Origin of the sequence: Brachyspira murdochii DSM 12563 (assembly GCF_000092845.1) — a bacterium.
Lineage (GTDB): Bacteria > Spirochaetota > Brachyspiria > Brachyspirales > Brachyspiraceae > Brachyspira > Brachyspira murdochii.
On the sequence record NC_014150.1, the window covers coordinates 2,018,221 to 2,133,563 of the forward strand.

General features: G+C 28.6%; 117 protein-coding genes (2 of these 117 only partly in view). 73 read left to right on the forward strand and 44 right to left on the reverse strand.

The genetic code is table 11. The annotated features are described in order from the left end of the window. The 4 genes from BMUR_RS08875 to BMUR_RS08890 form a co-directional block, all read right to left on the reverse strand. On the reverse strand, positions 1 to 405 hold the 5' portion of the coding sequence (locus BMUR_RS08875; RefSeq protein WP_041750001.1) for a hypothetical protein. 255 nt of this gene lie to the left of the window's left edge; only the first 405 of its 660 coding nucleotides appear in the window; it begins with the start codon at positions 403 to 405; the stop codon falls past the left edge of the window. 32 nt (positions 406 to 437) lie between these two features. Beyond that, positions 438 to 719, reverse strand: a complete 282-nt coding sequence (locus BMUR_RS08880) for a hypothetical protein (RefSeq protein ID WP_041750002.1) — start codon at positions 717 to 719, stop codon at positions 438 to 440. 89 nt (positions 720 to 808) lie between these two features. Further along, a complete protein-coding gene (locus BMUR_RS08885; RefSeq protein WP_013114235.1) occupies positions 809 to 3,073 on the reverse strand; it encodes a thiamine pyrophosphate-dependent enzyme in 2,265 nt (754 codons plus the stop codon). Between the two features lie 14 nt (positions 3,074 to 3,087). Then, on the reverse strand, positions 3,088 to 4,122 hold the full coding sequence (locus BMUR_RS08890; protein ID WP_013114236.1) for a 2-oxoacid:acceptor oxidoreductase family protein: 1,035 nt from the start codon (positions 4,120 to 4,122) through the stop codon (positions 3,088 to 3,090). Between the two features lie 296 nt (positions 4,123 to 4,418). Between BMUR_RS08890 and BMUR_RS08895 the strand changes: the two genes are divergently transcribed. From BMUR_RS08895 to BMUR_RS08910, 4 genes are all read left to right on the forward strand, one after another. Next, positions 4,419 to 6,263, forward strand: a complete 1,845-nt coding sequence (locus tag BMUR_RS08895; RefSeq protein ID WP_013114237.1) for a methyl-accepting chemotaxis protein — start codon at positions 4,419 to 4,421, stop codon at positions 6,261 to 6,263. 219 nt (positions 6,264 to 6,482) lie between these two features. Beyond that, a complete protein-coding gene (locus BMUR_RS08900; protein WP_013114238.1) occupies positions 6,483 to 7,595 on the forward strand; it encodes a hypothetical protein in 1,113 nt (370 codons plus the stop codon). Between the two features lie 72 nt (positions 7,596 to 7,667). Continuing rightward, complete coding sequence (locus BMUR_RS08905) at positions 7,668 to 8,072, forward strand: PepSY-like domain-containing protein (protein WP_013114239.1); 405 nt, start codon at positions 7,668 to 7,670, stop codon at positions 8,070 to 8,072. A gap of 140 nt (positions 8,073 to 8,212) precedes the next feature. Beyond that, positions 8,213 to 8,638: a hypothetical protein gene (locus BMUR_RS08910; RefSeq protein ID WP_013114240.1), complete on the forward strand. Its 426-nt coding sequence runs from the start codon at positions 8,213 to 8,215 to the stop codon at positions 8,636 to 8,638. Between the two features lie 86 nt (positions 8,639 to 8,724). On the opposite strand, the gene BMUR_RS08915 is transcribed toward BMUR_RS08910, so the two are convergent. Continuing rightward, positions 8,725 to 9,249, reverse strand: coding sequence for a hypothetical protein (locus tag BMUR_RS08915; protein ID WP_013114241.1), 525 nt, complete (start codon positions 9,247 to 9,249; stop codon positions 8,725 to 8,727). Between the two features lie 180 nt (positions 9,250 to 9,429). Between BMUR_RS08915 and BMUR_RS08920 the strand changes: the two genes are divergently transcribed. From BMUR_RS08920 to BMUR_RS08930, 3 genes are all read left to right on the forward strand, one after another. Continuing rightward, complete coding sequence (locus BMUR_RS08920; RefSeq protein WP_013114242.1) at positions 9,430 to 10,416, forward strand: aldo/keto reductase; 987 nt, start codon at positions 9,430 to 9,432, stop codon at positions 10,414 to 10,416. A 249-nt stretch (positions 10,417 to 10,665) separates the two neighbouring features. Continuing rightward, positions 10,666 to 11,592: a 1-phosphofructokinase gene (gene pfkB / locus BMUR_RS08925; protein ID WP_013114243.1), complete on the forward strand. Its 927-nt coding sequence runs from the start codon at positions 10,666 to 10,668 to the stop codon at positions 11,590 to 11,592. Positions 11,593 to 11,787: 195 nt separating this feature from the next. Then, on the forward strand, positions 11,788 to 12,489 hold the full coding sequence (locus BMUR_RS08930; RefSeq protein WP_013114244.1) for a hypothetical protein: 702 nt from the start codon (positions 11,788 to 11,790) through the stop codon (positions 12,487 to 12,489). 85 nt (positions 12,490 to 12,574) lie between these two features. Here BMUR_RS08930 and BMUR_RS08935 read toward each other — a convergent pair whose 3' ends face one another. Continuing rightward, positions 12,575 to 13,933, reverse strand: coding sequence for a tetratricopeptide repeat protein (locus BMUR_RS08935; protein WP_013114245.1), 1,359 nt, complete (start codon positions 13,931 to 13,933; stop codon positions 12,575 to 12,577). A 23-nt stretch (positions 13,934 to 13,956) separates the two neighbouring features. Then, positions 13,957 to 14,241 (reverse strand): hypothetical protein, encoded by a 285-nt coding sequence (locus BMUR_RS08940; RefSeq protein WP_013114246.1) that lies wholly within the window; start codon positions 14,239 to 14,241, stop codon positions 13,957 to 13,959. A 483-nt stretch (positions 14,242 to 14,724) separates the two neighbouring features. On the opposite strand from BMUR_RS08940, the gene BMUR_RS08945 reads away from it, so the two are divergent. From BMUR_RS08945 to lgt, 4 genes are all read left to right on the forward strand, one after another. Further along, entirely contained in the window at positions 14,725 to 15,447 is a 723-nt protein-coding gene (locus BMUR_RS08945; RefSeq protein WP_013114247.1) for a HEAT repeat domain-containing protein, read from the forward strand. 64 nt (positions 15,448 to 15,511) lie between these two features. Further along, positions 15,512 to 16,762, forward strand: coding sequence for an AAA family ATPase (locus BMUR_RS08950; RefSeq protein ID WP_013114248.1), 1,251 nt, complete (start codon positions 15,512 to 15,514; stop codon positions 16,760 to 16,762). Between the two features lie 27 nt (positions 16,763 to 16,789). Next, the gene (locus BMUR_RS08955) at positions 16,790 to 17,350 is read left to right on the forward strand and encodes a hypothetical protein (RefSeq protein WP_013114249.1); all 561 of its coding nucleotides are present in this window, start codon (positions 16,790 to 16,792) and stop codon (positions 17,348 to 17,350) included. A 117-nt stretch (positions 17,351 to 17,467) separates the two neighbouring features. After that, positions 17,468 to 18,418, forward strand: a complete 951-nt coding sequence (gene lgt, locus BMUR_RS08960) for a prolipoprotein diacylglyceryl transferase (RefSeq protein ID WP_013114250.1) — start codon at positions 17,468 to 17,470, stop codon at positions 18,416 to 18,418. A 55-nt stretch (positions 18,419 to 18,473) separates the two neighbouring features. On the opposite strand, the gene BMUR_RS08965 is transcribed toward lgt, so the two are convergent. Beyond that, positions 18,474 to 18,653 carry a hypothetical protein gene (locus tag BMUR_RS08965; RefSeq protein WP_013114251.1) on the reverse strand — a complete coding sequence of 60 codons (180 nt, stop codon included), beginning with the start codon at positions 18,651 to 18,653 and terminating at the stop codon, positions 18,474 to 18,476. Positions 18,654 to 18,859: 206 nt separating this feature from the next. Here BMUR_RS08965 and BMUR_RS08970 point away from each other — a divergent pair, with 206 nt between their 5' ends. Continuing rightward, a complete protein-coding gene (locus BMUR_RS08970; RefSeq protein ID WP_013114252.1) occupies positions 18,860 to 20,170 on the forward strand; it encodes an NCS2 family permease in 1,311 nt (436 codons plus the stop codon). Positions 20,171 to 20,586: 416 nt separating this feature from the next. On the opposite strand, the gene BMUR_RS08975 is transcribed toward BMUR_RS08970, so the two are convergent. After that, positions 20,587 to 21,039, reverse strand: coding sequence for an SET domain-containing protein (locus tag BMUR_RS08975; protein WP_013114253.1), 453 nt, complete (start codon positions 21,037 to 21,039; stop codon positions 20,587 to 20,589). Between the two features lie 536 nt (positions 21,040 to 21,575). On the opposite strand from BMUR_RS08975, the gene mraY reads away from it, so the two are divergent. Together mraY and tmk are read left to right on the forward strand one after the other, a co-directional pair. Beyond that, positions 21,576 to 22,727, forward strand: a complete 1,152-nt coding sequence (gene mraY / locus BMUR_RS08980) for a phospho-N-acetylmuramoyl-pentapeptide-transferase (protein WP_013114254.1) — start codon at positions 21,576 to 21,578, stop codon at positions 22,725 to 22,727. 77 nt (positions 22,728 to 22,804) lie between these two features. Continuing rightward, on the forward strand, positions 22,805 to 23,416 hold the full coding sequence (gene tmk / locus BMUR_RS08985) for a dTMP kinase (RefSeq protein ID WP_013114255.1): 612 nt from the start codon (positions 22,805 to 22,807) through the stop codon (positions 23,414 to 23,416). On the opposite strand, the gene BMUR_RS08990 is transcribed toward tmk, so the two are convergent. From BMUR_RS08990 to BMUR_RS09000, 3 genes are all read right to left on the reverse strand, one after another. Further along, complete coding sequence (locus BMUR_RS08990) at positions 23,385 to 23,801, reverse strand: single-stranded DNA-binding protein (RefSeq protein WP_013114256.1); 417 nt, start codon at positions 23,799 to 23,801, stop codon at positions 23,385 to 23,387. The two genes, tmk and BMUR_RS08990, sit on opposite strands and share 32 nt — an antisense overlap. 756 nt (positions 23,802 to 24,557) lie before the next feature. Beyond that, on the reverse strand, positions 24,558 to 25,226 hold the full coding sequence (locus tag BMUR_RS08995; protein ID WP_013114257.1) for a DNA alkylation repair protein: 669 nt from the start codon (positions 25,224 to 25,226) through the stop codon (positions 24,558 to 24,560). Positions 25,227 to 25,240: 14 nt separating this feature from the next. Further along, a complete protein-coding gene (locus BMUR_RS09000) occupies positions 25,241 to 26,245 on the reverse strand; it encodes an Ldh family oxidoreductase (protein ID WP_013114258.1) in 1,005 nt (334 codons plus the stop codon). An 876-nt stretch (positions 26,246 to 27,121) separates the two neighbouring features. On the opposite strand from BMUR_RS09000, the gene BMUR_RS09005 reads away from it, so the two are divergent. Continuing rightward, positions 27,122 to 27,979, forward strand: a complete 858-nt coding sequence (locus BMUR_RS09005; protein ID WP_013114259.1) for a flagellin N-terminal helical domain-containing protein — start codon at positions 27,122 to 27,124, stop codon at positions 27,977 to 27,979. Positions 27,980 to 28,459: 480 nt separating this feature from the next. Further along, complete coding sequence (locus BMUR_RS09010; RefSeq protein WP_013114260.1) at positions 28,460 to 29,092, forward strand: lactate utilization protein; 633 nt, start codon at positions 28,460 to 28,462, stop codon at positions 29,090 to 29,092. A gap of 81 nt (positions 29,093 to 29,173) precedes the next feature. Here the strand turns inward: BMUR_RS09010 and BMUR_RS09015 are convergent, their stop codons facing one another. Next, positions 29,174 to 32,911 (reverse strand): glycosyltransferase family 117 protein, encoded by a 3,738-nt coding sequence (locus tag BMUR_RS09015; RefSeq protein ID WP_013114261.1) that lies wholly within the window; start codon positions 32,909 to 32,911, stop codon positions 29,174 to 29,176. 314 nt (positions 32,912 to 33,225) lie between these two features. On the opposite strand from BMUR_RS09015, the gene BMUR_RS09020 reads away from it, so the two are divergent. The 3 genes from BMUR_RS09020 to BMUR_RS09030 all read left to right on the forward strand — a co-directional run bounded on the left by BMUR_RS09020 (position 33,226) and on the right by BMUR_RS09030 (position 36,253). After that, entirely contained in the window at positions 33,226 to 33,705 is a 480-nt protein-coding gene (locus BMUR_RS09020; RefSeq protein WP_013114262.1) for a hypothetical protein, read from the forward strand. A 455-nt stretch (positions 33,706 to 34,160) separates the two neighbouring features. Continuing rightward, positions 34,161 to 35,390: a hypothetical protein gene (locus BMUR_RS09025; protein WP_013114263.1), complete on the forward strand. Its 1,230-nt coding sequence runs from the start codon at positions 34,161 to 34,163 to the stop codon at positions 35,388 to 35,390. 11 nt (positions 35,391 to 35,401) lie between these two features. After that, positions 35,402 to 36,253, forward strand: coding sequence for a hypothetical protein (locus BMUR_RS09030; protein WP_013114264.1), 852 nt, complete (start codon positions 35,402 to 35,404; stop codon positions 36,251 to 36,253). Positions 36,254 to 36,556: 303 nt separating this feature from the next. Here the strand turns inward: BMUR_RS09030 and BMUR_RS09035 are convergent, their stop codons facing one another. Next, positions 36,557 to 37,192 carry a tetratricopeptide repeat protein gene (locus BMUR_RS09035; protein WP_013114265.1) on the reverse strand — a complete coding sequence of 212 codons (636 nt, stop codon included), beginning with the start codon at positions 37,190 to 37,192 and terminating at the stop codon, positions 36,557 to 36,559. A gap of 494 nt (positions 37,193 to 37,686) precedes the next feature. Here BMUR_RS09035 and BMUR_RS09040 point away from each other — a divergent pair, with 494 nt between their 5' ends. After that, positions 37,687 to 38,259 (forward strand): hypothetical protein, encoded by a 573-nt coding sequence (locus tag BMUR_RS09040; protein ID WP_013114266.1) that lies wholly within the window; start codon positions 37,687 to 37,689, stop codon positions 38,257 to 38,259. A 59-nt stretch (positions 38,260 to 38,318) separates the two neighbouring features. On the opposite strand, the gene BMUR_RS09045 is transcribed toward BMUR_RS09040, so the two are convergent. The 4 genes from BMUR_RS09045 to BMUR_RS09060 all read right to left on the reverse strand — a co-directional run bounded on the left by BMUR_RS09045 (position 38,319) and on the right by BMUR_RS09060 (position 42,490). Continuing rightward, positions 38,319 to 38,945 (reverse strand): hypothetical protein, encoded by a 627-nt coding sequence (locus BMUR_RS09045; protein ID WP_013114267.1) that lies wholly within the window; start codon positions 38,943 to 38,945, stop codon positions 38,319 to 38,321. 21 nt (positions 38,946 to 38,966) lie between these two features. Further along, on the reverse strand, positions 38,967 to 39,518 hold the full coding sequence (locus BMUR_RS09050) for a hypothetical protein (protein WP_013114268.1): 552 nt from the start codon (positions 39,516 to 39,518) through the stop codon (positions 38,967 to 38,969). 291 nt (positions 39,519 to 39,809) lie between these two features. Continuing rightward, entirely contained in the window at positions 39,810 to 40,370 is a 561-nt protein-coding gene (locus tag BMUR_RS09055; RefSeq protein ID WP_013114269.1) for a hypothetical protein, read from the reverse strand. Positions 40,371 to 40,876: 506 nt separating this feature from the next. Continuing rightward, a complete protein-coding gene (locus BMUR_RS09060) occupies positions 40,877 to 42,490 on the reverse strand; it encodes a peptide ABC transporter substrate-binding protein (RefSeq protein ID WP_013114270.1) in 1,614 nt (537 codons plus the stop codon). A gap of 149 nt (positions 42,491 to 42,639) precedes the next feature. On the opposite strand from BMUR_RS09060, the gene BMUR_RS09065 reads away from it, so the two are divergent. Beyond that, positions 42,640 to 43,329 (forward strand): ankyrin repeat domain-containing protein, encoded by a 690-nt coding sequence (locus tag BMUR_RS09065; RefSeq protein WP_013114271.1) that lies wholly within the window; start codon positions 42,640 to 42,642, stop codon positions 43,327 to 43,329. 99 nt (positions 43,330 to 43,428) lie between these two features. On the opposite strand, the gene BMUR_RS09070 is transcribed toward BMUR_RS09065, so the two are convergent. The 5 genes from BMUR_RS09070 to BMUR_RS09090 form a co-directional block, all read right to left on the reverse strand. Continuing rightward, positions 43,429 to 45,396: a methyl-accepting chemotaxis protein gene (locus BMUR_RS09070; RefSeq protein ID WP_013114272.1), complete on the reverse strand. Its 1,968-nt coding sequence runs from the start codon at positions 45,394 to 45,396 to the stop codon at positions 43,429 to 43,431. Positions 45,397 to 45,532: 136 nt separating this feature from the next. After that, positions 45,533 to 46,573 (reverse strand): UDP-3-O-(3-hydroxymyristoyl)glucosamine N-acyltransferase, encoded by a 1,041-nt coding sequence (lpxD, locus tag BMUR_RS09075; RefSeq protein WP_013114273.1) that lies wholly within the window; start codon positions 46,571 to 46,573, stop codon positions 45,533 to 45,535. A gap of 87 nt (positions 46,574 to 46,660) precedes the next feature. Beyond that, on the reverse strand, positions 46,661 to 47,089 hold the full coding sequence (locus BMUR_RS09080) for an OmpH family outer membrane protein (RefSeq protein WP_013114274.1): 429 nt from the start codon (positions 47,087 to 47,089) through the stop codon (positions 46,661 to 46,663). Between the two features lie 54 nt (positions 47,090 to 47,143). Next, a complete protein-coding gene (gene bamA / locus BMUR_RS09085) occupies positions 47,144 to 49,750 on the reverse strand; it encodes an outer membrane protein assembly factor BamA (protein ID WP_013114275.1) in 2,607 nt (868 codons plus the stop codon). Further along, entirely contained in the window at positions 49,750 to 54,135 is a 4,386-nt protein-coding gene (locus BMUR_RS09090; protein ID WP_041750105.1) for a translocation/assembly module TamB domain-containing protein, read from the reverse strand. The genes bamA and BMUR_RS09090 overlap by 1 nt, the downstream gene beginning before the upstream one ends. 302 nt (positions 54,136 to 54,437) lie before the next feature. Between BMUR_RS09090 and BMUR_RS09095 the strand changes: the two genes are divergently transcribed. Together BMUR_RS09095 and BMUR_RS09100 are read left to right on the forward strand one after the other, a co-directional pair. Continuing rightward, positions 54,438 to 54,872, forward strand: a complete 435-nt coding sequence (locus BMUR_RS09095; RefSeq protein WP_013114277.1) for a PTS sugar transporter subunit IIA — start codon at positions 54,438 to 54,440, stop codon at positions 54,870 to 54,872. 253 nt (positions 54,873 to 55,125) lie between these two features. Continuing rightward, the gene (locus BMUR_RS09100) at positions 55,126 to 56,160 is read left to right on the forward strand and encodes a hypothetical protein (protein ID WP_013114278.1); all 1,035 of its coding nucleotides are present in this window, start codon (positions 55,126 to 55,128) and stop codon (positions 56,158 to 56,160) included. Here BMUR_RS09100 and BMUR_RS09105 read toward each other — a convergent pair. Together BMUR_RS09105 and BMUR_RS09110 are read right to left on the reverse strand one after the other, a co-directional pair. Next, positions 56,157 to 56,894, reverse strand: a complete 738-nt coding sequence (locus BMUR_RS09105) for a ComF family protein (protein WP_013114279.1) — start codon at positions 56,892 to 56,894, stop codon at positions 56,157 to 56,159. The genes BMUR_RS09100 and BMUR_RS09105 overlap by 4 nt on opposite strands. After that, on the reverse strand, positions 56,894 to 57,685 hold the full coding sequence (locus tag BMUR_RS09110; RefSeq protein WP_013114280.1) for a prohibitin family protein: 792 nt from the start codon (positions 57,683 to 57,685) through the stop codon (positions 56,894 to 56,896). Before BMUR_RS09110 ends, BMUR_RS09105 begins: the two co-directional genes overlap by 1 nt. A gap of 682 nt (positions 57,686 to 58,367) precedes the next feature. On the opposite strand from BMUR_RS09110, the gene BMUR_RS09115 reads away from it, so the two are divergent. Further along, entirely contained in the window at positions 58,368 to 59,300 is a 933-nt protein-coding gene (locus BMUR_RS09115; RefSeq protein ID WP_013114281.1) for an alpha/beta fold hydrolase, read from the forward strand. 80 nt (positions 59,301 to 59,380) lie between these two features. Here the strand turns inward: BMUR_RS09115 and tilS are convergent, their stop codons facing one another. From tilS to BMUR_RS09145, 7 genes are all read right to left on the reverse strand, one after another. After that, the gene (gene tilS / locus BMUR_RS09120) at positions 59,381 to 60,733 is read right to left on the reverse strand and encodes a tRNA lysidine(34) synthetase TilS (RefSeq protein WP_013114282.1); all 1,353 of its coding nucleotides are present in this window, start codon (positions 60,731 to 60,733) and stop codon (positions 59,381 to 59,383) included. A gap of 17 nt (positions 60,734 to 60,750) precedes the next feature. Beyond that, positions 60,751 to 61,644, reverse strand: coding sequence for a DUF1848 domain-containing protein (locus BMUR_RS09125; RefSeq protein WP_013114283.1), 894 nt, complete (start codon positions 61,642 to 61,644; stop codon positions 60,751 to 60,753). A 12-nt stretch (positions 61,645 to 61,656) separates the two neighbouring features. Next, entirely contained in the window at positions 61,657 to 62,283 is a 627-nt protein-coding gene (locus BMUR_RS09130; RefSeq protein WP_013114284.1) for an MBL fold metallo-hydrolase, read from the reverse strand. Positions 62,284 to 62,295: 12 nt separating this feature from the next. Then, a complete protein-coding gene (locus tag BMUR_RS09135; RefSeq protein WP_041750107.1) occupies positions 62,296 to 63,096 on the reverse strand; it encodes a hypothetical protein in 801 nt (266 codons plus the stop codon). 53 nt (positions 63,097 to 63,149) lie between these two features. Continuing rightward, a complete protein-coding gene (locus BMUR_RS09140) occupies positions 63,150 to 63,527 on the reverse strand; it encodes a PepSY-like domain-containing protein (protein WP_013114286.1) in 378 nt (125 codons plus the stop codon). 17 nt (positions 63,528 to 63,544) lie between these two features. Beyond that, a complete protein-coding gene (locus tag BMUR_RS14765; RefSeq protein WP_013114287.1) occupies positions 63,545 to 63,688 on the reverse strand; it encodes a hypothetical protein in 144 nt (47 codons plus the stop codon). A 106-nt stretch (positions 63,689 to 63,794) separates the two neighbouring features. Next, a complete protein-coding gene (locus tag BMUR_RS09145; protein WP_013114288.1) occupies positions 63,795 to 64,244 on the reverse strand; it encodes a PepSY-like domain-containing protein in 450 nt (149 codons plus the stop codon). Positions 64,245 to 64,415: 171 nt separating this feature from the next. On the opposite strand from BMUR_RS09145, the gene BMUR_RS09150 reads away from it, so the two are divergent. Beyond that, positions 64,416 to 65,759 carry an MATE family efflux transporter gene (locus tag BMUR_RS09150; RefSeq protein WP_013114289.1) on the forward strand — a complete coding sequence of 448 codons (1,344 nt, stop codon included), beginning with the start codon at positions 64,416 to 64,418 and terminating at the stop codon, positions 65,757 to 65,759. A gap of 80 nt (positions 65,760 to 65,839) precedes the next feature. Here the strand turns inward: BMUR_RS09150 and BMUR_RS09155 are convergent, their stop codons facing one another. Beyond that, positions 65,840 to 66,817, reverse strand: coding sequence for a cobalamin biosynthesis protein CobD/CbiB (locus BMUR_RS09155; protein WP_013114290.1), 978 nt, complete (start codon positions 66,815 to 66,817; stop codon positions 65,840 to 65,842). 47 nt (positions 66,818 to 66,864) lie between these two features. Then, entirely contained in the window at positions 66,865 to 67,449 is a 585-nt protein-coding gene (locus tag BMUR_RS09160) for a histidine phosphatase family protein (protein WP_013114291.1), read from the reverse strand. 482 nt (positions 67,450 to 67,931) lie between these two features. Here BMUR_RS09160 and BMUR_RS09165 point away from each other — a divergent pair, with 482 nt between their 5' ends. The 4 genes from BMUR_RS09165 to BMUR_RS09180 all read left to right on the forward strand — a co-directional run bounded on the left by BMUR_RS09165 (position 67,932) and on the right by BMUR_RS09180 (position 75,161). Beyond that, on the forward strand, positions 67,932 to 69,440 hold the full coding sequence (locus tag BMUR_RS09165) for an aryl-sulfate sulfotransferase (RefSeq protein WP_013114292.1): 1,509 nt from the start codon (positions 67,932 to 67,934) through the stop codon (positions 69,438 to 69,440). Between the two features lie 351 nt (positions 69,441 to 69,791). Beyond that, positions 69,792 to 72,188 carry a sodium-translocating pyrophosphatase gene (locus BMUR_RS09170; RefSeq protein WP_013114293.1) on the forward strand — a complete coding sequence of 799 codons (2,397 nt, stop codon included), beginning with the start codon at positions 69,792 to 69,794 and terminating at the stop codon, positions 72,186 to 72,188. Between the two features lie 144 nt (positions 72,189 to 72,332). Next, positions 72,333 to 73,088, forward strand: coding sequence for a hypothetical protein (locus tag BMUR_RS09175; protein ID WP_013114294.1), 756 nt, complete (start codon positions 72,333 to 72,335; stop codon positions 73,086 to 73,088). A gap of 240 nt (positions 73,089 to 73,328) precedes the next feature. After that, the gene (locus BMUR_RS09180; RefSeq protein ID WP_013114295.1) at positions 73,329 to 75,161 is read left to right on the forward strand and encodes a methyl-accepting chemotaxis protein; all 1,833 of its coding nucleotides are present in this window, start codon (positions 73,329 to 73,331) and stop codon (positions 75,159 to 75,161) included. A gap of 164 nt (positions 75,162 to 75,325) precedes the next feature. On the opposite strand, the gene BMUR_RS09185 is transcribed toward BMUR_RS09180, so the two are convergent. Together BMUR_RS09185 and hisIE are read right to left on the reverse strand one after the other, a co-directional pair. Further along, the gene (locus BMUR_RS09185) at positions 75,326 to 76,456 is read right to left on the reverse strand and encodes an ABC transporter ATP-binding protein (protein WP_013114296.1); all 1,131 of its coding nucleotides are present in this window, start codon (positions 76,454 to 76,456) and stop codon (positions 75,326 to 75,328) included. 159 nt (positions 76,457 to 76,615) lie between these two features. Then, a complete protein-coding gene (gene hisIE / locus BMUR_RS09190) occupies positions 76,616 to 77,278 on the reverse strand; it encodes a bifunctional phosphoribosyl-AMP cyclohydrolase/phosphoribosyl-ATP diphosphatase HisIE (protein WP_013114297.1) in 663 nt (220 codons plus the stop codon). Between the two features lie 404 nt (positions 77,279 to 77,682). Between hisIE and rpsL the strand changes: the two genes are divergently transcribed. The 35 genes from rpsL (at position 77,683) to BMUR_RS09365 (ending at position 98,299) form a co-directional block, all read left to right on the forward strand. After that, positions 77,683 to 78,057 (forward strand): 30S ribosomal protein S12, encoded by a 375-nt coding sequence (rpsL, locus tag BMUR_RS09195; RefSeq protein WP_013114298.1) that lies wholly within the window; start codon positions 77,683 to 77,685, stop codon positions 78,055 to 78,057. Positions 78,058 to 78,071: 14 nt separating this feature from the next. Beyond that, the gene (gene rpsG, locus BMUR_RS09200) at positions 78,072 to 78,542 is read left to right on the forward strand and encodes a 30S ribosomal protein S7 (protein ID WP_013114299.1); all 471 of its coding nucleotides are present in this window, start codon (positions 78,072 to 78,074) and stop codon (positions 78,540 to 78,542) included. Positions 78,543 to 78,562: 20 nt separating this feature from the next. After that, a complete protein-coding gene (fusA, locus tag BMUR_RS09205; RefSeq protein ID WP_013114300.1) occupies positions 78,563 to 80,644 on the forward strand; it encodes an elongation factor G in 2,082 nt (693 codons plus the stop codon). A 70-nt stretch (positions 80,645 to 80,714) separates the two neighbouring features. Next, positions 80,715 to 81,941: an elongation factor Tu gene (gene tuf, locus BMUR_RS09210; protein WP_013114301.1), complete on the forward strand. Its 1,227-nt coding sequence runs from the start codon at positions 80,715 to 80,717 to the stop codon at positions 81,939 to 81,941. 84 nt (positions 81,942 to 82,025) lie between these two features. Then, positions 82,026 to 82,331 (forward strand): 30S ribosomal protein S10, encoded by a 306-nt coding sequence (rpsJ, locus tag BMUR_RS09215; protein WP_008723370.1) that lies wholly within the window; start codon positions 82,026 to 82,028, stop codon positions 82,329 to 82,331. Between the two features lie 104 nt (positions 82,332 to 82,435). After that, positions 82,436 to 83,089 (forward strand): 50S ribosomal protein L3, encoded by a 654-nt coding sequence (gene rplC, locus BMUR_RS09220; RefSeq protein WP_013114302.1) that lies wholly within the window; start codon positions 82,436 to 82,438, stop codon positions 83,087 to 83,089. A gap of 25 nt (positions 83,090 to 83,114) precedes the next feature. After that, entirely contained in the window at positions 83,115 to 83,762 is a 648-nt protein-coding gene (rplD, locus tag BMUR_RS09225; RefSeq protein WP_012671620.1) for a 50S ribosomal protein L4, read from the forward strand. Positions 83,763 to 83,773: 11 nt separating this feature from the next. Next, positions 83,774 to 84,067: a 50S ribosomal protein L23 gene (rplW, locus tag BMUR_RS09230; RefSeq protein ID WP_187287622.1), complete on the forward strand. Its 294-nt coding sequence runs from the start codon at positions 83,774 to 83,776 to the stop codon at positions 84,065 to 84,067. Between the two features lie 12 nt (positions 84,068 to 84,079). Continuing rightward, entirely contained in the window at positions 84,080 to 84,916 is an 837-nt protein-coding gene (rplB, locus tag BMUR_RS09235; RefSeq protein ID WP_013114304.1) for a 50S ribosomal protein L2, read from the forward strand. Continuing rightward, positions 84,916 to 85,185 (forward strand): 30S ribosomal protein S19, encoded by a 270-nt coding sequence (rpsS, locus tag BMUR_RS09240; RefSeq protein ID WP_008723378.1) that lies wholly within the window; start codon positions 84,916 to 84,918, stop codon positions 85,183 to 85,185. Before rplB ends, rpsS begins: the two co-directional genes overlap by 1 nt. An 11-nt stretch (positions 85,186 to 85,196) precedes the next feature. Further along, on the forward strand, positions 85,197 to 85,604 hold the full coding sequence (rplV, locus tag BMUR_RS09245; RefSeq protein WP_013114305.1) for a 50S ribosomal protein L22: 408 nt from the start codon (positions 85,197 to 85,199) through the stop codon (positions 85,602 to 85,604). A 3-nt stretch (positions 85,605 to 85,607) separates the two neighbouring features. Then, positions 85,608 to 86,345: a 30S ribosomal protein S3 gene (gene rpsC, locus BMUR_RS09250; protein WP_013114306.1), complete on the forward strand. Its 738-nt coding sequence runs from the start codon at positions 85,608 to 85,610 to the stop codon at positions 86,343 to 86,345. Next, positions 86,345 to 86,758, forward strand: coding sequence for a 50S ribosomal protein L16 (gene rplP / locus BMUR_RS09255; RefSeq protein ID WP_008723384.1), 414 nt, complete (start codon positions 86,345 to 86,347; stop codon positions 86,756 to 86,758). Before rpsC ends, rplP begins: the two co-directional genes overlap by 1 nt. Further along, positions 86,758 to 86,964: a 50S ribosomal protein L29 gene (gene rpmC, locus BMUR_RS09260; protein WP_013114307.1), complete on the forward strand. Its 207-nt coding sequence runs from the start codon at positions 86,758 to 86,760 to the stop codon at positions 86,962 to 86,964. Before rplP ends, rpmC begins: the two co-directional genes overlap by 1 nt. Positions 86,965 to 86,976: 12 nt before the next feature. Continuing rightward, the gene (rpsQ, locus tag BMUR_RS14995; RefSeq protein ID WP_008723388.1) at positions 86,977 to 87,339 is read left to right on the forward strand and encodes a 30S ribosomal protein S17; all 363 of its coding nucleotides are present in this window, start codon (positions 86,977 to 86,979) and stop codon (positions 87,337 to 87,339) included. A gap of 5 nt (positions 87,340 to 87,344) precedes the next feature. After that, on the forward strand, positions 87,345 to 87,713 hold the full coding sequence (rplN, locus tag BMUR_RS09270; RefSeq protein ID WP_013114308.1) for a 50S ribosomal protein L14: 369 nt from the start codon (positions 87,345 to 87,347) through the stop codon (positions 87,711 to 87,713). Between the two features lies 1 nt (position 87,714). Next, entirely contained in the window at positions 87,715 to 88,056 is a 342-nt protein-coding gene (gene rplX / locus BMUR_RS09275) for a 50S ribosomal protein L24 (RefSeq protein WP_013114309.1), read from the forward strand. A 15-nt stretch (positions 88,057 to 88,071) separates the two neighbouring features. After that, positions 88,072 to 88,635: a 50S ribosomal protein L5 gene (gene rplE / locus BMUR_RS09280; protein ID WP_013114310.1), complete on the forward strand. Its 564-nt coding sequence runs from the start codon at positions 88,072 to 88,074 to the stop codon at positions 88,633 to 88,635. Beyond that, positions 88,635 to 88,820 (forward strand): type Z 30S ribosomal protein S14, encoded by a 186-nt coding sequence (locus BMUR_RS09285; protein WP_008723403.1) that lies wholly within the window; start codon positions 88,635 to 88,637, stop codon positions 88,818 to 88,820. The genes rplE and BMUR_RS09285 overlap by 1 nt, the downstream gene beginning before the upstream one ends. A gap of 17 nt (positions 88,821 to 88,837) precedes the next feature. Beyond that, complete coding sequence (gene rpsH / locus BMUR_RS09290; protein ID WP_013114311.1) at positions 88,838 to 89,239, forward strand: 30S ribosomal protein S8; 402 nt, start codon at positions 88,838 to 88,840, stop codon at positions 89,237 to 89,239. A gap of 21 nt (positions 89,240 to 89,260) precedes the next feature. Then, complete coding sequence (gene rplF / locus BMUR_RS09295) at positions 89,261 to 89,833, forward strand: 50S ribosomal protein L6 (protein ID WP_013114312.1); 573 nt, start codon at positions 89,261 to 89,263, stop codon at positions 89,831 to 89,833. Between the two features lie 10 nt (positions 89,834 to 89,843). Then, positions 89,844 to 90,200 (forward strand): 50S ribosomal protein L18, encoded by a 357-nt coding sequence (gene rplR, locus BMUR_RS09300; RefSeq protein WP_013114313.1) that lies wholly within the window; start codon positions 89,844 to 89,846, stop codon positions 90,198 to 90,200. A gap of 11 nt (positions 90,201 to 90,211) precedes the next feature. Further along, a complete protein-coding gene (gene rpsE, locus BMUR_RS09305) occupies positions 90,212 to 90,730 on the forward strand; it encodes a 30S ribosomal protein S5 (RefSeq protein WP_013114314.1) in 519 nt (172 codons plus the stop codon). Further along, a complete protein-coding gene (gene rpmD, locus BMUR_RS09310; RefSeq protein WP_013114315.1) occupies positions 90,730 to 90,909 on the forward strand; it encodes a 50S ribosomal protein L30 in 180 nt (59 codons plus the stop codon). Before rpsE ends, rpmD begins: the two co-directional genes overlap by 1 nt. Positions 90,910 to 90,920: 11 nt before the next feature. After that, positions 90,921 to 91,409 carry a 50S ribosomal protein L15 gene (gene rplO, locus BMUR_RS09315; protein ID WP_013114316.1) on the forward strand — a complete coding sequence of 163 codons (489 nt, stop codon included), beginning with the start codon at positions 90,921 to 90,923 and terminating at the stop codon, positions 91,407 to 91,409. A gap of 11 nt (positions 91,410 to 91,420) precedes the next feature. Then, positions 91,421 to 92,761 (forward strand): preprotein translocase subunit SecY, encoded by a 1,341-nt coding sequence (gene secY / locus BMUR_RS09320; RefSeq protein WP_013114317.1) that lies wholly within the window; start codon positions 91,421 to 91,423, stop codon positions 92,759 to 92,761. A gap of 4 nt (positions 92,762 to 92,765) precedes the next feature. Then, the gene (gene infA, locus BMUR_RS09325) at positions 92,766 to 92,984 is read left to right on the forward strand and encodes a translation initiation factor IF-1 (protein ID WP_008727096.1); all 219 of its coding nucleotides are present in this window, start codon (positions 92,766 to 92,768) and stop codon (positions 92,982 to 92,984) included. 24 nt (positions 92,985 to 93,008) lie between these two features. Next, positions 93,009 to 93,125 (forward strand): 50S ribosomal protein L36, encoded by a 117-nt coding sequence (rpmJ, locus tag BMUR_RS09330; protein ID WP_008723415.1) that lies wholly within the window; start codon positions 93,009 to 93,011, stop codon positions 93,123 to 93,125. Between the two features lie 22 nt (positions 93,126 to 93,147). Then, positions 93,148 to 93,537 carry a 30S ribosomal protein S13 gene (gene rpsM, locus BMUR_RS09335; RefSeq protein WP_008723417.1) on the forward strand — a complete coding sequence of 130 codons (390 nt, stop codon included), beginning with the start codon at positions 93,148 to 93,150 and terminating at the stop codon, positions 93,535 to 93,537. Between the two features lie 16 nt (positions 93,538 to 93,553). Then, complete coding sequence (gene rpsK, locus BMUR_RS09340) at positions 93,554 to 93,964, forward strand: 30S ribosomal protein S11 (RefSeq protein WP_008723418.1); 411 nt, start codon at positions 93,554 to 93,556, stop codon at positions 93,962 to 93,964. A 38-nt stretch (positions 93,965 to 94,002) separates the two neighbouring features. Continuing rightward, positions 94,003 to 94,629: a 30S ribosomal protein S4 gene (rpsD, locus tag BMUR_RS09345; RefSeq protein WP_013114318.1), complete on the forward strand. Its 627-nt coding sequence runs from the start codon at positions 94,003 to 94,005 to the stop codon at positions 94,627 to 94,629. Positions 94,630 to 94,659: 30 nt separating this feature from the next. Then, positions 94,660 to 95,634 carry a DNA-directed RNA polymerase subunit alpha gene (locus BMUR_RS09350; protein ID WP_013114319.1) on the forward strand — a complete coding sequence of 325 codons (975 nt, stop codon included), beginning with the start codon at positions 94,660 to 94,662 and terminating at the stop codon, positions 95,632 to 95,634. 33 nt (positions 95,635 to 95,667) lie between these two features. Continuing rightward, positions 95,668 to 96,054 (forward strand): 50S ribosomal protein L17, encoded by a 387-nt coding sequence (gene rplQ, locus BMUR_RS09355; RefSeq protein WP_013114320.1) that lies wholly within the window; start codon positions 95,668 to 95,670, stop codon positions 96,052 to 96,054. Positions 96,055 to 96,186: 132 nt separating this feature from the next. Then, positions 96,187 to 97,677, forward strand: a complete 1,491-nt coding sequence (gene rho / locus BMUR_RS09360; RefSeq protein WP_013114321.1) for a transcription termination factor Rho — start codon at positions 96,187 to 96,189, stop codon at positions 97,675 to 97,677. A 25-nt stretch (positions 97,678 to 97,702) separates the two neighbouring features. Beyond that, positions 97,703 to 98,299, forward strand: coding sequence for a Smr/MutS family protein (locus BMUR_RS09365; protein ID WP_013114322.1), 597 nt, complete (start codon positions 97,703 to 97,705; stop codon positions 98,297 to 98,299). A gap of 129 nt (positions 98,300 to 98,428) precedes the next feature. Here BMUR_RS09365 and BMUR_RS09370 read toward each other — a convergent pair whose 3' ends face one another. The 3 genes from BMUR_RS09370 to BMUR_RS09380 all read right to left on the reverse strand — a co-directional run bounded on the left by BMUR_RS09370 (position 98,429) and on the right by BMUR_RS09380 (position 100,725). After that, entirely contained in the window at positions 98,429 to 99,157 is a 729-nt protein-coding gene (locus BMUR_RS09370) for an amino acid ABC transporter ATP-binding protein (protein WP_013114323.1), read from the reverse strand. Next, the gene (locus tag BMUR_RS09375; RefSeq protein ID WP_013114324.1) at positions 99,150 to 99,863 is read right to left on the reverse strand and encodes an amino acid ABC transporter permease; all 714 of its coding nucleotides are present in this window, start codon (positions 99,861 to 99,863) and stop codon (positions 99,150 to 99,152) included. Before BMUR_RS09375 ends, BMUR_RS09370 begins: the two co-directional genes overlap by 8 nt. Positions 99,864 to 99,981: 118 nt before the next feature. Continuing rightward, on the reverse strand, positions 99,982 to 100,725 hold the full coding sequence (locus BMUR_RS09380) for a basic amino acid ABC transporter substrate-binding protein (protein ID WP_013114325.1): 744 nt from the start codon (positions 100,723 to 100,725) through the stop codon (positions 99,982 to 99,984). A gap of 241 nt (positions 100,726 to 100,966) precedes the next feature. Here BMUR_RS09380 and BMUR_RS09385 point away from each other — a divergent pair, with 241 nt between their 5' ends. The 9 genes from BMUR_RS09385 (at position 100,967) to BMUR_RS09425 (ending at position 109,599) form a co-directional block, all read left to right on the forward strand. Next, complete coding sequence (locus tag BMUR_RS09385; protein ID WP_013114326.1) at positions 100,967 to 101,575, forward strand: LemA family protein; 609 nt, start codon at positions 100,967 to 100,969, stop codon at positions 101,573 to 101,575. A 118-nt stretch (positions 101,576 to 101,693) separates the two neighbouring features. Beyond that, the gene (locus tag BMUR_RS09390; RefSeq protein WP_013114327.1) at positions 101,694 to 102,728 is read left to right on the forward strand and encodes a LacI family DNA-binding transcriptional regulator; all 1,035 of its coding nucleotides are present in this window, start codon (positions 101,694 to 101,696) and stop codon (positions 102,726 to 102,728) included. 184 nt (positions 102,729 to 102,912) lie between these two features. Then, entirely contained in the window at positions 102,913 to 103,344 is a 432-nt protein-coding gene (gene rplS / locus BMUR_RS09395; protein ID WP_013114328.1) for a 50S ribosomal protein L19, read from the forward strand. A gap of 37 nt (positions 103,345 to 103,381) precedes the next feature. Further along, positions 103,382 to 104,209, forward strand: coding sequence for a sulfide/dihydroorotate dehydrogenase-like FAD/NAD-binding protein (locus BMUR_RS09400; protein ID WP_013114329.1), 828 nt, complete (start codon positions 103,382 to 103,384; stop codon positions 104,207 to 104,209). A 228-nt stretch (positions 104,210 to 104,437) separates the two neighbouring features. Then, the gene (locus tag BMUR_RS09405) at positions 104,438 to 105,331 is read left to right on the forward strand and encodes a restriction endonuclease (RefSeq protein ID WP_013114330.1); all 894 of its coding nucleotides are present in this window, start codon (positions 104,438 to 104,440) and stop codon (positions 105,329 to 105,331) included. A gap of 56 nt (positions 105,332 to 105,387) precedes the next feature. Beyond that, positions 105,388 to 106,350, forward strand: coding sequence for a thiamine-phosphate kinase (thiL, locus tag BMUR_RS09410; protein WP_013114331.1), 963 nt, complete (start codon positions 105,388 to 105,390; stop codon positions 106,348 to 106,350). A gap of 104 nt (positions 106,351 to 106,454) precedes the next feature. Then, positions 106,455 to 107,630, forward strand: coding sequence for an acetyl-CoA C-acetyltransferase (locus tag BMUR_RS09415; RefSeq protein ID WP_013114332.1), 1,176 nt, complete (start codon positions 106,455 to 106,457; stop codon positions 107,628 to 107,630). 462 nt (positions 107,631 to 108,092) lie between these two features. Beyond that, a complete protein-coding gene (locus tag BMUR_RS09420) occupies positions 108,093 to 109,262 on the forward strand; it encodes a M20 metallopeptidase family protein (protein WP_013114333.1) in 1,170 nt (389 codons plus the stop codon). A 73-nt stretch (positions 109,263 to 109,335) separates the two neighbouring features. Beyond that, complete coding sequence (locus BMUR_RS09425; protein ID WP_013114334.1) at positions 109,336 to 109,599, forward strand: hypothetical protein; 264 nt, start codon at positions 109,336 to 109,338, stop codon at positions 109,597 to 109,599. 103 nt (positions 109,600 to 109,702) lie between these two features. On the opposite strand, the gene BMUR_RS09430 is transcribed toward BMUR_RS09425, so the two are convergent. The 5 genes from BMUR_RS09430 to BMUR_RS14345 all read right to left on the reverse strand — a co-directional run. Continuing rightward, positions 109,703 to 111,496: a glycosyltransferase gene (locus tag BMUR_RS09430; protein WP_013114335.1), complete on the reverse strand. Its 1,794-nt coding sequence runs from the start codon at positions 111,494 to 111,496 to the stop codon at positions 109,703 to 109,705. 85 nt (positions 111,497 to 111,581) lie between these two features. After that, positions 111,582 to 112,157, reverse strand: a complete 576-nt coding sequence (locus BMUR_RS09435) for a 4Fe-4S single cluster domain-containing protein (RefSeq protein WP_013114336.1) — start codon at positions 112,155 to 112,157, stop codon at positions 111,582 to 111,584. A 365-nt stretch (positions 112,158 to 112,522) separates the two neighbouring features. Next, entirely contained in the window at positions 112,523 to 114,001 is a 1,479-nt protein-coding gene (locus BMUR_RS09440; protein WP_222832555.1) for an AAA family ATPase, read from the reverse strand. Positions 114,002 to 114,013: 12 nt separating this feature from the next. Next, the gene (locus BMUR_RS09445; protein WP_013114337.1) at positions 114,014 to 115,153 is read right to left on the reverse strand and encodes a hypothetical protein; all 1,140 of its coding nucleotides are present in this window, start codon (positions 115,151 to 115,153) and stop codon (positions 114,014 to 114,016) included. 14 nt (positions 115,154 to 115,167) lie between these two features. After that, positions 115,168 to 115,343 carry the final stretch of a PIN domain-containing protein gene (locus tag BMUR_RS14345; RefSeq protein WP_013114338.1) on the reverse strand. The gene runs 2,272 nt beyond the window's last position, so the window shows 176 of its 2,448 coding nt (coding positions 2,273-2,448); the start codon falls outside the window, past its right edge; it ends in the stop codon at positions 115,168 to 115,170.

A 115,343-nucleotide genomic window follows, 5' to 3' on the forward strand; every position in this document is an offset into this window, starting at 1 on the left:
CAATTCTCTTGATTCAGACAAAGCATCTTTATATATATTGCATCTATCTATATCATTTAATATATTTCCTGAATATTCTACTGGTTTGTATTTCAAATAATCAAACTTATTTGCAAATTTTCCATATACAATTACTTTTTTTTTCATCAATGTTGCCCAATATGCAGCATGATAAGAATTTGTTAATATTATATTTGAAGTTAATATAAAATTAATAATACTTTCTATGCTATCACAATTTTCTATAGTTTCATATTCATTAAACACCTTTTTAAATGATAAATGTTTTATTACTCCAATATCTCTTTTAATTAATCTATAATTGTTATCAAAATATGGTATCATACAAGTAGCACAAGGTATATATCTTACTTTAGATTCATGATTATAGTCTCTAATTGACAATAATTTAACTCTATCTAATCTAATATTTTCATTTATTTTTCATATGGTCTTTTATGAAAACCTAATGACCAAAATATAACATTATCAGATAAATCTAATACTTTATTTATATTATAATTAAATAGCTCACAATTATCTAATAATCCGCCGCCTCCTATAATAACAGTATCTGATTTTTTTATAATATCAAAGTTAATATTTGTAATATTATGTATATGAATGTTGTATTTATACAATTCTTGAAAAAAATTATAATATCCGCATAAAGTATCACCGGTATTATTATAATCTATATAATGTATATAATGCAGCATATATATATTCCTTTATTAAAATAAAGACCGCCTACTATAAAAGCAAGCGGCCGTTTTTATTTTTTATTCTAATTCTTAGCTTTAACTAATTATAGAAGAGGACTTTCATGCATAGCTTTTAAGCGATACCATCTTCTATCAACTTCTTTTTGGAATGCATCAAGTAAGTCTTGATGTTTAAGAAGGTGTTTAGTTTTACCCATCATTTTAAGCCATTCAGTAACAGGCTGTTTTTTATCATCAGCTACCATATTAGTGATAGTAGTGATACCATGTTCTATTTCATACAATGGGAAGAAACAGCAGTCAACAGCAGCTTTGATAACATCTTTACCCATGTCATCTGGAGATTTCCAGTTTAATGGACAAGCAATAAGAAGTTTAACAAAAGCAGTACCATGATGGTTAGCATACCATTGAGCTTTAGCAGCTTTTTTAACTAAATCTAATGGATAAGCTTCACAGCCGGTAGCAACATAAGGGATATGACATCCAGCAAATATTTGAGCTACATCTTTGTGGTTGAATTGTTTACCAACTTCAGCTTTACCAACGTTAGAAGTAGAAGTTCTGTGTCCCAATGGAGTAGAGAATGATAATTGGTTACCAGTGTTCATGTATCCTTCATTATCATATTCTAATATAATCATTTTGTGATTTCTTATAGCAGCACCAATAGAAGGTCCCATACCTATGTCATGACCGCCGTCTCCAGTAACCATTATGAAAGTAGGATCTTCTGGTCCTTCGATTTCACCTCTTCTTTTTCTTTCATGATACATTTCTACTATACCAGAAAGAGTAGCAGCACCATTTTGGAACAAGTTGTGAACATAAGTAGTTCTGTAAGAGCTGTAAGGATAACCTGTAGTAACAACCATAGAACAACCAGTATGTACCAAAAGAACAACTTCGCCTTCTATACCTTTCATGAAAGTATTGATACCAGAGAAAATACCGCAGCCGTTACAAGCACCATGACCTTGAGCATAACGATAAGCTTTACCAGTTAATTCTCTAAGAGGAGGAGTTTTAACTTCAAGTTTATGAGTTTGTTCATTCATAGTAACAGTGATGCCGGATTTTTGGCTTTCCAAAGTAAGAGGTTCATGTATAGGTTTCATTTTAACATTAGGATCGCCCATATATTGTTCTAAGTAAGAATGTTTTTCTACAGAACCTGGATTAGCTAATTCTTTCAAACCTAAATCGAATAATTCTTTAGCTTTTTCCAAAGTAAACTCAGTACCGCCAAGACCATAAACTCTGCTAACGATAGAAGATTTGTTATTAGGATCATTTTTAAGAGCAGCTCTGATTTCGGTAGACATATTACCGCCCATACCAGAGTATGAATCTTGTCTGTCTCCTACAACAACTACTTTAACATTAGCAAGTAATTTTTGTAATTCTTTTTCTGGGAAAGGACGAATTTGAGTAATAGCAAAAGCACCAATTTTAAGATTAGGATTAGCTTTTCTCATTTCATCAACAGCCAAAGTACCAGTTTCATAAGCAGAACCGCAAAGCATTAAAGCTACTTCAGCATCTTCCATATTGTAAGTTTCTATAGGAGAGTATTTTCTTCCAGAGAAAGAAGCAAACTCTTCAAATACATCTAAAATTATAGCACGAGCATCTTCTAAAGCTTGAGAAAGCTGTAATTTACTTCCTGTTAATTCATCTTCATTCATGTAAGGTCCGATTGTAACAGGATTTTTTCCAGGTTCAACAGAAGTAACTTCTGGAGTATATTTACCTAAGAAATCCTGAACATCTTTATCATTTTTGAATAGGTGAATTTTTTTCTTTTGGTGAGAAGTAAAGAAACCGTCAGAAGAAACTATAATAGGTAATTTAGCTCTTTCAGCGATTTTCAAAGCAAAGATATTGAAGTCATAAACCATTTGAGTAGTATGAGCCATAATGATAATCCAACCAGTGTTAAGAGCCATCATTATGTCGGATTGGTCACATTTAATGTCTAGCGGACCAGAAACTGTTCTGTTTACAACATTTAATACCATAGGGAATCTAGTACCTGATTGTACAGGTAATTGCTCCATAGCAAAAAGAAGACCGTTAGCAGAAGTAGCATTAAATACTCTTCCTCCTGCAGTAGCAGCACCGTAACATATACCTGCAGCACCATGTTCACCATCACCAGGTATCATGCATACTGTGTGTCTTCCGTTAGCTTTCATTTCGTCTAAGTACTCAGCAATCTGAGTAGAAGGCGTAATTGGGTAATAACCCATAACGTGATAATTGATTTGAGCGGCTGCAATGGCTGCTAATTCATTACCACTTTCAAGTATGTTTTCTTGTTCAGCAAGATTATATTTATTAGCCATTTATTCGCTCCTTATTATTTTTTATAACGACTGTATGTAAGTTCTGGTACATTGCATTCTGCTTCTACTTCAATTCTTAAAGCTTGTTCTTCTTTAGGATATTGTTTAGCAGCATAAGGTCCTTTAGGACAAGCTCTTACGCATTTTAAGCAGCCTTTACAATATTGATAATCAATACCCATCATATTCATAGCTATTTTGCTTGCATCTTTTCTGTCTGGTCCTTTTTCCCAAACTATACAAAGGTCTGGACAAACAACTTCACAGTTAGCACAGTCAATACAGTTTTTAGGATTGAATACTGGAATATGACCTGTACGAGTTACTTGTAAATCTTTTAGAGTAGAGTTGCCAGCGGCACTTATATAACCGCCTGTCAATTGGTTGTTTTTACCATAAACAGGTTCTGGTTTTTTATAAGGTATATAAGGATATTTTCCGTCTGCAGGGAAATCTTTAACTACAGATTCGCTTCCGCCTTTTCTGAAAGCTTCAATATTAGGTTCTACTAATTCAGCTTTTCTTCCGCCGAATTGTTTTCTGATTTGCTCTTCAAATTTAGCAGAATCTATAAAATCAAGCTGATTAACCATAGCACCCATTATGATAGTATTAGCTGCCTGAGAAGGAAGTTTTAAATCATTAGCGATTTTTATAGCATCAACACAAACTACTTTACCGCCATGTAATTTAGCAAAGTCTCTTGCTTCATCAGGAGTTTTATTAGTATTGAAGATAACAATAGCATCTTCTTTAACACCAGCTAAAGTAAGTGGGTTTTTAAGAAGATTCATGTGGAATACTGCCACAACATGTGGTTCTTCTACAGTAGAGTTCACTCTAACTTCTTCTTCTGAGAATCTTACAAAAGATTTAACAGGTGAACCTTTTTTTTCTGAACCATAGCTAGAGAATGCAGCACCATAGAAACCTTGTGATAAAACGCCTACTTCTGCAAGCATTTTACCTGCACTATTAGCACCCATTCCACCGATACTTTCGAGACGTATCTCGAAAAAGCCTAAATCATTGACTTTTGGGAGTTTCACGATTTTTTTCTCCTTTATTTAAATTAAAATGAGATTTTGGGAATAACATTAAAAGTATAAATTTTAATATACTGTCAACGTTTATATATTGTACTACAAAAAAGATAAAAGTCAAATTCATTATAGTTATTTTACTATACAATGTATTTTTTTCCAAAAAAAATATTATTTAAAACAAAAAATACTATATATACGTATAAAAATATGAAAATAATTTGACATTACATATTTAAAATAATATACTAATAGTTATACTATTCAAAGAAATAAGCCCATATATAAATAAGGATTATCTTATGAAAAAGAGATTTAACAGCTTATCTGTACAAATTCCAATAGTCGTAAATATTTTTATAGCAGTTCTTCTTTTTGTATCCATTTTTACTTTATTAAAAATGTCAAGCAAAGCAATAGACGATGCTTCATACAATGGATTTGCAACTACTATAAAAGGATACTCTACATTTTTTGATTCATTAGTTGAAAATCAATTAATATTATCAGACACGTATTCATCTTTTACATTTGTTATAAACTATATGCAAAATAGAAATGCGGAAGATGAAGCTAATATGCTTTCTGTATTAAAATTAATGTCTGCTAAAAATCCGTATGTAAAAAGTTTGGCATTGCTAGAAAAAGACGGAACAATAATGAATAACTCCGAAGGTAATAATACCGATGTAGGAAAAAATGTATCTAGTTTATACTCTGATTTATGGAGAAAATATGATGCTGTAAAAAAGCCTACTCTATCAGATTCTATATATAAAGACTCTGATGGAAAGTGGATTACTGTTATTATATCTCCAATAACTTCAAGGACTGATAATAGTTACTTAGGAGGATTATTAGTAGTATTAGACTGGCAGAAAGTTATAGATGAAGTATCTGAAACTGCAGGAGAGGTTCTTACTCATTGGATAAGATTATGGGTATTTAATAAAGATACTTTGCTTGTAATGCATAATGTGCCTAGCGAGGTTGGAAAACTTGCTCCTGTAGAAGTAAAAACAATTGTTAATAATACAGAAGGAAAATTGGAATTCCAAAATGACGGTATGACTAAAGTATGCTTGTATACAAGTATTAAAAATCAGCCTTGGAAAGTAGCTTTCTCTATGCCTCTTAGCTTTATAGAACAGGAAAGCTCAAGAATATTAAAAGTAGGTATTGTAATAGGGGTTGTAGGAATTATATTAAGTTTTGTAGTAGGTTTCTTGTATATAAGGAACTTAATGAGCCCTCTAAAGATACTCGTTGAAGAAGCTGAAGAGATGTCTGAAGGTAAATTTATACTTAGACAATTTAGATTTAAGAAAAATGAAATAGGTGATATTGCTTATTCATTTAAGCATATGAGAGATGCTTTATCAAAAATAATTAATGAAGTTAATGATACTTCAGAAAAAATAAATAATGCAGCTTTAACTCTTACTAATGGAAGTGATGACTTATCTTCAAGAACAGAAGCTCAAGCTGCTAGTCTTGAAGAGACTTCATCTGCTATAGAAGAGATGGCTTCTACTATAAAATCATCTGCTTCGCATTCTGTTGAAGGAAATGATATGATGATGGCTTCTAGGGATGCAGTTGAAAATGGTGCTAATGTAATTGCCGAAACTACTAAAAATATAGAAGAAGTTTATGAAGCAAGTGAAAAAATAAAAAATATTACTAAAACTATAGAAGACATTGCATTTCAGACTAATATACTTGCTCTTAATGCTTCAGTAGAGGCAGCACGGGCAGGTGATCAGGGAAGAGGTTTTGCTGTAGTAGCAAGCGAGGTAAGAAACTTGGCTCAAAACTCTCAGGCTTCTGCTAAAGATATAACTTTGCTTATAGAAAATATATACGATAAGATTAATAAATCTGCAGAAACAGCCAGAGAATCACAAAAGATATTTGATGATATACAATCAAAAATAGAAAGCACTGCAAAAATAATGCAGGAAATAAGTACTACAGCAGTAGAACAGCAGACTGGAGTAGATCAGGTAAATATTGCAGTATCAAAGATAGATGGTATTACTCAGCAAAATGCTTCTTTAGTTGATGAAACCAGTACATCTGCTAAAGAACTATTAGAACAGGCTCAAAATCTAAAACAGATTATGACTTTCTTTAAAATGGACTAAATAATCATTTTTTAATATTTTATGTAAAAGATTTTATTGACTATAGTTATTTTATAGTTAATAAAATCTTTACTTTTTGCACGTTTTAAATTATTATTATTGCTAATAAAAATTGTAAGTATATGATAAAAATAACTTTTTATACATGCTATACATGCATTTTTTATATTTATCTTTCCAAAAAATCTTTATTTTGATAATTTTATTTTAGGATTATTTATGAAAAACAATATCACAATAATAACATCAGTTATAATAATTTTATTATCTTCTTATGTTTTAAATGCTCAATCAAAATATACAAATGCTATAATGCCGCCGCTTCCAAATGCATTTGATATGTTTATAGGAAGAGAAGGTAACAATGAACTTCCGCAATATATAAAGCCGGATTATTTTAGAGATGATTATAAAAGAACTTTGCCAAATCCTAATGATACTAATTTAAGTTTCTTTCAAAAATACCCATTAGAATTTCATTTAACTACAACTTTTTCATATGCCATACTTACAAATACTTTTAATATGAGAGATACATTTGCTACTATTGGTCAAACATTCCATAATGATTATATACAATTTACTGGTTTTATAACAGCATTCGGATATTTTGATACTCATAACCCAGACACAAAATACGGATATATAAAAGGAAATGCAGGGCTTTATGACGGTGGAGTACAGGCTATATTTGTTGATAGAATATTAGTTTCTGCTAGAGGAAGAGCTGCTTTTGATATAAATACTACTACTTTTATGTTAATGCCTCACTATTATGACACTACTTTAAACCCTGCTAATATTGATACTCCAGACTATTATATACCTCAAGTATTAAACGGACCCGGTATAAGAGTTGGATTTATCGGCAATCATTATGAACTTGCATATTCTCAGGGAGATTTCAGACATAGTATTCCTAAAGCATTTTTATTTAGATTTAATATACCGAATATTGAGTTCAGATTTCTTTATGAACATGAAAACAGAAGAGAACCTGAAAATTATCATATATCTTTATTTGATTCTCTTGTTCAGGCTTCTGCTACATTCAGATTTCCGCTTATGAATGAAACTATTTGGCTTAATGCTATTGCTGAATACACTTGGAGAGAAAATGATGCTCATTATATACGTTTGGAACAGGGTTTTGAATGGTATATGTTAAACATTGCTTTGAGAGAAATGGTGCATATAAAAGACAGAGAAGCTAAGGTTTATTTAGAATATGCTGTATTCGGTAAGTTCAAAGCCGGTCCTGCTGAATTTAATCTTGGTTTCCAAGGCTCTACTGACGGAAGATATTATATAGCAGGAAGTGCAAAATTATAAAAACTTGTAACTATATTTTTTATAGTGTATAATATACTGAAAATAATTTTTTATATTAAGGGGGATATAAAAATGAAAAGAACTGTATATACTGTATTAATATTGCTTATAATATCATCATATATTTTTGCAGCATCAGTTGCTATGAGTGAAGTTCCTAGAGCTGCTATAACATTTGCTGATACTTATTTTGCTGATTATTACTTATTTAGAGCTACTGAAACCGGAGGAAGCTATACACTTATATTTAAAGGCGGCTTAAAAATATATGTTAATGGAAGCGGAGAATGGAAAACTATAAGCGGGGGAGGCGATGAAATATCTATAGAATATGTTGAAGATAAAGTTAAAAATACAGTAAAAAAGCAATTCCCTAATGAAAAAGTTATACAAATTCAAAAAAGAAGCAAAGACTATAAGATTCAATTTAAAAATAGAAAAAAAATCACTATAGATTTTGAGGGAAATATTAAATAAATTGATTATATATAGTATAAAAAGTTTTATAAATCTGCAAAAGTATAATGATAGCTTACAATTAAATGACTTTTATAATGTATAAAAAAAATATTATTAAGTCCGATAATATATTCAATTATAAGTATCGGATTTTTAAAATGAATAAAGTTTATATTATATCAATAATAACCTTATTATTTGTTCTTTCCTGCAATACAAAAAAAGAGAGCAGACAGTATAGATTAAATATTAAAGAAGATGCAAATAATATAATAGATATTAAAAGCAGAGAATTTAATGCTATTGATTTAATAAAATCCAGCTCATTTACATCATATCCTAACATAAAAATAGAAGAACTTATATCTCCGTTTAATACTGTAGAATGGCATGACTTCATAGCTGAAGATGATTATATGCGTTATATAGATATTATAGGAAGATACAATACAAACGAGTATATAATACAATTTCAAATAATAGATCCTTACAGATGGGACTTATATGCATTTGAAATAAACAGTACTCCATACCAAATAGATTTAGTAGCAAGCAAATTATACGAATTATACACAAATAAATAATTTTATTATTATAAATAATATAAAAAAACACTGCTTTTTATAAAAAATAAAAGCAGTGTTGAAATTTCAAATATTATTCTTAAAAATTAATTAAATGCTAAAGATATGCTTCCTCTTTTTATATCTATAGGACCTGCTATGCCTCTTGATAATTTTATCTGTATAGCCTGACTTCTGTCTATATCATCACCTGTGGTCCAAGCATTTTTTTGCGGCTCAAATATTCCTACTGTGGTGCCTGTTCCTGTTCTTTTTCCTAAAAATACTTTAACGTCATAATATGTTACAATTATACCTTTAGTACCGTTTACAGTTTCTTCTGTTACTTTTAAAGGTGCCGATATAGATGAACTTTTTATTTCCTGTTCTGTCATGTTTTCAACATCTTTTCCGCCCAAAACATAATAAACTTTATCATTAAGCTCTACGGCCTGTATTTCTTTGTCCGCCCCGTAAACTGTAACTTTCATTTTTGGAGTTTCTTCTCTAGTAACTGTTTCTTCTTTTTTATCTTCCTTTACTGTATTATTATTATCATTTTTTGGCTTAATAGTTTCGCACCCAATCATTATAATCATCAAACCAATAGCAATAAAAACTCTCTTAAACATGATGCCTCCGCTTACCGCTTTATATAAAATTATGAACTATTCTAATATCGGAAATTATTTTAGTAAAATTAAAATAATTTTTACATTTTATACTTGAATAATGTCATAATAAATCTATACTTAATATGTATAAACAAATATTATTCAAAATCATAAAATATTTTTTGTAAAGGATTCAAAATGCAAATTTCTGAAAGCAGATATGATAGTATGATATACAGCAGATGCGGAAAAAGCGGATTAAAACTTCCTATAATATCATTAGGACTTTGGCATAATTTTGGTGCTGAATGCGGATACAGCAATATGAAAGAAATGATTAAAACAGCATTTGATAATGGTATTACTCATTTTGATTTGGCAAATAATTACGGACCTCCTTACGGTTCTGCTGAAATTAGTATGGGTAAAATATTAAATGACGGATTATCTAAATATAGAGATGAACTTATTATAAGCACAAAAGCAGGATATGACATGTGGGAAGGACCATACGGAAACTGGGGAAGTAAAAAATATCTCATAGCAAGTATTAATCAAAGTTTAAAAAGACTCAATTTAGAATATGTTGATATATTTTATCATCATAGAATGGACCCTGAAACTCCTTTAGAGGAAACTATAGAGGCATTAACAAGAATAGTAAAAAGCGGAAAAGCATTGTATGCAGGGCTTTCCAATTATGACGGAGCTAATTTAGAAAAGGCTTCAAAATTATTTTATTTAGCAAATGTACCTTTTATTATTAATCAAAACAGATACTCTATATTTGACAGAACAATAGAAAATAACGGTCTCAAATTAAAATCCAAAAAATTAGGAAAAGGTATAATAGCATACAGTCCATTGGCACAAGGTTTATTGACAGATAAATATTTAAACGGCATACCTGATGACAGCAGAATAGCTGCAGACGGAAGGTATTTAAAACGCGATGCCATAACAAGAAAAAAATTAGAGCAAATAAAAGATCTTAATGATTTGGCATTAAAAAGAGGGGAATCATTAGCACAAATGGCTTTAAGATGGGTTTTGAAAGATGAAGAAATCACAAGTGTGTTAATAGGAGCATCAAAACCTAGTCAAATTATAGAAAATTTAAAAATAATTAATAAAATGAATTTAACTGATGAAGAGATAAGAATTATTGATGACATTACTCTTTAGTGTTTTTTGATAACTTTATTATTTGTATAATTATATTTTAGCCGCTGCAATAAAATTATAACAGCTGGATATTTTAAACATTTTAATTATAAACTGCTATTATTTTTTATTGGAGCATGAAGTATTATAATATTATAATTATGAAATTTGAGAATGTATATTAGTTTATATAATAAATTTTTTATTTGATTTTTTTATTTTTTTGTATAATCTATAATATTAAGCAAAATAAAATAATAGGAGTTCTTTATGATTTACACTGTAACATTAAATCCTGCTGTGGATTACTATATGGATATGAATAAATTGGAAGAAGGTGAACTAAACAAAGTAAATAATTCATATACTTTGGCGGGAGGAAAAGGGATAAATGTTTCTAAAGTATTAAAAAATTTTGGTATTGAATCTATGGCTTTAGGATTTTGCGGAGGATTTACTGGAGAGTATATAAGAGCGGATTTAAATAAGTATGGAATTAAAGATAATTTTATTTTACTTGAAGAAGATACTAGGATAAATGTAAAAATAAAAACTGAAAAAAAAGAAACAGAAATAATGGGGAAATCTCCTAAAATACTTGAGAAAAATATAGAAGCATTACTCTCTATTATTGATAATATAGCAGATAATGATATATTAGTGCTTTCTGGAAGTGTGCCTAGCTCTGTAAAAGAAGATATTTATAAAGATATTATAAACAAAACAAAATCAAAAAATAATGTAAGAGTAATAGTAGATTCAAGAGAGAATGCTTTTAAAATAGCAGTGAAAGAAAAAGTTTTTCTTACTAAGCCTAATAAAAAAGAATTGTCAGAGTATTTTGGAAAGGATATACGTTCTGTATATGATATAATTGTTTATGCTCAGCAATTAGTAAAAGACGGAAGCGAAAATGTTATAGTATCATTAGGGAAGGAAGGCTCTATTATAGTTAATAAAGATGAGGCATATATAGGAAATGCTCCAGATGGAGAGCTTGTAAGTTCTGTGGGTGCTGGTGATGCTATGGTGGCAGGTATTGTATATGGAATAAGCCAAAATTTAAGTATAATTGATGCTTACAAGTATGCTATAGCTTCAGGAACTGCTACTGCTTTTAGTGAAGGGCTTGCAACATTTGAAAGTATGAATAATTTGCTTGATAAAGTAGAAGTAAAAAAGATTAATTTGCAGTAAAATTATAAGTTTATTTTATAGAGCAGAAAGCTAAATATAAGTTTTCTGCTCTTTTTATTTTAATATGTAAACTATTTTCTGTGTTATGTAAACTAAAAGTGTAAAAAAAAATTATATTATATGTATTTCTTATTGATTTAATGATAAAACAATCATAATATATATTAAGATTGTAAAGGCGGAGTAATAAATAATATGATAAAAAAAATTATAATAGCTGTGGTAATTGTTATTAACTCTTTTGTACTTTATGGAGAGTATTATAGTATAAATGAGTGGTATTTAGTTGAAAAGACAGACCCAATAACAGATGATAAAGAGATATCTATTTTTATTAAAAAACAGGAAGAAAACAGCTTAAATTTCAATACCTTGATGATAAAAATTGATAAAAACTCTATTAATATAAACCTATATACGCCTTCTATTGTATTTAAAAAAAGATTTAATAATGAAGATAAAATAACTATTGTATATCGTTTGGATAAAAATGAGCCTAGAACAAATATATTAAATAAATACGGAGAAACAGAATTTTATTCCTTATCCTATGATAAGGAAGCATCTTCTGAGAAGAGTATCATATTATTAAAAGAGCTTTTATCACATAATGTTTTGGCTGTAAGGGCTTTTGAAAATATTGATAATGTAAGGCACACATATACTTATGTTTATGATTTAAATAGATTAAAAGAACTTATTCTTACTGCCAATTTTGATGATACTATATTAGAAAATTATAAATCAGAAATAGAATCAATTATAGTAAATCAGCAGAATAATTCAGATTCACAGAAACAAACTGATGAAATTTACAATGAAGGTAAACAAACAGATAAAACTAATCATAAAGAAAATATTTATTTGATAGATGATATTAAATATGATGTAATATAAAATTTATTATTTTTATCAATATAAAGCCCATTAAGATATAGTTCTTAATGGGCTTAATTATTTGCTTTATTAAAAAATATAGTTGTTATCTTAAATTAACAGCATTGCGGTATAAGAAATTTTTTCTGTCATTAGCATATTTAGCTTTAGAAGAAGTAGGGTATTCAGCTAAATACTGATTGTAAGTTTGATATGCTTTATCAAAATCTCTTGTATTATTATCGCCTTTTTCATATACTTCAGCTAAAAGAAGTATAGCATCTCCGCGTTTTGAAAACTTATTATTTCCTTCTAAAGATTTCTCTAATATAGGAGCAGCATCAGATATTCTTCCTAATGTTTTTAAGCTGTCAGCAATCTCATAAGCTGCATTTCCATACATAGAAGTAGAAGAATATTTATTCATAACATCATTAAAATAAGCAATAGCCTCATCATGTTTATTTTCTGATTTTTTTACAACCCCCATAGAATAAAGAGCTGCTGCTTTTTCATTATTATTAGCATTTTCTAAAGAAGATGCCTGTTTATACATATCAAAAGCATTGTTATAGTCTTTATTTTGATTATAAATATCACCTATTCTAAAATAGCTGTAAACAGAATATTTTGATTTAGGGTATTGGCTTATTACATTGCTGTAAGTGCTAACAGCATTATTATAATCTTTGATATTTTTTAAATCTTCTGCAGATTTGAATAGAGCTATAGTTTCCGGATTAGATTCAACAGGTGCTTTAGCCTGAGTATTTTCTCTAATAACAGAAGGTTTTTTTATAACAGATGACTGCTGATTAGTAGAAGCAGTATTGTTTTGATTAGTAGTATTAGCTTCATTAGTCATAGTTGTATTAGTAGATACAGTATTGGTAGATATTGTATCATTTGTCATAGCTGTATTAGTAGACATAGTATTAGCAGATACTTCGTTAGTCATAGCTGTGTTAGTAGATACAGTATTAGTAGATATTGTATCATTTGTCATAGTTTCGTTATCAGGTTCTAATATGGCATTAGTTTCCATAGCAGCTATTCCCTGACTATTAGTTACATTTATAGTATAGAAATATTTTCTTATTATATTTTCTTCATTATCTACTTGGAAGTCTAATTTTCCTATTCCAGCAGTTAAAGTTCTGAATGTTAAGAAAGCATTAGTTTTATCTCTTGTAAATCTTACAAAGTCCAAATTAGTAGAGTAGCTTGTTATACGTATATATCTGTCGAAATTTGTAGCATTTAGTTTTATAGAAAAGAGGGTATTTTCTGATAAATCTACAGTTTTTACTAGGTCTTTTTCTAAAGGTCCGCCTTTAACACGGGCAGAAACTGTTTCATTAGTTACTACTTTATCGTCCGGCTTAACAGTGATTGTTTCCTGAGCAAATACTGCTTGGAAAATAGTAAACATAAGTAACATACTAGAGCATAAAAAAACACGCATAAGTCATCTCCTAAAAGTTAGTATTATTTTTTTCGGCTTTCTGTGTAATTCCTTGAGTATTTAAGCTCATCGAAATCCAAGTTGTTTTTTGTAGAAAGCATTTCCCCTTTTAAAATTTTTTCTTCGTCTTCTTTAATAATATTAATAGCTTTTGAGTTTTCTTCTTCCGGAGTTAATGGTATAACTTTCGGCTTTGAACAGGAGCCTATTAATATTCCTAATAGGATAGTTAATAAAACCCAGACAAAAATAATGGCGAAGAATAAAATTTTCTTTGTTTTATAAAAATCTTTTACCTTTTCGAGCATAAGATTAATACCTCTATAAAATTATAAAATATAGCTGAAAATTTGCAATAAATTTCATCAAATTTCAGCTTGTAAAATATAATTTATTAAAATTTCTTAAAAAATACTATAAAATTTCGTATGGTTTTTATTAATTTTTAGTAAAAAAAAACATTTACAAGCATTTTACTGAAATTTTAAGTTTTTCATATTTTTCATTCAATTAAGCCTCACATGTTATACTTAAATTTACTTCTTTTGGAATTTGTAAAAGTTTCAGTTTAGGGAGAGTGTAAAGTAATACTAAATCGCACTAATTATATTTTATATTCAGTATAAAATACAGACTTTTTCTTAACTATGATATTAAAAACAAAATATGAATTTATTTTTGACAAGTTTGTATTTGTTTATGTATACTGTTTTTCTATTTATGTAACCGATTAATTAAAATTTTTCTTACTTTTCTTGCATATTTATTAAAAATTTAATATTATATTTGCTATGAAGCATGATTTAAAATCTGATTTGGACAAACTTAAAAACAGAGGTCTTCCATTAGAAGAAGATATTATTTCTCTTAGAGATAAATCATTAAAAGAACTTATATATTGTTTAAACGATAATGATGCTTCAGTAAGAACATCAGCAGCTATTAATTTAAAATATTATGCCGATAAGGCGGCAGATTATTTATTATTTCGCTTGTTTGAAGAAGATAGTCTATATACTAAGATAGCTATATGTGAGACTCTTGAAGCGGGGAATATTGATACAGCTAGAAAGATGGCTGAATATCTAGGAAAAATTGGCAATAATCAGTATAAAAAATTGCCGAAAAAAGTATCATCAAAAAAATCATATCCTCTGCCTAGAGATATAATAGCTAGAATTTTAGCAAAGATGAATGCTTATATTGTACCTGCATTAATAGAGGTTTTACAAAGCGATGATTTACTAAAGATTTATGAGGCAATAGATTCTTTTGGATATATGTGTTTTTATAATGAAACTTTACAAAATGAAAAAAATATTGAGTATATAATTAATCTAATAAACAAATATAAAGATGATAAACTTCTTATATGGAAGTGCTTAACTTGTTTATCAGCATTTAATTTAGAAAAAAGCAGAGATATATTAAATAGTTTTATCAGTAAATATGGTTATGAAGATATTTTATTTTGGGAAGCTATGAGGTCTTTGAATATTTTAAATAGAAAATAAATATTTAAAAAAATCTATTAAATGATATAATAAAAAAACTTTTACTATTTTTTAGGGTATATAAATGAAATTAACTATAAAAAATTTTGCCAGAATAAAAGAAGCAGAAATAAATATAGACGGTATTACTATAATAGCAGGCGAAAATAATACAGGCAAAACCACAGTAGGAAAAGTTTTATTTTCTTGTTTTAATTCATTTAATAATCTTGAAAAAGAAATATATTTAGATAGAGAATTTTCTGTACAAAAAGAATTGTGTAATTTACATGATCTATTGGTGGAATATAAAATTAATAATTATGAAGAATATGGATCATTAGAATATAAATTAGATGATATGTCAGATAATTTATATTCTATCTACATTAAGTCTAAAAAAAATATATATGATATTCTAATAGATAATTTAAAAGGATATATAGATTTAAAAGATAAAAATATAATTGATTATATAAAAAAATCATCTAAAAAAATAGAGGAATATATTAATATATCAGATGAAAAAATAGCTTATGAAAAAATAGAAAAATATTTCAATGAAATGTTTAATAATCAAATAAATAGCAGAATAGAAAGAAATACTATAGCAGAAATTAATATATTAGATTTATGTTTTAAATTCAAAGATGATGAATTTATAGAAACAAATTTAAATTATCATTATGACAGAAATATATATTTTATAGATAATCCTTTTATTTTTGACAGAAATGATTATTTCTATTCTTTGTCTATATCAGAATCACATTTAATCAATAATATACTGCATTCAGAAAGGCAAAATACATTAGATAAAATTTTAGCAGAAGAAAAATTAAAGAATATATATGATAAATTATCATATGCAGTAAATGGTAAAATTGTAGAAAAAGATAAAGACTTTTATTTGGAAGAAGATTTTTTTTATGAGCCTATATCCGTACATAATTTATCAGCTGGACTAAAATCTTTTGCTATTATAAAAATGCTTTTAGAAAGAAATGCATTAAAAGAAGATGATATACTAATATTAGATGAACCCGAAATACATCTTCACCCAAAATGGCAGCTTTTATATGCTGAAATAATAGTGCTTTTACAAAAAGAGTTTAACATATATATTTTAATAACAACTCATAGCCCTTATTTTTTAGAAGCTATAGAAATGTATTCTAAATCACATGGCATAGAGGAAAAAACTAATTATTATTTGGCAGATATAGAAAATAAGCATTCCGTTTTTAAATTGGTAAATGACAGTATAGAAGATATATATAATATAATGGCTCAGCCTATAGAGAAGCTGGAAGATTTGCAAAATAGTTTTAAATAATAATTTTTTATAAAGTAATTTTTTATTATGAAACAAGATATAATAGATAGTCTGCCTGATATATTAAAAAATAATATAGATACACTTAAAAATACTTCTTCAGATACTGATAATAATTATTATATGACAGATAGTGAACTAACTGTTATAAATTTTGATAATACAGCAAAGTCTTATAAAGAAGAAAAATGCCTGAGTTATTTACCTGCTTCTAATGATTGTTTATATATTGCAGATAGCAGCCATTTGTATTTTTTAGAGTTTAAAAATGGAAAAATTGATGAAGATAATATAAAAACAAAAATATATGACAGTTTATTTATATTATCAGATATTAAATATAATGACGGACATAAATATATAAATAGTATAGTAGAGTTTTCAAAATCAAGTATCGAATATATATTGATTTATAATATAAAAAAACATGGAAAATTGAGTTTTAATAATCATTTTCAGCAGAGGGCAAATAAAAAGACTAAATTATATGGCGGTGTATTAAAATTAAAAGGTTTTTTATTAAAAGATATTAATTTTTATAGTGAAAATGAGTTTAAAAATAAATTTGTTAATAAGTTTAATAAATGAGGTTGTTTACACTTGATAGATTAATCATTTCAATGTATTATCCTATATTAAAAAATTACATTAATTATAGATTATAGGTTATTATAAAAAATAATATAATAAAGTAAAGGAAAACATATGACTTATCCTGAATTTTTTACTCCGTTCGTATTTCCGCCAAGCATACCTATATTAGGGGCTATAAGATGGTACGGACTTATGTATATAGTAGGTATTGTAACTTCATGTATAGTTTTATATTTTGTGAAAAAAAGAGGCTGGATAAAATTTAATGCTGATGAAAAAAACGGCGGTATATATGATATGGTTTTTTATGCTGCTGTTGGTGCTATAGTAGGAGCTAGAATAGGTTATTTTCTTTTTTACTCGCCAAAGAGTTTTTTAACGCCTTGGGAGATAATAGGTATTAATATTGATAACGGATTTACTTTTACTGGTTTTGCTGGAATGTCATTTCATGGCGGATTTATAGGTATGTTTATAGCATTATTTATATTCAGCAAAAAGTATAAATATGATTTTTATAATATTACAGATAACGGAACTCTTCCTGCGAGTTTATGTTTATTTTTTGGAAGGATTGGCAACTTTATGAATGCCGAACTTTACGGACGAGTTACAGATTCTTTTTTAGGCATGAAATTTCCATTGTATGATGCGGTTGGCGGTTATGAAAGATGGGCTTCTATGTTTGAGGCTATAAGACCTTATACTGAACCTAGACACCCTTCGCAGTTATATGAGGCTTTTCTTGAAGGGATTGTTCTTGCTCTCGTTTCTTTTTTAATAGGATATTTAAGCGAGAAAAATAAAAAAATAAGACCTGGTACAAGACTTTGGGTATGGATTTTGCTTTACGGGCTTTTCAGAACTTTAATAGAACAGTTCGCACGAGATATTACAGAATGGACTGTAGGACCAATTACTGCAGGTGCTATTTATTCTGTGCCTATGGTGATAATAGGGGCTGTTATGCTTATATATATTTACACAAGAAAAGATAACAAAGATAATAATGCAGCACTTGAAGTGAATACAAAAGAAGCAAAAAAGAATAAAAAGAAATAAATTTATGATAGATTAATAAAAAAATAATAAAGTCTAGTATGATAATAAAAACATATTAGGCTTTTATTTTGTTTATATAATTCATTTTCAGTAATATTTTATTATTTAAATACTGTTTTTGTTTTATAATGCTATTTGTATCTATTATACGATAATCCGAATATGCATGCTGTTTCTGCTTCATTTGATAATATTTCTTTTGCTTCTTTAATTTTTTCTTTTCTGTTTTATACATAATAATTAGCTCCTATTAACTCTTTATTAATATTATAAAGTAATGCTATGACAAAAACCGTCATAAAAAGTGTAATTTTTTAAGTATTATTATTAATCAATTTATTTTCAAAAAATATTGCAAAAATTATAATACTCATATATAGTATAGCTTTCACAATATCAATATGAAATTTTTGTGATAAAAAATAATAAAGGATATATTTTATGGAAAAGTTTTTTAAGCTGAAAGAACATGGCACAAATGTAAAAACAGAAATTATAGCAGGCTTTACTACTTTTATGACTATGGCATATATATTGGCAGTAAACCCTGATATACTTAGTGCTACAGGTATGGATAAAGGTGCTGTTTTTACTGCTACTGTAGTATCAGCTATCATAGCAACATTGATAATGTCTTTGCTTGCTAATTTGCCTTTTGCTTTAGCACCGGGTATGGGACTTAATGCCTTTTTTGCTTTTACTGTAGTTCTTGGTATGGGTTACAGCTGGCAGACTGCTTTAACTGCAGTATTTATAGAAGGTGTTATATTTGTGCTGCTTACTATATTTAATGTAAGAGAGGCTATAGTTAATAGCATACCTGTTAATATGAAAAGAGCTATTTCGGTTGGAATAGGCTTGTTTATTGCTTTTATAGGACTTCAGAATGCTAAGATAATAGTTAATAACGATTCTACTTTGCTAAGTCTTGGAAATATTACTTCCGGAAGCGGACTTCTTGCAATATTAGGTATTATTATCACTGCTATTTTGCTTTCTTATAATGTTAAAGGGGCTATACTTTTGGGTATATTTATTACTACTATAATAGGCATTCCTATGGGGCTTACAAAACTTTCTCCTCATGGAAGTTTCATACCTCCTTCATTAGAGCCTATAGCTTTTAAACTTGATTTCAGCAATATACTTAGTCCTAATATGTTTATAGTATTATTTACTTTTCTTTTTGTAGATATGTTTGATACAGTTGGTACATTAGTAGGTGTTTGTACTAAAGCCAATATGCTTACAAGAAGCGGGGAAGTACCTAGATGTAAACAGGCTTTATTTGCTGATGCCGTAGGTACTGTTGTAGGTGCATGCCTTGGAACATCAACTGTTACTACATATGTAGAAAGTGCTTCAGGTGTTGCTGAAGGCGGAAAAACTGGACTTACTTCTTTAGTGGTTGCTATATTGTTTACTATATCATTGTTTTTATCGCATATATTTTTATCAATACCTTCTGCAGCTACTGCTCCCGCTTTGATAATAGTAGGATTATTTATGATGACGCCTATATTAGAAATTAATTTTGATGATTATACTGAATCAATACCGGCTTTTATATGTATAATATTTATGCCCTTTGCATACAGTATAGCTGAAGGTATTACTTTCGGAGTATTATCTTTTACTATATTAAAATTTGTTTCTGGTAAAACTAAAGATATATCTTTATTAACTTGGATATTATCAGCACTTCTTTTAATAAAAATACTAATGCCTGTTATACAGGGTTTTTTAGGATAAATTGTATTATATAAAGAGGGGATAAATAAATATCCTCTCTTTTTTATATATTGATATTATTTAAATATTATAAAAAATATAATTATTTTTTCATTGTAATAAAATTATTCAAAAGTAAAATGTTTAATATTATCTGCTTCATTATTTAATTCATTTATTAATACAAAAATTTAGAAAATAAAATTGTTTCAGTATATATCTAAACAAATAATATTATTTTAAATTCATTGTATAATGGATATAGACATATATATAAAATGCAGCAGGTCTAATTAAAGAAATACTAAGTATACATAATATTGTATACTTAGTAAATAAAATTATCAATAATTATTTTGAAATGATTTTTTTTATTTCACCGATACTCTTCATAAGCCCATTTATAGGGTATAGAATGCACCATATTTCTTTTTATTTCAACTAAAATATTGAGAAAATAATTCTATTGTAGGCACAAGAGTTGCCAGAACACCTTTAACAAACTCTTTCCAGTTGAAAGCTGCATTATAAGGTGTTGTTAGTGAGTTAATATTACTAACTAATTGAGTGTAATCATCTGTCCTATATGGAGGAAATTCTATTTCTTCATATTCACCGTTATTATATGCGTTATAAAATTCATTATTAACATATTTAATTTCTGCTAGAAACGAATCAAATACTTTAGTTACAAGTTTATCGTTTACATGCTCTTTTTCTATTGTATGGAATACGTTATAAATAATTCCTGTTATATAAGTCCAATCCTTACATTTATCTTTTTGACTTTTTTCTTGTATAAGTAAACTCCTTATTAATATATTTATTAGTATATATAATATAATTTTATTATTCAAACATATGAGCTTGACAAATCTTTGAAAAATCAATATTTAGTGTACTAAATTATAAAAAATATTATTAGTAATATAATTTGCTAAAAATAAAAGTTTTTATATGACAAGATAAATACTATTGTTTATTATATAGACTTATTTCAAAATTACTTGATAATATTATATATAAAATTTTGATAATTTATAAATTATTAAAATAATGTTTTACAATTTATTATTTTAGTATATGAACATGCAGTCCTTTTGCTTCTTTGGGTCGCCAAAAGAAGTGGGGTGTGGGGCAAAGCCCCACTTATAAAATAAAAAATACTGAAAATTAAAATAGTATAATTACCTATTGATTTACTTTTGAAATAAGTCTATTATATAATAATATCAATATATGTATAATATTATAACATATATATTATAATGTTTACAGTATTTATATTTTGAATAGTTTTTGTAATGATATTGGTATAAAAAATATAAATTAACATAATATTTTTTAATTGACAAAACAATATATATATAATAGTATAGAGAGTAAATGTTTAACTTTTTTTATTATGTAAAGGTTGTTAATAGTCATGTTATACGAAATTTTTTATCCATTAAGAGAATCATTTTTTGGTTTTAATCTATTTAGATATATTACTTTTAGAACAGCAGGAGCAGTTGCAACGGCATTAATACTTGTTCTTTTATTTGCTCCAAATATTATAGAAAAATTAAGAAAACTCCATTTCGGACAGGTTGTAAGAGATGACGGACCTGAAACACATTTGGTAAAAACAGGCACTCCTACTATGGGCGGAATATTTATAGTAGGAAGTATTTTGATTAGTATATTGTTATGGGGAAAACTCGATAATTTAAAAATAATTCTTCTTTCCTTTTCTCTCTTCATACTTGCTGTTGCGGGTTTTTTAGATGATTTTTTAAAGATTAAATATAAAAACTCAAAAGGTCTTCCGGGTAAATATAAAATATTTTTTCAAACTTTTGTAGGTATTGTAATAGGAGTTTATTTATATTATTTTGATAAATCAACATTTTTGATGACATTTGAACTTAATCAGGGTATAGGTGTATTAGAGGCGGTAAAGGTAGCACAGGTGCCATCTTCTACTATATTTATACCATTTGCAAGTACGCTTTATATAGATTTGAAACTTTTATATATACCATTTGCCACATTTGTAGTTGTTAGTATGAGTAATGCTGTAAATTTAACAGACGGACTTGATGGTCTTGCTATAGGACTTTTAATCATAATGTCTATGGCATTAGCAGTGCTTTCTTATGTATCTGGAAACTCTCTTATAGCAACATATTTAAAAATACCTTTTATAGCAGATGCAGGAGAAGTTACAGTTTTTGTGGGTGCTTTGATAGGTGCTGGTTTAGGATTTTTATGGTTTAATGCCCACCCTGCTCAGGTATTTATGGGAGATGTTGGAAGTTTATCTTTAGGCGGGGTTTTGGGTATTATAGCCTTATTTATAAAACATGAACTTCTTCTTCTAATTATAGGGGCTGTTTATGTGGCAGAGGCTTTAAGTGTAGTTTTACAAGTATTCTCTTATAAATTTTTCAATAAAAGGCGTATATTTAAAATGGCTCCTTTACATCACCATTTTGAGAAGTCTGGCTGGAAAGAAACTCAGGTTGTATTCAGATTCTATATTATAGGTATAATAGCTGCAATTATAGGTATAGCAACATTAAAAATAAGATAATTTTTTTATTGAATTATTTAAATAATTGTTATATTTAATATGGGGAATATTATAATCTAAATTTTTGAGGTAAAACTATGAATGGGAAATTAATAGTAATAGAAGGCATAGACGGTTCTGGAAAATCTACTCATGGAATGCTTCTTACAAATGAATTAAATAATATCGGTATTAAATCTATATATACTTTTGAGCCTACTCATGCATATTTCGGCTCTAAACTTAGAGAGAGTATGCTTTCTAAAGATTTAAAACCCGAAGAAGAATTATCCCTATTTATAGCTGACCGAAAAGAACATGTACAGAATATGATAAAGCCTGCAATCAATGACGGTTATGCTGTAATTTTGGATAGGTATATGTATTCTTCAATAGCATATCAAGGGGCAAAAGGTATTGACAGAGAATATATTTATAATCTGCATAAAGATTTTATAATAGAACCTGACTTGGTATTTATCTTTCATCTGCCTATAGAAACCGCTTTAAATAGAATTATGGAAAAAAGAGGTTTTGTCGATAGATTTGAAAATAAAAACTATCTTAAGAAAGTTGATGAAATATTTTCTTCTTTTAATGCCGCAAATATACATCATATAAATGCAGATAAAGATGAAGAAGCTCTAAAAAATGAACTTATGCAAATTATAAGAGATTCTAAAATACTTCCTCTAGATTCTCTTCAATAAAATCGGATAATCTTTGATTGTTGGCAGTTTTTGTATATTCAATGTTTCCTACTGATTTTTTATCAAGATTATTTATTTCTGAAACCAATATATAAAAACTGTTTTTTTTGCTTCCGTCTTTAGATGTGTATATATTTTGTCTTAATTCTCCATTAACTAGTACATGTTTTCCTTTAAATAAATTTACAGCTGCTTTATCTGCATTATATCCCCAAGCAACTAAGTCAAAATAATACACCTCCTTTTGAAGATTTCCATTGCTGTAATAATATTTATTGTTTGCGATACTGAATTTGCATAAAGATCTTCCTGTTTTTGTTTTCATGTATGTTGGATCTTTAGTTAACCTTCCTTCTACTATTACTATATTAGTATTTCCAGACATATTAAAACTCCTTAAAATTATTGTTTTTTATGGTATTAGTTAAACAAATTTTTTTTATAAAATAAGCCTAATATTTATAATTTTTTTCAATATATAATATATATGTCTTGTTTTATTATATTTTTTTGTTTTACATTTGATTGAAATATTAAATTATATCTCATATATATAACATTGATTTTTTGAATATTTTGTATAGCTTTATTGATAGACTGCCTTGTTTATTTGTATTTTTTATTTATAATAATTAATACTTTAATATTGAAATTCAAAATAAAGCATAAAATTTTAAATGGCAGGATATGTAAATAATTTTTTAAACTTATTTTTATCAACTTTATATAATAATACTGCCAAAAGTTATAACAGTAAAAATCAACATAAATCTAGAATTATTAGAATATTATATATAGCATCTGATACTAACATGATATTAGCTTTATATTTTGTTTTTTCGTCTAAATTATAATATTTATGATATTGTTTCTTTTAATATCAAATCCCAAAAATTATTAACAGCTAATACATTATTATCCAAAAGTACAATTTACTTTATCATAATTTTCTATATATACATCTAATATTTTTCGCCATCACTAATTGATACCTTATTTGTAAATAAAGCCATTATTGTTATTATACGGCAAATTAATTTTGATATTTTTTTTAGTAAATAAAATATAAACAATATAATTTACTCTATGTTATGGAAATATTTTCTTTCTTATTTTGTTTGCCGTGCATTAATAGAAAAAATTAAATATATTTTCTTGCTTCTTTGATGCTGAGGTTAGCCATGTCATCTTGATGCCTCTCTATAAAATCTCTTACCCAATCAGGATTGGATTTACTATAATCTCTTAATGACCAACCTATTGCTTTATTTATGAAAAACTCTTTATTGTTTAAATTATTCATTATAATTTGCTCTAATAATTCTGTATTAGTTTTTTCTTTTCTCAAAATCTGATGATCTATTGCTATTCTTCTAAGCCAAATATTATCGGATAAAGACCATTCTAAAAGTATGTCATTAACTGTTTCATCTCTTAAGGCAATATCTCCGATAATTCTATCCAAAAAATCTATAGTATCCCACCATGATTTTGTTAGGGCATATTCTTTTAATTTTTCTATATGAGTTTTATTTAAATATTTCTTTTTTAAAATAAGATAATCTATTGCAGCATACTGAAATTCTCTGTATTTATTTTTATAGCATTTGTCTGTAAAGTTAAAATCTATATTTTCTTTTTTATCTTTTGGAATTGTTTTAAATATTTTTTTCTGAGCTTCTTTTCTCTCTTTTGAATGAATACCCAAAAACTCAAAATTATTTTTCATGTATTTAGCCATTGAAGCAGCTTCTTTATTATTTCTCAATCTTTCAAATTCTTTTGAAAGATTATTATATAAATCATTCATTGAAACCTTAAAAATTACTTATCAAAAATATAATTATAAACATGCTCTGATAAAGGTATTCCTTCTTTTAAATAATTCTTTGAACAAGCCTCTTTTCTCTCGCCAGGTATTGATATAGTTTCACCTTCTTTTAATGCCGGCTCTTTTCTTATATCATCAATGAATGACTGAACAGTATTTAAATATGTGTCCAAATCATTATAAACAGCAGGATCTGCAATAAGCATAAATGTAGAAAGATTTCTTTTTTTATCCATGTCTCCGTACATCTTTACTAAATTATTGCAGTAAGCCTGACCTATTAAAAGCCCTGTAAAGGCTTCAACCATAGTCATTATTAAATACCCTTTAACCCCTCCGAAAGGTACAACATATTTTATTTCATTAGGGTCAGAACTAGGATTTCCGTTTTTATCAACCCCCCAATGAATAGGTACTGTTTCATTATTCTCTCTTGCTGTAAATATGCGTCCTAATGATACCTCGCTTGTTGCCATATCTCCAAGTATAAAATCTTTTTTAGCTGGAAATCCGTAGCTTATAGGATTGGTACCGAAGAAAGATCTTTTTCCGCCGAAAGGTATAACACAAGGGTCTGTATTAACCATTATAAGAGAAACTTTATTTTGATCTATTGCCATTTTATTATAATATCCTAAAGCTCCTGCATGACTATTATTTTTTATTCCTATCAATGCTATTCCCTGTTTTTCAACAGTTTCTAAAGCCCATTCCATCGCATACTGACTTGCTACATGTCCAAATCCTCCGTCCGCATCCATCAATGCAAATGCTGGTCTTTTTCTTTCTATCTTAAACTCAGAATGTAAATTTATTCCGCCTTGTTTTATTCTGTTAATATAATGCTCAACTCTCAATACACCATGAGAATGTATTCCCCTTATATCAGCATAAAGAAGTACGTCTGTTACAATGCCGGCCTGTTCGTTCGATACTCCTGCTGATTTGAATTTATTATATACGGCATCCATTAATTCTTCTGCTTTAACTTTTATCATAATTGCAAAACCTTTCATTATAGTCTTATACTTTAACAAACATAATAAAGTTTACATAATTATAAATATAATGTCAATAACTATTATTTTCTTTTTTATAATATATTATTGATTTTGCATATATACTGAAGCAATTTTATTTTGTCAATTTCTATATTTTTCTAAATGTACTTTAACTTTTTTGCTTTTATATTTAGTATACGATTCTATAAAATGCAATTACTGCTGTAGCTTTATATCTTAATAATTATGTATAAAATTTATGACAATGCTTAAAATTTAGGCAGCAATTTGCAAAAAGCATTCTTCGTTAAATGTAGTTTTAAACATATTGTATAGTATTTGTTTTTTATGAAGCAGTACATAGATATTTAGATATTAAAATGCTGAAATAATATGTTAGCTTTAAGAATTTATCATATTATTCTAGGCATCAATATTGTAAATATTATATTTGTAGTGATTTTTAATACATATTAGGATAAAAGTTCTACAAAAAAGAAGTTTTGATAAGTTTTTTATATAAAAAGTGTATGAAACGTAGTATATAAAGCTAATTTTTAAATTTTTTAGGAAAAAAATGAAAAAAATGCTAAACCAAATTAAACTTTATTCCGAGAAGACCGAAAATTATTATATAGCAAAATGAGAGTTCAAGTATTTGGCGGTCTCGAACTCCCTATTTGCTTAGTTGATACCATATAATTTGATAAGGATATAATTATTGGCGTGATTATATTCTTATATAGGATTTAATGGTATTTTTGGCAACTTTATATAGTCATTAAAGATTGTCGGAATACCTTAAATTCTCTTTAATATTTTTTGCCAATTAGGCACGGATGCCTTTTTGAATAAATATCATGGAGGATGACGATGATCATCAATAATAACATTAGTGCTATAAATGCACAGCGTACTTTAAAATTCAGAAATGTAGAACTATCTAAAGATATGGCTGCTCTTTCTTCTGGATTAAGAATTAACAGAGCCGGAGATGATGCTTCCGGACTTGCTGTATCTGAAAAAATGCGTACTCAAATCCGCGGTTTACGTCAGGCTGAAAGAAACACTCAAGACGGTATATCTTTCATTCAAACTACTGAAGGTTACCTTCAAGAAAGCCAAGACATTTTACAAAGAATACGTGAATTGTCTGTACAATCTGCTAACGGTATTTATACTGATGCTGACAGAATGCTTATTCAAGTTGAAGTTTCTCAATTAGTAGATGAAGTTAACCGTATTGCTAGCCAAGCTCAATTCAATACTCTTAACATGTTAACTGGAAGATTTGCTAATCCTAACGAAGGCGGAGCTCCTGTTGCTTCTATGTGGTTTCATATGGGTGCCAACATGGACGAAAGAAGAAGAGTTTATATAGGAACTATGACTGCTGCTGCTTTGGGATTACAAACTCCTGAAGGTGTTAGTATTTCTATTTCTTCTATAGACAAAGCTAACAGTGCTATAGGTTTAGTTGATGAAGCTTTAATGAAAGTTTCTAAACAAAGATCTAATTTAGGTGCTTATCAAAACAGATTAGAGCTTACTGCTCAAGGCTTAATGATAGCTTATGAAAACACTGCAGCTTCTGAAAGCAGAATAAGAGATACTGATATGGCTGAAACTTCTGTTAAATTTGCTAAAGACCAAATATTGAGTCAGGCTAATTTAGCTATGTTGGCTCAAGCTAATACTATGAACCAAGGTGCTTTACGTTTAATTCAATAATTAATTAAAGTACGTTTTATAAAAATAGCTGGTCTCATTAATTTTAATGGGACTGGCTATTTTTTTACAATCTCATTACATCCCCCACCCTTTAAAATCAGATGTTTTTATTTTTCATTATAACTTTATTAATATTTAAAAGTTTTGATTATTAAAGACAAGCCCGCCCAAGCGTTTTATAAATTTATTGTTTCACTCACCCGCACGTTTAATTAAATTTTGAATATTAATAAAATGTGTTTTTTTAATTTGTTTATATTTTATTAATTTAGCTCTGCGTGCGGAGAATAGACTGTAATATTTAAATAAAGCTAGGGTGTGGGCTTTAAATAACAGATGAAGTTATAAATATATAGTGATTATCAAAATAGCAGTATTAATTATCAACTTTAAAGGTGGGCGGGGAGTTAAAATAATATTGAAAAAAATATAAGTTATATTTATACTATTTTAATAAATATAATAAATGAGGGATTTTTTATGACAGTTCAGGAAGAATATTTTCAAAGATTATCTTTAGTTTTAAAAGAAAAGTTTAATAAAAAAGGTTTTGCTTTTGATAGTTTCAGCAGTAAGGAAGATGCAAAAAAGTTTGTATTATCTCTTATAAAAGAGAATGATACTATTACATTTGGCGGAAGCATATCAGTTAATGAAATGGGCATATTAGAAGATTTGAAAGGCTATAAGAATTTTATTGACAGAAATAATAAAGAATTAAAAGCAGAAGCAGAGATAAAAGCATTTGCAAGCGATGTTTATTTGTGTTCGGCTAATGCTGTAACAAAAAATGGTGATATTGTATCTACAGACGGCGGCGGAAACAGAGTTGCTGCTACTATTTATGGACCTAAAAAAGTATTTTTAATTGTTGGAAGAAATAAGGTTTGTAATACTGTAGAAGATGCTGTAAAAAGAGTAAGAAGTATTGCGGCAGGAGAAAACTCAGTAAGATTTAAAGTAGATAATCCTTGCTGCAAAGGTGATATGATTTGCGATGAGGAAAACTGCGATATAGAAAATAGATTATGTGCTTATACTATTATAGTTAACAAATGCCATATAAAAGACAGAATACATATAATATTTATAGATGAGGAATTAGGATTTTAGTTTTAAATAAAAAATAAATATAAACTTTTAAAAAAGGCTTACTAATTTAATAGCAAGCCTTTTTATTAAAAATATTATTTTTTATTGTCCGTTATTCATAGAAGCTAAATACTGCATTATCTGAAGTCTTCTGCTTTCTACATCTTTGTCCAAATTAGCTATAACATCATTAGTTGCTGCTAAAGGCGACATTACTCTTTTGAAGTCATTATATATATTTAAAGCCTCTATAACTTTGTTTTGTTCTATATATATATGACCTATAGCATATAAGGCAAAAGCACCGTCCTGATTAAGCTCATTAGTGTATTTAGAATATGTACTTACAGCTTCATCATACATTTTACTGTTGAGATATATATTAGCTAAATCAAATTCAAGTCCTGTTCTTTCGTCTTTAGTTAAATCTCTCATTTTAAGAGTATCAATTAATGTATTTATAGAACTCGCAGTGTCTCCTATGTTAGCATATAGTATTGATATATCTTTATTAACAGCTACCATATGCTCTCTTGTTCTTGCTCTTTTTCTAGCCTCTAATTTTGCCCATAGAGTTTCTTCTATATCCTGTCTGTTTTGATATATATAATTAGCATAAGAAGAATAGCTTTCAAAAGTATCTTCTTTCACAGCCTGAGCTTTAAGATTATCAGCCTGCTGTCTTGTAGTTTTAAGCTGTGCATCTATTCTAGCAATAAATTGTTTTATCTGCTGATAAGTTTGATTCTGCTCTCTTGCCGCATCTCCCATATCTTTTCCTCTGTGGAAAGTTTTTTCTGCTCTGGTAAGCACATCTTTGGCTTTATTTAAATACTCTGCCTCTTTATCATAAGGGGTATCTTTTGAGCGTGCCAAATATTCATAAGAAGCAGCTAAGTTAAAATAAGCAGGATAAATAAGTTTTTCTAATTTTATAAGCTCTTCAAACATTAAAGCCGCTCTTTCATAATTGCCGTCCATAATAGCCTGATTGCCCACAGCAAAGTATACATTAGACATATCAAAACCTATAGTAAGCATTCTTTCTTCTTCCTGCTTTTTTAAGTCCTGAAACTCTGCTATTTTTTGATTAGCTTCATCTCTTGTAATGCCGTTTTTAGCAATGTCTCCATTACCCATAAAGCCTAAAAGTTTTTGATACATTTTTATTTTTCTGTTATACATATCTATTTTAGCAAGAGAATATGAACTTACAAATATCTCTCTTGTTAAGAAATCATAATGAGAAATCTCTTCAGCAGTTCCCTGCATAGTATAGCTGTTCCAGTAATCTTCTTCCGTTTTAAACTCTGGGAAAGGAAGCTCATACATTTTTACGAAAGTTATCTCTTCGTTTCCGTCATAAATATTTTTTCTTGCTGCTGAAATTAAGCCTTCATCTAATAATGCATTTAAATCTGCTGCTATTTTTTCATTCTCATAATCTCTTTTTAAATGCTCTTTAGCAATATCTTTATAGTCATTAACAGTAAGTACCTTAAAGAACTCTAATTCATCAACTAAAGCATATTTAATAGGCTGAACTTTGAATACTAAACCATAAGCCTTGAAGTAGTAATCACCAAGCCTGTAAAGTCCGTCTCGTCTCCAAGCCATATAATAAGGTCTGCCAGACTCTATAAAGTCTTTATCAACGGCATCGCTTATATCTCCTAGCCATCTGCCGTCTGTTTTCATAAGGTTTCCGTATATTCTTTCAAATACATTACCCTTTTGGTCATATATTTTTAAATCTGGTCTTCTTCTTTCAACCATAGTGTAATATACAAGTCCGAATACTTGGTTGTCTCCTCCTTCTGTAGCAAATATTGCATTATCTGGAAGAGAGTTCATCATATTGTATGAATAGTCATGGTTGCTAAAATCTTTTGAGTTATTATTACGGCTTAGATTCATTACAAATATAGGAATCATTATTGCAAATATTGCTATAAGTGATATTGCATGATAAGGTTTTAATGTGGTATCTGCACTTTCTTCTTTAGAAGGTTTTAATACATTTTTTATATTAGTATTAAAATATTCCATATACCATTGAAAACCAAAGCCTATTATCACAAGCATATATAAAGTTGCTGGAAGGAAGAATACTTCTACAAATGATAAAGTTCTAACACTTGGAGGCGGATTAGTATATGCCATAAGTGATACGGCAAAACTTAAAAGCCCAAATACTGAGAATATACCTATAAATTTATTTTTCTTAAATATTTGAAATAGTCCCGGTATTAAGAACAGTAATCCTAATACTGTCAATTGAGTTTTGAATATATTTATCAAAGCAGATACTTGTTCTGGGTGAAGTATGAATGCTGCAGCAACATCGTTTCCAGAAGTACCGTACTGTTTTCTATGTATCATACTAAATAAATAGCTTAAATTTTCCCAGCCTGAAGGTTCATTTAATTGTCCCCAGTTTAGAGGAGGCAAAGCTCTTGCTCTTATAGGCATGTACGCATATATCATAACGCCTACTGCAAGCATTAAAAGCATTTTATAATATGATATTGATATGCCTGTTATAAAATCATTATCATTATTAAATTTATCTATTTTGCACAAGAAATATCTATATACTAAGCACCAAACAACTACTAAAAATAAAGGCCAGAATACTAAAAACATTCCCTTGTATAGAGTAGGGTAGAATGGAGCTTTAAGATTCTGTATCATATCTGGTCTTAAATAAGAACCGTTTGCAAGTGCTGTAAATATATCGCTCATTATATTCATATCAGCAAAAGGCTTAAATATTATAGAGAATATTGAATCATTAGAAGCTACCCCCGGAGGAAAATATAAATAAGCCTCATAATTCATAATAAATCTATAGTATCCGAAACCGCCTATAAATAATAATACCAAAAATACGAATATTGATATAAAAGAAGTTTCTATATGATTAATGTATCTGTCTTTATGAACCAAAAATAAAACTATTGCTATAAACAAAAGCGGAGCAAAAGCAAAAGGTAAAGTTACATGGTGATTTGCAAGTGCTACACCATAAAGAAATCCAAAAGCCATTAAATATTTGTTTCCATAATAAGGCACTTCATCATCGGCATGTTTCCATACATTTTCAAACCAATAAACAAGTATTAAAAGCATAGAAGCTATTTGAAGTATGTTCAAACTGTAAACTTCTGCCATAGTAGCCTGTGCCCACATATTATCAGATATAGCGAATGCAATACTTGCAAAAAGTGCTGGTATTTGTACTATTGGAGAAAATCCTCTTTCAACTCTGTTTTGACCCAATACTTTTACCATAATAAGATAGAAGAAAATCATAGCAATAGCAGCACAAGTACCAGAAAATAAATTGGTTCTCCAAGCTATATTTCCTACTGGTATATAAGTAAATAATTTGGACATTAAAGTGTAGAAAGGATATCCCGGGGCATGCCCTACACCCAAGAAGTAAGCAGCCGTTGTAAGCTCTCCGTTATCTCCTGCTGAAAGTGAAGGAGTGAGTGTAAACAGATACAAAAAGAATGTGAAAAGAAAAGCTATAGCAGCAAATACAGCGTCTATTTTTGAAAGATGATATGGTTTTATTTCATACCTTTTAAAAATAGGCTCCTCATTATCTTTTTTTGAGAATAGTTTTGAAAGTATATTTCCGCTGTTTTCTTTATTAGATTTTTCTTTTTTACTATTATTTTTTGTACTAGTTTTTTGACTATTTTGCAGATTATTAATATATTCTTCTATTAATTCTCTGTCTTTTTCTAGCTTTTTTGTAAGCTCATCAATGCTTTTATTTTTATAATTAGCTTTGATATATTCTTTTTCCAGATGTGAAAGTTTTGCCATTAATTATTTACCTCTTATTTCATTATATATTCAATAGTTTTCGATTGTTATTGTATTTTGGATATATGCGGCAATGAAGTTATTTTGTACTTTTTCCCGCCGCAAAAAGTACCAAAAAGTGCAAATACCTATTATCTATTAGTTTATATAACTTTACATAATAATATAATTTTTTAAATAATTCAACTATAGAAATTACTATTATATAATAAAATCGCTTATTATTCAAGAATGTAAAACCTATTTTATATTGAAATAAAATAAGTTTTAAATTATAGTAGAATTATATTTAGAAGACATATTTAGGAAATAAAATGAAATTCTTGAAAAAAATAGATATTATATTAATACTCATTATAATTTCTTACATCTTTTATAATGATTTGATAAAAAATAATAATAAAAACTTAGAAAACAATATTCATAAATTAAACTATATAGAAAATAACTATATTATAGAAAATAATTATAATACAGACTCTGAAATTGAATATCAAAATATAAGAAGAAGAAGATACAGACATGATCTTGACCTTGAAGGGGACAGAGTATTTATTATGTTCACAGGCTCTCTTATTATAGGTTTTTTACTTAGTCTTATATTATCATCAAAAAATAAATTCTATAAAAAAGAATTAATACCTGCTAAAATAATACTCATTTTATCTGTTATAATTACAGGGATAATTATTTTTATAAACTATGAAAATATAAAAAACATATTGGAGTATTTATCTTTGCCTATAGGCTTTATAATAGGCTTTGTATTGGCAAAATTAATATTTAAAAAATAATATATTTACTTAAATTAAACTTTATTTTAATTACCGCCCTTTAAGATTTGTAAGCCTATTTTTTATTAATAATCTTCATCTATATTTAAAAGTTACATTTATAATTTTTAACACCCACCAATTTTTTTTAAATTTATTATTCTATTACCGCACGCAGAATTAAACTAAAAATATATATTTATTTATAATTCAAATTTTATCATTCTTTAAATTTCATTTACCGTGTGTTAAATCTAATCAAAGCCTAATATATATTATAATTAATCTTTCAGCTAAATATAAAATACAATTCATAAATAACAACAAAAAAGTAACTATATATTGAATAATCAAACTATTAAAATATATTTTTATACTTTTTTTGTACACAACTATATTTTTATAGTAAATAAACATTGACAAAAAATAAAACTCATAGTACTTTTTTTGCAAAATATTATTTAAGAGGTTATAAAATGAAAAAAATTATTTATTTATTTATGGTATTTTTGACAATTGTCAATTTTTGGGGATGTGCTAAAAATAACAATGTTACTGCTCCTTCTTCAAGTATTAAAAAAACTGAAATTTCGTTTTCATATTTAGATGATCAATATCAAATTTCAGAAAATAAAACCGATAATATTCTCATGAAAACAAAAGATATAGCAGAAAATTTTTCTTTAATATCAAAAAAAACAGGAGAAAACGAATATACTGCTATAATAACTGATGAACAAAATAATATATCTGTTGCTATGGTATATAAAGATAATAAAGAATTTCCAGATCATATTTCTTTTTCTAAAGATGATAATTTAATTAGAGGTACAGCTTCAGATCATGTTAATGGGGCATTTGATGTATTGTGGAGTATGAATGGTATGGAAGAAGTTTTTTATAATATTAAATTATCTGATGATATATATAATTATAATAATATTTCTTCTTTAGATTCAAAAGAAAATTATCATGCTAAAACTCTAATTATAAGTTTAAAAATATGGGATGCTATTAATAATTATGTTCAGGATAGTAATAATCAGCCTAAAGGAAGATTTTTCTTTTTTATTTTTGGAATAATAGCAGCAGTTGCCGCAGCAACAGCTGCAACAGTAGCCACATTCGTTACAGCATTAGTAGTAACAGCTGTAGTATTAACTATAGGAGCAATAGTATCTACTCCAGTTGTTCCGCCAGCAATAAAACCAGATCCTGAAAACCCTACTTCATATCCTGATATTTCTACTTTTAATGTATTATATAATGGGGAAAAAATAGATAATAATACTACATTTACAATAGATTATGATACAGGAGAGATAAATGTGAGAAAATCAGTTATGTTAAATCCTGAGTATTATAAGAATGCAAGACTAACTTTAAATCTATCTCATTCTGGGGCTAAAAACTCTAATAATGAATTAGAAGTTTTTGTAAAAATGGATGGAAATCATGGAGATCCTATTTCATTAATAAATGCTTATTATAATTTTTTTATGAATGAGGAGCAAATTGGTTTTAGTAAAGATAATGAATATAAAATAGCGGATTTAGGATTCTCAAAAAGTAATTATATGAAATTGGATATAGTTAAAAAAAATAAAACTCCTGATAATTTTAATAATTTAATTTTAAAATTTGTATTTACAAATGTAAAAAGATTTGGTAAAATTGGAAAAGAATTTAAAATTCAAATAAATTAGGAAATTATCTTATGAAAATAAAGTTACTCTTAACCATCATCATAACTATTTTATTGTTTAATATTCATATTTTATATTCAATGAAGTTTTCTCCTGAATTTGGTATATTTATGAATATAGGGGCTTCAAAAATTTTTACTAAAACAGAAGTTGATCAAAATGAATATTCATACCTTGTTGATTTTAGAACTATAAAAGGGGATATATTTTTAGATTTTGAAGCTATTTTTCAATTAGGTGTAAAAAATAATATTAATAATAATATTGTTACAGGCTTAACTTCCCTTTTAGAAATAGGATACAGCCCTTATATAATAAGCACAAAATATGAAGGTGAAAGTGATAGTATATATTATATCTTCACTGATAGAGTTATTCTTTATAGTTTAGTTTTAGGAGCTTTAGAGAAAATAGTTTTTAACAATTTTTCTATAGGTATAGGAGCAGGTGTATTATTTCCAATATCTGGTTTTGCTGCATCTAATCATCCTAGGAATATAATATCAGTAATGCCTAGTGAAAATTTATCAATAATTTCACCATATAATAGTAAATTAGATTATGCATATATAAAAAAGCTATTTAAAGTTCCTGTTGCTCCCTATATAAAGATAACAGCAGAATATGCATTCAAACCTTATAAAATTGATAATGCTGAAATGGATTTTGTACTTGGAGCATATTTAAGTTATAACTTTGGTATGCAGTATGATGTTTCTGTATTGAATAGTAATATACCAAAGCAGGGAGATAATGGACTTATCATACCCGGTATATCTAGTAAAGATATGTTCTATAAATATGATTATTCCAATTTGGATTTTGGGGTTACATTTGGTGTTTCTTTTAGAGCTTTAGAATAATTTGATATTTGATAAAAACCGTTATGATAGTGAATATATCATGGCGGTTTTTAATTTTATTCTAATTCCCCGCCCTTTAAGATTTGTAATCCTTATTTTTTATTAATAAACTTCATCTACATTTAAAAGTTACATTTATATTTTTAACGCCCGCCCAAGTGTTTATTAACTTTTGAAACTTACTCAACGCACGTTAAACGCATTACTAAAAAACATCTGAATTATAATACAAAATGTATTTATTTTTTGGATTCGTTCTGCGTGCGTTAAATATATGCTTATTTTAATAATACTTTATAAAAACTATATTGATGATTTTTGTTTTTCCATTTCTTCATATTTTTCAAAATCTTTAAGAGCTTCCTTGTTTTTATTCAATTTCTTTTTAATACTTCCTCTTAGAAAATATGCAAATGGATTATCAGGATTGAGTTCTATTACTTTATCAATATCTTCCATACCTTTTTTATGCATGTCCAATCCAAATTTAGAAATACCTCTTAAATAGTATGCTTCAGAAAAATTAGCGTCTAATTCTATAACTTTATTAAAATCTGATATTGCCTCTTCATTCTTATTCAATACTAATTTAGAAAGCCCCCTATGCAGATACGCTTTTACATAATTGGAATCTAATTCTATAGCTTTATCAAAATCTTTTAAAGCTTCTATATCCATATTTAACGCTACCATGTTAATACCTCTATAGAAATAGAACTTTGCACAATTTGGATCTAATTCTATAGCCCTATTGAAATCTTCTAAAGCCTCCTCTTTTTGGCTAAGTAATAATTTAGAAACACCTCTGTATAGGTAGCTTTTTGCATAATTAGGGTTTAATTCTATAGCCTTATCAAATACCTCTAATGCATTTTTATAGTCTTTATTGTTATAGTATGTAACAGCTTCTTTATAATAATTTTTAAATGATTCGTACATAGTTATTTTCTCCGTTAAAATATTCATTAATAATTCTTATCCATTTAGAATTTATAACAGTATTTTAAGCTGAAATTTTAATAATTCTTTTACAATATTTTTTATTTATTATAGTATAATTATAAGATTAATATTTTATTTATAATAAATCTTATATTATAGACTATTTTTACTTCTTACTTATTGCAATAATATAAATTTTTAAATAAAAAATCAACAATAAAAAATATATTAGCCTTAAATTAATAAATAACATTTATAATTTTTTTATTAAAATTTATTTTATCTTTCACTGATTCAAAAAAATATTAGTATTTAATTATTAAATATATGCTTATTAAAAAACTTTGGGCAAGTTCTAATAGATGTTAATTAAGATGTAAGTAACAATTTAGAGTAAAAAAGATATAGGGTGGGGGGGATAATAAAAACTGATTGAAATAAAAATGATTTAAATTTATAATAAATGAAGGATTATTAAAAAGGCATGTATTATGAAAATTAGTGTATTAGCAGTTATATTAGTTATTCTTTCTTTTATATTTTATAATGAAATGACAAAACATCATTCTAATATATATATTACAATAGAAGAAAGTAACAATGAAGAAAATAACATCTATAATGGAAACTATATAGTAAGTGATAATGATATTATTTTAGAAAATAGTTATGATTTTGATAACAGTATAGAAACTAAAGAAATTAGACGCCGTTGGAATAGAGATAGATATCATTATGATGCAGATTTTGGAGAGGCTTCAGAAGATTTATTTATTAGATTGGTAATAATATTTTTTATAGGATGTGCCATTATAGGCATTTTAGCAGATATGCTTTTTTTTAAAAATTACTCTTATAGATTTTATATTATTACATTTGCTGTAATTCTTATAATGAGTTTGGCTATTATTTATAAAATACATGGAAACATGGCTATTTTTAATATGAATGGAAGTATTGAAAGCATGATAGAGTTATTAGCTTTTTTTTCCGGCGGTATACTGTCATTTATAGCATTGAGAATTAGTAAATACCTTAGAGATAATGATAAAAATAATAAATAATTTTATTTATATAGTGAATCTATTATAAAAAATAGCAAAATTAAAATTATTAAAATGTCTTATTTTGATTTTCTCTTTTCAGTTCTTTTAATTATATAAACAATTACAATTGTAGATAAAATAAAAATTAATGATATTATTATATAATCTTTTAATGTAATATCCCCAAATAAAACAGAAGCAAAAAGATTGTTGTATCCTAATAATAAGTGAGCAATACCTTTTTGATTTGATAAAGTTGATTTCAAATCATTAGTATAATTGCTTGTAATGTTTTGATTATTGATAGCTGTATCAGTTGACGGAGCATTAATAAATGCTGCATATAAAAGAATAAGAAAAAATATAAAAGCAGCAAAAAATGTTTTTTTTATATTGTTATCTTTTATATTAAATAATGCTGTTATAACACCAATTGCTATAAATATATATTCATAAGTATTTTCAATGTATTTTATTATAAAAAATTCTGATACTCCAAAAAATGCTATTATTAATATTATAACTATACCAGGACCTAAACCATAACTGTCACCTAAAAAATCATCGAGATTCAAATCCCCTTTAATCAACACTAATATAAAAAATACTATTATAAAAGAGCATAAAAATAATGCTGACATTCTAAATAAATCATTTTCTGGTATATTGATTTTGTATATTAAATTAAAAATTATATCTTTCATAAATATTTTTTATTCTCCTTATTAAGGCTTAGATTTATAATTTGCGAGCAACAAACCTAATATAATGCCAGCTGCTATACTTAAATATTCTTTGACAGTTATAATATTATCTTTTAACATAAAGAAAGCAAATATAGTAACTCCAATACACACTAATGGAAGTAAATTAATTATTAACTCCTTCTTATTTTTTAATCCTTCTTTTTTTATTTTATGAATTGCTAAAATACCAAATAGTGCTGATGAAAAGCTAAGAATAAACATGATTGTAACTCTAAAAAATAAACTCTCTGGTATCCATTCAAATCTCACGTAATGAATACGCCTAGGATTTAGAGAATGTATAACTAAATTAAGTAAATCATATTTTTCATTAGTAAAATCATATTTTTGATAATATTTATCAATCGTTTCTGATTTATTATTTACTGCATCGTACTTATTTAATATTGCAGGGGCATTAATAACAAACAATATTAATCCTATAAGTATTGCCATAGTAGGTATAATAAGAAGAATAGCTCTTATATAAATATTTTCTTCTCTATCTTTTCTTTCTTTTCTTTTTCTCATAATAACTTTATTATTTTTATTCTATAATTGTCTGTATTTATAAATATATTTTTATTAAAATATAATGATTAAGAAAAACAATACTTTTTTATTTATGATGATATAGACTTTTATAATAGAAAATAAAACTGTATTGTATAAATTAATAAATGCCTATAATTGAATTTAGATGCATTCTACTTTTTTCATAATCCTATTATCATTTTATTATATATGCTTTTTTTGTCAATAGAGCAGACTTGTTTCAAAACTTGTTAGTGCTTGTAGTTTTTTGATTTAATATTTTTTTAATTAAGAAATTTTCCTAATTATAATATATGCTATAGAACCAAAAATTGCTCCGCTGAAAGCTAAATATTCTCTATTACTTTCCATTTTTATTACTATTACTATTAAAACGAATGCCATTAATGCCAGAGTAATCAACCCTACTAATATTGTTTCTATAGTCTCTCTAATATCTTCTTTTAGTTTTATCTCTTCATGATAATATTTTTGGGCTATAAGTGAGGTAATTATAAGCGATAATATATAAGTCAGTACATATACAATTAATACTCTCACACCAACAATATTCAAATCCGCTTTTGATCCGCTATATTTAGATGATGAAGTTCCTTTTAATAATAATGTTATTATTTTTTGAAGTGTTTCTTCTTTATCAAAATTGTCAAAATTTGCTGCATTAGTTTGTTTATTATTATCTATTATTTCTTTTTTTTCTTGTATATTTTTATCAGCCTTAGCAAAAATTGTTATTGCAGTAGGAGGTATAGTACAAGATAAGAAGAGATATATTATTAAAGCTATTACATTAACTTTGCTATCATTTTTTTTCTTTTTAATTTTCATTTTTATTTAACTACTCTTTAATTAAAATTATAGTCTTTCAATTTTAATGAATATACTTTTTTTGTCAATACGGTATATATGTTTATTGAATTATACAAATAAATTATTTTTTTAATTTTTTATGCATATACTAAATTCATTTTCTCATCATAACTTTATTTTTTTGCTATCTAATCCTATATATTTGTAATTAAAATCTTATAAATGTTAAATATTTTATTTTACTTTCTTATATTAAGAGCACATGCAATTATTATAGCAATAATAATATACAGAATCCCTACTATTGTTTTTTGTACGATTTAATACTATATGCTATAAACATTATCAGATTATTATTATTTAAGCCTTTTATATTATAAATATAAAAAATTTTTGTAATCCTACTACAATTATAAATAAACCTATTACATAAAACCATAATATATTAAAAATCAAAAAGTATAATTAAAGCCCTGTATTTTTTATACAGGGCTTATTTTTATAATTTTATTATTTATCTTATTTTATTCTAAATAAGCATAATGAAATTGATATTCCATTAAAGGAGTTAGTACATAATCTTTTAATCTTTTACTTACCAAAATAGGATTTGAAGGATTGTATATAGGTATAAGAAGATTGTCTTCAGCTATAAGCAGTTTTTCAGCTTCATGCATAGCCTTCATTCTTACAGCTTGGTCTGCAGTGCTTCTTGCAGTTTCTATATAGCTGTCAAACATAGCATTGCTGTATCCTGCAGTATTTTGAGTTCTGTAGCTCAAATAATTTTCTAAAAATGTCATAGGATCGCTGTAATCGCCAATCCATAAAGTTCTTATAAGCTGATAATTTTTATCGCTTCTCATCTGCTGATATGCTGCCCATTCCATAGATGATATTTGTAAGTCTACACCCAAAGCAGATTTCCACATTTGCTGAATAGCCTCTGCAGTATTTATATATACCAAGTCAGAAGTAGTTTTGTATTCAAGTACTGGAAAGCTTTCTCCATTAGGATATCCTGCTTCAGCCATTAACTTTCTAGCCATTTCTACGTTATTGGAATAGGCTTCTTTTGATAAGTCTATATATTCTCCTCCGTTTTTTCTAAAATCGCCTTCTATATCATAAGCACCAACAGGCACCCAAGCACTTGTAGGACTTTTAGCTGTAGGTACAACATTTTCTACTATATAGTTTCTGTCTATTGCCAAAGATAATGCTTTTCTTACTCTTACATCTTTTAATACTTCATTAGTAGCATTAATACCAAATGCGACAGTAGAAAAATAAGGAGCTATATTTACTATGCCTTCCTCTTTTAATTTTTCTAAATCTTGCTCAATAATATATACAGAAAAATCTAAAGAGCCTTCTTTTACTCCTGCAAGTGCTAAAGTAGCATCTTTCATCATTACAAAAGTAATTTTTTCCGGCACTATATTATTTTGATTCCAATAGTTGGTATTTTTTATCATAACAATTTTTTCATCAGGGTTTCTTTCAGTCATAATAAAAGCACCGTTTCCTATATAGCTTTCAGGACTTAGTGACCATTGATCTCCGTACAGTTCTATAATATCTTTTCTTACTGGGGCAAATATAGGATAAGTTAAAATATCTAAAAAATATCCTGTAGGATTTTCCAATGTTATTTCTAAAGTATAATCATCAATAGCTTTAACTCCTAGCTCTTCTACAGGAAGTTCGCTTGAAAGCACTTTAACTGCATTTTTTATATATTCTATAAAAGAAGTATATTCAGCACCGCTTAAAGGATTGGCTGCTCTTTGTAATGCATATACAAAATCATCAGCAACTACATTTTTTTTGCCGTCAGACCATATAGCATTGGTTCTCAAATAAAAAGTATATGTAAGTCCGTCTTCGGATATATCCCAGCTTTCGCATGCACCTGCCTGAAGATTGCCTTCTTTGTCTTTTGTTATTAATGTTTCAAATACATGTCTTGGATATACAAAATCATTTCCTGATAGGGTAGGGTCTATTGTTTTAGGTTCTTCTCCTGCATTTATAAATAGTTCTTTACTGTTTCTTTCTTCGGCTGAATTACCACCGCATGATATGCTAAATATTGTTACTATACTTAATAGAATTAATATAATATTTCTAATCATAGTAATATCCTTAATAAAAAAATTATTAGTTATCATAATACTATAATAATTAATATAATGCAATTATTTTTTACAATTTATTGATATGAATTTTTACTTAAATTATTATCTTTAAGTTTTAAAACAAAAAAAGATTCAGGAGAAATCATATGAAAAAAATAATTTCTTTTTTATTTATCTTAGTATTATCAATTCCTCTTTATTCACAAACTTCAAGATTTACAAGGCTCACTCCAGAAGAGCTTACAAATCTTGCAAATCCAAGAAGACTCTCTCATAGAATATTTTATACAAAACCGTCTCAAGGTCCTAATGCAAAATGGTTTGATGCTGTAAAAGAAGGCAATCTTGATGAGATAAAAAGAATGGTAGAAGCAGGTCAGAATATAGAAGTTCAGGATACATACAGCTTAAAACAAACTGCTTTAGGCTGGGCTGCTTTTATAGGATATTTGGATGTTGTGGAGTATTTGGTATCTAAAGGTGCTAATTTATATGCCGGAGATACTGCTGATGTTACAAGTGCTTTTAAATCTGCTATACTTGGAGGCAATATTAAAGTAATAGAGTATTTATATCCTTTATACAATGGTAAATTAAATCTTAATGAGCAGGATAAAAGAGACGGAGAAACAATGCTTATGGTAGCAGCAGGAAACAGCAGAGAAGATGCAGTTAAATTTTTACTTGATAAAAAAGTTGATGTAAATATAGTAAGTAAACAGTTAAATAAATCAGCCTATACATATGCATGTGAATCAGGCAATCAGAATATAATTAAGATGATAGAGGCAGCGGGCGGAATTAATGTACGTACTGGAAAGGCTTCATGTAGATAGTAGATAATAATATAAAGCAGATAAATTATAATAATTAATAAAAAATAATGGGACTTTTTATAAAAGAAAAGCCCCATTATTTTTTAAAAGTTTTATCTATTATTTATTAATAATAAAGAATTTCATCAGATCAGCAAGTTTTTCAGTTTCTTTTTCCATATCGATAACTATATCAGCATTTGTTTTTACCAAGGCAGTATTTTGTTCGGCACTAATATCGACACTATTAACAGCAATTTGTACTTCTCTTGCCGAAGCGTCCTGCTGAGTGGAAGATTCAACCATTTGACTTACTATATCGCTGCTTTCTTTAGCCTTATTTGTTATATCTTCCAAAGCGTTCATAGTTTCTTTTATTTTACTGTTTCCTTCATTGATTTTTTCTATACTGTTATTAACTATACTAGTAATATTTTTTACAGATTCCTGAGAAGTCTGAGCTAGGTTTCTTACTTCAGCTGCTACAACAGCAAACCCTTTTCCTTGTTCACCAGCACGTGCTGCCTCTACAGAAGCATTAAGAGCAAGTATATTAGTCTGCATTGCTATATCATCTATCATTTTTGTTATATTTGATATTTCAGCAGTTGCTTTAGTAATATCTTCCATAAGAGCCATGGATTCTTTTGATAAATTGTAGCAATGCTCGCTTGAATCAGTAAGAACTTGTATTTTATCATTAGTTACTGCTATATCATTAGTTGTTTTATCTATTACTTTTAATGTATTTGTCATAGTTTCATTTATAAGTTTAAGATCATCTCTCTGTTTTTCAGTTCTGTTTGAAAGATCTGCACTTCCCGCACTAACATTCTTGCTTGCATTTTCCATAGCATTAGTAGAATCTAATATTTGTTTTATTATATTTGACAGTATATTCTGAGTATTTTGAATAGAGTTAAATATCATTCCTATTTCATCTTTTCTTTTGCTTAATGCTTCGTTTTTATATGAAGTTAAATCTCCGCTGCTTAATTTTTCTGAAACATGTAATATTTTTAATATAGGATCTATCAAACTTTTCTTTATTAAGATATTTATTATAATTAAAAATATAATAAGTACAAAAATAGCCAGTATAGATGTTATAACAGCATTTATTATATTTTCTTTTACTATAACCATCTCTGGCACACTTACAAGAAGCACTATTGAATTATAATTATCCTTTAATGAAGTTAAAGGTACTATAATATTAAACATTTTTTTTCCGTCTATTTTGTTAATAAAAGAATACTTGATACTATTTTCTACAGCATTCATTATTTGACTTGCATTATCAGTATATATGCTTGAAATCTCTTTTCCTATGTTCATAGTATTTGTAGAAGCAAGAATAGTACCAGACTGATTTATCAAATAACCTTCCATACCTTCATTAGTAGATATAGCAGAAACTATTTTTACCAAATTTGCAGCAGAAAAATCCACACCAACCATACCTAAAAACTTTCCGGAATTATCAAGTATAGGTTCAACAACACTTACAGTAAGTACAGTATCAGCTCCTGTATAAGTATCATCTTTTTCTACATCGCTTATATAAAGCTGTTTAGTATCTTTTGGTATAGTGTAGTAGTCTGGATTTGCATCAAACTCTTCCTGATAAACTTTATCATAAGTAACGGTATTATCATCATAAAAAAATGCAGGTCCGTATCTTCCGTCATTTTCAGAGCCGTAATCAGTATCTATAAAATCATTGTCTCTTCCGTCAAAGGCATTTTTCTCCCACATCTCATATATAGCAAATAAGTTTTTATTGTTTTTAAGAATTTCTCCCAAAACTTCAGCATGCGATTGTCTTGTAACTGAAGAATTTAATACATCATTTTTTAGAGAAAGAGATATAGTTTTAAGCATAGATATATATGATGCCATTTCTCTTTCTATATCTTTAGCATAAGTACTAACCATATATTCAGCTGAAGCAAAACCTTTCTCTTTTGAATTTGAAATATTATGCGAAACCATATATGATATAATAGTTATGAACATTATTAGTATTGATATGCTTAATAATACAAATATTTTAAATTGAAGTCCTAATGATTTTTTATTTTCCATAAATACCCTAAATAATTTTATTTTAGTAGTATAATAATATATTTAATCAAAAAAAACAACAATAAAATTTTTAAAAAACTGATTATTTTTATTATATATTATATATATAGGCATATTTTTTATTTTATTGTAAAGATTATTTTACTCTTTTTATTTTTATTCCGAATTGTGCTTCAACTATATTAATAAGTTCAGGGAGTTTCTGTTCGGCTATCATTTTTAATTTTTCTCTTTCTATATTTTGAGCTGGAGTACCAAGCATAATAGAATTAGAAGGAATTTTAACATTTGACATTACAGCAGTTCTTCCTCCGAATATTACCCTGTCTCCAAGTGTAACATGGTCAGCTAAAGCAGCCTGTCCGCCCAATGTACAATGATGACCTATTTTTGAACTTCCTGCAATACCTACCTGAGAAACAATTATAGAATGCTCTCCTATGTCGCAGTTATGAGCTATCTGAACCAAATTATCTATTTTTACGCCCTCTCTTATAATTGTAGAACCCAATGTAGCTCTGTCAATACATACATTAGCGCCAAGCTCAACATCATCTTCTATAACAACATTTCCTCTCTGAGGTATTTTCATTTGTCTGCCATTAACTTCAAAGAATCCAAATCCGTCATTTCCTATAACAGTAGATGATCCTATTATAACTTTATTTTTTATAATGCATCTGTCATGTATAACAGCATTAGCATATATTATGCAGTTTTCACCTATAACTACATCATCACCCAAAAATACATTGGCCTCTATAACAGAACCTTTTCCTACAGAAGTATTTTTTCCTATATGCACATTATCTCCAATGTAGGCATCAGCATCTATATTGGCATTTTCTTTTATAACAGCCGTTTTTTCAATAGTTCCCAATGGGTATTTTTTATCTTCAAATAGAAAATAAAGCAGCTTAATAAATGCTTCTTTTGGGTTATTATATATTACAGCTGTTTTACCTTTCAAATCTTTTATATTATTGTATGTTTCTTCTCTTAATATCAATGCATTAGCAGTACTCTCTAAAGCAGATTCTATATATTTATTATTATCTATACAAACTATAGAGCCTTCTGTTATTTGATTTATAGGAGAAAGAGAAGATATATCTTTATTTTCATCTCCTATTATTTTTTGAGCATTAATAAACTTGCAGATATCTTTTAATTTCATAAATACTATTATCTCCGTTTATTTTATAAAAATATCAAAACTAAAATGCATTATATATATTTCTTTAATGCATTTTAGATGATATATTTATTTTTGTAAAGAGGCTTTAACATTTGCTATTACTGGTTCTGTGATATCAAAAGTTCTATCAGCATATAGTATAGAGTGTTCTGTTCTTTCAAGTATTAAAGTATATCCTTCTTTTTTTACTATTGACATAAGAGCATTTGCAACCTGTCTTTTTACTTCTCCTCTTAAAGAGTAATCTCTGTTGTTTTGAGCTATAGAAGTATCAGTCATATTAGTCTGCATAGCGTCTTGAGTTTTATATTCTTCTAATTTCATTTTTAATTTTTCAACAAACTCTTCATCGCTTGTAAGTTCTTTAATTACTCTTTCAAGATCAATATATCCCACTTTTGTAAGCCTGTATGACTGTGTAAATACTCTAGGGCTAATAATTGATATAACAAGCACTGATATAAATAATAAACTCATAATGTAATATTTTTTCATTTTTATCTCCTTTTTATATAAATTTATATAATTATCATCAAAAACAATATATTTTTAATAGAATGGGTGATTCATAGTAAATGCAATACCCCAGCCTCTTCCAAACCAAGCTCCTAGAGGAGTGAAAGTGTCTCCTTCAAAATCCTGAAGCCCCTTTCCAAATCCTACATCATCTTTATTATATACAAATCTTTTAGCGATGTAAAATCTTACATTAAATATTGGAATTGTAAGTCTTATACCTACTCCTACAGAATATATGTACTGGGAAGGATCAAATATATCTTTAATATCCATAAACTGCGAAGGATAAGTATGAGCATCACCATCCTGATTCCAACCAGTGCTGTTAGGCATCCATAACTGACCTGCATCAAAGAAAGTAACAAATCCAAGGGTTTTAGGTATAATAGGTATACGAAGTTCAGCAAAGAATCTTACTTTAGCCCTTCCATAGCTCCAAGAGTCTGTTGAACCGTCTTCAGCTTTCATATCATAAGTAGATAATCCTCTGTTTTTCTTAAATATAGTGTATTTAGAAGTATCCCAGCCGCGTACATCTTCAAACGGGTTAAGATAGTATAAAACATCTGCATCATTTTGTATAGGAAGTCCCGGAGTTGCTATAATCTGACCTAATTCTCCGTAAAATGCAAATGAAAGCCATTCTGTGGCAGGTACAGCTAAAAATCCAGTTAAATTAAGTCTTGTAAGCTGAGTATGCCCAAAGTAGAAATCGGCTATACCCCTTAAGAAACTTCCTTTAGTAGGGTTTAAATAATCATTTCTGCTGTCGCGAAGAAGTGAATATGATATAATAAATGTAGTAAACCAATCACTCTGCCATCTTTGGAAAGAACCGTCTTTTTTATTTATTCTATGTACTAAATATTTTTTTATGTCGTTTAGTACATAATTAGGACCTGCGGCACTTGCACCTTGGTCATGCCACTGCTGATACTGCTGTACTATGGTATCAAAAGTGATAAATGTAGAGTAATAGTCAGCAAAATAATAACCAAGCCTTACTATACCTTCAAAACCATGTCTTGTATAGTATGAATATTTAGGTATTCCAAAATCACCTGTTCCTATTTCATATCCTGTATTAACACCTTCATTAAAGTATGATAAATCAACTCCCAGATATATAGGCAGATTAAGCAAATAAGGCTCAGCAAAGTTCACCGCTATACGTTTCTGCTGCTCTCCGAGTTCTCCGCTTAAACCTAACTGCAGACCCCTTCCTAAGAAGTTGTTTTCTCTAATAGAGGCAAATATCTTAAATCCGGAACCTGTAGAGAAACCGCCGCCGCCTGATACCATAGCTGTTTTACCTTCAGATACATTTAAAGTCAATTCCATAAGTCCTTCAGCAGAACCTGGTTTTACTCCTAAGTTAATATTATCAAAGAATTGCGTATTATATAATCTTTCCTGTACTCTTTGTATTTTAGATGTGTTAAATACTTCTCCCGGTTTTATATCTATGTATCTTTGTATAACAAAATCTTTAGTTTTAGTATTTCCAGCTATAGTAATATTTTCTATATGAGCTTTATCATTTTCTACTATGTCGTACATTATATTTACTATTTTATTTTCTTCATTAACAGTAATTACAGGTATAACTTGTCTGAATATATATCCTCTTTCAGAGTATTTATTTTGTATACCCTGATAATCAGTCATATGATATGTGTAATTATATAAAGCACCTTTTTTTGATTTTATATCTTTTTGTATATTTTCAGATGATATAATAAAGTTGCCCTTAAATCCTATATCTCCGAAATAATATTTATCGCCCTCTGTGATGTATATATCTATTATTAAGTCCTGTTCATTTTTTATTTGCGGGTCTCTCCACTGATATGTAAACTTTACATTATCTACTTTTGCTTTGTAGTATCCTCGGTCGGCATAATATTTTACAACTTTTGTTTTGTCATCTTCAAATTTGAATTCATTAAACTTTCCCAATGCCATAAATCCGTTTTCTTTAGTTGACATCTGTCTTTTAAGCTCATTAGCTGAAAAATGGGTATTACCATGAAATCTTATGCTTGATACTTTTACCTCATTTCCTTCTACTATGTTCATTTGTATAGTAACATCAGAGCTTTCATTATTTTCTATTACTTTAGGCTCTACATATGCTTTTAAATATCCTTTATCCTGATAATTAGTGATAATAGCATTAACGGCTTCATTAAGTTTCTGCGGTATATAAGGATCTCCTGCCCTCATTATAGGTTTTATTGCATCATTAAGTGCTGTTCTGCTTAAGCGTTTATTACCAATATATTCTATGTCTTTGATAATATATCTTTCAGACACTACAATATTTAATACAACACCGTCATCTTCTCTATTTGCATCAATAGCTACTCTGTCAAATAATTGAGTATCAAATAATTTTTTTATTGCCTCATTTATCTCTGTTCTTTGAAATTTACTGCCGGATTTTATTGGGAAGCTGTTTACTATTTGATCTTTTGTAAGCCTTACTTCTCCTGTAACATCTATTCTTTTTATTACAAGACCTTCATATACAGCTATATTTCTAGCTGTTTTTAAATTTTCAAAATCACTCTCTGCTGATATAAGCAAAGCCGCAGCAAGTAAAAGAAATAAAAATAGAATAATACAATTTTTCACTAAAATCTCCACCGAGTAACTATATTAAAATCTTGTCCTTTTCCTCGTATATCGAAAGGGTTTATTTTATACTCAAAAACAAAATTTGCAAGTTTATAATTCTTTAATAAAGAAACCTCAAAACCGAACTGATGGTCAAAATAATAAGGGTCTACATTTTTTCCATTAATACTAGGTCTTGTTGTATCAACTGCTCTGTAAGTAACATCGTATTTTAAATATAAATATTTAGAAACATATTTACCTATTCCCACGCTTGTATTATCCCATACAGATGTAGGACTTATACTATTATTATTCGTAACAAACAATAAATTATTTACTACTGTAGGGCTTAAGTTAATATAATCTATGCCTAAAAATTGTCTTACCCATCTTTCTACGGGTCTTAGCACTGTACTTCTTAAAAGCAAATCGCTGTAATTCATAGTAAGCTGCTGCAGCTGATTATTATTAATAGAACTTCTGCTTGAAGTGCTTTCAGCAAACATCTGGTCTTCTCTGCTTCCGAAACTTCCCTGAGGTATGCCAGCAAGCTGATTAACCTGATACTGTCCTAAAGCAGGTATAGTATAGAATCTTACTGGAGAAAGTCCGGAGTTTTGAGAAGATATCAATTGAGAGAGCCTTGCATTCATTTCCATATATAAAGTTACACTCTCACCTGCTATTTCGCTTTCAAATGACTGAGATGAAAGATTGGCAGTTGAAGGGTAATATTTTTTATATGTATATGCTGTAGCTGTTATTATAGGGTCCAAACTATTATTAGGAGGGAAAGTAACAGAACCGTTTTCAAGCTGATATATATTTTGAAGATAATAAATACTTCCTCTGTCTACATTAACAGTACCTGCAAGCTCTATTCCGTCCATAAGAGTATTATAAACTCTCATCTTTGAGCCTTCTTCCAAATATACATCGCCTACTAAATTATGTGCTACTCTTACCTGACGCCAAGCCTCTATAGTAAAGTCCCAATAAATTTTACTTAATATGCCGTAAACTCTTTCTTTGTACGTGCTTCCGGAAGGTAAAGTAGAAAGCTGAACATCGCTTTTCATAAGTGTAAGTATTCCGCCTATTCTAGGAGCTGCTATATTGCCTCCTACTGTAATATCTACATGCACAGGTCCTTTTACTTTAGCAATACCCAAATTCATATTGCCGTCTAAAAGTCCAAGCTGCTCATCTGAAGAAAGTAAATCAAATGCCATATAGTTTATAGTATTTTTAAAAATTTCAGCTTCTCCAGTTACACTGAGATTTTTCTTTTTCTTAGATGTAAAAGTTAGATTATTTACATTAAACATATGTCCGTCAAAATTAAAATCTACTATAGTATCATCAAATACATCATTAAAATATGCTATCTTTACTCTTCTTCCATGACCTAAAAATCTGCCGTCTATAGCAACATTATCAGCATCTCCATGTATATGGGCATACAATGTATAAGGCTTACCGTCTATCATAAAATTGGTAGGCGATGAATGTATTTCTGTAAATAATACATTAAATATTTCAAATACTTCTACATTGATTATGTCTGATGTAACTAGCAAATCTACCTGATCTCTTTTAGTATTTTTTATTATGCCGTCTATATTAAGCATATTATTATTATCATAGACATATATTAAGTCTGTTCGTGTTCCTTCTTCTTCTTTAGTGATAGAGCCATTAATACCATGTTTTTTTGTGTTTGTAAATGTAATATCTTCTCCGTTATATGTAACTATTGTTCCAAACTCCGGAAGTTTTCTTTTATTTATTGTTATAGGTGTAGTTTGTACCCTAAACTCCTGTCTTCCATCCGGCAGCCTTCTCATGTTATAATCTATAGTGCCTGAATATGAGCTTAGAAAAACTATATTGTTTACCTCTACTTGCATATTTTGCAAATCTTTTGAGAAATAGGCATAAGGTATTTTTATCTGCTGTTTTTTTGTAAATGCTTTGGAAGTAACCATTCCGAAATCGCCCGTTTTGGTTACAAGTATATCTTTTAATTCTAATTCATCTTTTTTATAATAACCAGTTAAAGAAATATCAAATCTCATACCCGGTATTTGAAACTCTTTAACATCAAATTTTTCAAGATATACTACTGGACTGTTCATAAGCCCTATTACGGTGGCATTTGCTGTAAGTATTCCGTATGCTTTACCGCTTATATCAAAAGGAAGCTGACTTACAGTAACTTTTCCATATATATTATTTTTATTAATAGAAGCATCTAATGCAAATATGCCGTCATTTTCTATATCTTTTAATAGGGCAGTGAACTTACCTATACCATCGCTTGAAGTAAGTATACCGTTTCCAGACACTCTATTTTCTCCATAATCGAGCACTATATTGGTAAGCATTATACTTTGATTAGAAAGCTCAAACTGGGTATTTAAAGCAAATATAGGAGCTAAGTTTTTATTGGCTTTAATATTACCGTATATATATATAGGCTCTTGAGTATAGTTATTTATATCAACATCAACATTTATATCTATATCTTTTATGCTTAAAGTTTTTGGGGTTTTAATGTTTAAATCTAATAATCCGTTTGTTGCCATTACTCCGCTTGCTATTATTTCTGATTTATCAGTAGAAGCGTAGATTATTCTATTTCCGTTTGTAGATGTTGTTGTAAAGCCGCTTAATCCGTAATTACCTGCTGGGGTTCCTATATTACCATTTATTTTTACATTGAAATTTTTATCATACTCTATTTTGGCATTGGCATTTATACCGCTGTCTTCTGAAAGTCTGTAGTATATGTTATCTATATCTATGACATTCTGATATGCTGATATTCCTATTCTTATAAGATATTCTTCTGTATATATTTTCCTAGATGAAGCTTTGAGTATATGAACATTTCCTTTGCCTTCTGTATACATTGCATTGCTTAGGCTGTAGTTTACATTTAATGATGATAAATTATCTATTATATTTTTGCCTAATAATACTAAAAATATATCCTGAGGTATTACACCTTTGGCTTCCGCTAATATTGGTTTTGTTCTATCAAGAGAGAAGCTCATATTAAAAGGCTGTTCATATTTACTAGGTATTAAATTAAGTGCTATGTCTTTATCATCTCTGTTGTATAAAAAATCAAATGACAAAGGATTTGCTAATGTATTTGCATATGTAAAAGATGATATTGTAAATCTTGATCTTATTTCTTTATCATCTACAGCAGTAGGCTTTAAATAAAGTTTTGTAGATAATTTTTTAGCCCCTGCATTTATATCTTTAACATTTAATGATATAACACTTGATATAGGATCGCTTAAAGGAACTATACCGCTTGCTGTAATATTACCATCTAGGGCATTTATACTGGCATTTGAAAGTATTATACTGTTATTTGTAAGCTCAGCATTAACCGCCGCATTGAATAGTTTATCACGTACATTTAAGTCAAAGTCTATATATGAGTTTGTTATATTTTTTAGAGAATAATAGCCGTAGGCGTTAATATCTGCATCTCTGAAAGTATTAATATAATTACTTACAGAAGTTATTTTTTTATTGTCCAATTTTACAAACTTATAAATAATAGGAGTATCTAAAGCTATATTCATAAATTTATATATAGTATCTTTTTTTATTTTGATATTTGTAACTGAAAAATTAATATCTTCATTATTATGATTATAATTTAAATTGATAAAGTCGTATTTATTTTCATTCTGAAGACTAGCCTCAATTTTATCGTATGTATTTGTTATAAATAAATTGTATTTAAATAAATCTCCATTTTCATCTTTAGCATATATTAATGTGTTAATATCTGATAAATTAGTTGTACTTTCTGAAGCAAGATGAACTATTGTTTTATCTGGTAAGTTCAAATCATATGACAAAAAATATCCGTAATCTCTAAAGTTGCCGTACAGAGAATTAAGAGATACTTCTGTTGTAGTATTATCATCAATCACTTTTGCTGAGAAGTTTTTTATATTGATATTTTTATCCATAAATATAGGAGTTATACTATTAACCGTATCTCTAATACTTTCATATATATTTTTTTTATTTGTACTTTCACTTTTTAATATAGATGTATCAAAAACAATAGGGTAAAAGTCAGCATTATCAATATTAATATCGCTTAAAAGATAAAGCGGATCTCTCTTTATAAATATCCTAAGAAAATTAAATCTTAATGAGGCTTTATCCATATCAAAGAATGCATCTTTACTATTTTTGGAATAAAGTTTAACATTATCCAAAACTAGCTCTAATTTATATGATATGCTTATATCTGATATAGATATGTTTATAGGACTTACTTTATTGATATATTCTATAACATTATCAAGATATTTCTGCTTATTTGAAAGCACTATAGATACGCTAAATAAAGCAGGTATCATAAAAGCCAGCAAGGTTGTAGCTATATACATTCTAAACCTAGAGTATCTATCCTTTTTACGCAATAAAAAGTCCTTTTTTAAAAATTATTTACAATTATTTTTTATACTATAATATAACCTATTTTTAGAAAAATTGTTATATCATTAATTATTAATTATCGGAATTTGATTTTTTATATATTAAAAACTTGTAATTTAGTATTTTGAAACTTGTTTGTACATTAAAATAGATTTGACAAATAATAAAAATCAAACTATAATATTATATACGTAAAAATAGTTTATTATTCAGGGGTATATGTATGTTAAAACAGCTTATAAGAAACAAAATAGATATAGTTGATAGTATTGATAATTGGCAAGAGGCTATAAAAAAAGGTGCGGAGCTTTTACTTGAAAATAAGTGTATAGAGCCTAGATATGTTGATTGCATTATAAAAAACATCAAAGAAACTGGACCTTATATTGTGTTGGGTGACGGAATGGCTATGTCGCATGCCAGACCGGAAGATGGGGTTTTGAAAAATGGAATTACACTTTTAAAAATTAAAAATGGTGTAGATTTTGATGAAAAAAATAAAATATTTCTGTTATTTACTTTGGCAGCTGAAAATAATGAGAATCATCAAGGCTTAATGGAAGAAATTGCAGATTTGCTTAATGAAAGCGAAAAAATTAAAAGAATAATGTATGATGATTTAACTGATTTAGAAATATACGATATCATATTGCAGTAAATTTTTTTAGTTATTATTTTTTATACAGCTTTTTCTCATATATCAAAGTTGTATTTTGTATCTGCTCTATGTACTACATAATTTAAGGTTTTGCAAATATATATAAACAGTTCATTTTTTTACAAACTATATTTGCTTTAGTATATATAGATTAAGATGTAGTTTTTATTTATTTACCGATTTTAACTATAAAAATAATTTTGACAAAACTTCATTTTTCTTATATAGTTTTGACATTAGGAGTATGACCATCATGGAATTATATCAGGAAAAATTAATTAATGCTTTAAAGATGTATCAAAATGATTTTGATAATATGGTTAATTCTTTTTATGACAGTAAAGAAAATTTTGACAGTTTAATAAAAAAATATTCATGTGAAAGCGAAGATAATGTTGATAAAAATTATTTATTAAGAGCAAGACTTGCATTTGCAATTTTGTATTATAAGAATATTAAAGCTCTGAAAAAAGAGGCAGTAAAAAATATAATAATTCATCTTTTTGAAGAAGAGATAAAAGACAGAAAAACATCAAAGTATAAAGGCATAGGCATATCATTAGAGGTTTTAACATTTCTGCTTAATAAATACAGTAAGGATAATAAAGCATTATTCAAACAGGCTAAAGAAGCTAATACTGACTGTTCAATAGGATATGACAGCGATGTGAGATTTGAAGATGATATAGAAAAATTAAATATACTCTATACTATACACTATGCTTTGGAGCTTGGATTTAAAGATTTGTATTATGAACTTATAGATATATGGAAATCTTCTATAAAAGTGTGGGACAGAATTAATTTAGAGAGATTAAGAGATTTTGAGATTGAGGTTGGAAACAAAGAGGGAGAGCTTAATGCAAATAAGGAGTTGTATTTTATTGCAAAGGATAATTATGAAAAAAATAAGAAAAATGTCCTGCTTTCAAAAAAGAATTTATTTTATTTACTTTCATACTTGGGTAATTATATAGAAAATCTTGTAAGGCTTTCAAAATATAATGAGGCTTATGATACTCTCGCAAATAATATTGACGATATAAAAAATATAGATGCATTTTATAATATTAATGCTGGAATACTAATCGTAGACTGTGCTTTAAAAATTATTCTTAATAGAGATAATATTGATAAAGATAATGTATTGTGGAAATTTGTAAAGATAGCTTTTAGTAATGAGCATTTATCATATGCTAAAACTGTGTATGATAATTTTATAAAATGTGCTGAAAAAATGAATGATTTAGAAATGAAAGAGAAAGTTTTGAAATATATTAATAATTAAGCTCTTGCGGCAGTTAATACTCCTATTTTATTTATACATTTTAGCTTTTTAATTTCTTTTGATATTTCATTTAAAGTGCTTCCAGTAGTGATTACATCATCTATTATAAGCAGATTTATTTTATCTTTTAAATTGTAGATACTATTTACTTCAAAAGCATTTTGTATCATATTTATTCTTTCTGTTTTACTATTTAAAGAGCTTAATGCTTTGGTTTCTTTTTTACGAATAATTATATCATCAATTAAATTTATATTTAGAATTTTTGATATATTTTTAGCAATGATTTCACTTTGATTGTACCCTCTTTCTAATAATCTCTTTTTTCCAAGGGGAACAAATGTAATGGCATCATATTTTAATATGTAGTCTTTATAATAATAGCTAAGCATTGCAGCAAAATCATGACATATTAAATATCTATGAGAAAACTTCATCTTATGAATAATATCTGCTGCATAATTTGTATAGTAAAGCATAGACTTACATTCATCAAAATAAATATCCTCATATTTACATAGGCATATAGAGTTTATATTTTCTAAAATTTTACCGCATCTTTGGCATCGTATATATTCATCTTTATGTATATAGTCTATTTTTTTATTGATGCAGTCTATGCATATGTAATTCATATTGCCGCTTTCTATAATATTTCCGCATATGATGCAGTGATTTGGAAATATTATAGATGCAATATTTGAATATAAGTATTTTATAATTTTTTTGTGCATTATTTTATTTGTATCATAGGAGTAACACCAGAGCCTGATACTTGAGGCATTTTACCGTCCCATTTTTCTATGTACATTCTCTGTATTAATAAAGGAGTTAAAGATTCCTGCATAATTCTATTAGCTTCAGAAACACCTTTTGCTTTAGTAATTTCAGCTTCTGCCTCATATCTTACTTTTTCCAAAGCATTTTGTGCTGTTAGAGCGTCCTGTGAAGCTATTAATTTTCTCTCTATTGCTTGATCAAATTCATCAGAGAAATCATGCTCTATAATGGAACAAGCAGCAACTGTTATTCCGTAATCATCAAAATCTGCCATAACCTCTTTTAAAAGTTCTGCTGCCATTTCATTTCTTTTTGTTATAAACTCTTCTATAGTATATCTTGCTGAAACTGCATTAAGGCTTTCAGATATTCTAGGATTAATTAATTTGTTTTTATAATCTACTCCGAATTTTCTGTATAAATCCAAAGCGTCTCCTCCTATAGAGTACTGAACATTTAAAGTCATAGATATAGTCTGCATATCTTTTGATGATACTGAATATGTTTTTTCTACAGTCTGCTCTCTTACTTCCATAGTTTTTATAGTGTCTATAAAAGGTATTCTGAAATGAAGTCCCGGCTCTTCCTGAGATATAGCTTTACCGAGTCTGCTTCTTATTCCTATTTCACCAGTAGATATAATAGTAACACTTGAAAATATTAAAAACCCTACTATTAATACAACAGGCAAAACTATAAAAAGCACAGAATGTAATTTGTTTGAACTAATATCGATAATTCTCATAAACCTCTCCTTAAAAATTATTATAAAAAATAATAAATGATAATAATATTTTTTGCAAGTTTTTGGTTATATTATAATAGTATTATTTCGTACTATAATTAAGGCTTGATTAATTATATTTTGATTATTACTGATAAAAAAATATGTATTGTATATATACTGGAACAATTTCATTTTGTCAATTGATGTACATTATATAGAATTATCAACTTTTTTGCCGCACAAAAAAGTTGCAAAAAACGCAATTACTAGAACTTTATATTTTAAATATATGTATTAAATGTATGGTAACACCTAAAATTTTGCTTAAAAATGCAGTTCTTTTGGTTCTTTTATACCAATAAAAGAACTGGGGTGCGGGGCAAAGCCCTGCAAATATTTAAAATTAAAAAAATTAATTTTGACAAATTATAGTCGTTTAGGTATATAATAATAAGATATAAAATTAATGATTGATTATAAAGCAAATATAACATGCTTATTTATAAAAATACGTATTAAAATATAGTAAAATATTTATTGCATTAAGAAAAAAAATACTATATAATTTATTATTGTTTTTAAGGATATAATTCATTTTATGATTGGCAGTGTTTGCTGATTTGTCTATATTGCTAGTAGAATATAATAATTGTAAAACAATTTTTTAATATAGATTTTTATATTTATTGGAGTCTTTTTTATGAAAATGCTAAACAGAGTGTTAATATCTGATGACGGTCATAGAATGTATACATATATCTTTATACCAGATGCTAAGCCTAAAGGCATTGTTCAGATAGTTCATGGGCTTGGAGAGCATGCAGGAAGATATAAAGAGTTTGCTGAAAAATTAAATGAAGCTGGTTTTTTAGTTTGTGCTGATGATCATAGAGGTTTTGGCAGAAGCACTGTGAGTAAGGATCAAATAGGGCATATAGCCGATGAAAAAGGATATGAACTAATAATAGAAGATTTAAAACATTTAATGGTTAATACCAAAGCTGATTATCCTAATATACCATACTTTATGCTTGGTCATAGTATGGGGTCATTTCTTACAAGAGGCTTTTTAATAAAATATTATAAAGATTTAGACGGTGCTGTTATAATGGGTACCAGAGGAAAAATGAAGGGTATAGAGAATTTTGGAAAGGCTATAGCTAATTTTCAAAAATCTATATTCGGCGGAAGAAAAAGAGCACATCTGCTTGATAAGTTATCTGTAGGAGGATACGGAAAAAAATTCTTCCCTAAAGAAAACTCATCTTTTGCTTGGCTTACTTCAGATAAAGAAGAAATTAAAAAAGTTCAGGAAGATGAGTATTTTGCAGATAAGCCTGCAAGTATAGAAACATATATACAAATGTTTGAGCTTATTGATAAAATTTCAAATAAGGATAATTATTCTTCTATGAATAAAGATTTCCCTATACTTTTAATATCTGGAGATAAAGATCCTGTAGGTGATATGGGAAAAGGCGTTAAATGGGTATATGATATGTATAAATCATTAGGCTTTAAAGACGTTAATATAAGTCTTTATAAGGACGGAAGGCATGAAATACTTAATGATGTTCAAAGAGATGATGTATCTAATGAGATAATTGCTTGGCTTAATTCTCATATAGCATAATATTTTTTGAATAATATAGGTATAATTTTTCCTATAAGCCTACACATTTTTGGAATATCATTCTTTCATTATTTGAAAAATTATACATTATCATTATAAAAACTGATTTTTAATATGTATTCATCTTCTTTACTCACAGCCGCCTCATTTGATATTCTGTTTAATCCATAAGGCTCTAAATATAATGCTAATATATTATTATTATCTTCTGAAGTTATTACGGGTATTGTATTTCTTTCATATGCTGGTATTTTTAAATCTATAAAAATTTTTCTTAAATATTTTTTGTGATTATCAGGATATGCATATATAAAATCTCCGTCTTTTTTGATTCTTATTATAATTGGGTATTTGGCTTTTATATATAGACATTCTCTATAATCAATATCTTTATTTAAAACTCTTTTTACTTCTGCTTTTTTATCTAAAAAGTTATATACTCCGTCTTTATCTATTTTTATATAATTATATTCTTCATTTTTTATTTGTATTGGTTTTATTTTTATAATATTATATTCTTTTATGATATGGCAATTATCAAGTCTTAATTTAATATTAGGCTTATCAGATTTTATTATATTTACTATTTCAATAACTCTTTTTTCTGTTATTTCTATATTATTTTTTGCTAAAAGTTTTATTATTATTTTTTTTATAAAAATACTTTTTATGTTTTTGATTTTTTCTATATTAAGTTTTTTATTTTTTTCGGATATATTTTTTTTGTATAATTTATTAATTTTTTTTCTTAATATATAAGTTTCTTCATAGCTTCTTTTTGCAAATCTTATAATATTTGTTTTGGCATTTGTATTTATTTCTTCAAGCATTGGTATTATTAGATTTCTTATTTTATTTCTTGCATAATAATTTTTTTTATTTGAATAATCTTCTCTGTGAGTGAGAGAATTAACTTGAGCATATATTTCAATATCTTTTCTGTAAAAGTTTAAAATAGGTCTTAAAATATATCCTTTTTTTCCTCTTAAACTTTTATAAACATTAGTTCCAGCCCCTTTAATCATTCTGTAAATTATAGTTTCAGCTAAATCATCTTTATTGTGTGCTATTAAAAGATAATCATATATTTTTTTATTATAAAGCTCTTCAAAAAAAGCATATCTGTCATTTCTAGCTTCAAGCTGTATATTCTTACCTATATAACTGTTTTGCGGTATTTCTTTAACATATATATCTATATTGTATTTCTTAGCCATTTCGCGGGCAAATAATTCATCGTTAGTAGAATCTTCTCCTCTGAGATTATAATTAACATGTATTATTATTAAATTGAATGACAGATCATCTTTTAATCTGTATGCAATATTAAGCATAACCTGAGAATCAATCCCTCCCGAATATGCTACAGCTAATGTTTTATTTTTTATATCATCTATATTTGAAAGTAAAAATTGTGAAGTTTCTTTTATCATTATGTTATCCATTAAGTTTATAATTTAAATGCATTAATTTTTTCATTAACAATTATTTTTCTTTCTTGTATATTTATATTATCATTTAAATATTTATCTGATAATATTTCACTATTTACATCATAATCTTTTAATATATTTTTAGAATTGGCATAGCAGTATATGCAGCCGTTAGTGCATGTATTATACATACCTATATCGATACTTTCAATACAACTGCATAATTTTCTTTGAGATTTATCTTTTTTTTCTTTTATAGGATAGCATAATATTTTTTGTATTCTATCTTTATCTATGCATGAAGATTTTTCTGTTATATCAATATTTTGAGAACAGCTCTTTAATTTTATATTATTTTTTTCTGATATATCTTTTAGAGTTTTTATTAATGAAGTTTTTTCATTATTATTTATGTTTTTAATATTATTTTTTATTTTGGAATATATTTCAACAAAACTAAATATACATTCATCGGTATATCCCTGTAAACTTTCAGAAAAGTTTTTAAAATTATTTATATGATAATCTGTATCAAAATCATCATTTAATATAATAGGGTCATATCTCCATACTATTTTTTCTTTTCCGAATAATTCGCTTATTTTAATAAATTTTTTTATTAATAATTCTTTATCTGGAATATTTTTTTCTATAGTTTTATCATAAGGTGTAATAGTAAAATGAATATAAAACTCATAACCCAAATTATACACTTCTTTTAAGAAATCTATATCAGGATTTTTTGACCAAAATACTATTATATCTACAATATTTTTATTTAAAGGTATTTTATAAAAATTGTTTTTGTTTATAGGGTTTTGAGTGATGACATAACCTTCTTTTAATCTATTTAAAAACCATTTTGTATGAAGAGAAGGTATATCAGTACGCCTGCTTGCACTAATTATCATTTTATATTGAGATTATAATACACCAATTTTTTTTCTTTGCGATAATTTAAATCCGTATGCATCATGACCTGGGTATAAAAGAGTATCATCATCTAAAGCAAATACTTTCTCTTTTATGCTTTTTTCTAATGTATCATAATCACCAGTAGGAAAATCAGTTCTTCCTATGCCGTATGCAAATATTGTATCTCCGCAAAATAAATGACCTTTAGTATAAAAACAAACTCCGCCTTCTGTATGACCCGGAGTATGTATTACCTTAAACTCTATATCTTTTAATTTGAAAGTATCACCGTCATTAAACTTTTCTTCAGGGCTTTGGCAGGTTATAATATTTCCAAGGTATGCACTTACATTTAAATTAGGGTCTTGAAAAAAATTATAATCAAGATTATGAACACAATGAGGAACATTAGGAAACTCTTTTCTTATATCATCAGCACCAGATATATGATCAAAATGTCCATGAGTATATATTACTCTTACAAGTTTTTTTCCGTTTAGTAGTTTTTTATAATCATCATATCCGAATGATAATTTAGCCATATCTATTATCATAGCCTCATCATCACAAGACACTATGTAAGAGTTCATTCCGTACATATTTATATTTATGCAGTCCACTTTTAATTCGCTCATTATTATTTTCTCCTAATTTATTTTATCATTATTATCAGTAGTTTCCTGAGATTTCTCACTTTCTCTTCCGTTCTGTGTAAGAAAAACATCCATAGTATCAAGCATTCCAGCTAAAGTGTTATACTTTATTATTTTTCTTGTCTTATCATCTTTTTCGATATATGCATTTATTGTAGGGAAAAATATAGCAAAAGGTATTCCCTCAATTTTTATTTCCATTTCATAGCATTCTTTTTCTTCTGAGTTTATTTTGATTTTTTTAATTCCGTTATTTACTACAGATACCTTTACTTTATTGTCTTTTGAAGCTGTAGGCATGACAATATTCATTGTATTTGTTATATCAATAGGAAAAGTTCTTGCTATTTGATATGCTCCATACATAGAAAATATTGCTAAAGATCCTGCATCATTTGTATAATCAATTTTATCCCTTATATCAAATGTATTTTCTATTGTACCGAAATCATGGTAGTCTATACTTTTATTATAAACTGTACGCATATTAGATAAATCTATTATAGAATACATCTCAGACTTTCTGATATTTGTCATCATACTTTCTTCTAATAGAAAAGGGTCTTTTAACTTATTTGTAACAAAGCCTTTAATATATGTTTCTTTAATATTCCAGTATCCTTTGCTGTCAACTGAAGTTTCTGTGTATACTATTAAAGCATTATTCTTTTTTCCGGATACACCTTTATGAACAAAGTATTCGCTTTTTTCAAAAGATGGAATATTAGTATAGGAATAATACTGTGCTGATAAAAATGAACTTAATATAAAAAAAATTATTAATATGTTTTTCATTGTCATATGATAAACCCTAAAAATACAAATTTCAATACATATTTATAATATTTTTATTTGTTTTTTAATATATTGCCCTTTGTATCTATAATAACAATATTATTATCAATTTCTATTTCATATTTGTTTTTCTTTTTTATTATTCTGTATATAGTAAAGTTATCATATTTTTCTTTTATAGTATTTATAACTTCTTTTTCTATAATATTATCTTCAGCAAGTTTTTCTATTATACTGAATGCTATTTCATTACCGTTTCCTATAATAGAAGTCCATTCGCCTCTTGAAGTAAAGTTTACAGAACTTCCGCCTTTAAATACAACGCTGTATGATGAAGTAAATGTTGTCTTAAAAACATAATAGTCATTAAAATATGTTTCTATAAAGTTTTTTACTTTTTCTGGAAGTTTTTGATATGGTATAATATCCATAATTGTAATCTAATAATTTATTTGCTAATTTCGCTTTTTTCTTTTTCTATCATATCTTCTAAATATGCTTTTAAGAAAATATAATTATGAGCATCATCAAGATTTTGATTATTTTCAATTTTTTTATTTAAAAATTCAACTAATTCTTCTTTTGTTTTCATGATAATATCCTTTGATAGTTTAGTTATTTTTAAACCTTATAATATTATTTTTAGTATGTCAATATATGCATTTAGTTTATTGATAAGTTAATTTTCTTTTAAATTTTTAGGCTTTTTTTATTTTTATAATATTGCCTTCATAGTCTATATAAATATATTCTTTATCATCTGCCTTAAACTCTATTCCTTTTCTTCTTTTATATATATTATTAATAGTTTTATATTTTGATTTAATTATATTTATTATTTTATAGTCAATAAACTTTTCTGCGGTGCTAATATCTATTGTTTGTCTGTTTCCTATTACAGAAATCCATTGACCTTTTCTATTAAAGTTAATTGATGAGCCTCCTTCAAAAATTACGGTATATTTTGAAGAAACTGATGCTCTATACACTTTATAGTCTTTAAAGTATTTATTTACAAACTCTTGAATATTTATGGGTAAAGAAGTGTATGGTATAAAGTTAATATTTCTATCATCATCATAAAATATAAAAGAAGAAGATACTATATATATAAAAATTAAATAAACATAAAATACATTTCTCTGCATAAAAATATATCCTTAAATTTATACTTAAATGATATAGTAAAATATAAATATTTCAATACTAAATAAAAAAGTAAATTTTCGTACTTTATCTATTGACAAAATAATAAACATGCATATAATACACATCTTGTATATAGTACGAAAGAAGACTATTTTAAAAAGGAGTTTATCATGATTAATATGACACAAAATACTAAAAACATGGAAAAATCTTTTTTTAAGTATGTTTTGCCTGCAATAGCCTCTACTATGCTTGGAGGACTTTATATAGTTGTTGACGGTTTTTTCGTAGGAAATTCTATGGGGGATAATGGGCTTACCGCTATTAATTTGGTTTATCCAATAGGTACTTTGATTGCCGCATGTGCTGTTATGCTTGGCATGGGAGGCTCTGTTATAATGTCTACATATTTTGGAGGAGGAGATAGCAAAGGTTTTAATAAAGCTAAATCAAATACTTTTATTACTTTAATACTTGCAAGTGTTATATTAACTGTTATTTTGCTTTTATTAAAGAATAAATTAATATATCTTCTAGGTGCTAGAGATAATGTATTTAAACTTGCTGATGAATATATTACGGTTATAATATTAGGAGGAAGTTTTCAGATAATATCATACGGGATCATGCCTATGATAAGAAATTTAGGAAAAACCATTCATGCAATGGCATTTATGGTAGCAGGGCTTATAACAAATATTATACTTGACTATTTATTTTTAATGGTTTTAAGATTAGGAATGTTTGGAGCTGCACTTGCTACAATAATAGCTGAAGGCATTGTTGCTTTGATATCTCTATATTATTTATTTATAAGAAAAAAATATAGAATAAAATTATCAGACTTTGACTTATCAATGACTAAAAGAGCAATTCAAATAGGACTTTCGCCTTTTGGCTTGGTTATGGCACCCTCTTTGATAGTGATATTTAATAATTGGCAGTGTATAAAGTACGGAGGATATACAGCAGCTTCTGCATATTCGGTTATAAACTATATATACGGCTCTGTTATATATTTATTTGAAGGTATTGCTGAGGGCTGTCAGCCTATGATAAGCTATTTTAAAGGTGCTAAAAGAAATGATCTTATGAAAAAAGTATTTAAAAAAGGAGTATTATTTGCATTGATAATTGCCTCAATTATTTTAAGTATAATTTTAATATTTAAAAATAATTTTGGTATTTTATTCGGTGCTTCTATAGAAACTAATGATATTATAAGCAAAGGATTAATTTTAATATCTGTATCATTCATACTTCAGCCTATAGTAAGATTAGGAACAGCTTATTTTTATTCTTCGGGTGAAAGCAGATATTCGGCACTTTTAACTTATATAGATCCTTTATTCGTAAGTCCTTTATGTATATTAGTACTTCCTTTGTTTTTTAATCTTGACGGAGTATGGCTTGCATTGCCTTTTTCACAGTTTATATTAATTGTATTATTTATATTTATTTTCTATAATACAAATATAAAAGATAAAGATTTTATAAAAAAGACAGTATATTAAAATAAATAGTTATAAGATAAATTAAAGATATGGGCTTTAAATAATATAAAGATTAATTATTATTTAAAGCCTATAATTTTTTAAAAAATTACTGAAGATATAAACATAGATATAAGTTTTATTATTATCAATAGGGCTAATGAAAATACAGCAGAAGTTAATATAAACTTATTAGCTTTTTCTATATGGCTTATTTTTAGATCTTCTAAATATTCACCTACTAAAGGTCTGTCGTACATTTCACCATCTTTTATATATTCTCCTCCAAGCTCTATATTGAGTGCTCCTGCAACACTTGCTTCCAATCTTGCTTTATTATTTTTTCCGTCTCTTTTTAATGCTGTAAAGGCATTTTTATATTCATATCTTAATATTCTTGATGTTATAATATGAACAATAGATGTAAAGAAAGAAGGTATTATATTTAATATATAGCATAGTTTTATATTAAATATTCCAAATATATCATCGCTTTTATTTTCATCTATATATACAGTGTCTGAAGAACTTTCAGATAATTTATAAATGGTTTTATACGCTATACAAAGAGGAGCTCCTCCCAAAAGTAAAAATATTGCAGGATATATATAATCTTCAGCAATGCTTATTACAGTATATTCAATAGTATTTTTAATAATCTGTTCTTCTTCAATATCTTCTGTATCTATATCAGTATTTTCTTTGAGCAGAGATTTTGCCTTTTTTATATCATTATTTTTTAAGCTATGATATATACGAGAGCTAATCTCTAGCGGCTTTCTAATGCCCAATGTAATATAACATAATGCCAATTCTATTATCAAGCCTAAAAGAAAATGAACTTTGTATAAAAGCATTAAAAGAAAAAAAGGTATTAAAAAACATACGGCTATGATTATTAAAGAGGATAATGTTCCTACAGCAAATGGAAGTATATTATTTTTATTATTTACTTTTTTTCTAAATAAATCTTCAGCTATAAAATGAAGTCTTGATACAAATACAAAAGGATCAAATTTTACATTTTTAATAAATATATTTAGAAGAAAAGATATAGGTAATATTAAAAGTATTTTCATGTTAATTTATTCCAAATTAAAAGTTATTACTAATAATCATCGTAAAATTAGAACTTTTCTATAATATTTATATTATTTTTATCATCTATTTCTGTATAATAACCGCATCCGTTTTGTAAAAGATATTCATAGAAGCCTAATTTCTGAGTATCAAATATGCTGAATATAGACATAATAACACCCCCATGACTTACTACAGAAGTATAATCCATGTTATTTTTTTTCATATCTTCTATAATATATAGATATGCTTTTTCTGTTCTGCTAAAGAAATTTTCGGAAGTTTCTCCATTAGGTACATTGCTTTTCCAATTAGTTCTAAAAAACTCTTTATAATAAGGATTATCTTTTAATTCATCATGATTTTTTCCTTCAAAATCTCCGAAACTTCTTTCTCTCAAATCATTTAACACTTCTTTTGTCATATCATTAAAGTATATATCAGCAGTTTCCAAGCATCTTTTAAGAGGACTGCAGTATAATTTTTGAACTGGTTTATATTTTTCTATAATGCTTTTTTTGTTTATAAGAAAATTTTTTCCAGCTTCAGATAATGGAGCATCAGTAGAGCCTAGCCATCTTCCTTCAGCATTTAATTTTGTTTGCCCATGACGTATAAATAGTATTTTCATAATGATTACTCCATTTAAAAATTAATTTGTTCAGCGTTTAAGTTTACATTATAATAGCAGTTTATTTTTTTTCAATAACATTATTATATTATTTTTATAACTTATAAAATTATGTAAAAATAGTATGCAGGTGTATAAATATTATTGACAAATATAGTTATAGAATATAGAATGTGAGAACTATAATTTGGGCATGTTTATGAACAACACAACACAACACAACACAACACAACACAACACAACACAACACAACACAACACAACACAACACAACACAACACAACACAACACAACACAACACAACACAACACAACACAACACAATTATCTAATCTAATATTTCTATTTTTCAATAAAATCAATATTTACTTTTTAGCTATAAAAACATATTCCCATAATGTTATCTTTATTAATATAAAAAAACACTATTTATTAATATCTTATATGAAAAATAATTAATATAAATATTGTAGGAGAATGAATTATGAAAAAACTATTATCTATTATTTTATTGATTACAAGCATTTTATCTCTATCCTGTAATCATAATAAGTTAAACTCTTCATTAACTAGTTCTATTGGTAAAGTTGGTGAAATAACAGTTAATCCGCTTGGGGTTACACCATTATCGGCAGTTTATACAACAGAAACTGTAAATGCTGCCCCTATAACAGTAACAGTTAAAGGTTTATATGGAGAGCCAGACATAATACACACTTATCCAGCAGGTTATGGTACTGAATTTGAAATACATGGTATGTTTCCAGAGTCGCAAAATACTATTGAAGTAAATGATGGCGGAAGGATTATAACTAAAAATATTAATATTGGAAGTTTATCTACAAGTGATAATACAACTATACAAAAACAGTACAATGTGGAAATTAATGAACTTTCTGAAGAAAAATATACTAATAATCCTGAACTCTATTTTATTATAAATGCTACTTTCCCATTTCATATAGCAATATCAAAGAATGGTTATACAAGATATTTACAGAGTGGTTTAAGAGGATCAAAGTTGGTAATTGAAAATAAAAAAATTGTATTATATCCTATGTATGATTATAAAAATACTGATTTATTAGGAAACATATTAATAAATTATCCAACTCAAGTTCATCATGATGTTATAAAGGTTAATAACAATTATCTTTATTTATCATATTCAACTTGGGGATCAGAGGATAGATTAGTAGAAATAGATAGTTCTGGTAAAAAGTTAAGAGAATTAAGTTTTGGAAAATTAATACAAAATACTTTAGATTTAAATACTTATAAAGAAGATGAAGCAATATTCAAACAAATAGTATTTGGAGAAGATGTAAATAATATTTATGTAGATAGCAGTGGACAGAAACAAGCTGTAGATTGGTTCCATGCCAATTCCATAGTTTATGATTCTAGTACTGATACATTATATGTTTCTTCAAGAACTAGAGGAGTATTTGCTATAGATTATAGTGAATGGAAATTAATTTGGTGGATGGCTGATGATGCATTATCTTCAGGTATTGTAAATGATACTCATTTAAATAAATTAGCTTCTTTAGGTCCCTATAGAGTAAAAGGTGCAGGAAAAGATGACGGACCAAAAAATCAGCATGCTTTATTTTTGTTTGCTAATGGTAATTTAGGTATGTTTGATAATCAAGGAAATCAAGCTATTAACCCTAATGGTTCAAGATATGTTGAGTATACAATAACAGGTACTCATGGTAATTATACAGCTCAAAAAGTTTATGAGTATAGAGATAGTTCTTTATATTCACAAATTATGTCAGATGTTGATTTTATAGGAGAAAATTATCAAAATTTATTATTAACATATTCATGGCAAACTGCTAGGATTGTTGAAGCAGAAAAGAATACTAAGAGTGTATTATTTAGATTGGATTTACCATTTGAGACATATAGAGTAGATAAATTACCTTTGTATTATGATGAAGGAAGGGTTTATTCAGAAGACTGCAACTTGAAAAATCCTAATTAATTCTAATCTAACAAATGAAATAAAGTCTTGATTACAGTAATGTAGTTGAGCCTTTTTATTTCATTTTTAATATTATTGTACGATTAAATTTTTGTAATGAATATTCCATTTTTTAATTAGTTTCTTTAGTGTTTAAGTTTACATTATAATAGCAGTTTATTTTTTTCAATAAAATAATGTAATTTTTTAAATTTGGTATTTTACACTTAAAATATATTATTTTTAAAAAAGTTCAATATAGGTACGGTATGTATTAAAAATACTGTAAAAAATAATTGACAATTTATGTAATTTGTGTTATAATCCAAAACTGTAAAATTTTCACCAAAATTTAAAAAATAGGGTATGTGTATGAATTATGAAATATTAGCTGAAAATGCCCGCTTCTTTACAATATCAGCGGCAATACTCACATTGGCTTTCGCATTCTATTTTTATAAATGGATGCGTAAACAGGACGAAGGTAATGAAACTATGAAAGAAATAGCTTCGCATGTACGCTCCGGTGCTATAGCTTATCTTAAACAACAGTATAAAGTTATAGCTTTCTTTTTTGCAGGAGCTTTCATTATTTTTGCTGTTCTTTCTTATGCATTAAAAGTGCAAAACCCTTTCATTCCTATAGGTTTTTTAACAGGCGGTTTCTTCTCAACTCTTTCTGGTTTCTTGGGTATGAAAACTGCTACTTATGCATCTGCTAGAACTGCTAATGCAGCAAGCAAATCATTAAACGAAGGTTTAACAATAGCTTTCCGTTCAGGTGCTGTTATGGGACTTACTGTTGTAGGTCTTGCTTTGTTTGACATCTCTTTATGGTTTATAGTGTTAAATTTATGGCTTGATAATAGTCTTTTCGGTACAGACTTCCTTAATTTGGCTGCTACTGGAATAACTAAAGGTACTGCTGAATACACTGCTGCTAAAATGCACTTTGTAACTACTACAATGCTTAGCTTTGGTGTAGGTGCTTCTTTCCAAGCATTGTTTGCACGTGTCGGAGGCGGTATATTTACTAAAGCTGCTGACGTTGGTGCTGACTTAGTTGGTAAAGTAGAAGCTGGAATACCTGAAGATGACCCTAGAAACCCTGCTGTTATAGCTGACAACGTAGGCGATAACGTAGGTGACGTTGCTGGTATGGGTGCCGACCTTTATGAATCTTATGCAGGTTCTATACTTGCTGCTATGAGTTTGGGTTCTGCTGCTTTCGGATATATTAATCCTGATGTAAGCCCAATATTTGCTGTATCGCTCCCTATGATACTTGCTGCTATTGGTACTCTTTCTTCTATTATAGGTGTATTCTTCGTTAAAACTAAAGAAGGTGCTACTATGGGAGAATTATTAAAATCTTTAAGAGTTGGTGTTTATGTAAGCAGTGCTATTATTATAGTTGTTTCTTTCCTACTTGTAAAAGCACTTCTTCCAAACAATTTGGGATTATTTGTTTCTATCATTGTAGGGCTTATAGCTGGTAATGTAGTTGGTTTCTTCACAGAATACTATACAGCTGCTGAATACAAACCTACTCAATGGGTAGCTGAACAATCTAAAACTGGTCCTGCTACTGTTATTATAGGCGGACTTGCTGTAGGTATGCAGTCTACTTTGATACCTGTTGTTACAGTTGTTATCTCTATAATGTTGGCATTTGGTTTTGCTGGCGGTTTCGGTGCTGAAGCTTCTTCTTTCTCTCAAGGTTTATATGGTATTGCTTTGGCTTCTGTTGGTATGTTATCTACTTTAGGTATCACATTAGCTACTGATGCTTATGGTCCTATAGCTGACAATGCAGGCGGTAATGCTGAAATGTCTGGTCTTCCAGAAAGTGTTAGAGAAAGAACTGATGCTTTAGACTCTTTAGGCAACACTACTGCTGCTACTGGTAAAGGTTTTGCTATATGTTCTGCTGCTTTAACTGCTATGGCTTTGATTGCTGCTTATATTGAGGAAATTAAAACTTCTTTGGGAAGAATGATTAATTCTGGAAATCTTACTTCTATAGATATAGGTACTGTTCAATATACTGCTAACAGTGCTAAGGAATTATATGACAAAGTTGTTTATAGTTTGGGTATGAATGAGTTTATGAATGCTTTCAATATTCACTTGATGAACCCTAAAGTATTAATAGGTATATTTATTGGTGCTATGTTAGTATTCTTCTTCTGTGCTTTAACTATGAAAGCTGTTGGACGTGCTGCTGCAGGCGTTGTAGAAGAAGTTAGAAGACAGTTTAGAGAAATTAAAGGCTTACTTGCTGGTGAAAAAGGTGTAAAAGCTGATTATGAAAAAGCTGTTCAAATCTGTACTAAATCAGCTCAAAAAGAGATGATTGTTCCTTCTGTACTTGCTATAATAGTACCTGTTGTAGTTGGTTTCTTATTCGGAGTACCTGCTGTTATAGGTATGTTGGTAGGCGGTTTGACTGCCGGATTTGCTATGGCTGTTATGATGTCTAATGCTGGCGGTGCTTGGGATAATGCTAAAAAATACATTGAAGCTGGTAATTTGGGCGGTAAAAAAATCATAGATCCAAAAACTGGAGAAAAAATTACTAACCCTAACCATGCTGCTGCTGTTATAGGTGATACCGTTGGTGACCCATTCAAAGATACTTCCGGACCTTCAATCAACATTCTTATCAAATTAATGAGCTTGATAAGTGTTGTATTTGCTGGTGCAATAGTAGCTTTCTCACCAAAAATTCAGGCTCTATTAGGTATAGCTGATCAAATTATTAAATAATAACTTTATTTAATATTAAATATATAAGCTGTCTGACTTTAATTAGTTGGGCAGCTTTTTTTGTTTTAATTATTATTGTGTTTGAAGTAATTTACAATATCCATTTTATTTTGTTATTTTAAATGTTGCTACTTTGGATTTATTATGAAGTTTATAAAATATTTTTTATTTGTAAACATTTTAATTATAACTATTACATATACTGCTTTTGCTAGTTTAGAGATAAATTTTCAAGGACATTATGGAATTGTTTTTCCGTTTAATTCTATAAAAGTAAATGATAATTATAAGAACACTATTTATGACAGTGTTGATGGTACTTTATGTTTTGAAGGAACTTTGTTTTTACAAATAGGAAATTATTTTAAATTATTTGAAGATGATTATACAAGCATTATTAAAGGTGTGAGTTTATTTGGAGATATTGGTTTTAGTATTAATGCTTTGATGTCTGATTATAAAGAGAATAATAATAAATATATGGAACTTATGGCATTCTATTCTATAATGGTTGGAGCAGCTGTTAAATTAAATTTCAGTAAAATGTCTATAGGATTTGGTACAGGAATAATAGCTCCTTTATATGCTGTTGTTTCTTCAAGTAAATATGGCGGGGTTATGTCAGCACCTAATGATTTAGATAATTGGAATGTTAATGATATGAGAAATCTTTTTAAAGCTCCTATAATGCCTTACATAAAACTTACTGTTGAAGGATTTATATATTTAGTTCCTAATTTTGCCGTTACTCTTGGAGGCTATATGATGTATAATTTTGGTATGCAGTACAAAACTGATGTTGTTAATAGCAATTTAGGCAACAATATATATAATAAATATAATTTTTCTTCTCTTTCTATAGGATTAGTTTTGGGTATATCTTTGGGCAGATATAATTGATATATTCACACTCTTATTTTAGTTTTTATATGAAATTATTAAAAAAAATTTACTTTATACGCTATAAAAGTAAAAAAAATATGTTTTTATTTGACTTTATATGATTATAATTTATAATATACTTCTGAAATAATCAAAAAGTATTCATTTCTATTTAGAATATTATTTCAACTATTTTTTAATTCTATTAATAATTATTATTAATTTTTTATAAAAATTAGATATTGGAAAGGAAAATCTATGAAAAAAATTCATTCTATAAGAGTGAAAATGCCTATAGCAATTAGTATTTTAAGTACTATATTTTTAGTTTTAATAGTTGTCATATTATCATACAGATCTCATATTACAATTAAAAATGCCACATTGAATGGTTTTAATAATACAGTTAATGGCTATAAAGATATGCTTGATGTTTGGCTTGATGATAGCAGGAATTTAATAGAAACTTATTCGGTATCTCCTATAGTAAGAAATTACCTATTAGATAGAAATATAGATATTCGAAGTACACTTACAGAGTTTGAAGGTATTAATGAATATGTGCTTGACATAGGTATTACAGATACTAATGGTATAATTTTAGATAATGTTAATAATGTAAAAATAGGTGAAAATATAACAACAGTAAGACCTAATATTTTAAATATATTAAAAAACAATAATAATAAAGCCTCTTTTGATGATGGTATACAAAGATCAAGTGCTGATAACAAATGGTCGCTTGCAGCTATTTCTGGTGTTAATTATAATGGGGAATATATAGGAAATATATATATGATATTAGATTGGGAGGAGCTTTCTGTAAAACTTCAGGATTTGAAATTACCTGAAAGAACTAGAATATTTGCCATTGATGATGAAGAGACTGTTTTACTTGACACCAAAAACGAAATTAATACGAAAGCAAATGAAGCTTATGGAGAAATTATAAATAGCGGTTTATCATCAGGTGTTATGAATTATATATCTTCCGTAAGTCATGATCCTAGAACAGCAGTTTACAGCAGACTTCAAAATTTATCTTGGTATTTAATTATGGCTATGGACGATAATATTATATATAAAGATAATAATGATTCTATAAAAATATCTATTATTATATGTATTTTATCTATTATTTTTATAAATATATTTGCTTTTATTTATATTAAAAGAGTTACACACCCTCTAAAAGTATTAATGAGTCATGCCACTAGCATATCAGAGGGAAATATTAGTATAAATACTAAAAGTACATATGCTAAAGATGAGTTTGGAGAATTAGAGAGGGTTTTTGATATTATGAGCAGCAGGTTGGCAGAGGTTGTTTATAATGTTAATAATGCCTCAAAAGAGATAATGGAAGCAGCAGAAAATATGATGGAAAGCAGCAGCGAATTATCAGCAAGAACGGACAGTCAGTCATCTAGTTTGGAAGAAACAGCAGCTAGTATTGAGGAGATGGTTTCTAATATAAAGATTTCAGCTGAGAACTCTATACATGGTAAGGATATGATGTCAGAGTCTATTACATTCATTGAAGATGCTGCAAACATTATATCTCAAACTGCTTCAAATATAGAAGAGGTTTATCAGTCAAGTGAGAAAATAAAAGATATTACAAAGATTATTGAAGATATTGCTTTTCAAACTAATATACTTGCACTTAATGCTTCTGTAGAGGCGGCACGTGCTGGAGATCATGGTAAAGGTTTTGCTGTTGTTGCTTCTGAGGTAAGAAATCTTGCTCAAACTACTCAGGCTTCTGTAAAAGATATCACAGCATTGGTTGATAATACATCAAGTAAAATAGATATAGCAACTAATACCGCTAAACAGTCGCAGGATATATTTGCAAAACTTCAAAGCAAAGTATTAGAAACTTCAAAACTAATGGAAGATATTACTTCAAATGCCCTAGAACAGCAGTCTGGAACTAATCAAATAAGTACCGAAGTTAATAATATGGAAACTGCCACTACTCAGAATGCTGCTTTGGCTGAAAACTCAAGTGAGATATCAAAAAGTTTGGTTGAAAAAGCTAGATTTTTAGAAAGCAGTATAGAGTTTTTTAAGATTTCTAATAATTAGAGAATATATAGCTAAACAAATATAGTTTTTTAAATATTGCAGGGCTTTTACCCATCGAAGTAGGTAAAAACTTTGCAAAAGCCATTAATGTGTATCAGGTTACAAAATAAAATTGTTATATACTTAAATAATTATAGTTTGTAAATTTTTAGTTATATATCAAGTCAATTGAAGTAATTATATTTATTATGCTTCATAATACTTATGCCGTTAATATCAAATATATTTATTTTTTTTAGATTTGGTTTTAAATACAGAGTTTCTCCTATATCATAAACTTTTTCATCTAATGAAGAGCTTTGAGAATATTCTATTGATGACTGATTTTCTAATATTTCATCTTTTTCAAAGTATAATGAGTAATTTGTGTATTTTCCTAAAAATGTTTTTGATAATATTTTAGTTTTTATAGCATTATCTTTTTCATCAGATATATAAAACTCTTCAGGTCTTATAGAAACTATTATTTTGTCATTGTCATGAACATTATCAATTATATTATTAATTTCAAATTTATAACCGTTTGTAAAGCAAATAAATGTTTTTGAGTTTTCTTTTGATATTTTGGCATTAAATAAATTTGAATGTCCTATAAATGCCGATATAAAAGTATTAACTGGTCTTGAATATATATCTATAGGTTTTCCTATTTGCTGTATAATACCTTTATTCATCACAGCTATTGTATCTGATATTGCTAATGCTTCTTCCTGATCATGAGTTACATAAATGGTTGTTATTCCTATACGTTTTTGTATTTCTCTTATTACATCACGCATTTCTATTCTTAATTTTGCATCTAAATTTGATAATGGTTCGTCCATAAGAAGCACATTAGGCGATATTATAATTGCTCTTGCAAGTGCCACTCTCTGCTGCTGACCTCCTGATAAATGTTCTGGAAGTCTGTTTTGATATTCTTCAATTTTTACTATATTTAATATATCATCAACTTTATTTTTTATAGACTGTTTAGATTCTTTTCTTAATTTTAATCCGTATTCTACATTTTCTCTTACAGTCATATGAGGAAATATTGCATAGTTTTGAAATACCATACCTATATTTCTTTTATATGCTGGTATATCATTAATTATTTCATTATCAAACTTTATTGTTCCGTTTTCTATGGTATTAAATCCAGCTATCATTCTTAACAGTGTAGTTTTTCCGCAGCCTGAAGGTCCAAGAAGAGTAAAGAATTCCCCATTTTTTATTTCTAATGATAGATTTGGTATTACTACTGTTTTATCATATTTTTTTAATACGTTTTGAATAGATATAGATACGCTCATACCAGTCTCTTGATTAAATATATAATGCTTTAATATTTTTAAATCTATTTAATAAGTTATTATTATTTTATTTCTATATATTTTTTTGTCAATGATATTATTAAATTATTAAAGATAAAAGTGTATATTAAAATAAATAATAGATTTATATTACTTCAATTATTTCATGCTTTTTTGTTTTTCTTTTTTGTCTATTACAGCTCTGCTTGCAAGTTCATTTTTTATATCATTAATAGTGATATTTTTTTCAACCATAAGTACTAGTGTATGGTATAATAAATCAGCTATTTCATATATTGTTTCTTTATTTGAATCATTTTTAGCACCTATTATAACCTCAGTGCATTCTTCTCCAACTTTTTTTAAGATTTTATCAATACCGCTGTTAAATAGGTATGTGGTATATGAGCCTTCTGTCTGATTAATTTTTCTTTCCTTTATAAGGTTGTATAATTTATCTATAGAAAAATTTTTATAATCTTCTTTTGAGAATATATCATTAAAAAAGCATGATTCACTTCCAGTGTGGCAGGCAGGACCATCTTTAATTACTTCTACAACTAAAGCATCATTATCACAGTCGCTTTTTATAGCTTGTATATGCTGATAATTTTTTGAAGTTTCTCCTTTTCTCCAAAGTTCCTGTCTGCTTCTGCTGTAGAAACAAGTTTTACCTTCATTTATACTTATTTGCAGACTTTCTTTATTCATGTATGCTAGAGTTAGAACTTCTTTTGTGTAATAGTCAATAACTATTGCGGGTATTAAACCTTTATCATCAAATTTTAATTCTTCTATTTTTTCCTGAGATATATTATTCATAAATTAAATCCTAAATTCTGCAAATATTATTAGCAGTAATTATGCTATAATTATTAATTTTTTGCAATATTATTAGTGTAATATTTTAAAAAAAATAAGCTATTATAGATAATAATATCGTTAATATATATGTAAAGTTTTTAATAAAAAAATATAAAAAAAGTACTAAAGACTATTGATTTTTTTGTATAGCTGCTTTATAATGCTAACACTTTCATAAAAGCGATTAAAGCGTATAGTATGTTTTCTCACTTTATTAATTAGGTTTAATACTATAATTGCTCAGTTTGTGAATACTGTTTCGTTTGAAGTTTTAATTTAAAATTAAAAAAGCAGATGCTGTCAATTCGGTTGGATTGGCTTATAAAATTAGAAAAAATAAAAAATTAGAGGTTTTGTATTTTATGCCTACAATTAATCAATTAGTAAGAAAAGGTCGCAAGCGTATGATAAATAAAACAAAATCGCCTGCGTTAATGAAATGTCCGCAAAGAGAAGGTGTGTGTACTCGTGTAACAACAACTACACCAAAAAAACCTAACTCAGCTATGCGTAAAATTGCCCGTGTAAGAGTAACAAATGGTATGGAAGTAACAGCTTATATACCTGGTATAGACCATACGCTTCAGGAGCATAACCGTGTGCTTATAAGAGGCGGTCGTGTAAAAGACTTGCCTGGCTGCCGTTATCACATAGTTCGCGGAAGCCGTGAAGCTACTGGTGTTGAAAAAAGAATGAAAGCTAGAAGTAAATACGGTACTAAGAAACCAAAGGCTTAATGGAGTAAATTAATATGGCTAGAAGAAGAAGAGCACAAACTAGAAAGATAGATGCTGATCCTGTTTACGGCAGTATTGTTATCAGTAAGTTTATTAATAAATTAATGTATGACGGTAAAAAAAGTAAAGCTGAAAATATATTTTATAAAGCTATGGATTTAGTTAAGCAGAAAACAGGAAAAGATGGTTTAGAAGCTTTTAATGAAGCTATAAATAATATTAAGCCTCTTGTGGAAGTAAAATCAAGAAGAGTTGGAGGTTCTACATATCAGGTGCCTGTTGATGTAAGACCGGACAGACAGAATTCTTTAGCTTTTACTTGGCTTATAGATGCTTCAAGAAAAAGAGGCGGAAAAAGCATGGTAGAGCGTTTGTCAAATGAAATAGTAGATGCTATAGACGGAAAAGGTCAGGCAGTTGCTAAGAGAGATACGGTTCATAGAATGGCTGAAGGTAACAAAGCGTTCGCACACTTTAGATGGTAGTTTTTAAGGAGAGGGTTTAAGTGGCACGTCAAATTTCATTAGAAAACACACGTAATATTGGTATTATGGCTCACATTGATGCTGGTAAGACTACTTTGAGTGAGCGTATTCTTTATTTTACTGGTAAGACACATAAAATAGGTGAAGTACATGAAGGTGCAGCAGAAATGGACTGGATGGAACAGGAAAGAGAGAGGGGTATTACTATTACTTCGGCTGCAACCACTTGTTTTTGGAATGGTAATAGAATTAATTTGATAGATACACCGGGGCACGTTGACTTTACTGTAGAGGTTGAAAGATCTTTAAGAGTATTGGATAGTGCAGTTGGTGTTTTTTGTTCTGTAGGCGGTGTTCAGCCTCAGAGTGAAACAGTATGGAGACAGGCTAGTAATTATAAAATTCCTAGAGCTATATTTGTTAATAAAATGGATAGAATAGGTGCTAATTTCTATGCTGTTTTGGATCAGACAAGAGAGAGATTAAAAGCTAATAGTCACCCAGTTGTTATACCTATAGGTGCAGAAAGCAATTTTGAGGGTGTTATTGACTTAGTAAATATGAAAGAGATAATTTGGGTTTCTGAAGACGGCATGAAAATGGAAGAGAGAGAAATCAGGGCTGAATTAAAAGAAAAAGCAGAAGAATATAGAAACTCATTATTAGAAGCAATTGTTGAATACGATGATGATGCTATGAATAAGTTTTTTGAAGGAGAGGAAATAGATGTTCCTACTATAAAAAGACTTATAAGAACAGCAACATTAACTGCAGACTTCTTTCCAATGTTCTGCGGTACTGCATTCAAAAATAAAGGTATTCAGGTATTAATTAATGGAATAGTTGATTACTTACCTTCTCCAGTAGACAGATCAGAGATAGAAGGTACTGACTTAGACGGAAATGTGGTAAAAAGAAAAATATCAGATGATGAGAAATTCAGTGCATTAGCATTTAAAATAATGACAGACCCTCACGTAGGAAAAATAGCTTTCTTCAGAGTTTATTCTGGTATATTGGAAGCTGGTTCTTATGTGTTTAATGCAACAAAAGGTAAAAGAGAGCGTATCGGAAGAATACTTCAGATGCATGCTAATAAAAGAGAAGAGATTGATACAGTATATGCTGGTGATATAGCTGCAGCAGTAGGACTTAAAGAAACAACAACAGGTGATACTTTATGTCCGGAAAATGCTCCTATAATACTAGAAGCAATCAATTTCCCAGAACCAGTAATTAACGTTGCTATAGAGCCTAAAACAAAAGGTGACAGAGATAAAATGTCTATAGCTTTATCAAGACTTGCTGAAGAAGACCCAACATTCAGAGTTAGTTTTGATGAAGAAACAGGACAAACAATTATCGCAGGTATGGGTGAGCTTCACTTGGAAATTATCTGTGATAGAATGAAAAGAGAATATAAAGTTGAGGCAAATGTAGGACGTCCTCAGGTATCTTACAGAGAAGGTATTAAGAAAACAGTTGAGGTTCAAGGAAAATTTGTGCGTCAGTCTGGCGGTAAAGGTCAGTACGGAGATGTATGGCTTAGAATTGGTCCTAATGAACCTAATGCGGGATTTAAATTTAATAATGAAATCGTTGGAGGAGCAGTTCCAAGAGAATATATACCTGCAGTAGAAAAAGGCTGTGTAGAGTCAATGAATACAGGAGTTCTTGCTAACTATCCTATGCTTGATGTTGTAGTATCAGCTTATGACGGTTCATTCCACCCAGTAGACTCATCAGAAATGGCATTTAAAATTGCTGCTTCAATGGGATTTAAAGAAGGCTGTAAAAAGGCAGATCCTTATTTGTTAGAGCCTATGATGACAGTAGAGGTTGTAACTCCAGAAGATTATATGGGTGATATAATAGGGGACTTAGCTTCAAGAAGAGGTCAGGTTCACGGATTTACAGATAAATCAGGTTATAAATCAATCAATGCTACAGTACCTCTTGCAGAGATGTTTGGTTATACAACAAGTATAAGAAACGTATCTCAGGGAAGAGCAAGCTACACAATGCAGTTCTCACACTATGAGGAAGTACCTAAAAATGTAGCTGAAGAGATAATCGGTGCTAGAATGGGTAATAACAAATAAGTAACTAAAAAAGTTACAAGTTAGATATAAAAATTAAATTTCCTAAAGGATAAATAATTGGAGGATTAAAATGGCTAAAGGAACTTACGAAGGTAAAAAGACACACGTAAACGTTGGTACTATCGGACACGTAGACCATGGTAAAACAACATTAACATCAGCAATAACAGCAGTATCATCTGCTATGTTCCCAGCAACAGTAGCGAAAGTTGCTTATGACTCAGTAGCAAAGGCTTCTGAAAGTCAAGGTAGAAGAGACCCAACAAAAATATTGACAATCGCAACATCACACGTTGAATATGAATCAGACAACAGACACTATGCTCACGTAGACTGTCCAGGTCACGCTGACTACATTAAAAACATGATTACTGGTGCTGCTCAGATGGACGGTGCTATATTGGTAGTATCAGCAGAAGACGGTGTAATGCCTCAAACAAAAGAACACGTACTTCTTTCAAGACAAGTAGGTGTAAATTACATCGTAGTATTCTTAAACAAATGTGATAAATTAGATGACCCAGAAATGGCAGACATCACAGTAGAAGAAGTAAAAGACGTATTAAATCACTATGGTTTTGACGGCGATAAAACTCCTATCATTAAAGGTTCTGCTATTAAAGCTATTCAAGCAATTGAAGCAGGTAAAGATCCTAGAACAGATCCAGATTGTAAATGTATATTAGATCTTTTGAATGCTTTAGATACATATATTCCAGATCCAGTACGTGAAGTAGATAAAGACTTCTTAATGTCAATCGAAGACGTATACTCAATTCCTGGAAGAGGTACAGTTGTTACTGGAAGAATTGAAAGAGGTAAAATCAAAAAAGGTGATGAAGTTGAAATCGTTGGTATCAGACCTACTCAAAAAACAACTTGTACTGGCGTAGAAATGTTCAAAAAAGAAGTAGAAGGTATAGCTGGTTATAACGTTGGATGTCTTTTAAGAGGTATTGAACGTAAAGCAGTAGAAAGAGGACAGGTATTAGCTAAACCAGGTACTATCACACCTCATAAAAAATTCGAAGCAGAAGTTTATATCTTGAAAAAAGAAGAAGGCGGAAGACACAGCGGTTTCGTAAGCGGTTACAGACCACAAATGTACTTCAGAACAACAGACGTAACAGGTGTAATCAACTTACAAGAAGGTTCACAAATGATTATGCCAGGTGATAATGCTAACTTAACTATTGAACTTATCACACCAATCGCTATGGAAGAAAAACAAAGATTCGCTATACGTGAAGGTGGTAAAACAGTAGGTAATGGTGTTGTAACAAAAATATTAGAATAATTAAAGTAGAGAAATAAAAGGGTATACCTTTTTTATTAAAGATATACCCTTTAATAAATTAAGAGAAAGCGAGTAATTCAAGCTATGAAAGAACAGAAAATACGAGTTAAACTAAAAGCCTTTGATATTGAGCTTATTGATCAATCAGCTCAGTCGATAGTAGCTAGTGTAAAGAAAACAGGTGCTAGAGTATCAGGACCTATACCATTGCCTACAAGCATACGTAAGGTAACTGTAATAAGAAGTCCGCATGTAAATATTAAATCAAGAGAACAATTTGAGATGCGTATATATAAGAGATTAATAGATATCTTTGATGTAACTCCTCAAACAACAGAATCTCTTAAAAAATTAGCGCTTCCAGCTGGGGTTGATGTTCAGCTTAAATAAGCGTTTAATTAAATATTAAAGATAAAGCTCTTTACTACGTTTTATCTGTAATAGTTTGAAACAATAGAAAAGTAGTAAGTAAAATCATTATAGAGGATTCGCCGATGGTAGGAATAATTGGCAAAAAATTGGGCATGACAACAGTTTTTGATGAAACTGGCAACGCAATAGCAGTAACAGTAGTAGAAGCTGGTCCATGCACAGTTATGCAGATAAGAGATAATGAGAAAGATGGCTACAGTGCAATTCAATTAGGTTATGGTGCCGTAAAAGAAAAGCATTTGAAAAAGCCACAAATAGGTCAATTTAAAAAAGCAAATTTAGAGCCTAAGAAATATCTAAAAGAGTTCAGAATGGACAATACTAGTTCATATACAGTAGGTCAGGAACTTAAAGCAGATGTATTTCAAGCAGGCGATTTTATAGATGTTAGTTCTTTGAGTAAAGGCCGCGGTTTTGCAGGCGTAATGAAAAGACATAATTACGATGGTGGTCCTATGAGCCATGGTTCTAACTTCAGAAGAAGAGCTGGTTCTATAGGTTGTAACAGCTACCCTGCAAGAGTATGGAAAGGTAAAGGTATGCCGGGACATATGGGTAATGCTTTAACTACTATACAAAACTTGAAAGTAGTTGAAATAAGACCAGATGATAATTTGATTATGATTAAAGGTGCTATACCTGGTGCAGTTAATAGTATAGTGAAATTAACATCAGCAGCTAAAAAACGCAACAAGAAAAAGAACTCAATGAATTAATTTAGAGTAATAACAGGATGATAAAATGGAAGTAGTAATACTAAATGAAAATGGAGATAGCGTAGGCAATTTAGAGATTGTTGATGAGATATTTAAATCAGAAGTTAACAATAATCTACTTTACGAAGCAATCAAAAATGAATTAGCTAACAGACGTCAGGGAACGCACTCTACTAAAACCAGAGCAGAAGTTTCAGGAGGCGGTAAAAAACCTTGGAGACAAAAAGGTACTGGCAGAGCAAGAGCAGGTTCTACACGTTCGCCAATTTGGGTAGGCGGTGGTAAAACACATACACCTAAACCACGCGATTATAGCTATAGATTGCCAAAGAAAATGAAGCGTAAGGCTCTATTGTCTGTTTTATCTTTAAAATATGGAAGCAATGTTCTTAAAGTTTTTGAGGACTTCACTTTTGATGCTCCTAAAACAAAAAGAATGGCTAGTTTTATAAGTAAGGTTAAAGAACCAAATACAAGAAAAGTGGCATTTGTAGTAGGTAAAGATGAATCTTTAGGTGATAATTACAATAAATTATTATTATCATTAAGAAACATTAAAGATTTAAAGCTTGTAAATGCAGACAGTATGTCTATACATCCTTTATTTTATGCTGATGAGGTATATTTTACTAAAACAGCTTTATCTAAATTAAATGCTAGAATTAAGGGTTAAAAAATATGAGCATGTATTCACTTTTAATTGAGCCTATACTTACAGAAAAAAGTAATATGCTTAGAACTGAGCCTAGAGGAACAGAAAAGCGTTATTATGTATTTAAAGTAAGACAGGACGCTAATAAAACAGAACTAATGAAAGCGGTTGAAAAAATATTCAATGTACACCCGCTAGATTGTAAGATAATAAATGTTAAGCCAAAAAAGAAAAATCGCAGAATGAGCAGACGCGGATACACACGCAGCTATAAAAAAGCGATAATAGTTCTTGACGGCAAAGAATCAATAGATATAGTAAAATAATGAGGGACACCGATGGCTATTAAGAAATTTAAACCGACAACACCAAGTTTACGCTATCGTACAGTAGTAGATTTTTCTGATATTACAACAAATGAGCCTTGTAAATCATTAGTATGCGGAAAAAAACGTATAAGCGGACGTGGTTCAAATGGTCGTATAACTATGCGTCGTCGCGGAGGCGGACATAAAAAACTATTTAGATTTGTAGATTTTAGAAGAGATAAGCATGACATAGAAGCTAAAGTGGTTTCTATAGAGTATGATCCTAACAGAACTGCTCGTATAGCTTTACTACACTATACAGATGGCGAAAAAAGATACATAATATGGCCATTGGGACTTAATGTAGGCGATAGAGTAGTAAGCGGTGAAAATGCAAAAGTTAAAATTGGATGCACTTTACCATTGAAAAAAATTCCATTAGGTACTATAATACATAACATTGAAATAACTCCTGGAAAAGGCGGTCAGCTTGTTAGAGCAGCAGGCGGCGGAGCTCAGATAACAGCAAAATCAGGCGGTTATTGTGTAATAAGACTTCGCTCAGGTGAAGAAAGAAGAATACTAGAAAATTGTTATGCTACTATAGGACAAATAGGTAACCTAGATCATTTCAATACTACAGATGGTAAAGCTGGAACTACAAGACATAAAGGCAGAAGACCAAAAGTAAGAGGTGTTGTAATGAACCCAGTAGATCACCCGCACGGTGGTGGTGAAGGTAAAAGCGGTCAAGGTAATCCGCACCCAGTTTCTCCAACAGGTGTACCTACTAAGGGTTACAAAACTAGAAAGAAACATAAGTATTCTGATAGATTAATAATCAAAAGAAGAGGGGGTAAAAAATAATGTCTCGCTCTATTAAAAAAGGACCTTTTGTAGATAAGAATCTTTTTAAGAAAATACAAGCTGGAGATAATAAGCACCAAATAAAAACTTACAGCCGTGCTTCAACAATTATTCCAGAAATGATAGGCTTTACTATAAATGTACATAATGGTAAAACATTTGTAGCAGTTTATATACAAGAAAATATGATAGGTCATAAATTAGGCGAATTTGCACCAACAAGAAAATTTATATCTCATGCAGGTGCCGCTAAAGTAGGTAAGAAATAAGGATTTAGACTATGGATTATAAAGTAAAGGTACGTTATTTACGCATTGGCCGCAGGAAAGTATCAAGATTACTTCCTTTTGTTAGAGGTGAGTATGTTAATCATGCTATATCTAATCTTGCAGCAATGCCACAGATGTCATCAGTAGTTCTAAGAAAGGCTATTAAAAGCGGAATAGCTAATGCAATATTCCAATCAAGAAATATCAATCCAGATACATTATGGGTAAAAACTGCTTATGTTGACAAAGCACCTACTCTAAAAAGAATACGTGCAGCAAGCAGAGGCAGTGCTGACCCAATATTAAAAAGACTTTCACATATTACTATAATATTAAGTGATGATAAAAAACCTGAAAAGAAAAAATTAAAAGTAAAAAGTGCTAAAGTAGAAGAAGCACCTAAAGCAGCGGAGGTATAAACTATGGGTCAAAAGGTTAGTCCAATAGGTTTAAGACTCGGAATTAACAAAACTTGGTCTAGTAAATGGTTTGAAGATAGCAGAACTTATGCAGACAGTTTGCATGAAGATTTATCTATCAGACGCTATATAATGAATTACTATTATAAAACATTAAAAGAAGAACAAAAGAAAATCGGCGGAAAAAAAGAGTCTTTTGACCCTGCTATATCTGATATACAAATAGTACGTTTCCCAGATAGAATCAATATTTTCATCTCTACTGCAAGAGCAGGTGTTGTAATAGGACCTAAAGGTCAGAGAGTTGAAACTGTAAAAACAGCAGTTCAAAAAATGGTTAAAAAACCAGTACATTTCTCTATTACAGAGATAAGAGATGCAGAGTTAGATGCAGCATTAGCAGCACAAAGCGTAGCACGTCAATTAGAAATGCGTGTTGCTTTCAGAAGAGCTATGAAAAGCGTTATAACTCAAGCTATGAAGAAAGGTGCTAAAGGAATAAAAGTTATGTGTTCTGGACGTTTAGCAGGAGCTGATATTGCTAGAACAGAACAATATAAAAATGGTTCAGTACCATTACATACATTAAGAGCTAATATAGATTACGGCACTGCAGAAGCACTTACTACATTCGGTATTATCGGAATAAAAGTGTGGATCTATAAGGGAGAAATTCTTGATAAAAAAGAACATAAGCAAGATGATGCAGGTAAAGTTATCAGTGCCAAAGGAGATAGATAATGTTACAACCATCAAGAATGAAATATCGTAAACATCATAGAGGCAGAATGAAAGGCAAATCAAAAAGAGGAAGTAATCTTACTTTCGGAGATTATGGTTTGATGGCATTAGAACCTGTATGGCTTACAGATAGACAAATTGAGGCTGCACGTATTGCTATATCAAGACATGTTAAACGTGTAGGTAAGATGTGGATAAAAGTATTTCCAGATAAACCTTATACTAAAAAACCAGCTGAAACTAGAATGGGTAAAGGTAAAGGTAACGTTGAATATTGGGTAGCTGTAGTTAAACCTGGAAAAGTAATATTTGAAATATCAGGTGTTCCAGAAGAATTGGCTCAATCAGCTTTCAGACTAGCTGGTTTCAAGCTTCCTATAAAAACTAAGTTCATTAAGAGGGAGGCTATATAATGGCTAAAAATAAAAAAGATTATAAGTCATTGCCTTTAGAAGAGCTTAAAAGTGAACTTCTAAAATTAGAAAAAGAATATCAAGAGCATAGATTTGAAAAAGTAGTAGGCGATGCAAGACAAACACATCAACTTAAAAAAGCTCGTAAAGATATAGCTAAAGTTAAGACATTTATTCGTCAATATGAACTTGGCATAAAAAAATAGTGAGGTATTACTGTGGAAAGCAAAGCAAAAAAATATAAAAGAGTACTTGAGGGAATTGTAGTTTCTGATAAAATGGATAAAACTATAGTTGTAAAAGTAGAAAGCAAGCAGAAACACCCGCTCTATGGTAAAACTATTAGTAAAAATAAACGCTATAAAGCTCATGACGAAAAAAACGAATGCCATGAAGGCGATTTAGTAAGAGTAATAGAGTGCAGACCTCTTAGTAAAGATAAAAAATTTAGATTGACAAAAATAATTAAGAAAGCAGAGCGTATAGATAAAGATTCTATAGACAGCGATGTAGAAAGCGTATTAAAACGTGAAAAACATGCTCCAGAAGCAGCAGTTTCTTCACAGGTTGAAGGAGAGTAAGAATTATGATACAAGTACCAAGTACTCTTAATGTAGCCGACAACACTGGCGTGAAAAAGTTAAAATGTATTAAGGTATTAGGCGGAAGCAGACGCAGATATGCTACTTTAGGTGATGTAATTGTTTGCTCTGTAACAGATATAATACCTACTTGCTCTATAGAAAAAGGTAAAGTTGTTAAAGCCGTAATAGTAAGAGTTAAAAAAGAAGTTAGACGTCCGGACGGTTCATATATACGTTTTGATGAGAATGCTGCTGTTATAGTAGATGATAAAAAAGAGCCTAGAGGTAAACGTATATTCGGACCAGTAGCACGCGAGCTTAGAGACAGAGGCTTTATGAAGATAGTATCACTTGCACCAGAGGTAATATAATATGATAAAAAAACAAGATTTAAGTAAGACAAAATATAAAGTAAAAAAAGGCGATACTGTTGAGGTAATAGCTGGAGAGCAAAGTGGCGAACGCGGCGAGGTATTGTCTATAGATAGAAAAAGAGGCAGAGTTCTAGTAAAAAATATCAATATGGTTAAAAAGACTATGCCTAAAACTCAAGAGAATCAAAGAGGCGGTATAGTTGAAAAAGAAGCTTCAATAAATATATCCAATGTAATGGTAGTTGACAAAGGCGGTAAAGCTACTAGAGTTGGAAGAAAAGAAGCAGACGGAAAATTAAAAAGATATTCTAAAAAATCGGGCGATTTTCTTGATAAGTAAGTAGGAGAATAAATTATGTCAGTATTGAAAGATAGGTATGAAAACGAAATTAAACAGTCTCTGCTAAAAGATATGAATTTAAGCTCTACAATGGCTATCCCTAAAATTGAAAAAATCATCATAAATATGGGAGTAACTCAGGCTGTAACAGACAAAAAATATGTTGATTCTGCTGTAGAAGAATTGACTCAAATAGCAGGTCAAAGAGCTGTTGTAACAAGAGCTAAAAAATCTATAGCTAACTTCAAATTAAGACAAGGTATGCCTATAGGCTGCCGTGTAACTTTAAGAGGTGAGAGAATGTATGACTTCTTAGAGAGATTAATATTCATAGCATTACCAAGGGTAAGAGACTTCCAAGGTATTCCTAGAAGAGGATTTGACGGTAAAGGTAATTACAATTTAGGAATAAAAGAACATACTATATTTCCAGAAATAAGTTTTGATAAAACAGATGCTGTAAAAGGCTTAAATATAACAATAGTAACTACTGCAGATAATGACGATATGGCACGTACTTTATTAGAAAGAGTAGGTTTGCCATTCCGTGCTGCACCTAAAAGTCAGGAGAATAAATAATGGCTAGATTGGCACTTAAAGTTAAAGCTACAAAAAAACAAAAATATAAAACAAGACAATATAACAGATGCCCAATATGCGGCAGACCTCGTGCTTACATAAGACAGTACAAGATGTGCAGAATATGTTTCAGAGATTTAGCTAATAAAGGTTTAATACCGGGCGTAACTAAGTCTAGTTGGTAATTTAAGGAGTTATATAAATGAGCGTACATGATCCAATAGCAGATGCTTTAACTATAATTAGAAACGGATGTAGAGCAAAAAAAGAGGCTGTTACTATACCTTTTTCTACAAAAATGGAAAATATACTTGCAATTTTGAAGAAAGAAGGATATATTAATGACTTCAAAAAAGTAGAAGTAAAAGATAAAAATTTCTTCCGCATAGAAATAGACTTGAAATATTATGAGGGAAGTTCAGTAATAGAGGGCATTCAAAGAGTATCAACTCCGGGTTTGAGAGTTTATACCTCAGTAGATACTATACCTCAAGTAAAAAATGGTTTCGGTATATCTGTAATATCTACAAGCAAAGGAGTTATGACAGATAAAGAAGCTAGAAAAGAAAATGTTGGCGGCGAAGTTTTATGCTACGTTTGGTAATAAATTAAGAGGGTATTAATAATGAGTAGATTAGCAAACAAACCTATAGCGATACCTCAGGGCGTTGAAGTTAAAGTAGACGGACATAAAGTAATCGTAAAAGGTAAAAGAGGGGAGTTGACAAGAGAGTTTTTTGATTATATAATACTTGAACTTGAAAATAATTCTCTTTGGGTTAAACCTCCTAAGATTGAAAGTACTGACGAAAAAGCTATTAAAGAAAATAAAGCTAAATATTCTGCACAACTAGGTTTGGTGTGGAAACTTATTTCTAATATGATAGAAGGTGTAAATACTGGATATAAAAAAGTGCTTCAGTTAGAAGGTACAGGTTACCGTTCTAATGTACAAGGAGACATTATAACTTTACAATTAGGTTTTTCTAGTGATGTTAAAATGAAAATACCTGAAGGTGTTAAAGTAACAGTAGAAAAAGACACAAAGATAGTTATTGAAGGTAATGATAAAGAACAAGTAGGCGAGCTCGCTATGAATATCAAAAAGAAAAGACCTGTTGAACCTTATAAAGGTAAAGGTGTTAGATTTGAAGGCGAGCATGTAAAAATGAAAGAAAGTAAAAAAGCTGCTAAGTAAGGGGTAAGCTATGGGTTTAAGAGAAAAAATTAAAGCTCAACGTGAAAGAAGAAAAAGAAGTATACGTATAAAAATAGAAGGAAGCTCTGAGCGTCCTAGACTTACAGTTTATAAAAGTCTTAAATATGTATCTGCTCAAATAATAGATGATAGTAAAGGTATTACTTTAGTATCAGCATCTTCTCAGGAAAAAGATTTAAAAAGCGGTAAAAATGCTGATATAGCTAAAGAAATAGGAAAAATTTTAGCCGCTAGAGCAAAAGAAAAAAATATAAGTGAAGTTGTATTCGATAGAAACGGCTATATATATCATGGAAAAATAAAATCCTTGGCTGACGGTGCTCGTGAAGCAGGATTGAAATTTTAAGGAGTATGACCTTGGCACACGATATAAACAACAACGAAGAAAAAAGTATGTACGAAGAACGCCTTATAACTTTAAACAGAGTTGCTAAAGTTATGAAAGGCGGAAGACGTTTTAGATTTGCCGCTTTAATGGTTTTAGGTGATAAGAATGGTCATGTTGGTTTAGGTTATGGTAAAGCAAACGAAGTACCAGATGCTATTAGAAAAGCTATAGAACAAGCTAAGAAAAACATGATAGAAGTTAACTTAAAAGGTGAAACTATACCGCATAATACAGTCGGAGTATTTAGAAGCAGCAGAATTATTATGAAACCAGCTTCTAAAGGTACTGGAGTAATTTCAGGCGGTCCTGCACGTGCTGTATTAGAATTAGCTGGTGTAAAAAATATTCTTTCTAAGTCTTTAGGTAATAACAATTCAATGAACCTAGCTAAAGCTACTTTTGAAGGTTTGAAATCTTTGAAAACAGTAGAGCATATGGCTAATAAAAGAGGAATTAGTATAGACCAGATTTATGGGAGGGCAGAATAATGGCTAAAGTTGTAATAACATTAGTTAAATCTCCTATAGGCTATGAGAAGTCTCAAAGAGATACTGTTGTAGCTTTAGGTTTTAAAAAGAGTAAAAGAGTTGTAGAACATGAAGCAACTCCTCAAATAAATGGAATGATAAATAAAATATCACATCTTCTTAAAGTAGAGTATAAGTGAGGTTCTTAACAATGGCACAAGAAAATACAAAAATATTAAGAGCTCCTAAAGGGTCAAGTAAAAAACGTCATAGAGTAGGACGCGGTCAAGGTTCTGGTTGGGGATGTACTGCAGGCAGAGGTGATAAAGGAGCACAGTCTCGTTCTGGATACAGCAGAAGAGCTGGTTTTGAAGGCGGACAAATGCCTTTGCATAGAAGAATCCCTAAAAGCGGATTTACTAATGCAGCTTTTAAAAAATGTGTAAATGTTATCAATGTTGGTGATTTAGATTCTATTGGTAATGAAATAAGCAGAGAAACTTTACTAAAATTGGGTTTCCTTTCATCTAAAAGAGATTATATTAAACTTCTTTCTATGGGTGAAGTAAAAAATGCTGTTACTATTACAGTTGATATGGCTAGCAAAAAAGCTATAGAAAAAATTGAGAAATCCGGCGGTAAAGTTATAATACATGAACGTAAAAAATATATTAGAAAAAAAGAAGATAAAAAATCTTAAGGTAAATAATAATGTTGAAATCATTAGCTAATATATTTAAGGTACAGGAATTAAGAAGCAGAATATTATTCACTATTATAGCTATTTTAGTTTATAGAATAGGAAGCCATATTCCTACACCTGGTATAGATCCTGCAGCCCTTTTAGGCTTTTTATCCTCATCGCAAGGCGGTGCAGGACTTTTGACTATAATGGATTTATTTTCAGGCGGTGCTTTATTTAGATTTTCTATATTGGCACTTGGTATAATGCCTTATATTTCTGCTTCTATTATAATGCAGCTTCTTGGGGTAGTAATACCTGCACTCGAAAGAATGCAGAAAGAAGGTGAAAGCGGTCGTAAAAAGATAAATCAGTATGTTAGATATTTAACACTTGTTCTTTGTATAGTACAATCTGCAGCTATGGCTAGTTGGATACAGAGTATAAATGAAGGTGCTATGATATTTATGAATCCGGGTATAGGATTTATATTATTAGTAGTTGTAACAGCTACTGCCGGTACCATGTTCTTAATGTGGCTAGGTGACCAAATTACAGAACGCGGCCTTGGTAACGGTATATCTGTTATAATTTTTGCTGGTATTGTTGCTCGTATTCCTGCTGGTGTTTATGATGTTATACAGAAAAGAGAAAGTGAATATTTAAACTCTTTAGTTATAGTTCTTTTCTTCATAATTTTTGCAATAGTTATATTCTGTGTAGTTTATGAAGAAAGCGGACAGAGAAGAATACCTGTTCAGTATGCTAAACGTGTGGTTGGCAGAAAAGTATTCGGAGCTCAATCAACTCATATACCTTTCAAAATCAACCCGTCCGGAGTTATACCTATAATATTCGCTTCTGCTTTAATGGCAATTCCAGCTCAGATAGCTAGTTTAACTAGAGGCGTTCAGTGGAGATGGCTTGATGCCTTGCTTAGATTCTTCTCTTATGGAAGTTGGGCATATATCATTCTTTATTGTCTTTTAGTTATAATGTTTGCCTATGTTTATACATCAGTACAATTTAATCCAGACGATATAGCAGAGAATCTTAAAAAATCAGGCGGTTTTATACCTGGTTACAGACCTGGTACTCAAACAGCAGAATATCTTAAGACAGTATTAAGCAGAATAACTATAGGCGGTTCAATATTTTTGGCAGCTATAGCAGTATTTCCAGACTTAATGTCTAAGATACCTATATTTGCACCTTTTAGAGGTACAAATAATTCTCTTGTTTATTTGATGGGCGGAACATCAGTAATGATTAGTGTAAGTGTTGCCGTTGAGTTATTAAAGCAAATAGAATCCTATTTACAAATGCATAACTATGATGGCATATTGAAGAAATCTAAGGTTAGAAGGTAACAATATGGCTGATAGAGAAACTATAGAAGTAGAGGGTACAGTTGTAGAGCCTCTTCCAAATGCTACTTTTAGAGTAGAGCTAGAGAATGGTCATAAGATATTGGCTCATATATCAGGTAAGATGCGTATGAATTTTATCCGCATACTTCCCGGTGATAAAGTAACTATAGAAATGTCTCCCTATGATTTAACAAAGGGCAGAATAATTTATCGTTATAAGTAATAAATTAATTGGAGATTAGTTACAATGAAAGTAAAAAGTTCTATAAAAAAACGCTGTAATGACTGTCAGATAGTTAAAAGAAAAGGCGTAGTTAGAGTTATATGTAAGAAAAACCCAAGACATAAACAAAAACAGAAGTAATTAATTTAAGGAGATAATTAATATGGCACGCTTAATGGGTGTTGAAATTAGAAACAATAAAAGAATAGAAATAGCCCTTACTGATATATACGGTATAGGTCGCACTCTTGCTCATGTTATTTGTGATAAAGCTAATATAGATTATTCTATTAAAGCTAAAGATTTAACAGATGCACAAATTACAGCTTTAAGAGATGCTATAGAAGCCACTACTAAAGTAGAAGGTGATTTACGTACAGAGCTTTACAATAATATAAAGCGTTTAAAAGATATTCACTCATATCGTGGAATGCGTCATATTAAAAGGCTTCCGGTACATGGTCAGCGTACACGTACTAATTCGCGTAATGCTAGAGGCGGCGGAGCTAGAAAAGCTATTGCTGGTAAGAAAAAAGCACCAGGTAAAAAATAATTAATGGGGGAGAATAGTGGCTACTCAAAAAGGTAAAAAAACTCTAAAAGATAAAAAAATTAAAAAAGATAGAAAAGTTGAAGCTTTTGGTATAGTACATATAAAAGCTAGCTTTAATAATACAATAGTTACTATAACAGATAGAAATGGAGACACTCTATCTTGGGCTAGTGCAGGTTTAGACGGAGATTATAAAAGCAGTAAAAAGTCTACTCCTTTTGCAGCACAGGTTGCTAGTGAAAAAGCATCTAAAAAAGCTTATGAAATGGGTGTGAGAGAAGTAGAAGTTTATGTTAAAGGTCCTGGAATGGGAAGAGAAAGCTCTATCAGAGCAGTTGAAGCTTCCGGACTTAAAGTTAAACTTATTAAGGACGTTACTCCAATGCCTCATAACGGCTGCCGTCCTAGAAAAAGAAGAAGAATATAATATTTGTATTTAAGTTGTATTAATAGGAGATAAATAATATGGCAAGATATAGAGATGCTAGCTGCAGATTATGCCGCCGTGAAAAAATGAAACTTATGTTGAAAGGCGAAAGATGTCTTACTGCTAAATGTGCTATAACAAAAAAGAGAGAAGTACCAGGTCCTGTTAACCGTAAAATGAAACAGTTATCAGAATATGGTATTCAGATGAGAGAAAAACAAAAAGTTAAACGTATTTATGGTGTTTTAGAAAAACAATTTAGAAATTATTATCATGAAGCTATACGTGTGGCTGGTGTATCTGGTGAAAATTTACTTAGATTATTAGAATTACGTTTAGATAATGTTGTTTACAGACTTGGTTTCGCTAAAAGCAGAAATCAGGCTAGACAATTCGTAGCTCATGGTTTTATATCAGTTAATGGTAAAAAAATGTCAATTCCTTCATACAGTATAAAAGTTGGAGATAAAATTTCTTTTACTGAAAATGGTAATGCTATAGGTGAAGTTAAAGCTATAGCAGAAGGTTTAAAAAGTGAATATGTTCCAGCATGGTTAAGTTTAGATCTTTCTTCTAAAACAGGAGAAATAGTTACTTTGCCTATAAGAGATCATATAGAGTATCCTATCAATGAACAGCTCATCATTGAGTACTATTCTAAGTAATGGAACTCTTTTATAAGGGGTATTATAAGAATGGCATTAAAAGAAATATTAGAATCTATTAAACATCCTCACAGGGTTACTTTTGAGAAAAAAGATTTAACTCCTACTTACGGAAAATTTATTGCTCAGCCCTTTGAAAGAGGATATGCAGTTACTGTTGGCAATGCTTTAAGAAGAGTATTATTATCTTCTATACCTGGTTATGCTATTACCGCTATTAAAATAGATGGTGTAAGCAATGAATTTGAAAATGTACCCGGCATGAAAGAAGACACTATAGTTATGATTATGCATCTTAAAAATGTTGTAGTTTCGCTTCCAGATCGTTTGGAAACAAAAACTATTCATATGAAAAAAGAAGGACCTTGTACTATTACTGCCGGAGATTTGGTGGCTAATGATAATGAGGCTCAGGTTCATAATCCGGATTACTATATTGCTACTATCGCAGAAGGTTATACCTTTGAAATGGATATTCAAATTGAAGGCGGATATAGTTATGTGCCTGCAGAAATGAATATTGAACTTGTAGAAGATGTTAATGCTATAGCAATAGATGCTATATACTCGCCTATTGTCAGCGTTAAATATAATGTTGACCCTATAAGAGTAGGTCAGCGTATAGATTATGGAAAACTTACTCTTGAAATAGAAACTAAAGGTAATATAGCTCCAGAAAAAGCTCTTTCACAAGCTGCTAAAATCTTAAGAGATAATTTAAAACATTTTATGGATCCTGAAGAGGCTAATGGTGATGATGAAAAAATAGAAGAAACCCCTAAAGATTCTGTTCTTGATTCTCTTAAGGGAAAACATATTGAAGAAGTTGAATTCTCTGTTAGAACTGCTAATTTCCTAATGGCTTCTGATCTTAAAACTTTAGATAAAGTAGCTGTAAAAAGTGAATCCGATTTGCTCAGACTTATTGGTGCTAATGAAATGATCATTGAAGAGATTAAAGAAAAGCTTGCAGAGTATGGTGCTCATCTTGGTATGAGAGGTTAATATAAAAGGTAATAAACTTTTAAGGATAGTAAAATGAGACATAGAGTTACAGTAAAAAAATTTAATAGAACAAGTGCACATAAAAAAGCTATGCTTTCTAATATGCTCACTTCTCTATTGAAATATGAAAAAATAGAAACTACTAAAGAAAAAGGCAGAGCTATAAAACAATTGGCTGATAAAATTATATATAAAGCTAAAGTTGATAATGTTCACAATAGAAGAATGGCTGCTAAGTATGTTAAAGATAAGACTATACTTACTAAACTTTTTAAAGATATAGCTCCTAGATATGCTGATAAAAATGGCGGTTATGTAAGAAAAATTTTGTCATATAAAAGATTCGGTGATGCTGCAGATATGTGCGTAGTTATGCTTTGCGAATCTGATAGCTCTTCTGTTAAAACTGAAAATAAATAATAAAATAAAAATAAACAAATCGGTTTATAAATCTTAATATAAGCAAATTATTATATAAATAATATCTATAGTTTTGTTATAGCGAGTATTCGCTATAACTTTACGTAGATGTTGTTTATGGAGGAATTTATTATGCCTTTCCAAAAAAAACGTGTGAAAGTATCTAATGAAAATGAAGAAGTCGAAACTCCTTCATCTCAGCCAAAAAAGGTTGTTAGAAAGAGAGTTGTCAAGCAGATTGAAACTGTACAAGAAAATAACGATATGGTTTCTAAAGATGAACAAGCTGTTAATATCAATGAAAATTATGATAATGATGTAAGAGATGAAAAATCGAATAAGCCTGTTGATGATATTTATATTAGTAAATTAAGCTGTTTAACTTTTGAAGAGCTTTTGGAATTTGCTGAAGGGTATGGTATAAAAAAAGATACTTCTAATAATATCAGACGGCAAGAACTTATGCACTCTATAGTGAGAGCTCAGCATGCTATGGAAGGTAAAATAATTGCTGAGGGTACTTTAGAAACTTTACAAGATGGTTTTGGTTTTTTAAGGTCTCAAAATAGCAATTATTTGGTTGGTCCAGACGATATATATATTTCTCCCGCTCAAATTAGACTTTTTGGTCTTAGAACTGGGGATATCATTACTGGTGAAGTAAGACCTCCTAAAGATAATGCAGGAGAGAAATTTTTTGCTTTGCTTAAAATTTTAACTGTTAATGGTGAAGAACCTAATAATCTTTATAAAAGACCTCATTTTGATAAATTAACTCCGATTTTTCCTAATGAGCGTATAGACTTAGAATTTGCACCAAATAAAATATCTACACGTATTATTAATCTTGTCTCTCCTATAGGTAAAGGTCAGAGAGGATTGATTGTAGCTCCTCCTAAAGCAGGTAAAACTATGATGCTTCAGGAGATTGCTAATGCGATATGTAAAAACTATCCAGATATTAAACTTTTTATACTTCTCATAGATGAACGTCCTGAAGAAGTTACTGATATGAAAAGACAAGTTCCAGAGGCTGAGGTTATTGCTTCTACATTTGATGAAACACCAGATAAACATTGTCAGGTTTCTGAAATGGTGCTTGAAAAAGCTAAACGTCTTGTAGAAAATAAGCATGATGTTGTTATAATACTTGATTCTATTACAAGACTTTCAAGAGCTTATAACTTAGTAGTTCCTGCAAGCGGTAAGGTTTTAACAGGCGGAGTGGATTCTAATGCTCTTCATAAACCAAAAAGATTTTTTGGTGCTGCTAGAAATATTGAAGAGGGAGGCTCTCTTACTATAATAGCTTCTGCTTTGGTGGACACTGGAAGTAAAATGGACGATTATATATACGAAGAGTTCAAAGGTACTGGTAATATGGAGCTTCATTTAGATAGAAAACTTGCAAATAGAAGACTTTTTCCTGCTATTGATATTGATTCTTCTTCTACTAGAAGAGAGGATTTACTTCTTACTGAAGAAGAGAAAAATAAGATGTGGGCTTTAAGAAAATATATGCAGTCTCAGGGTATAGATGAGGATCAGCTAATAGAAACTGTTATTGATAAAATGAATTCTACTAAAGATAATGCTGAGTTTTTAAAATTATTAAATTCATAATATTGTTGTTTTTAGGATTCATTATATGTCAAAAAAATCAGAAGAAGAAGATAGAAAACTGTTTTTATTTTTTTTAGAACATGGATATTTTCCTGATGATTTTGATTACAAAAAAAATACTAAATATGCAAAAAAAGAAAATATAGATAAAAAAAATAAAGAAATTAATAAAAATAATAATAAAGAATTAAAAGAAAGTAATTTTTTAAAACAAAATAAACCTTATACAAAAGAAGATGAAGAAATGTTTTTAAGTGCAATTGAGAATCTCGATTGCACTAATCATTCTAAAAAGTCTATTCATGACAGAAAAATCAATACCAAATTCAAACCTAATATAAAAAATGCCGTTCCAAAAGACAGACTAGATTTGCACGGACTTACAAGCGACAGAGCTTTGATAGAAGTTAAGCATTTTATTTATGAATGTAAGAAAAATAAAATAAGTCCTATTCTTATAATACATGGCAAAGGTTTTGGAAGTGAAAATAGAATACCAGTATTAAAAAATTTAGTCGAATATTATTTATTAACAGAAGGAAAGAATTATATAAAATATTTTTCTGATGCTCCAATAAATCTTGGAGGAAGCGGTGCTAAAATAATTTATTTGGATATATAGAAAGTTAATTTATAATATCTTAAATTTTATTAAGAATAAAGTTATATTTTGTTCTTAATATTCTATTACATTCAACATAAATAAAATTATTTTTAAAACAAATCTATTAAGAAATATTAAAACCAAAAACTATTTATGTAATACTTTATACAAGAAATCTTTGACTCTATCATGTTTAGGATTAGAGAAAAACTCATTAGGCTCTTCATCTTCCAATATTTTTCCGTCATTCATAAAAAGTATTCTAGTAGCAACATTTTTGGCAAAGCCCATTTCATGAGTAACTATAAGCATAGTCATACCTTCTCTTGCAAGCTCAACCATAACGTCCAAAACTTCTTTAATCATTTCAGGGTCTAATGCTGAAGTAGGTTCATCAAAAAGCATAATATCCGGCTCCATTGCCAATGCTCTTGCTATAGCTATTCTTTGTTTTTGCCCGCCAGAAAGTTTATTAGGGTATACATCTTTTTTATCTACTAATCCTACCTTTTCTAGTAGTTCAATAGCTTTTTTTTCTGCATTCTCTTTTGAAATCTTTTTTACTTTCATAGGAGCTAAAGTAATATTGTTCATAACTGTTTTATGAGGAAACAAATTAAAATGCTGAAATACCATTCCTAGTTCCTGACGCATGAGGTTAATATCAGTATCTTTATCCATAATATTTTTGCCGTTTATGATAATGTCGCCTTCTGAAGGCTCTTCAAGACGATTAATGCATCTTAAGAATGTTGATTTTCCGCTTCCGGAAGGTCCTATTATGGCAATGATTTCACCTTTTTTAACGTCAACATCTATACCTTTAAGAACTTCTAGTTTACCGAATTTTTTATGTAAGTTTCTTATCTTAATCACTTTCTCTCAAACCCTCCTCAACTTTTCTCATAAACATAGCAAATATTGAAGTCAGTATAAAATATATTATACCTACAGCAATTAAAGGTTCAACACCTCTATAAGTTTGGCTTGTAATGATATTAGCAGATCTAAGTAAATCAACTCCTCCTATAAACCCTACAACAGAAGTTTCTTTAAGAAGTGCTATAAACTCACTTACAAGCGGAGGAAGTATTTTTTTTATAGCCTGCGGTATTATAATTTCCTTCATAGAAAGCGAATAATTCATACCCAAAGCTCTTGCTGCTTCCATCTGTCCTTTATCCAAACTCTGTATGCCAGCTCTTATAATTTCAGCAACATAAGCTCCGGAATTAATTCCAAAAGCAATAGCTGCTATAATAAGTATGGGAGTATCTCTTAAACTATCAACAAATACAACATTAGCCCATATCATAAGCTGTACAACAACAGGGGTTCCTCTTAAAATATTGACATATAAAAATGCTATTTTTGAAAGAGGATTAAAATTACTAAATTTTTTTGAGTTTTTGAATGGATAAAATTCTGAAAGCTGAAGCAGAGCAATAAAAATACCTAATACTATACCAATAACTGTAGCAAGGGCAGTTGTTCCTACAGAAAATATTAATCCTTTTATAATATAGATGTATCTGCCATTGGATATGAATATTACTTTAAGAAGTTCCAAATATTCCAGCATATATATAAACCTTTATAAAAATATATCTTCTCTTTACGTTTTTTATAAATATTTTAATTATGTTATAAAAAATTAATTAAATTAAAGAAAAGATATATATATATTTTTTTAATTATAATTAATTTGCAAAATATTTATTAAGTAAAGTTTCATAAGTTCCATTTTCATTAATAGTTTTTAGAGCATCATTTACTTTAGTAAGAAGTTCTGTATCATCTTTTCTCATAGCTATAGAATACTCTTCAGTAGCAGAATCAGTTTCTATTAGTTTTAATTCATTATTTTGAGCTACATAATTTTTAGCAGGTTCATAGTCTAAAACTACAGCATCAACCTTTTGTGATTTTAATGCTAATATAGTTTCAGAAGTAGCATTAAATTTTTGAACTTCCACATTAGTCATTTCACTAACTAAAATATCTCCAGTATATCCTAATACTACACCTACTTTTTTACCAGCAAAATTATCAAAAGTTGTTATATCAGTATTATTTGAAAGTACAACTATAGACTGTTTAGAGTTATAATAAGGATCAGAGAAATTAACAAACTGTTTTCTTTCTTCTGTTGCAGTCATACCTGCCACTATAAGATCTATTTTTTTAGCTTCTAAAGCAGGAAGAAGTCCGTCAAACTGCATGTCTACAACTTCAATCTCAGCTCCTATTAATTTTGCAATTTCGTTTATCAAATCTATATCAAAACCAACAATCTTATCGCCTTCTCTATATTCAAAAGGTTCAAACTCAGCATTTGTTCCTACATAGAGTTTATTTTTGTCTTCTTTTTTCTGACAGCCTATGAATACGGTTAAAACAATAGATAAAGCTATAATTATTTTAAAAAGATTATTTTTAAACATTTTGATTCTCCTAAATTATTATAGTGTTAATTAATTAAAAAAAAAATACTACATATAAAAATTTTTTATTGTAAACAATTTTATATAATAAAATAAAAAAGTCAAGGTAAATGCAAAAAATAAAAATACTGATTACAAAATGTATTATTAACTGTTTAAATACATAAAGAAAATGAATAAATTTGTATAAAAAAACTATATATTGTATAATTATATTAATTTATAAAGAATAGGGGTATTAATGCGGGGTTCTGCTGTAGCGATAATATTTATAGTAGTAAACATAATAGCTGTAAGCATATTTTTGATAGTATCTACAACATCTATTAAGACTTCTATATTAACAGAAGAAAAATTGTCAAGAGAATCTTTAAATACTATTATAGATATATATTATAAAAAAAATATAGCCTCGCAGAACTATTATAATGCTGTATCTGTTATACCTAGAATAGATATATACACACTTCATTCATTAAGCAATTATATACAAAGGGTAAAAACTATAGAAGCCGATGCCACACTCATAGAAAAGCCTTTGACATTTCAGGAATACCAGTATCTTCAGGCTAGAATAACAGAAAATATTGATAAAATTAATTATACAGCAAGAAATTATCCAGTTCTTAGAACAAATCAAAATTATATAACAGCATTAAATGAGATGCGTCCTATAATAGAAGACGAGAGAAAATCTATTTCTCTTTATAATGATTATGTTGCAGAATATAATAAATTGACCACAACCCCGCCATCTAGTATAGTAGCTGGAATAATGGGAAAATTTCCTTTTTTAAGATTTGAAACTGGTACTAATATTATAGCACAAACTGCACATATGTTTCAATAATTATTAAAAATATATATTTATTGTATATTATTGTGTTTGCAAAAAATTTAAGTTTTAATATAATATACGCAGGCAATATTTATTTAAACATATAAACTTTATAAATATAGATAATTTTATGAATAATATAGAAGATTTAAAAAACCTAAAGAGGGTAACTCAGAAAGAAATAGCAAAAAGACTTGGAATAAGCAGAACGACAGTTGCAAGGGCTATAAACGGAAGTGAGTTTATTAAAGAAGAAACAAAATCAAAAATACTTGAATTAGCTTCAAAGCTCAATTATGAAAAAAATTATATAGGCAGTTCTTTAGCCAATCAAAAAGAAAAGGTTGTTCATTGTTTAGTAGCACATTCTTTTAATGAGTTTTATACAAGCGAAATTATAAGAGGTTTAAATACAGTATCAAAAGAATATTCAATATACAATTATAATCTAAAAATAACGGCTACAGAAATACATTCTCCTGATAAGCAGATAGAACTGCTTCAAAAAATATTAAAAGAAGATGATATAGACGGACTTATAATAACGCCTTTAAATAGAGATATTATTTATGATATTCTAAAGCCTTATTTTAATAAGATGAAAATAATATCTATAGGCACAAGACTTTCTGAAAATATTGCTCATGTTGGTCCTAATCATATAAAACAGGGGGCTATGGCAGGCGGTATAGTTTCTAATCTTCTTAGAGATGATGAGGGACTTCTTATAATAGATAATGGTGATGATAAAATATCTTCCGGAATGTATTTAGAGGGTTTTTTAGAGAGGATAAGGAATACAAATATAAGCATATTAGGTCCTATACTATGCGGTAATATAGAAGACAGCATTCATACAATCAAAGAAATGTGCGGCAAATATGATATCAAAGGTATTTATATAAACAGATATGCTCAGGAAATATACGACATAATAGATAAAAATATATTAAATGGTAAAAAAATAGTAACTCATGGTATGGCAGGAAGTATAAAATCTTTAATTAAGTCTGGTATTATATCATTTACTGTTATGGAAGAGGTATTTATGGAGGGGTATGATGCCGGTAAAATGATGTTTGAAATGCTTTACAAAAATAATATAACTAATAATTGGAAAGTATCAGATTCTAAAGTAATATTTTTGGAGAATTTGAGTATTTGATTATAATAATATTATATATTTATACATTATATTCGTTTTTGTACAAAAATTATTTGATAATTTTACTTGATAAAATTAACATATTATGCTAAAATATTGCAACTATATTTTATGATGTTATATTTGTTTACTTTTTCAAAATTAGAAATTAAATAATATTAATAAATTTATTAGGAGATATAAAATGGAGCAAAAGATAAGATTAGTAGAAGCAAAATATAAAAAAGAAGCTATTTTGCCTTTTGAAATAGGTGATACAGTAAAAGTATGGGTTAAAATTATCGAAGGCGACAGAGAAAGATTACAGGCTTATGAAGGAACTGTTATTTCTATACGCGGCAAAGGCATTAATAAAAGTTTTATAGTAAGAAAAATCTCTTACGGAGTAGGTGTAGAGAGAATATTCCTTCTTAATTCTCCTAGAATAGATCATGTTGATATTATACGTAAAGCTAAAGTAAGAAGAGCTAAACTTTACTACTTAAGAAAGAAAGTTGGTAAAAAGGCACGCTTAGTAGAAAGATTAGGTGTTAAAATCCCTAAACATTCAGATTTGATTAAAAATACTGCAGAAGAAAATAAAGCTGAAGAGAATGATTCTTCAAAAGCAGAATAATATTTTTTAATTTTGTTATTTTTTAAGGAGAATTTTTATGGGCTATAAAATAGTTGCCAGAGAGCAATGGTCAGAAAAAGTATTTATGATGAAAGTTGTAGCTCCTGATATAGCTAAGCATCGTAAAGCAGGTAACTTTATTATTTTCAGATTAGATGAAAAAGGTGAAAGAATACCGCTTACTATAGCCGATGCTGACGCAGAAGCTGGAACTATTACTATAGTAACTCAAAGTATAGGATATTCTACTGCTAAACTTATGGAGCTTCAGGTGGGCGATGAAATATTAGATGTTATAGGACCTTTAGGACAGCCTACTCATATTGAGAAAAAAGACGGTATAGTTTTAGGTGTAGGCGGCGGTGTTGGTATTGCTCCTTTGCATCCTATAATGGAAGCTCATCATAAAGCTGGAAATAAAGTTATCTCTATATTAGGTGCCAGAGATAAATCACTTATCATTATGGAAGATATGATGAGAAAAATATCTGATGAAGTGCTTATTTGTACTGACAATGGAAGCTACGGAGAAAAAGGTGTTGTTACTAATATGATAGAAAGAATCTATGACAGAGGTGATAAAATATCTGAAGTTATAGCTATCGGACCTGCTATTATGATGAAATTTGTAACCATACTTACTAAAAAATACAATCTTCCTACAGTTGTTAGTTTGAACCCTATTATGATAGATGGTACTGGTATGTGCGGCTGCTGCAGAGTGAAAGTTGGAGATGAAACTAAATTTGCATGCGTTGAAGGTCCTGAATTTGACGGACATTTGATTGATTTTGACCTTCTTATGAAAAGACAGGCTATGTATAAAAAAGAAGAGCATGAATGTAATTTAAAATTAGCTAATTAATTTTTGTTTAATTTGTATTTAAAAGTTATAGTGCCATTGTAAAGTGGGCTATAACTTTTTTGTTTATTTAGATATATACTAAAAAGATTTTATTTTGTCAGTTTTGATATTTAGCAGCTTTTTTGACGTAATCAGAAATTATTAAAAAATTTTAAAAGCGTATAGGCTATGTTGTAAGAAACATATCATTAAAGTATGATTTTTTATAAATATAGGAGTTTTTTTATTATGGCACTTAAAAAATATAGAGATTATGATAAATATGTACTAAAATTTTTCTATGAAGTAAATAAACCAATGCATAGAAAAGATACATATGATAAATTAAAAGAGTATACCAATACATCTGATGAAGACTTTAGTATCATATCAGAAAATGGTTATAATAAATTTAATTCAAGGGTACATTGGTCTTTATACATATTAAAAAAAGCTCAGTTAATAGAAAATGTAGATAAAGGGGTATATCAAATAACTGACTTCGGAAAAAAATTCTATGAAGAAAATCCAAACTTTGATTTCAAAACGTTAAAAGAAAAAACACCATATTTAGAAAACAGCAGAAACAATTCAAATGATGATATGGACGATATTGAAGAAACAGAAGATGAAAATAGAAACGAAATAGAAAAAAGCATTGAAGAGTATTATGAAAGCGTAGAAAAAGATATACTTGATAGACTTCAAAGTATGGGAGAAAGCTCTGTTGATAAAGGCACTAAATTTGAAAATATATGTTTGGAACTGCTTGAAAAAATGGGATATGGTAAAAAGTATAGAACTGGAGGAAGCGGAGACAGAGGAATAGACGGTACACTTACTATGGATAAATTCGGTTTTGATATTATAGGCGTGCAATGCAAATGCTATAAAGAAAATAGTAAAGTTAATGATACTGAAATAACAAAATTTGCTCATGGTCTTAAAAATGTTAATGGTATAAACAGAGGGATATTTATAACAACTTCCGATTATACTCCGCAGGCTAAAAAGGTTGTAGAAGAATTAAAAGATGTAAAAATAATACTTATAAACGGATACAGACTTGCTAAATATATGCGTGAATATGAGATTGGAGTAAAAGTGCTTGAAACTAGAAATATTTATGATGTTATAATTTAAAAGTTTTTAGCATATGCTATAATAAGTCAAAACTAAAAAAATCGGAAACATATTTTATGGAAGAGTTCAAACTTATAGAAAAAATAAAAAAATTAACAGAATATAAAAATACAAATAATCTAAATATAGGCGATGATTGTGCTGTTATAAAAGATATAAGCCAGTGTAAAGATATTTTGGTAACTTCTGATATATTAGTAGAAAATATACATTTCTCTTTAAAATATTACTCTTTTTATGATGTAGGATATAAGTCTGCTCAGGCAAATATTAGCGATATTATATGTAAAGGAGCTTATCCAAAAAATGTATTCATATCACTTTCTATACCCAAAAAAATTAATGATGAAAATATACTTGAATGGTACAATGGTTTTTTAGATGCATGCAAACCTTATAATATAGAAATATCAGGAGGAGATACTACAAGCTCAAATGATTATTTTTTTATATCCATAACATTGATAGGCATTATAGAAAAAAATAAATCTATACTCAGAAGCAATGCTCAAACAGATGATAATGTTTATGTATTAGGTTTTGTAGGCGAAAGTGATTTAGGGCTTAAAAAACTTTTGGAAGGTAATTATGATTATAACGATGAAAGTATAAAAACGCATTTAAGACCGACACTTTTTTATGATAAATGGCAGGAAATTATAAAAAAATACAAAATAAACTCTTCTATAGATATAAGCGACGGACTTTTGCAAGATGCATCTCATATTGCTGAAAACTCTAATAAAACTATAGAAATATACGAATCTTCCAATTGGTTTTTAGTTAATAGATTTTTTGATAAAGAAACTAAAGAAATCAAACAAAATAAAGTATTAAAATCCATTCTTACTGGCGGAGAAGATTATGCTGTTATTTTCACTTCTAAAGACGATATACCAGAAGAAAATAATTTAATAAAAATAGGCATTGTAAAAGAATATTCTAAAAACTTTATAAAGTTTATAGACAGTAATAATAAAGAAGTACATTTTGATTCATTGGGTTTTGTACATTATTAAATTATTAGTTAATATTAATAAAAAGATAAATAAACTTGTAAAATCCATTTTTAATTACTATACTATAATCAATAATATTAAAACAGTTTTTTAAAGGAGAAAATATGAGAGAAGTAGTTATAGCCAGTGCTGTTAGAACGCCTGTGGGTAAATTTTTAGGCTCATTTTCTAATACATCAGCCGTTGAATTAGGAACCATAGCAGTAAAAGAGGCTTTAAAAAGAGCAAATATCAAACCAGAACAAGTTGATGAAACTTATTTCGGATGCGTTATACAATCAGCCCTTCTTCCAAATGCAGCAAGACAAGTATCTATAAATGCAGGAATACCTGTAGATAAGCCTGCACTAACAATAAATATACTATGCGGTTCTGGACTTAGAGCAGTATCAATGGCTGCACAGATGATTAAAGCAGGAGATGCTGATGTAGTTGTAGCTGGAGGTACAGAAAATATGAGCATGGCTCCTTATACTTCAACAGGTATGAGAATGGGAGCAAGAATGGGTGAAACTAAGATGCAAGACACTCTTTTAAATGATGCTCTTATTTGTGCTTTTGAACATTATCATATGGGAGTTACCGCTGAAAATATTGCAGAACAATGGGGCATTACAAGACAAGAGCAGGACGAGTTTGCATGCAGAAGTCAGAACAGAGCAGAAGCTGCAATAAAAAGCGGAAGATTTAAAGATGAAATAGTGCCTGTTACAGTAAAAACTAGAAAAGGCGAAATAGTAGTTGATACTGATGAACACCCTACTTTTGGTACAACTATGGAAACTTTAGCTAGATTAAAACCTGCTTTCAAAAAAGACGGTACTGTTACTGCTGGAAATGCTTCTGGTATTAATGATGCTGCCTCTGCTTTAGTATTAATGACTAAAGAAAAGGCAGAAGAATTAGGAGTTAAACCTATGGCTGCTATTTTGGGATATGCTACACATGGTGTTGAACCTAGAATAATGGGTATAGGACCTATAGAAGCAAGCAGAAAAGCTCTAAAAATGGCTAATCTTAAAGTAGAAGATATGGAATTAATAGAAAGTAATGAGGCTTTTGCTGCTCAGTCTATTGCCGTTGCAAGAGAGTTAAAGTTTAATATGGATATAGTTAATGTTAATGGAGGTGCCATTGCTATAGGACACCCTATAGGTGCTTCAGGAGCTAGAATACTTACTACTCTTTTATATGAAATGAAAAAAAGAGGAAATAAAAGAGGACTTGCTACACTTTGTATAGGCGGCGGTATGGGTACTGCTTTAGTTGTAGAGATGTAATAAATTTTATAATAATAAAAGGGTTAAAGCTTAATTGTTTTAGCCCTTTTTATTTTACATAATTATACTTAAATCTCCTGTTTTCTGATATTACTCTTCCAATAGCATTCATTATTAATCCTATATAAAAGACATATTGTAAGTATTGATATAGGAAATCTAGTAACCTTTAATGTTTCAAAATATTCTATAGTTATACTTATACCTAATGACATACCTATGATAAAAAAAGTAAAGATTGTTGGTTTATAATGTTATCCATTGTTAATAAGGAATATAATATATTTAAAAGTCAACAATAAAAATATGTTATAATATTTATTTAAAAGCAATTTTATATGTAATTGTTGAAAACTAATCATACATACTTGTATACAACAATATAAACATATGTAAAAAATAACTCTAATAAAGACCTATATTTGACGATAATTTATACTTATAAATAAAGGAAATATTTTTATGCTTAAATACGATTCTAAAGAAATACTGGATTATATAATAAAATGCAGAAGACATCTTCACAGCATACCAGAAATAGGAAATTATCTTCCTAAAACAAAAGAGTTTGTAATAAATGAGCTCAATAACTTTAAAAATATTAAATACACAGAAAATAAAAAAGACTCTGGAATAATAGCCTATATAACAGGTGAAAATAATACAAAAACAGCAGCATTGCGTGCTGATATGGACGCTTTACCTATAAAAGAAGAAACAAATTTTGAATACAAATCCTGCAATGGTAATATGCATGCATGCGGACATGATGCTCATACCGCTATTCTTTTAGGTGCTTGTAAAATACTTAATGATAATGCAGATAAAATTAAAGGAAATATTAAATTTTTGTTTCAGACGGGGGAAGAGACTGGAAGCGGTGCTAAAATAATGATAGAAGAAAATGCCCTCAAAGATGTAGAAGCAATATTCGGAGTGCATGTAGGAAGTTTTGCACCAGAAGCTCCTAATGGTGTTTTTGTTATACAGGAAGGTCCAATACTCGCATCTACCGATAAAATAGTTATAAAAATAAAAGGAAAAGGGACACATGGGGCTTATCCTCATGTGGGAAGTGATCCTATAGTTATGGCAGCTGAAATAATAAATGCCCTTCAGACAATAATTACCAGAGAAATAGAGGCAAGCGAAACTGTTATATTATCTCTTTGTAAGATTAACGGAGGAAGTGCATTCAATATTATACCCGATTCTGTAGAAATAGAAGGAACTATAAGAACTTTCAGCAATGATGTACGTGAGTTTTTTATAAAAAGAATAGAAGAAAAATCAAAACTTATAGCACAGTCAATGCGTGGTGAAGCCGAAATAAATATAATAGAATATTCCTGCGTTACATATAATGACAAAGAAATAACAGAAAGCATAAAAAATGAAGCTTTAAAAATATTTTCAAAAGATGCTGTATGGAATAAATATTATAAACCTAGTTTGGCTGGAGAAGATTTTTCTTACTATACAAAAGAAATTAAAGGCTGTTTTGCATTATTTTCAACTGTTACTGATAAAAAAATACCAAATCATAACAGTAAATTTGAGATAGAAGAAAACAAACTCAATATGCCTTCAGAACTTATGGCAAATTGGGCTTACAACTTTTTAAATAGCTGATATATTTATAAGAACTTGATTTCGGCATTTATTTTTATATACTACTATATAGCATGTAAAAAAGGATTTATTTATGTCAATTAATCAAGAATTAGCAAATATCATTTCAAATTTGGACGATAATAGTCTTCTAAATAATTCTCTTCAAATAAAAGAATTACTATATTCAGGTGCTGTGCTTGATGATTCTTTAAGCGAAGCATTATTTGTTTCATCAGTAGAACTGCTAGAAAAAATAAAAACAAACCCTAATAACTATACTATAAATAGTGAACAAATTGCAGCTATTAATAATATAATAAGTAAAATGGAATTATCATTTATGGATTTAGAATAAAGAAAATAATATTTTATACTAAATACATAAAATATTGTCTTGTTTTTATAGTATATTGATTATAATAAAAAAATTGAATAGTTAAAAAGTTTAATACTTTTGTTTATTTTTTTATAAAACCTGATATAAAACCTTTTATAAAGAAAAATCCATAAGTTAAATGCGATAAAAATATACCTATAGCCTTACAAAAACCTTTTATAGGAGATAATGTACTAATCCAGCTGCCTATCAAACATAGCAGGTAAAAACTATGAGGAAAAAGCAGTAAAGCTAAAAATATGTTTTTATTAATTGCTGATATATAAGTATTTAAAACTTTAGGCAAATCAAAATATAAGGCAAAAGGTACAAATATAGTGTATAGTAAAAATACTGAAGGTATAAAATAAGACAAACTCAAAGAATTGCCTCCAAACCTTTTTACAAAATACCCTCTATGCCAAGCATAATTTTTTAACTGCTTGAAATGTCCAAAAAATAAATCTCTTCTATGATGATAAACCAATGCCTCTGGAGTATATAATATTTTTTCATTCGCTTTCATAATATTATTGCAAAGTATGGTATCCTCACCAGGCCAATACTCACTGTCAAAGCCTCCTACCTTATCATAAAGCTCTCTTGTGATAATAAAATTGCAGCTTGGATAATCATTAACATACTGAACCTTATCTGGTATATATCTAGCCTTATGCTTTCCGCTCATAAGTGTTGAACTGTAAATAAGTCCGCTTATCTGTTTTGAAAAATTATCTTTATTGGTATTAACAGCAGGTCCGCCAAGAGCATAAACTTTTTTACTCTCCATTGCCCTTAATGCATTTAAAAGCCAATCTTTTTCTGGGTATGTATCATCATCTAAAAATGCCAATATACTTCCATTTGATTTTTTTACTCCCATTGCTCTTTTTATAGCAGGCGGAAACTCTCCTGTTTCTATTATTTTAATTCTTTTGTCTTTAAATAATTCTATATTAATTTCATCATCAGTATATTTATCTGGAAGTATTATCACTTCAAAGTTGGTATATATTTGTTCAAGTAAATACTCTGTTTCTTCCTTTATATAGTCATTAATTTTTTTTAGAGGTATTATAATACTTACAAGAGGTTTTTCTTTAAGCTCAGAAAATAAATCTCTGTAAAAATGAACAATATTAAGCCTATAAAATATTGCCAAAGTATCAATAAAAGTTCTCCATAATACTGAAAATTTAATAAATCCGAAATGCCTGTTTGGATTAACTATAACAGGTGCCGATACTATTTTTTTACCGTTTGAATTGCATGCAGCTAAAACTTCCAAATCATAAGCAAAAGCCTTTACCAATATTCTAGGGAAAATATTTATAATAGCATCTCTTTTGAAAAGTTTTAATCCAGTCTGAGTATCCTGTATAGGAAGATGAAAAAATATTTTAACAAACATAAAATATATAAAAGATATTAATTTTCTTATATTAGAATAATTAACTACAGAATCTTTATGTCTTTTAGAGCCTATAACAACATCAGCATTTTCTTTTTGCATAATCACAAAAAAATTTTCAAGCTGCGATGGATCTATTTCCATATCGCCGTCGCAAAATATTATATACTCTCCATTAGAAACTTCGCATGCTCTTTTTAAAGCATGTCCTTTTCCCTGATTTTCTATAGCATAAATGCCTATTATATTTTTTAAGTTTGGGTTTTTATTATTTTTTTGGAAGTTGGAGCATAATTTTTTTATTTCTTTTTTAGAATTATCACTGCTTCCGTCATCGGAAATAATTATTTCAAAGTTCATTAAAAAGGGAGAAACTTTATCTATAAGTATATTAATATTTTTTTCTATTTCTTTTTCTATATTATATACTGGTACTAATATAGAGACTAATTCTTTTATCTTCATAACTTTAACTTCTTTACGGCTTATAAGTATTTTTTAGATATTATACAAAAACTATAATATTTTGTAAATATATCAAAATATTTTATTATTTAAAATTGGAAGGCCAGCCATTTATTTTTATAGTATTATTATCTATAATAAGCTCCAAAGAAATATATCCTTTATAATTATCAAAATCTTTTTGAGTATAAACATCAGTAAAAAAATATATTTTCTGATTAGATGAACCTATAAAACCTCTTTCTTCATCATAAAGCTCATCAATATACTCACCATCTATCAATACATCAGTGTATTTTAATAATTCTAAAGCTCTGTCAAAGTTTGAAGCATTAATTTCTTCTAAAGTATATCCGCTGAAAAGTATTACAGATAAATTATTTTCTCTGCACCATTTGGCTATATAGGCAAGTCCTTTAGACTGAAGTATAGGCTCTCCTCCAAGCAAAGTAATACCCTCTATATGATAATTTTCTTTGCTGTATTTTATCTGTTCTATAATATCATCGCAATCTATTATATGTTTTTTTATAATAGGCTGCATATGAGTATTACAGCAGTTTCTGCATCTTTTCATGCAGCCTTGTGTCCATATTGCAAATCTTTTACCTATACCTTCAGATTTGCTACATTCTCTTATACTATTGATATTTAATAACATATTATTCTAATTCAAAATCAAAATCTGCTCTTTTAGGATTAAGCTGAACAATTTTTATAGTTCTTCCCTGAAGAGAATCTATATTTTCAAATACAAAATTAGAAATCGGATTTAGTATTTTACTTTCAACTACATTTAAAACTCCGCGTCCTCCATTTTTTATATCAACAGCATTAGATATCGCTGAATATGCACTCTCCTCATTTTCAAACTTTATTTCAGCTTTATATTTTTCTTTAATAAATGTTTCTATATACTTAAATTTGCCTCTTGCTATATTATTAAGGAAATCTGCACTGTCTATAAAATTAAAAGGTACTATATTATCTCCAACTCTATTTAAAAGTTCTGGTCTTTTTAACTCTTCAACAAAATGTTTTTTTTACATGCTCTAAAAACTTTTGATATACCTGCTTTTTATCAGTACTATAATCTATATCACTTGCCCCTATATTTGAAGTAAATATTATAACAGATTCTGAAAAAGATACTGTCTCTCCTTTACCGTCAGTTAATCTTCCGTCTTCAAGTATTTGCAAAAATTTATCAAGTATTCTTCCATGTGCTTTTTCTATTTCATCAAATAAAAGTACACTGAAAGGCTTTTCTTTTATAGCATTAGTAAGCTGACCTCCTTCCTCATAGCCTACATATCCCGGAGGAGCTCCTACAAGTCTTTGATCGCTGTGTTCATGATTAAACTCTGACATATCAAATCTTATACAAGCATTTTCATCTCCAAATAAAAACTCAGCCAAAGATTTTGCAAGTTCTGTTTTACCTACACCCGTAGGACCTACAAAAAATAATACCCCCTTAGGCTTTTTTTGTTTTGCTGAATGCTGTATTCCAGAAAAACCTGTAAACGCCCTTATTATTACATCTTTTACTTTTTCTATAGCCTCATCTTGTCCTTTTACTCTTAAAGCTAAAGTTTTTTCTATATTAGCTAATTTACTTTTACTTAAATCCTCCCAAGGACTTTTTTTCTCTCCGTATTTATATAAATTAATTATTTTATCTGCACTGAGTTTGGGCTCTGTCTGCATTGAAAGTTTCATTATCTGTGCTATGTCTTTAAGTTTGAATCCTTCCAAAGAATCTATAAAATCATTTCTTCTGTTTTCATCTAATGGAGGATCTAAACTTATTAAACTTTCATTATTTAATACAAAACTTTCTCTTTCTAGTCTTCCCGGAGAAGGTATATTAATAGAGCTTACATCAGGATTATTTAAATAGTATGATGAAGGTATTGTAGAAAGTTTATTTGTAATTATGATTATAGATCTTTTTTGTTCTTTAAAATCATTATCGAACATATCATAATTCATAGATTCTCTTAAAGCCTTTCCTATTATAGCAAGCCAATTTCTTTCATTTTCACTTAAAGAAGCATTAGAGCCAAATATATAATCAGAATAATCTATAATAAAACAAATTTTATTATTTGCTTTTGATTTTATCTGCTGAAGTACATAATTAAAAAACTCATTAATATCTTTATATTTAGGTCCTTGATTATTATTTTGATTATCTTCTAAATCATCGCCCAAATCATAAATATTACTTGGAGCTTGATTTGTCTTCTCTTTAGAAAATGTTAAATTAGATATTTTTGAAACATCATAATCAATGCCGTCAACTCTATCCCATTTTATAACATTATTAAATTTACTTTCTTCATTTAAGAGTTTAATAATATAATTTGAAATATATTCATACTTTCCAGTTTTTCTATTTCTTATTATATCAGAAGAGTTTCCGCTTAAAATAATAGAGCCTTTTAATTTAGAATCTCTTATAAACCTTTCAATCCATAAATCAATTTTTCTCTCTTCCATAAATAAAGCTCCTTATAATGTTCTTTTATCTGTATTATTAATATCCAAAGCTCCTTTAGATATTTTATCAGGATTTTCCCACAATACTTTTTTGTCTGATAATTTTATAGAGTAAATTTCTTCTAAATCTTTATTAAAATTATCTATATCCTTAACGCATGTTAAACCTTCATAATTATCAAATGTATATTCTAATTTTCCATTAAGTCCTACTTTACAAACAGCCCTTTTTCCAGAAGGTTTTTTAGCTATAATTTTTACTATTGATTCATTATCATCTTTTATAAGTTCTGGTGCTGAAACTTCAAACTCATTTCCTCTTAATGATTTTATTATAGATTTTACAACATCTTTTCTTACTTCTTCTGTTATTCGTATGTCCTCTGTTTCTTTATCTATTATTTCAACATCTTTTACTATGCTTTCAATATTTTCTGAAACATTATCACTATTTAAAGATGCTTTTGCGGCTTCTATCTGTTTTAATAATTTATCCCTTTTTTCAATATTCTCTTTACTTTCTATATTTTCTTTTTTTAGATTATCTTCAATATCTTCTATTTTTGTCTGCAATACTCTTTTTTCTCTCTCTTTTTCTTTTTTTGCTCTCCATTCGCCTGCATTTGAATTAGCTTCATCTATAATATTTTTTACTCTGCTTTCTATTTTTTGACTATAAACATTCATCTCTCTGTCTGTAACGCCTTCATCATTTAATAATTCATTTCTTAAATTATCAAATTTATCTCTGGCAAAATCAATTAAGATGATATCATCTATACTCATTATAGTTTTATTGAAATAATCCAAAAGAGCCTCTTTATTTTTATTTTTTTGCTCTCTTATTATTCTCTCTTCTTCTCTTTTTCTGCTTAATGCCTCATTTCTCAAATAATTTATATCAGATTCTACTATGAAACTTAAATTTCTTGCTGCTAAAGGATCGGAACTAACAATTCTTTCTATGTCTTGAATTTCTATGTTTATATTTTGTAAGGATACATATTTATTAAGTCCTTCATTAATAATATTTTGTATAGCCTTTTTATGTCTTATAATAGCATTCATTACATCTCTTATGGAATTCTCTCTTTCTAATTTTTTTTGTTTTTCTCTTTCCAATCTATAACTATATTGATGCTCTTGGCTCATAATTCCCCCCGCCTTTAATTTTTATCTTTTTTATTTTTCTTTTTTTTATTATTTTTATTTTGATTATTATTTATTTGATTTGCATCTTTCTTATTCAAATTATTATTTTTGAAATCTTCTAAAGAAATATATTTTATACTCTGAGAATCAGCTTTAACTTTTAAATTATTATCATCTGTTATAAGAACGA

What these genes read in the sequence shown, in the direction of transcription:
- BMUR_RS08880 (WP_041750002.1), bottom strand. Translation starts at nt 719, where the DNA reads ATGCTGCATTATATACATTATATAGATTATAATAATACCGGTGATACT.
- BMUR_RS08885 (WP_013114235.1), bottom strand. Translation starts at nt 3,073, where the DNA reads ATGGCTAATAAATATAATCTTGCTGAACAAGAAAACATACTTGAAAGT.
- BMUR_RS08895 (WP_013114237.1), top strand. Translation starts at nt 4,419, where the DNA reads ATGAAAAAGAGATTTAACAGCTTATCTGTACAAATTCCAATAGTCGTA.
- BMUR_RS08900 (WP_013114238.1), top strand. Translation starts at nt 6,483, where the DNA reads ATGAAAAACAATATCACAATAATAACATCAGTTATAATAATTTTATTA.
- BMUR_RS08905 (WP_013114239.1), top strand. Translation starts at nt 7,668, where the DNA reads ATGAAAAGAACTGTATATACTGTATTAATATTGCTTATAATATCATCA.
- BMUR_RS08910 (WP_013114240.1), top strand. Translation starts at nt 8,213, where the DNA reads ATGAATAAAGTTTATATTATATCAATAATAACCTTATTATTTGTTCTT.
- BMUR_RS08915 (WP_013114241.1), bottom strand. Translation starts at nt 9,249, where the DNA reads ATGTTTAAGAGAGTTTTTATTGCTATTGGTTTGATGATTATAATGATT.
- BMUR_RS08920 (WP_013114242.1), top strand. Translation starts at nt 9,430, where the DNA reads ATGCAAATTTCTGAAAGCAGATATGATAGTATGATATACAGCAGATGC.
- pfkB (WP_013114243.1), top strand. Translation starts at nt 10,666, where the DNA reads ATGATTTACACTGTAACATTAAATCCTGCTGTGGATTACTATATGGAT.
- BMUR_RS08930 (WP_013114244.1), top strand. Translation starts at nt 11,788, where the DNA reads ATGATAAAAAAAATTATAATAGCTGTGGTAATTGTTATTAACTCTTTT.
- BMUR_RS08935 (WP_013114245.1), bottom strand. Translation starts at nt 13,933, where the DNA reads ATGCGTGTTTTTTTATGCTCTAGTATGTTACTTATGTTTACTATTTTC.
- BMUR_RS08940 (WP_013114246.1), bottom strand. Translation starts at nt 14,241, where the DNA reads ATGCTCGAAAAGGTAAAAGATTTTTATAAAACAAAGAAAATTTTATTC.
- BMUR_RS08945 (WP_013114247.1), top strand. Translation starts at nt 14,725, where the DNA reads ATGAAGCATGATTTAAAATCTGATTTGGACAAACTTAAAAACAGAGGT.
- BMUR_RS08950 (WP_013114248.1), top strand. Translation starts at nt 15,512, where the DNA reads ATGAAATTAACTATAAAAAATTTTGCCAGAATAAAAGAAGCAGAAATA.
- BMUR_RS08955 (WP_013114249.1), top strand. Translation starts at nt 16,790, where the DNA reads ATGAAACAAGATATAATAGATAGTCTGCCTGATATATTAAAAAATAAT.
- lgt (WP_013114250.1), top strand. Translation starts at nt 17,468, where the DNA reads ATGACTTATCCTGAATTTTTTACTCCGTTCGTATTTCCGCCAAGCATA.
- BMUR_RS08965 (WP_013114251.1), bottom strand. Translation starts at nt 18,653, where the DNA reads ATGTATAAAACAGAAAAGAAAAAATTAAAGAAGCAAAAGAAATATTAT.
- BMUR_RS08970 (WP_013114252.1), top strand. Translation starts at nt 18,860, where the DNA reads ATGGAAAAGTTTTTTAAGCTGAAAGAACATGGCACAAATGTAAAAACA.
- mraY (WP_013114254.1), top strand. Translation starts at nt 21,576, where the DNA reads ATGTTATACGAAATTTTTTATCCATTAAGAGAATCATTTTTTGGTTTT.
- tmk (WP_013114255.1), top strand. Translation starts at nt 22,805, where the DNA reads ATGAATGGGAAATTAATAGTAATAGAAGGCATAGACGGTTCTGGAAAA.
- BMUR_RS08990 (WP_013114256.1), bottom strand. Translation starts at nt 23,801, where the DNA reads ATGTCTGGAAATACTAATATAGTAATAGTAGAAGGAAGGTTAACTAAA.
- BMUR_RS08995 (WP_013114257.1), bottom strand. Translation starts at nt 25,226, where the DNA reads ATGAATGATTTATATAATAATCTTTCAAAAGAATTTGAAAGATTGAGA.
- BMUR_RS09000 (WP_013114258.1), bottom strand. Translation starts at nt 26,245, where the DNA reads ATGATAAAAGTTAAAGCAGAAGAATTAATGGATGCCGTATATAATAAA.
- BMUR_RS09005 (WP_013114259.1), top strand. Translation starts at nt 27,122, where the DNA reads ATGATCATCAATAATAACATTAGTGCTATAAATGCACAGCGTACTTTA.
- BMUR_RS09010 (WP_013114260.1), top strand. Translation starts at nt 28,460, where the DNA reads ATGACAGTTCAGGAAGAATATTTTCAAAGATTATCTTTAGTTTTAAAA.
- BMUR_RS09015 (WP_013114261.1), bottom strand. Translation starts at nt 32,911, where the DNA reads ATGGCAAAACTTTCACATCTGGAAAAAGAATATATCAAAGCTAATTAT.
- BMUR_RS09020 (WP_013114262.1), top strand. Translation starts at nt 33,226, where the DNA reads ATGAAATTCTTGAAAAAAATAGATATTATATTAATACTCATTATAATT.
- BMUR_RS09025 (WP_013114263.1), top strand. Translation starts at nt 34,161, where the DNA reads ATGAAAAAAATTATTTATTTATTTATGGTATTTTTGACAATTGTCAAT.
- BMUR_RS09030 (WP_013114264.1), top strand. Translation starts at nt 35,402, where the DNA reads ATGAAAATAAAGTTACTCTTAACCATCATCATAACTATTTTATTGTTT.
- BMUR_RS09035 (WP_013114265.1), bottom strand. Translation starts at nt 37,192, where the DNA reads ATGTACGAATCATTTAAAAATTATTATAAAGAAGCTGTTACATACTAT.
- BMUR_RS09040 (WP_013114266.1), top strand. Translation starts at nt 37,687, where the DNA reads ATGAAAATTAGTGTATTAGCAGTTATATTAGTTATTCTTTCTTTTATA.
- BMUR_RS09045 (WP_013114267.1), bottom strand. Translation starts at nt 38,945, where the DNA reads ATGAAAGATATAATTTTTAATTTAATATACAAAATCAATATACCAGAA.
- BMUR_RS09050 (WP_013114268.1), bottom strand. Translation starts at nt 39,518, where the DNA reads ATGAGAAAAAGAAAAGAAAGAAAAGATAGAGAAGAAAATATTTATATA.
- BMUR_RS09055 (WP_013114269.1), bottom strand. Translation starts at nt 40,370, where the DNA reads ATGAAAATTAAAAAGAAAAAAAATGATAGCAAAGTTAATGTAATAGCT.
- BMUR_RS09060 (WP_013114270.1), bottom strand. Translation starts at nt 42,490, where the DNA reads ATGATTAGAAATATTATATTAATTCTATTAAGTATAGTAACAATATTT.
- BMUR_RS09065 (WP_013114271.1), top strand. Translation starts at nt 42,640, where the DNA reads ATGAAAAAAATAATTTCTTTTTTATTTATCTTAGTATTATCAATTCCT.
- BMUR_RS09070 (WP_013114272.1), bottom strand. Translation starts at nt 45,396, where the DNA reads ATGGAAAATAAAAAATCATTAGGACTTCAATTTAAAATATTTGTATTA.
- lpxD (WP_013114273.1), bottom strand. Translation starts at nt 46,573, where the DNA reads ATGAAATTAAAAGATATCTGCAAGTTTATTAATGCTCAAAAAATAATA.
- BMUR_RS09080 (WP_013114274.1), bottom strand. Translation starts at nt 47,089, where the DNA reads ATGAAAAAATATTACATTATGAGTTTATTATTTATATCAGTGCTTGTT.
- BMUR_RS09090 (WP_041750105.1), bottom strand. Translation starts at nt 54,135, where the DNA reads ATGATACCTGCTTTATTTAGCGTATCTATAGTGCTTTCAAATAAGCAG.
- BMUR_RS09095 (WP_013114277.1), top strand. Translation starts at nt 54,438, where the DNA reads ATGTTAAAACAGCTTATAAGAAACAAAATAGATATAGTTGATAGTATT.
- BMUR_RS09100 (WP_013114278.1), top strand. Translation starts at nt 55,126, where the DNA reads ATGGAATTATATCAGGAAAAATTAATTAATGCTTTAAAGATGTATCAA.
- BMUR_RS09105 (WP_013114279.1), bottom strand. Translation starts at nt 56,894, where the DNA reads ATGCACAAAAAAATTATAAAATACTTATATTCAAATATTGCATCTATA.
- BMUR_RS09110 (WP_013114280.1), bottom strand. Translation starts at nt 57,685, where the DNA reads ATGAGAATTATCGATATTAGTTCAAACAAATTACATTCTGTGCTTTTT.
- BMUR_RS09115 (WP_013114281.1), top strand. Translation starts at nt 58,368, where the DNA reads ATGAAAATGCTAAACAGAGTGTTAATATCTGATGACGGTCATAGAATG.
- tilS (WP_013114282.1), bottom strand. Translation starts at nt 60,733, where the DNA reads ATGATAAAAGAAACTTCACAATTTTTACTTTCAAATATAGATGATATA.
- BMUR_RS09125 (WP_013114283.1), bottom strand. Translation starts at nt 61,644, where the DNA reads ATGATAATTAGTGCAAGCAGGCGTACTGATATACCTTCTCTTCATACA.
- BMUR_RS09130 (WP_013114284.1), bottom strand. Translation starts at nt 62,283, where the DNA reads ATGAGCGAATTAAAAGTGGACTGCATAAATATAAATATGTACGGAATG.
- BMUR_RS09135 (WP_041750107.1), bottom strand. Translation starts at nt 63,096, where the DNA reads ATGAAAAACATATTAATAATTTTTTTTATATTAAGTTCATTTTTATCA.
- BMUR_RS09140 (WP_013114286.1), bottom strand. Translation starts at nt 63,527, where the DNA reads ATGGATATTATACCATATCAAAAACTTCCAGAAAAAGTAAAAAACTTT.
- BMUR_RS14765 (WP_013114287.1), bottom strand. Translation starts at nt 63,688, where the DNA reads ATGAAAACAAAAGAAGAATTAGTTGAATTTTTAAATAAAAAAATTGAA.
- BMUR_RS09145 (WP_013114288.1), bottom strand. Translation starts at nt 64,244, where the DNA reads ATGCAGAGAAATGTATTTTATGTTTATTTAATTTTTATATATATAGTA.
- BMUR_RS09150 (WP_013114289.1), top strand. Translation starts at nt 64,416, where the DNA reads ATGATTAATATGACACAAAATACTAAAAACATGGAAAAATCTTTTTTT.
- BMUR_RS09155 (WP_013114290.1), bottom strand. Translation starts at nt 66,817, where the DNA reads ATGAAAATACTTTTAATATTACCTATATCTTTTCTTCTAAATATATTT.
- BMUR_RS09160 (WP_013114291.1), bottom strand. Translation starts at nt 67,449, where the DNA reads ATGAAAATACTATTTATACGTCATGGGCAAACAAAATTAAATGCTGAA.
- BMUR_RS09165 (WP_013114292.1), top strand. Translation starts at nt 67,932, where the DNA reads ATGAAAAAACTATTATCTATTATTTTATTGATTACAAGCATTTTATCT.
- BMUR_RS09170 (WP_013114293.1), top strand. Translation starts at nt 69,792, where the DNA reads ATGAATTATGAAATATTAGCTGAAAATGCCCGCTTCTTTACAATATCA.
- BMUR_RS09175 (WP_013114294.1), top strand. Translation starts at nt 72,333, where the DNA reads ATGAAGTTTATAAAATATTTTTTATTTGTAAACATTTTAATTATAACT.
- BMUR_RS09180 (WP_013114295.1), top strand. Translation starts at nt 73,329, where the DNA reads ATGAAAAAAATTCATTCTATAAGAGTGAAAATGCCTATAGCAATTAGT.
- BMUR_RS09185 (WP_013114296.1), bottom strand. Translation starts at nt 76,456, where the DNA reads ATGAGCGTATCTATATCTATTCAAAACGTATTAAAAAAATATGATAAA.
- hisIE (WP_013114297.1), bottom strand. Translation starts at nt 77,278, where the DNA reads ATGAATAATATATCTCAGGAAAAAATAGAAGAATTAAAATTTGATGAT.
- rpsL (WP_013114298.1), top strand. Translation starts at nt 77,683, where the DNA reads ATGCCTACAATTAATCAATTAGTAAGAAAAGGTCGCAAGCGTATGATA.
- rpsG (WP_013114299.1), top strand. Translation starts at nt 78,072, where the DNA reads ATGGCTAGAAGAAGAAGAGCACAAACTAGAAAGATAGATGCTGATCCT.
- tuf (WP_013114301.1), top strand. Translation starts at nt 80,715, where the DNA reads ATGGCTAAAGGAACTTACGAAGGTAAAAAGACACACGTAAACGTTGGT.
- rpsJ (WP_008723370.1), top strand. Translation starts at nt 82,026, where the DNA reads ATGAAAGAACAGAAAATACGAGTTAAACTAAAAGCCTTTGATATTGAG.
- rplC (WP_013114302.1), top strand. Translation starts at nt 82,436, where the DNA reads ATGGTAGGAATAATTGGCAAAAAATTGGGCATGACAACAGTTTTTGAT.
- rplD (WP_012671620.1), top strand. Translation starts at nt 83,115, where the DNA reads ATGGAAGTAGTAATACTAAATGAAAATGGAGATAGCGTAGGCAATTTA.
- rplW (WP_187287622.1), top strand. Translation starts at nt 83,774, where the DNA reads ATGTATTCACTTTTAATTGAGCCTATACTTACAGAAAAAAGTAATATG.
- rplB (WP_013114304.1), top strand. Translation starts at nt 84,080, where the DNA reads ATGGCTATTAAGAAATTTAAACCGACAACACCAAGTTTACGCTATCGT.
- rpsS (WP_008723378.1), top strand. Translation starts at nt 84,916, where the DNA reads ATGTCTCGCTCTATTAAAAAAGGACCTTTTGTAGATAAGAATCTTTTT.
- rplV (WP_013114305.1), top strand. Translation starts at nt 85,197, where the DNA reads ATGGATTATAAAGTAAAGGTACGTTATTTACGCATTGGCCGCAGGAAA.
- rpsC (WP_013114306.1), top strand. Translation starts at nt 85,608, where the DNA reads ATGGGTCAAAAGGTTAGTCCAATAGGTTTAAGACTCGGAATTAACAAA.
- rplP (WP_008723384.1), top strand. Translation starts at nt 86,345, where the DNA reads ATGTTACAACCATCAAGAATGAAATATCGTAAACATCATAGAGGCAGA.
- rpmC (WP_013114307.1), top strand. Translation starts at nt 86,758, where the DNA reads ATGGCTAAAAATAAAAAAGATTATAAGTCATTGCCTTTAGAAGAGCTT.
- rplN (WP_013114308.1), top strand. Translation starts at nt 87,345, where the DNA reads ATGATACAAGTACCAAGTACTCTTAATGTAGCCGACAACACTGGCGTG.
- rplX (WP_013114309.1), top strand. Translation starts at nt 87,715, where the DNA reads ATGATAAAAAAACAAGATTTAAGTAAGACAAAATATAAAGTAAAAAAA.
- rplE (WP_013114310.1), top strand. Translation starts at nt 88,072, where the DNA reads ATGTCAGTATTGAAAGATAGGTATGAAAACGAAATTAAACAGTCTCTG.
- BMUR_RS09285 (WP_008723403.1), top strand. Translation starts at nt 88,635, where the DNA reads ATGGCTAGATTGGCACTTAAAGTTAAAGCTACAAAAAAACAAAAATAT.
- rpsH (WP_013114311.1), top strand. Translation starts at nt 88,838, where the DNA reads ATGAGCGTACATGATCCAATAGCAGATGCTTTAACTATAATTAGAAAC.
- rplF (WP_013114312.1), top strand. Translation starts at nt 89,261, where the DNA reads ATGAGTAGATTAGCAAACAAACCTATAGCGATACCTCAGGGCGTTGAA.
- rplR (WP_013114313.1), top strand. Translation starts at nt 89,844, where the DNA reads ATGGGTTTAAGAGAAAAAATTAAAGCTCAACGTGAAAGAAGAAAAAGA.
- rpmD (WP_013114315.1), top strand. Translation starts at nt 90,730, where the DNA reads ATGGCTAAAGTTGTAATAACATTAGTTAAATCTCCTATAGGCTATGAG.
- rplO (WP_013114316.1), top strand. Translation starts at nt 90,921, where the DNA reads ATGGCACAAGAAAATACAAAAATATTAAGAGCTCCTAAAGGGTCAAGT.
- secY (WP_013114317.1), top strand. Translation starts at nt 91,421, where the DNA reads ATGTTGAAATCATTAGCTAATATATTTAAGGTACAGGAATTAAGAAGC.
- infA (WP_008727096.1), top strand. Translation starts at nt 92,766, where the DNA reads ATGGCTGATAGAGAAACTATAGAAGTAGAGGGTACAGTTGTAGAGCCT.
- rpmJ (WP_008723415.1), top strand. Translation starts at nt 93,009, where the DNA reads ATGAAAGTAAAAAGTTCTATAAAAAAACGCTGTAATGACTGTCAGATA.
- rpsM (WP_008723417.1), top strand. Translation starts at nt 93,148, where the DNA reads ATGGCACGCTTAATGGGTGTTGAAATTAGAAACAATAAAAGAATAGAA.
- rpsD (WP_013114318.1), top strand. Translation starts at nt 94,003, where the DNA reads ATGGCAAGATATAGAGATGCTAGCTGCAGATTATGCCGCCGTGAAAAA.
- BMUR_RS09350 (WP_013114319.1), top strand. Translation starts at nt 94,660, where the DNA reads ATGGCATTAAAAGAAATATTAGAATCTATTAAACATCCTCACAGGGTT.
- rplQ (WP_013114320.1), top strand. Translation starts at nt 95,668, where the DNA reads ATGAGACATAGAGTTACAGTAAAAAAATTTAATAGAACAAGTGCACAT.
- rho (WP_013114321.1), top strand. Translation starts at nt 96,187, where the DNA reads ATGCCTTTCCAAAAAAAACGTGTGAAAGTATCTAATGAAAATGAAGAA.
- BMUR_RS09365 (WP_013114322.1), top strand. Translation starts at nt 97,703, where the DNA reads ATGTCAAAAAAATCAGAAGAAGAAGATAGAAAACTGTTTTTATTTTTT.
- BMUR_RS09375 (WP_013114324.1), bottom strand. Translation starts at nt 99,863, where the DNA reads ATGCTGGAATATTTGGAACTTCTTAAAGTAATATTCATATCCAATGGC.
- BMUR_RS09380 (WP_013114325.1), bottom strand. Translation starts at nt 100,725, where the DNA reads ATGTTTAAAAATAATCTTTTTAAAATAATTATAGCTTTATCTATTGTT.
- BMUR_RS09385 (WP_013114326.1), top strand. Translation starts at nt 100,967, where the DNA reads ATGCGGGGTTCTGCTGTAGCGATAATATTTATAGTAGTAAACATAATA.
- BMUR_RS09390 (WP_013114327.1), top strand. Translation starts at nt 101,694, where the DNA reads ATGAATAATATAGAAGATTTAAAAAACCTAAAGAGGGTAACTCAGAAA.
- rplS (WP_013114328.1), top strand. Translation starts at nt 102,913, where the DNA reads ATGGAGCAAAAGATAAGATTAGTAGAAGCAAAATATAAAAAAGAAGCT.
- BMUR_RS09400 (WP_013114329.1), top strand. Translation starts at nt 103,382, where the DNA reads ATGGGCTATAAAATAGTTGCCAGAGAGCAATGGTCAGAAAAAGTATTT.
- BMUR_RS09405 (WP_013114330.1), top strand. Translation starts at nt 104,438, where the DNA reads ATGGCACTTAAAAAATATAGAGATTATGATAAATATGTACTAAAATTT.
- thiL (WP_013114331.1), top strand. Translation starts at nt 105,388, where the DNA reads ATGGAAGAGTTCAAACTTATAGAAAAAATAAAAAAATTAACAGAATAT.
- BMUR_RS09415 (WP_013114332.1), top strand. Translation starts at nt 106,455, where the DNA reads ATGAGAGAAGTAGTTATAGCCAGTGCTGTTAGAACGCCTGTGGGTAAA.
- BMUR_RS09420 (WP_013114333.1), top strand. Translation starts at nt 108,093, where the DNA reads ATGCTTAAATACGATTCTAAAGAAATACTGGATTATATAATAAAATGC.
- BMUR_RS09425 (WP_013114334.1), top strand. Translation starts at nt 109,336, where the DNA reads ATGTCAATTAATCAAGAATTAGCAAATATCATTTCAAATTTGGACGAT.
- BMUR_RS09430 (WP_013114335.1), bottom strand. Translation starts at nt 111,496, where the DNA reads ATGAAGATAAAAGAATTAGTCTCTATATTAGTACCAGTATATAATATA.
- BMUR_RS09435 (WP_013114336.1), bottom strand. Translation starts at nt 112,157, where the DNA reads ATGTTATTAAATATCAATAGTATAAGAGAATGTAGCAAATCTGAAGGT.
- BMUR_RS09440 (WP_222832555.1), bottom strand. Translation starts at nt 114,001, where the DNA reads ATGGAAGAGAGAAAAATTGATTTATGGATTGAAAGGTTTATAAGAGAT.
- BMUR_RS09445 (WP_013114337.1), bottom strand. Translation starts at nt 115,153, where the DNA reads ATGAGCCAAGAGCATCAATATAGTTATAGATTGGAAAGAGAAAAACAA.